Source organism: Dissulfuribacter thermophilus (assembly GCF_001687335.1).
Classification (GTDB): domain Bacteria; phylum Desulfobacterota; class Dissulfuribacteria; order Dissulfuribacterales; family Dissulfuribacteraceae; genus Dissulfuribacter; species Dissulfuribacter thermophilus.
In genome coordinates, this window is the sequence record NZ_MAGO01000005.1 from 57,672 (window position 1) to 173,014 (window position 115,343).

At 43.1% G+C, this 115,343-nt stretch carries 103 protein-coding genes and 2 tRNA genes (2 of these 105 cut by a window edge); 37 read left to right on the forward strand and 68 right to left on the reverse strand.

Going from position 1 to position 115,343, the window contains the following annotated elements:
* A protein-coding gene (ilvD, locus tag DBT_RS05310) for a dihydroxy-acid dehydratase (protein ID WP_067617384.1) crosses the window boundary here: on the reverse strand, positions 1-1,174 show its 5' portion. It extends 488 nt beyond the left edge of the window; only the first 1,174 of its 1,662 coding nucleotides appear in the window; its start codon is at positions 1,172-1,174; its stop codon lies beyond the left edge, outside the window.
* A 344-nt stretch (positions 1,175-1,518) separates the two neighbouring features.
* On the opposite strand from ilvD, the gene rnc reads away from it, so the two are divergent.
* The 4 genes from rnc (at position 1,519) to DBT_RS05330 (ending at position 4,396) form a co-directional block, all read left to right on the forward strand.
* Complete coding sequence (gene rnc / locus DBT_RS05315; RefSeq protein ID WP_067617388.1) at positions 1,519-2,214, forward strand: ribonuclease III; 696 nt, start codon at positions 1,519-1,521, stop codon at positions 2,212-2,214.
* A complete protein-coding gene (gene era / locus DBT_RS05320; protein WP_067617391.1) occupies positions 2,207-3,139 on the forward strand; it encodes a GTPase Era in 933 nt (310 codons plus the stop codon). Before rnc ends, era begins: the two co-directional genes overlap by 8 nt.
* A 166-nt stretch (positions 3,140-3,305) precedes the next feature.
* The gene (lpxC, locus tag DBT_RS05325) at positions 3,306-4,262 is read left to right on the forward strand and encodes a UDP-3-O-acyl-N-acetylglucosamine deacetylase (protein ID WP_067617394.1); all 957 of its coding nucleotides are present in this window, start codon (positions 3,306-3,308) and stop codon (positions 4,260-4,262) included.
* Positions 4,263-4,319: 57 nt separating this feature from the next.
* Positions 4,320-4,396, forward strand: a tRNA-Pro gene (locus tag DBT_RS05330).
* A 240-nt stretch (positions 4,397-4,636) separates the two neighbouring features.
* Here DBT_RS05330 and DBT_RS05335 read toward each other — a convergent pair.
* On the reverse strand, positions 4,637-4,834 hold the full coding sequence (locus DBT_RS05335; protein WP_067617397.1) for a hypothetical protein: 198 nt from the start codon (positions 4,832-4,834) through the stop codon (positions 4,637-4,639).
* Positions 4,835-5,006: 172 nt separating this feature from the next.
* On the opposite strand from DBT_RS05335, the gene DBT_RS05340 reads away from it, so the two are divergent.
* Positions 5,007-7,403, forward strand: coding sequence for a DNA-binding protein (locus DBT_RS05340; RefSeq protein WP_067617400.1), 2,397 nt, complete (start codon positions 5,007-5,009; stop codon positions 7,401-7,403).
* A 350-nt stretch (positions 7,404-7,753) separates the two neighbouring features.
* Here DBT_RS05340 and DBT_RS05345 read toward each other — a convergent pair whose 3' ends face one another.
* Genes DBT_RS05345 through DBT_RS05355 form a run of 3 tightly spaced genes read right to left on the reverse strand, consistent with a single transcriptional unit; the run spans position 7,754 to position 8,753 of the window.
* Positions 7,754-8,170, reverse strand: a complete 417-nt coding sequence (locus DBT_RS05345) for a DEAD/DEAH box helicase family protein (protein WP_067617403.1) — start codon at positions 8,168-8,170, stop codon at positions 7,754-7,756.
* Positions 8,167-8,562, reverse strand: a complete 396-nt coding sequence (gene vapC, locus DBT_RS05350) for a type II toxin-antitoxin system VapC family toxin (RefSeq protein WP_067617406.1) — start codon at positions 8,560-8,562, stop codon at positions 8,167-8,169. Before vapC ends, DBT_RS05345 begins: the two co-directional genes overlap by 4 nt.
* Positions 8,559-8,753, reverse strand: a complete 195-nt coding sequence (locus DBT_RS05355) for a type II toxin-antitoxin system VapB family antitoxin (RefSeq protein WP_067617409.1) — start codon at positions 8,751-8,753, stop codon at positions 8,559-8,561. The genes vapC and DBT_RS05355 overlap by 4 nt, the downstream gene beginning before the upstream one ends.
* Before the next feature lie 171 nt (positions 8,754-8,924).
* Here DBT_RS05355 and DBT_RS05360 point away from each other — a divergent pair, with 171 nt between their 5' ends.
* The 4 genes from DBT_RS05360 to DBT_RS05375 all read left to right on the forward strand — a co-directional run bounded on the left by DBT_RS05360 (position 8,925) and on the right by DBT_RS05375 (position 11,320).
* Positions 8,925-10,112, forward strand: coding sequence for an ATP-binding protein (locus tag DBT_RS05360; protein ID WP_083186651.1), 1,188 nt, complete (start codon positions 8,925-8,927; stop codon positions 10,110-10,112).
* A 375-nt stretch (positions 10,113-10,487) separates the two neighbouring features.
* On the forward strand, positions 10,488-10,754 hold the full coding sequence (locus DBT_RS05365) for a type II toxin-antitoxin system RelB/DinJ family antitoxin (RefSeq protein WP_067617415.1): 267 nt from the start codon (positions 10,488-10,490) through the stop codon (positions 10,752-10,754).
* Positions 10,735-11,001, forward strand: a complete 267-nt coding sequence (locus DBT_RS05370; RefSeq protein WP_067617418.1) for a type II toxin-antitoxin system YafQ family toxin — start codon at positions 10,735-10,737, stop codon at positions 10,999-11,001. The genes DBT_RS05365 and DBT_RS05370 overlap by 20 nt, the downstream gene beginning before the upstream one ends.
* Positions 10,973-11,320, forward strand: coding sequence for a YgiT-type zinc finger protein (locus DBT_RS05375; protein WP_141674220.1), 348 nt, complete (start codon positions 10,973-10,975; stop codon positions 11,318-11,320). The genes DBT_RS05370 and DBT_RS05375 overlap by 29 nt, the downstream gene beginning before the upstream one ends.
* A 29-nt stretch (positions 11,321-11,349) precedes the next feature.
* Here DBT_RS05375 and DBT_RS05380 read toward each other — a convergent pair whose 3' ends face one another.
* The 8 genes from DBT_RS05380 to DBT_RS05410 form a co-directional block, all read right to left on the reverse strand.
* On the reverse strand, positions 11,350-12,456 hold the full coding sequence (locus DBT_RS05380; RefSeq protein ID WP_067617424.1) for a ComEC/Rec2 family competence protein: 1,107 nt from the start codon (positions 12,454-12,456) through the stop codon (positions 11,350-11,352).
* 3 nt (positions 12,457-12,459) lie between these two features.
* A complete protein-coding gene (locus DBT_RS05385; RefSeq protein WP_067617427.1) occupies positions 12,460-12,957 on the reverse strand; it encodes a hypothetical protein in 498 nt (165 codons plus the stop codon).
* 9 nt (positions 12,958-12,966) lie between these two features.
* Positions 12,967-13,749, reverse strand: coding sequence for a hypothetical protein (locus DBT_RS05390; RefSeq protein WP_067617430.1), 783 nt, complete (start codon positions 13,747-13,749; stop codon positions 12,967-12,969).
* Positions 13,750-13,813: 64 nt separating this feature from the next.
* A complete protein-coding gene (locus DBT_RS12065; RefSeq protein WP_153304048.1) occupies positions 13,814-13,987 on the reverse strand; it encodes a hypothetical protein in 174 nt (57 codons plus the stop codon).
* Positions 13,987-14,208, reverse strand: a complete 222-nt coding sequence (locus DBT_RS05395; protein WP_083186652.1) for a type II toxin-antitoxin system HicB family antitoxin — start codon at positions 14,206-14,208, stop codon at positions 13,987-13,989. The genes DBT_RS12065 and DBT_RS05395 overlap by 1 nt, the downstream gene beginning before the upstream one ends.
* Positions 14,209-14,332: 124 nt before the next feature.
* Entirely contained in the window at positions 14,333-16,003 is a 1,671-nt protein-coding gene (locus DBT_RS05400; RefSeq protein WP_067617436.1) for a hypothetical protein, read from the reverse strand.
* A 46-nt stretch (positions 16,004-16,049) separates the two neighbouring features.
* Positions 16,050-18,839 carry a BPTD_3080 family restriction endonuclease gene (locus DBT_RS05405; protein WP_067617438.1) on the reverse strand — a complete coding sequence of 930 codons (2,790 nt, stop codon included), beginning with the start codon at positions 18,837-18,839 and terminating at the stop codon, positions 16,050-16,052.
* Positions 18,840-18,851: 12 nt separating this feature from the next.
* Positions 18,852-21,689, reverse strand: coding sequence for a site-specific DNA-methyltransferase (locus tag DBT_RS05410; protein ID WP_067617442.1), 2,838 nt, complete (start codon positions 21,687-21,689; stop codon positions 18,852-18,854).
* 370 nt (positions 21,690-22,059) lie between these two features.
* On the opposite strand from DBT_RS05410, the gene rtcA reads away from it, so the two are divergent.
* Positions 22,060-23,094, forward strand: a complete 1,035-nt coding sequence (gene rtcA / locus DBT_RS05415; protein ID WP_067617445.1) for an RNA 3'-terminal phosphate cyclase — start codon at positions 22,060-22,062, stop codon at positions 23,092-23,094.
* Between the two features lie 254 nt (positions 23,095-23,348).
* Here rtcA and DBT_RS12070 read toward each other — a convergent pair whose 3' ends face one another.
* Positions 23,349-23,525 carry a hypothetical protein gene (locus DBT_RS12070; RefSeq protein WP_153304049.1) on the reverse strand — a complete coding sequence of 59 codons (177 nt, stop codon included), beginning with the start codon at positions 23,523-23,525 and terminating at the stop codon, positions 23,349-23,351.
* A 255-nt stretch (positions 23,526-23,780) separates the two neighbouring features.
* Between DBT_RS12070 and DBT_RS05420 the strand changes: the two genes are divergently transcribed.
* Entirely contained in the window at positions 23,781-24,164 is a 384-nt protein-coding gene (locus DBT_RS05420) for a carbonic anhydrase (protein WP_067617448.1), read from the forward strand.
* 125 nt (positions 24,165-24,289) lie between these two features.
* Here the strand turns inward: DBT_RS05420 and DBT_RS05425 are convergent, their stop codons facing one another.
* The 4 genes from DBT_RS05425 to DBT_RS05440 form a co-directional block, all read right to left on the reverse strand.
* Positions 24,290-27,421 carry an efflux RND transporter permease subunit gene (locus DBT_RS05425; RefSeq protein ID WP_067617451.1) on the reverse strand — a complete coding sequence of 1,044 codons (3,132 nt, stop codon included), beginning with the start codon at positions 27,419-27,421 and terminating at the stop codon, positions 24,290-24,292.
* The gene (locus tag DBT_RS05430; RefSeq protein ID WP_067617454.1) at positions 27,418-28,584 is read right to left on the reverse strand and encodes an efflux RND transporter periplasmic adaptor subunit; all 1,167 of its coding nucleotides are present in this window, start codon (positions 28,582-28,584) and stop codon (positions 27,418-27,420) included. Before DBT_RS05430 ends, DBT_RS05425 begins: the two co-directional genes overlap by 4 nt.
* A 99-nt stretch (positions 28,585-28,683) precedes the next feature.
* Complete coding sequence (locus DBT_RS05435) at positions 28,684-30,096, reverse strand: efflux transporter outer membrane subunit (protein WP_067617457.1); 1,413 nt, start codon at positions 30,094-30,096, stop codon at positions 28,684-28,686.
* On the reverse strand, positions 30,093-30,728 hold the full coding sequence (locus DBT_RS05440; protein ID WP_067617460.1) for a TetR/AcrR family transcriptional regulator: 636 nt from the start codon (positions 30,726-30,728) through the stop codon (positions 30,093-30,095). Before DBT_RS05440 ends, DBT_RS05435 begins: the two co-directional genes overlap by 4 nt.
* Positions 30,729-30,981: 253 nt before the next feature.
* Here DBT_RS05440 and DBT_RS05445 point away from each other — a divergent pair, with 253 nt between their 5' ends.
* A complete protein-coding gene (locus DBT_RS05445) occupies positions 30,982-32,991 on the forward strand; it encodes an MG2 domain-containing protein (RefSeq protein WP_067617463.1) in 2,010 nt (669 codons plus the stop codon).
* Between the two features lie 78 nt (positions 32,992-33,069).
* Here the strand turns inward: DBT_RS05445 and DBT_RS05450 are convergent, their stop codons facing one another.
* From DBT_RS05450 to DBT_RS05475, 6 genes are all read right to left on the reverse strand, one after another.
* Positions 33,070-34,068 (reverse strand): protein-tyrosine phosphatase family protein, encoded by a 999-nt coding sequence (locus DBT_RS05450; protein ID WP_067617466.1) that lies wholly within the window; start codon positions 34,066-34,068, stop codon positions 33,070-33,072.
* Positions 34,065-36,518, reverse strand: coding sequence for a PEP/pyruvate-binding domain-containing protein (locus DBT_RS05455; protein ID WP_067617469.1), 2,454 nt, complete (start codon positions 36,516-36,518; stop codon positions 34,065-34,067). Before DBT_RS05455 ends, DBT_RS05450 begins: the two co-directional genes overlap by 4 nt.
* 1 nt (position 36,519) lies before the next feature.
* Positions 36,520-36,882 carry a response regulator gene (locus DBT_RS05460; RefSeq protein WP_067617472.1) on the reverse strand — a complete coding sequence of 121 codons (363 nt, stop codon included), beginning with the start codon at positions 36,880-36,882 and terminating at the stop codon, positions 36,520-36,522.
* A gap of 94 nt (positions 36,883-36,976) precedes the next feature.
* Positions 36,977-38,827 (reverse strand): methyl-accepting chemotaxis protein, encoded by a 1,851-nt coding sequence (locus tag DBT_RS05465; RefSeq protein ID WP_161939918.1) that lies wholly within the window; start codon positions 38,825-38,827, stop codon positions 36,977-36,979.
* Between the two features lie 71 nt (positions 38,828-38,898).
* Positions 38,899-40,362: a DUF3373 family protein gene (locus tag DBT_RS05470; RefSeq protein ID WP_067617478.1), complete on the reverse strand. Its 1,464-nt coding sequence runs from the start codon at positions 40,360-40,362 to the stop codon at positions 38,899-38,901.
* 119 nt (positions 40,363-40,481) lie between these two features.
* On the reverse strand, positions 40,482-40,787 hold the full coding sequence (locus DBT_RS05475) for a hypothetical protein (protein ID WP_067617481.1): 306 nt from the start codon (positions 40,785-40,787) through the stop codon (positions 40,482-40,484).
* 151 nt (positions 40,788-40,938) lie between these two features.
* On the opposite strand from DBT_RS05475, the gene xth reads away from it, so the two are divergent.
* Positions 40,939-41,745: an exodeoxyribonuclease III gene (gene xth, locus DBT_RS05480; RefSeq protein ID WP_067617485.1), complete on the forward strand. Its 807-nt coding sequence runs from the start codon at positions 40,939-40,941 to the stop codon at positions 41,743-41,745.
* Positions 41,746-42,167: 422 nt separating this feature from the next.
* Here xth and DBT_RS05485 read toward each other — a convergent pair whose 3' ends face one another.
* Together DBT_RS05485 and DBT_RS05490 are read right to left on the reverse strand one after the other, a co-directional pair.
* Complete coding sequence (locus DBT_RS05485) at positions 42,168-43,052, reverse strand: HDOD domain-containing protein (RefSeq protein WP_067617487.1); 885 nt, start codon at positions 43,050-43,052, stop codon at positions 42,168-42,170.
* Entirely contained in the window at positions 43,049-43,522 is a 474-nt protein-coding gene (locus tag DBT_RS05490; protein WP_067617489.1) for a chemotaxis protein CheD, read from the reverse strand. Before DBT_RS05490 ends, DBT_RS05485 begins: the two co-directional genes overlap by 4 nt.
* Positions 43,523-43,802: 280 nt before the next feature.
* On the opposite strand from DBT_RS05490, the gene amrS reads away from it, so the two are divergent.
* Positions 43,803-44,849: an AmmeMemoRadiSam system radical SAM enzyme gene (amrS, locus tag DBT_RS05495; RefSeq protein ID WP_067617491.1), complete on the forward strand. Its 1,047-nt coding sequence runs from the start codon at positions 43,803-43,805 to the stop codon at positions 44,847-44,849.
* Here the strand turns inward: amrS and DBT_RS05500 are convergent.
* From DBT_RS05500 to DBT_RS05525, 6 genes are all read right to left on the reverse strand, one after another.
* Positions 44,809-45,609, reverse strand: coding sequence for an alpha/beta hydrolase family protein (locus tag DBT_RS05500; protein ID WP_067617493.1), 801 nt, complete (start codon positions 45,607-45,609; stop codon positions 44,809-44,811). The two genes, amrS and DBT_RS05500, sit on opposite strands and share 41 nt — an antisense overlap.
* Positions 45,610-45,611: 2 nt before the next feature.
* A complete protein-coding gene (locus tag DBT_RS05505) occupies positions 45,612-46,016 on the reverse strand; it encodes a hypothetical protein (protein ID WP_067617496.1) in 405 nt (134 codons plus the stop codon).
* Entirely contained in the window at positions 46,016-47,290 is a 1,275-nt protein-coding gene (locus tag DBT_RS05510) for an IMP cyclohydrolase (RefSeq protein WP_067617499.1), read from the reverse strand. Before DBT_RS05510 ends, DBT_RS05505 begins: the two co-directional genes overlap by 1 nt.
* Positions 47,291-47,352: 62 nt before the next feature.
* The gene (locus DBT_RS05515) at positions 47,353-48,390 is read right to left on the reverse strand and encodes a hypothetical protein (protein ID WP_141674221.1); all 1,038 of its coding nucleotides are present in this window, start codon (positions 48,388-48,390) and stop codon (positions 47,353-47,355) included.
* Positions 48,391-48,404: 14 nt separating this feature from the next.
* Entirely contained in the window at positions 48,405-49,148 is a 744-nt protein-coding gene (locus tag DBT_RS05520) for a DsbC family protein (RefSeq protein WP_067617505.1), read from the reverse strand.
* A gap of 75 nt (positions 49,149-49,223) precedes the next feature.
* Entirely contained in the window at positions 49,224-50,942 is a 1,719-nt protein-coding gene (locus tag DBT_RS05525) for an FAD-dependent oxidoreductase (RefSeq protein ID WP_067617508.1), read from the reverse strand.
* Positions 50,943-51,116: 174 nt separating this feature from the next.
* On the opposite strand from DBT_RS05525, the gene DBT_RS05530 reads away from it, so the two are divergent.
* The 3 genes from DBT_RS05530 to DBT_RS05545 all read left to right on the forward strand — a co-directional run bounded on the left by DBT_RS05530 (position 51,117) and on the right by DBT_RS05545 (position 55,584).
* Positions 51,117-52,871 (forward strand): AAA family ATPase, encoded by a 1,755-nt coding sequence (locus tag DBT_RS05530; protein WP_067617511.1) that lies wholly within the window; start codon positions 51,117-51,119, stop codon positions 52,869-52,871.
* Between the two features lie 10 nt (positions 52,872-52,881).
* On the forward strand, positions 52,882-53,856 hold the full coding sequence (hemB, locus tag DBT_RS05535) for a porphobilinogen synthase (protein ID WP_067617514.1): 975 nt from the start codon (positions 52,882-52,884) through the stop codon (positions 53,854-53,856).
* 465 nt (positions 53,857-54,321) lie between these two features.
* Positions 54,322-55,584: an MFS transporter gene (locus tag DBT_RS05545; protein WP_141674222.1), complete on the forward strand. Its 1,263-nt coding sequence runs from the start codon at positions 54,322-54,324 to the stop codon at positions 55,582-55,584.
* Here DBT_RS05545 and sbtA read toward each other — a convergent pair.
* Both sbtA and sbtM read right to left on the reverse strand, forming a co-directional pair.
* Positions 55,576-55,881 carry an SbtA family thio(seleno)oxazole RiPP natural product precursor gene (sbtA, locus tag DBT_RS05550; RefSeq protein WP_067617523.1) on the reverse strand — a complete coding sequence of 102 codons (306 nt, stop codon included), beginning with the start codon at positions 55,879-55,881 and terminating at the stop codon, positions 55,576-55,578. The two genes, DBT_RS05545 and sbtA, sit on opposite strands and share 9 nt — an antisense overlap.
* A gap of 15 nt (positions 55,882-55,896) precedes the next feature.
* Positions 55,897-57,312 carry a thio(seleno)oxazole modification radical SAM maturase SbtM gene (gene sbtM / locus DBT_RS05555; RefSeq protein WP_141674223.1) on the reverse strand — a complete coding sequence of 472 codons (1,416 nt, stop codon included), beginning with the start codon at positions 57,310-57,312 and terminating at the stop codon, positions 55,897-55,899.
* A 43-nt stretch (positions 57,313-57,355) separates the two neighbouring features.
* Between sbtM and DBT_RS05560 the strand changes: the two genes are divergently transcribed.
* Positions 57,356-58,252: a M28 family peptidase gene (locus tag DBT_RS05560; protein WP_067617527.1), complete on the forward strand. Its 897-nt coding sequence runs from the start codon at positions 57,356-57,358 to the stop codon at positions 58,250-58,252.
* On the opposite strand, the gene DBT_RS05565 is transcribed toward DBT_RS05560, so the two are convergent.
* From DBT_RS05565 to hrcA, 24 genes are all read right to left on the reverse strand, one after another.
* Positions 58,241-58,801 carry a TFIIB-type zinc ribbon-containing protein gene (locus tag DBT_RS05565; protein WP_067617530.1) on the reverse strand — a complete coding sequence of 187 codons (561 nt, stop codon included), beginning with the start codon at positions 58,799-58,801 and terminating at the stop codon, positions 58,241-58,243. The genes DBT_RS05560 and DBT_RS05565 overlap by 12 nt on opposite strands.
* A gap of 65 nt (positions 58,802-58,866) precedes the next feature.
* Positions 58,867-60,483: a hydroxylamine reductase gene (gene hcp, locus DBT_RS05570; protein ID WP_067617533.1), complete on the reverse strand. Its 1,617-nt coding sequence runs from the start codon at positions 60,481-60,483 to the stop codon at positions 58,867-58,869.
* Between the two features lie 203 nt (positions 60,484-60,686).
* Positions 60,687-61,976, reverse strand: a complete 1,290-nt coding sequence (gene hemA / locus DBT_RS05575; RefSeq protein WP_067617536.1) for a glutamyl-tRNA reductase — start codon at positions 61,974-61,976, stop codon at positions 60,687-60,689.
* The gene (ccsB, locus tag DBT_RS05580; protein WP_067617539.1) at positions 61,960-62,784 is read right to left on the reverse strand and encodes a c-type cytochrome biogenesis protein CcsB; all 825 of its coding nucleotides are present in this window, start codon (positions 62,782-62,784) and stop codon (positions 61,960-61,962) included. Before ccsB ends, hemA begins: the two co-directional genes overlap by 17 nt.
* The gene (locus DBT_RS05585; protein WP_067617542.1) at positions 62,777-63,439 is read right to left on the reverse strand and encodes a precorrin-2 dehydrogenase/sirohydrochlorin ferrochelatase family protein; all 663 of its coding nucleotides are present in this window, start codon (positions 63,437-63,439) and stop codon (positions 62,777-62,779) included. Before DBT_RS05585 ends, ccsB begins: the two co-directional genes overlap by 8 nt.
* Positions 63,440-63,692: 253 nt before the next feature.
* A complete protein-coding gene (tatC, locus tag DBT_RS05590) occupies positions 63,693-64,445 on the reverse strand; it encodes a twin-arginine translocase subunit TatC (protein WP_067617545.1) in 753 nt (250 codons plus the stop codon).
* Positions 64,408-64,779: a twin-arginine translocase TatA/TatE family subunit gene (locus DBT_RS05595; protein ID WP_067617548.1), complete on the reverse strand. Its 372-nt coding sequence runs from the start codon at positions 64,777-64,779 to the stop codon at positions 64,408-64,410. Before DBT_RS05595 ends, tatC begins: the two co-directional genes overlap by 38 nt.
* Before the next feature lie 52 nt (positions 64,780-64,831).
* The gene (gene alr / locus DBT_RS05600) at positions 64,832-65,962 is read right to left on the reverse strand and encodes an alanine racemase (RefSeq protein ID WP_067617551.1); all 1,131 of its coding nucleotides are present in this window, start codon (positions 65,960-65,962) and stop codon (positions 64,832-64,834) included.
* Positions 65,959-66,441, reverse strand: coding sequence for a dUTP diphosphatase (gene dut, locus DBT_RS05605; protein ID WP_279614864.1), 483 nt, complete (start codon positions 66,439-66,441; stop codon positions 65,959-65,961). Before dut ends, alr begins: the two co-directional genes overlap by 4 nt.
* Positions 66,419-67,690, reverse strand: a complete 1,272-nt coding sequence (locus tag DBT_RS05610; RefSeq protein ID WP_067617554.1) for a M16 family metallopeptidase — start codon at positions 67,688-67,690, stop codon at positions 66,419-66,421. The genes dut and DBT_RS05610 overlap by 23 nt, the downstream gene beginning before the upstream one ends.
* A gap of 60 nt (positions 67,691-67,750) precedes the next feature.
* Complete coding sequence (pnp, locus tag DBT_RS05615) at positions 67,751-69,823, reverse strand: polyribonucleotide nucleotidyltransferase (protein WP_067617557.1); 2,073 nt, start codon at positions 69,821-69,823, stop codon at positions 67,751-67,753.
* 12 nt (positions 69,824-69,835) lie between these two features.
* On the reverse strand, positions 69,836-70,105 hold the full coding sequence (rpsO, locus tag DBT_RS05620; protein ID WP_067617782.1) for a 30S ribosomal protein S15: 270 nt from the start codon (positions 70,103-70,105) through the stop codon (positions 69,836-69,838).
* Between the two features lie 60 nt (positions 70,106-70,165).
* A complete protein-coding gene (gene truB, locus DBT_RS05625; RefSeq protein ID WP_067617560.1) occupies positions 70,166-71,155 on the reverse strand; it encodes a tRNA pseudouridine(55) synthase TruB in 990 nt (329 codons plus the stop codon).
* Positions 71,148-72,197 (reverse strand): DHH family phosphoesterase, encoded by a 1,050-nt coding sequence (locus DBT_RS05630; protein WP_067617563.1) that lies wholly within the window; start codon positions 72,195-72,197, stop codon positions 71,148-71,150. Before DBT_RS05630 ends, truB begins: the two co-directional genes overlap by 8 nt.
* A 6-nt stretch (positions 72,198-72,203) precedes the next feature.
* Complete coding sequence (gene rbfA, locus DBT_RS05635) at positions 72,204-72,551, reverse strand: 30S ribosome-binding factor RbfA (protein WP_067617566.1); 348 nt, start codon at positions 72,549-72,551, stop codon at positions 72,204-72,206.
* Positions 72,552-72,848 (reverse strand): DUF503 domain-containing protein, encoded by a 297-nt coding sequence (locus DBT_RS05640; protein WP_067617569.1) that lies wholly within the window; start codon positions 72,846-72,848, stop codon positions 72,552-72,554. It abuts the gene before it with no gap.
* 147 nt (positions 72,849-72,995) lie between these two features.
* Positions 72,996-75,971 carry a translation initiation factor IF-2 gene (gene infB, locus DBT_RS05645; RefSeq protein WP_067617572.1) on the reverse strand — a complete coding sequence of 992 codons (2,976 nt, stop codon included), beginning with the start codon at positions 75,969-75,971 and terminating at the stop codon, positions 72,996-72,998.
* Between the two features lie 2 nt (positions 75,972-75,973).
* Complete coding sequence (locus DBT_RS12860) at positions 75,974-76,147, reverse strand: YlxR family protein (RefSeq protein WP_141674224.1); 174 nt, start codon at positions 76,145-76,147, stop codon at positions 75,974-75,976.
* A gap of 10 nt (positions 76,148-76,157) precedes the next feature.
* On the reverse strand, positions 76,158-77,486 hold the full coding sequence (gene nusA, locus DBT_RS05655) for a transcription termination factor NusA (RefSeq protein ID WP_067617578.1): 1,329 nt from the start codon (positions 77,484-77,486) through the stop codon (positions 76,158-76,160).
* Between the two features lie 14 nt (positions 77,487-77,500).
* On the reverse strand, positions 77,501-77,977 hold the full coding sequence (locus DBT_RS05660) for a ribosome maturation factor RimP (protein ID WP_067617581.1): 477 nt from the start codon (positions 77,975-77,977) through the stop codon (positions 77,501-77,503).
* 135 nt (positions 77,978-78,112) lie between these two features.
* Positions 78,113-78,188 (reverse strand) — tRNA-Gly (locus DBT_RS05665).
* A gap of 94 nt (positions 78,189-78,282) precedes the next feature.
* Entirely contained in the window at positions 78,283-80,226 is a 1,944-nt protein-coding gene (gene dnaK, locus DBT_RS05670; RefSeq protein WP_067617584.1) for a molecular chaperone DnaK, read from the reverse strand.
* A 187-nt stretch (positions 80,227-80,413) separates the two neighbouring features.
* Complete coding sequence (gene grpE / locus DBT_RS05675; RefSeq protein ID WP_067617587.1) at positions 80,414-80,974, reverse strand: nucleotide exchange factor GrpE; 561 nt, start codon at positions 80,972-80,974, stop codon at positions 80,414-80,416.
* 13 nt (positions 80,975-80,987) lie between these two features.
* On the reverse strand, positions 80,988-82,034 hold the full coding sequence (gene hrcA, locus DBT_RS05680; RefSeq protein ID WP_161939920.1) for a heat-inducible transcriptional repressor HrcA: 1,047 nt from the start codon (positions 82,032-82,034) through the stop codon (positions 80,988-80,990).
* A 156-nt stretch (positions 82,035-82,190) separates the two neighbouring features.
* On the opposite strand from hrcA, the gene DBT_RS05685 reads away from it, so the two are divergent.
* Both DBT_RS05685 and DBT_RS05690 read left to right on the forward strand, forming a co-directional pair.
* Positions 82,191-83,180 (forward strand): SphA family protein, encoded by a 990-nt coding sequence (locus DBT_RS05685; protein ID WP_067617593.1) that lies wholly within the window; start codon positions 82,191-82,193, stop codon positions 83,178-83,180.
* A 26-nt stretch (positions 83,181-83,206) separates the two neighbouring features.
* Positions 83,207-84,577 (forward strand): TrpB-like pyridoxal phosphate-dependent enzyme, encoded by a 1,371-nt coding sequence (locus DBT_RS05690; RefSeq protein WP_067617596.1) that lies wholly within the window; start codon positions 83,207-83,209, stop codon positions 84,575-84,577.
* Positions 84,578-84,754: 177 nt separating this feature from the next.
* Here DBT_RS05690 and aat read toward each other — a convergent pair whose 3' ends face one another.
* Together aat and DBT_RS05700 are read right to left on the reverse strand one after the other, a co-directional pair.
* Positions 84,755-85,390: a leucyl/phenylalanyl-tRNA--protein transferase gene (gene aat, locus DBT_RS05695; RefSeq protein ID WP_067617602.1), complete on the reverse strand. Its 636-nt coding sequence runs from the start codon at positions 85,388-85,390 to the stop codon at positions 84,755-84,757.
* A gap of 25 nt (positions 85,391-85,415) precedes the next feature.
* On the reverse strand, positions 85,416-86,342 hold the full coding sequence (locus DBT_RS05700) for a transposase (RefSeq protein ID WP_067617605.1): 927 nt from the start codon (positions 86,340-86,342) through the stop codon (positions 85,416-85,418).
* Between the two features lie 122 nt (positions 86,343-86,464).
* Between DBT_RS05700 and hisF the strand changes: the two genes are divergently transcribed.
* From hisF to DBT_RS05740, 8 genes are all read left to right on the forward strand, one after another.
* A complete protein-coding gene (gene hisF / locus DBT_RS05705) occupies positions 86,465-88,039 on the forward strand; it encodes an imidazole glycerol phosphate synthase subunit HisF (RefSeq protein ID WP_067617608.1) in 1,575 nt (524 codons plus the stop codon).
* On the forward strand, positions 88,017-88,226 hold the full coding sequence (locus DBT_RS12865; RefSeq protein WP_067617611.1) for a DNA gyrase inhibitor YacG: 210 nt from the start codon (positions 88,017-88,019) through the stop codon (positions 88,224-88,226). Before hisF ends, DBT_RS12865 begins: the two co-directional genes overlap by 23 nt.
* On the forward strand, positions 88,189-89,142 hold the full coding sequence (locus DBT_RS05715; protein WP_244155318.1) for an NAD(P)/FAD-dependent oxidoreductase: 954 nt from the start codon (positions 88,189-88,191) through the stop codon (positions 89,140-89,142). Before DBT_RS12865 ends, DBT_RS05715 begins: the two co-directional genes overlap by 38 nt.
* Positions 89,135-89,788 (forward strand): MBL fold metallo-hydrolase, encoded by a 654-nt coding sequence (locus DBT_RS05720; RefSeq protein WP_244155319.1) that lies wholly within the window; start codon positions 89,135-89,137, stop codon positions 89,786-89,788. The genes DBT_RS05715 and DBT_RS05720 overlap by 8 nt, the downstream gene beginning before the upstream one ends.
* Positions 89,769-93,620 carry an ATP-dependent RNA helicase HrpA gene (hrpA, locus tag DBT_RS05725; protein ID WP_067617616.1) on the forward strand — a complete coding sequence of 1,284 codons (3,852 nt, stop codon included), beginning with the start codon at positions 89,769-89,771 and terminating at the stop codon, positions 93,618-93,620. Before DBT_RS05720 ends, hrpA begins: the two co-directional genes overlap by 20 nt.
* A 433-nt stretch (positions 93,621-94,053) precedes the next feature.
* The gene (locus tag DBT_RS05730) at positions 94,054-94,812 is read left to right on the forward strand and encodes a MotA/TolQ/ExbB proton channel family protein (RefSeq protein WP_067617618.1); all 759 of its coding nucleotides are present in this window, start codon (positions 94,054-94,056) and stop codon (positions 94,810-94,812) included.
* 5 nt (positions 94,813-94,817) lie between these two features.
* Positions 94,818-95,591 (forward strand): flagellar motor protein MotB, encoded by a 774-nt coding sequence (locus DBT_RS05735; RefSeq protein WP_067617621.1) that lies wholly within the window; start codon positions 94,818-94,820, stop codon positions 95,589-95,591.
* A gap of 18 nt (positions 95,592-95,609) precedes the next feature.
* The gene (locus tag DBT_RS05740) at positions 95,610-96,200 is read left to right on the forward strand and encodes a PilZ domain-containing protein (RefSeq protein WP_067617625.1); all 591 of its coding nucleotides are present in this window, start codon (positions 95,610-95,612) and stop codon (positions 96,198-96,200) included.
* Here the strand turns inward: DBT_RS05740 and DBT_RS05745 are convergent.
* The 6 genes from DBT_RS05745 to DBT_RS12075 all read right to left on the reverse strand — a co-directional run bounded on the left by DBT_RS05745 (position 96,195) and on the right by DBT_RS12075 (position 104,963).
* Complete coding sequence (locus DBT_RS05745; RefSeq protein ID WP_067617628.1) at positions 96,195-97,925, reverse strand: flagellar assembly protein A; 1,731 nt, start codon at positions 97,923-97,925, stop codon at positions 96,195-96,197. The genes DBT_RS05740 and DBT_RS05745 overlap by 6 nt on opposite strands.
* 5 nt (positions 97,926-97,930) lie before the next feature.
* On the reverse strand, positions 97,931-99,652 hold the full coding sequence (locus tag DBT_RS05750; RefSeq protein ID WP_083186658.1) for a radical SAM protein: 1,722 nt from the start codon (positions 99,650-99,652) through the stop codon (positions 97,931-97,933).
* Complete coding sequence (locus tag DBT_RS05755; protein WP_067617631.1) at positions 99,609-101,441, reverse strand: PDC sensor domain-containing protein; 1,833 nt, start codon at positions 101,439-101,441, stop codon at positions 99,609-99,611. Before DBT_RS05755 ends, DBT_RS05750 begins: the two co-directional genes overlap by 44 nt.
* A 16-nt stretch (positions 101,442-101,457) precedes the next feature.
* Positions 101,458-103,242, reverse strand: coding sequence for an aspartate--tRNA ligase (aspS, locus tag DBT_RS05760; RefSeq protein ID WP_067617634.1), 1,785 nt, complete (start codon positions 103,240-103,242; stop codon positions 101,458-101,460).
* Positions 103,243-104,532, reverse strand: a complete 1,290-nt coding sequence (hisS, locus tag DBT_RS05765; RefSeq protein ID WP_067617637.1) for a histidine--tRNA ligase — start codon at positions 104,530-104,532, stop codon at positions 103,243-103,245.
* Between the two features lie 290 nt (positions 104,533-104,822).
* On the reverse strand, positions 104,823-104,963 hold the full coding sequence (locus DBT_RS12075; RefSeq protein WP_153304050.1) for a hypothetical protein: 141 nt from the start codon (positions 104,961-104,963) through the stop codon (positions 104,823-104,825).
* A gap of 531 nt (positions 104,964-105,494) precedes the next feature.
* Between DBT_RS12075 and DBT_RS05770 the strand changes: the two genes are divergently transcribed.
* The 7 genes from DBT_RS05770 (at position 105,495) to DBT_RS05800 (ending at position 112,390) form a co-directional block, all read left to right on the forward strand.
* Positions 105,495-106,676 (forward strand): porin, encoded by a 1,182-nt coding sequence (locus DBT_RS05770; RefSeq protein WP_067617640.1) that lies wholly within the window; start codon positions 105,495-105,497, stop codon positions 106,674-106,676.
* Between the two features lie 125 nt (positions 106,677-106,801).
* Positions 106,802-107,035: a hypothetical protein gene (locus DBT_RS05775; RefSeq protein WP_141674225.1), complete on the forward strand. Its 234-nt coding sequence runs from the start codon at positions 106,802-106,804 to the stop codon at positions 107,033-107,035.
* A 145-nt stretch (positions 107,036-107,180) separates the two neighbouring features.
* Complete coding sequence (locus DBT_RS05780; RefSeq protein WP_067617647.1) at positions 107,181-108,047, forward strand: 4-hydroxybenzoate octaprenyltransferase; 867 nt, start codon at positions 107,181-107,183, stop codon at positions 108,045-108,047.
* 79 nt (positions 108,048-108,126) lie between these two features.
* Positions 108,127-108,909, forward strand: a complete 783-nt coding sequence (locus DBT_RS05785) for a dihydroorotate dehydrogenase electron transfer subunit (RefSeq protein WP_083186659.1) — start codon at positions 108,127-108,129, stop codon at positions 108,907-108,909.
* The gene (locus DBT_RS05790) at positions 108,887-109,801 is read left to right on the forward strand and encodes a dihydroorotate dehydrogenase (protein WP_067617650.1); all 915 of its coding nucleotides are present in this window, start codon (positions 108,887-108,889) and stop codon (positions 109,799-109,801) included. The genes DBT_RS05785 and DBT_RS05790 overlap by 23 nt, the downstream gene beginning before the upstream one ends.
* An 86-nt stretch (positions 109,802-109,887) precedes the next feature.
* Entirely contained in the window at positions 109,888-110,349 is a 462-nt protein-coding gene (locus DBT_RS05795; RefSeq protein WP_067617653.1) for a YbhB/YbcL family Raf kinase inhibitor-like protein, read from the forward strand.
* A gap of 58 nt (positions 110,350-110,407) precedes the next feature.
* Positions 110,408-112,390, forward strand: a complete 1,983-nt coding sequence (locus DBT_RS05800; RefSeq protein WP_067617656.1) for a hybrid sensor histidine kinase/response regulator — start codon at positions 110,408-110,410, stop codon at positions 112,388-112,390.
* An 8-nt stretch (positions 112,391-112,398) separates the two neighbouring features.
* Here DBT_RS05800 and DBT_RS05805 read toward each other — a convergent pair whose 3' ends face one another.
* Positions 112,399-113,721, reverse strand: a complete 1,323-nt coding sequence (locus DBT_RS05805) for a YihY/virulence factor BrkB family protein (protein ID WP_067617660.1) — start codon at positions 113,719-113,721, stop codon at positions 112,399-112,401.
* Positions 113,722-113,793: 72 nt separating this feature from the next.
* On the opposite strand from DBT_RS05805, the gene DBT_RS05810 reads away from it, so the two are divergent.
* Positions 113,794-114,081 carry a Smr/MutS family protein gene (locus tag DBT_RS05810; protein WP_067617793.1) on the forward strand — a complete coding sequence of 96 codons (288 nt, stop codon included), beginning with the start codon at positions 113,794-113,796 and terminating at the stop codon, positions 114,079-114,081.
* Here DBT_RS05810 and DBT_RS05815 read toward each other — a convergent pair.
* Positions 114,078-114,467: a DVU0772 family protein gene (locus DBT_RS05815; protein ID WP_067617663.1), complete on the reverse strand. Its 390-nt coding sequence runs from the start codon at positions 114,465-114,467 to the stop codon at positions 114,078-114,080. The genes DBT_RS05810 and DBT_RS05815 overlap by 4 nt on opposite strands.
* A gap of 131 nt (positions 114,468-114,598) precedes the next feature.
* Here DBT_RS05815 and DBT_RS12465 point away from each other — a divergent pair, with 131 nt between their 5' ends.
* On the forward strand, positions 114,599-115,343 hold the 5' end (the start) of the coding sequence (locus tag DBT_RS12465; RefSeq protein WP_141674226.1) for a hypothetical protein. The gene runs 1,154 nt beyond the window's last position; 745 of the gene's 1,899 nt are visible here — the first part of the coding sequence; the start codon lies at positions 114,599-114,601; its stop codon lies beyond the right edge, outside the window.

Sequence of the window (115,343 nt, forward strand, 5' to 3'; positions counted from 1 at the left end):
CTGCACTTTGCTTTACCACCGCCCCCTGTGGTGCAAGAGACCCATAAAGAATGGCAATACCACCTTCTTTGTGATAAGGATCATCTACAGGTCTTATGATCTCCCTGTCTCGGACCTCATGGCCTTTGATGTTTTCTCCAACTGTTTTTCCGGTAACCGTGATGGCATCTGTATCTATTACTCCAAGAGAGGTGAGCTCTTTTAAGATCGCCTGAATACCTCCTGCCAGATGAAGCTCCTGGAGACTATGGGGGCCAGCAGGAATTAGATTACAAAGATGCGGTGTCTTTTGACTCATTTCATTAAAGATATCTAGACTGAGGTCCACACCTGCCTCATGAGCAATGGCAGGGACGTGCAAGACCGTATTTGTAGAACATCCTAAGGCCATATCAACGGCAACTGCATTTTTAAAGGCCGAAGGAGTACAAATGTCTCTAGGGGTGAGTCCTTCCTTGACCAATTCTACTATTCTCATTCCAGTGGCCTTTGCCAGACGAATCCTATGAGCAGACACAGCGGGTATTGTACCGTTTCCTGGAAGCGACAATCCAATTGCCTCAGAGAGACAATTCATGGAATTTGCCGTAAACATACCAGCACATGATCCACAGGTGGGACATGCCTCATTTTCAAGTTCGCAAAGATCCTGTTCAGTGAGTTTTCCTGCTTTGACCTCGCCAATACCCTCAAATACAGATATTAGATTGACCTTCTTTCCCCTCCAATTACCTGTAAGCATAGGCCCGCCAGCAATCACAATGGCAGGAATATTAAGACGCAATATGGCCATAATCATGCCAGGAGTTATCTTGTCGCAACTTGGTACCACTACCAGGCCGTCAAACGGATGTGCTTGAGCCATTACCTCTACGCTATCGGCGATTAGTTCGCGGGATGAAAGGGAGTAGCGCATGCCCAGGTGATTCATGGCTATTCCGTCGCATACACCGATGGAGCCGAACTCCACAGGAGTCCCTCCATTTAATCGAATCCCAGCCTTAACCGCCTCCACAACCTGTCTCAGGTGTATATGGCCAGGGATTATCTCATTGAATGAATTGGCAATTCCTATTATTGGCCGCCTTATCTCATCATCTGTGTATCCCATGGCCTTAAAAAGGGACCTGTGGGGTGCCCTTTCAATTCCCTTTTTCATTCGATCACTTCTCATTTCTTCCTCCTTAAAACGTCTGTGACGCCGTTGAGACAAATTATTGAACTATGAGTATTATCCTATTTGACTCTTACCTTATCACAGGTAATATATCTTTGCTTTTTTTTCTTCAAGACCCAAAATCATTAAAATCACCTTCCGGGTGAAATAGATATTGGGGATAGCCGAAAAATACATGGATGGTAAGCGCTCACAAGGGCCCCGCTCTCCTTTGGAGGGCGAGAGGTAGCTGTGAAGTATGCTCATCATCCCCTATGCCCCGCATTTGGGGCATAGTACTAGCGCTTATAAAAAAGGACATTATATTGATTAGGCTTTGCCTAACCCTGTGAGGGATTACAATGAACGAGGATCTAACTGGTCTAGAACGCATTATTGGATATAACTTTAAAGACAAATCACTACTTGACCAGGCCCTAACACATCGATCTTACGCCACAGAACACTCAGGTATGGTTTCCGACAATGAACGATTGGAATTCCTTGGTGACGCGGTTTTAGAGCTCGTGATGACGAAGCTCCTTTTTGATCTATATGGCAAGGAATACTCTGAAGGGGATCTCACAAGGATGAGGGCCTTTTTAGTAAATGAAAATCAACTTGCGTCTCAGGCACAGCGGTTGACCATTGGCGAATTCATAAAACTTGGCAAGGGAGAAGAAAGAAGCGGGGGCAGGTACAAAAAAAGCATCCTTGCAGACACATTCGAGGCAATAACGGGTGCAATTTATCTTGATGGCGGTCTTGACCCCTGTTTTAAATTTATTAAAAGTATCTATGATGAACTTTTGAAAAATGTCACGAGTCAGTTTAAAATAGATGACTATAAAAGTGCACTTCAGGAGTTGACACAAGCGAAATTTCATGTTGTACCAACATATAGAGTAGAGAGAATTTCAGGGCCAGATCACAACAGGTCCTTTGAAGTGGCATTAATCTTCGAAGGCGATGTCTTGGCCCGAGGCAAAGGTTCGAGTAAAAAAAAGGCAGAACAGGAAGCAGCAAAAAAGGCATTGAAAATATTGAAAGATGGATAGCGACCCTCATCGATCGCAACCACAAGAAAACGGGATCTTTAAATCGGGCTTTGTAGCCATTGTCGGCGCTCCAAACGTCGGTAAATCTACCCTTTTAAACCAGTTACTTGGTGAAAAGGTAGCTATTGTTACCCCCAAACCCCAGACTACCAGAAAACAAATCAGGGGTATATTGTCTGGTGAAAACTACCAGATCGTATTCGTCGACACCCCAGGGATCCATGAATCCAAGCGGCTTCTCAATAAAATGCTCGTTAAATGGGCCATTTCTGCCCTGGAAGACGTAGATGTTGTGCTTTTTGTAGTTGACGTAACCAGAAGGAGGGTGTGTGACGAGCTTGGGATATTGGATCTTCTGAGGCAGGTAGGCAGACCCGTCATATTGGTACTCAATAAAATTGATCGGGTGGCCAAGGAGTCCTTGCTCCCAATCATAGACTCCCTAAAAGATGCCTATCCCTTTGAGGCTATAATACCAATATCTGCAAAATACAGCGACGGAGTAGACATAGTCCTTGATGAGATACTGAGATTACTTCCGGAAGGGCCTCGCTTCTATGAAGAAGACGTAAAAACCGATCAAATGAATGAAGAACTCATCTCCGAACTCATTAGAGAAAAGATCTTCCTCATGGCAGAAGAAGAGGTCCCTTATTCCACTGCCGTGGAAGTAGATAGAATCGAACATGACCCAGAACGCTCCCGCATAAAGATCTTCGCGACAATCTATGTAGAAAGGCCCAGTCAAAAACGGATAATCATCGGAAAGGACGGACGCTTTATAAAAAAGGTAGGCCAGATGGTTCGCGAAGAACTGGAGCGCGTATTTGGCAAAAGGGTCTATCTTGACCTATGGGTCAAGGTCTTAAAGGACTGGTCCAAAAATGAAAAGAGTCTAAAACGACTCGGTCTATCCTTTAACTAATGTGACTTTTTTGTCTCAGGTAGAGAGACTCCAAGTAATCTCCAACCAAAGATCGTTTTTTTATTCCTTAAAAACAGCCACTTACAAAATCCACCTTCCATATTTCATCCTGGTACACTTATTGCTATGTCTTTTACAAAACTCCTAGATAGAAAGGATCATAAAATTGGCTAAAGGCTGTCAACATACACTAAAAAAAGAGGTTAAAGTCGCAGGAATCGGCTTACACACGGGTGAAAAGGTCTATATGACCATAAAACCTGCCCCACAGGACTTTGGTATCTGCTTTAAGAGAATAGATGATGGCAAGGAGGCGATTATACCTGCCACCTATTCAAACGTGTGCTTTACGCAACTGTGTACCACAATAGGAATTCAGACCTCTGAGGGAATGAAAACAGTTTCCACCATTGAGCACCTTATGGCTGCCCTTTTTGGACTTGGCGTGGATAACGCCCTGATAGAGATCCATGGCCCTGAAGTACCCTCGATGGATGGAAGCGCCGCTCCATTTTATTCAATTATGAAAAAGGCAGGTCTTCGACCCCAGAATAGCCCAAGGAAATTTTTGAAAATCAAAAAAAGAGTCGCGATTTCTATTGACGACAAAGAAATAAGCATTGAGCCTGCAAACCATTTTTTAGTAGATTTTGAAATAGACTTTGATCACTCGTTAATTGAAAAGCAGCGATTCATTTCCAAAATCAATTCTAAGTGTTTTGAACGCCACATTGCCAGGGCACGCACATTTGGATTCCTCCATGAAGTAGAGTACCTGCGTAAAAATGGATTTGCCCGTGGAGGATCCCTGGAAAATGCCGTAGTCATTGGCGAAAATGGCGTTTTAAACGGCGATGGGCTGAGATTTCCCGATGAATTCGTGAGACACAAGGTCCTTGACCTAATTGGTGATCTCTACCTCTTAGGCTACAGGATATTGGGTAAGGTCGTAAGCAAAAAGAGCGGCCACACATTACACAACGCCCTAACCCATGAATTAATAGCACAAAAAGATGCTTGGGAATTGGTCGAAGCCCATGGGAAATGGCCTATTCCAGGCATATTTGTCCCCTCTATCAAAGAAAAGGTGGAAATGCCCCACCCGATTCCAAGCCCAGCTTAATTTTTAGGCCTTGAAGCCAAGCCAATCATATGGTAAATAGGCTCCACCTTACGTTGTCGGGGCGTGGCGCAGCCTGGTAGCGCATCTGCTTTGGGAGCAGAGGGCCGGGGGTTCAAATCCCTCCGCCCCGACCAATTATTTTTAATTATACTACACGACACCACATTCTGCCAACTTACCGTGAAAATACCCATTGGATTACTGCGGCTAATATTACAGGTAGAAGGTAGAAGCAAGCCCTGCCTGTACAAAAGCCAGAGGCCCTATCTTCTACCTTTCATCAGCTTCTGCCTTCTACCCTCTCCCTATTCTTATTTTCAACCACGAGGGTGACGAATTCCCTCGTCATTATAGTTTGATACTGCACAGTAGGTTCACATATAATCCTGAGTCCTTTTTTCCTGCTTGTTTTGGAATCTTAGCCTGAAAAAGCAGCTTTTTTCAATAATATTTGTTCTTTTTAGCACAACTCTTAATACTCTGTTCCCTTGAAACAAAAAACACAAATTTTCCTTGAGAACATCCACACAGACATCTATAATATTATTAAGGTTAATATTTTTAATTTTCATGTTTTACTTCTCCTCTTATTCTTAGTTAATAATTCCCGCTATAAGCGCCTAATAAATCACATTGTATCTAATATCAGGAGAAGCACTTTATCAAAAGGCATGAATTCCTGGCCGCTGTTTTGCTGACGCTCCACAGTAGCAGGTAGGCTATACGTTATCGGAGGTTAAAAAAATGAAAATTTGGGAAACAAACATTTATGTCCTGACTCATTTATTCATCTTTTCTTTCTTCACCTTAACAGCGGCTGCCAATGCAAAGACTTGGCACATATATTTTATGGGCCAAAAGATGGACTACCTTTCCGGCACAGTGCACAACCATAATGGAGAGGGGACGCTGACCATCGAAGAGAAAGATGATGCGCAAAAGACAGTGTCTATAAACATCATAACAAATGACGGAGCCTACGACTATAACGGGGAATTCAGCGGCTATGGAAGTGAAAACACATTTGGGGCGGTAACAGATTCGGGCAATGATGATTACAGAGATAACATTGCCGGTTATATTACATCGTCTGGGGATGTTGTGGGTAAATTGATTATAACTGACCTTAGCGCCGGCCATAATAGCAACAGCAATATTTATGACTTTTCGAGCAATGCATCTTTGTTGTCCCACCAATCTTCAACTGCTGCTGTTTCCACTACTGACCAGTGCGCCACATATAATTTTCAATCCAGCACTCTTCACATTCCATGCCTGACCATAGGCCAGGAAAATTATTCGTTGGATCTCAAGCTAATAAATGAAAATCCAGTCCAGCTTGAGCTCCAAGGCATGGCTAAACTTCAGGATGATCAGGAGAACACTATCTTCAGAGGCTGGGTAACATTAGCGAAACCAGTGTCAGGGGCATCTTTGAACATCTACACTCTTGAAGGGAAGGCTATTTACCACTCTGAAGGCCCTGTTACCAGCGGCTTTGGCTCTTTTTTAATAGGGGTTGAAAAAAAACTCCCGTCTGATTTTCGTGTGATCTGCACTCCATCGAGCAGTGATCCCGAGCTTGCCGGCATAGAGCTAATGGCTGATGTGCGCAATTATAATCCCAACACTGACACGATCTATGTAAACGCAGTTACAACCTTGGTTAGCCGTTACATGGACAGACATAAGGACACGAACGTGACCGCTGCAATAAATACTGTCAAGGCTTTTCTGGAGATACCTGACTATGTGACAATAGGAAGGGGGTTGTCCGTCAACAATGCCTTTTTTAGTCATTTGGCATTCTTAAATGAAGCTAAAAAGAATGGGGGATTAAGTGCCTTTATTGAAATACTAATCGACGAGATGGAAACTCCAGGAAGCACCACTCATCCCTTTCCTCAACCTGAAGGGCTTCTTAAATCAATGACAGGCCCAACGGTCAATTATGTCCTGGATGGCCTAACCAAGGGGGCGTTGTCCTATGTCGGCGGCAATACTCTGGGCTGGGGATTGAAAATGTTGGGGCTTGGCTCAATTATTGATCCGGATAATGGCGCTGAAATGATAAATACATTAAAAGGCATAAAGGATCAAATTACTCAACTTTCCGACCAGATTTCCCACCAGATGGCTAACTTAAAAAATGAACTAAAAGGCGCGTTGATTTTGAATCATTATGATAACAAGAATGATGAGATCTTCCATTTAGCTCTAGAGGTTAGACAGATACAGGACGACCTTACAACTCTTGTATCAGACAATTCTAGCGGAAACACCACCTGGCGAAATGATGAAACGACACGTATAAAAAATGCAATAAGCAAATTTATAAGCATGAGGAACCAATTCCACGGGACACTTTACGGCGATCAATCCTCTGAATCTCTGTTGAAGCTTTGGATCGAGGTTGTGAAGAGCAGACACCGATTCATAACTTCTGATGACTATAAAACAATAAAGGGCCTGTTTGATTATTATGACAAAATTCAATTGGCATTGCTAGAACTCGTGGTGGAGTATGCAGTTTCTGAAGGCGCTTCCAATAGCACAATACAACATTATATCGACGAGTACAGGGAACACCGCGAGCTTCAATTGGAAATGCTTCCACAAGAGGTGCCTGAAGGGCTGTTTGTTGATACCAAGACAGGCAAAATGTGGATGCGAAGACCCGTAACGACTTTACCTGGCCGCAATTACAAGGATGTCCGTGGAGGTTTATACTATGTACACGGCTATCCTCCTGTGCTTGACCAACCGAATCCCAATGCCCCGATAAACCAAACTACCAGCGTCCATAGTTATGGTTTCCATAACTGGATGCTTCCCACACCAGAGGATCTCGATGAATTGATGCATGACTACAACGGAAATCGCGCTACTGAAGACTGGTTTGTAAAAAACGGCGCCTTCCAACAAGGACTCTCCATGAAGGCCATTTTTATGACGTCAGGAGGCAATGTCTGGACACGAAACTGGTACTGGGATGCCTCTCGCGCCCGGGAAATGGTAACAATAAAATGTATCGGCGTTGATGGAAAAACAACAGAAGTGGCAATCTTAAAGGAGGGAGCAGCTCAAATGGGTTCTATATTTCCGGTCCGTATTCCAGTGCAAAACGAACGGTACTACTAGTGATGTTGTAGAGCGAGCTAACGAGGATCTATATGATTTCGTGCATAAGCGCTAAGTCAAATTACCACCGCCAAAGGCGGTGGCTTGTAAACTATTATGCCCTGAAAGGCGCTACATTTCAGGCTACTCTCTTACCAATGCAATCGTGTTCTGCCAAAACATAAAGCCTCTTCAAGGCATTATTTCCCTTCCCCCCTCCTCCTCCAAAGGGAAGGGCCCATTGCGCTCCCCTCTGGGAGGAGGTTAGGAGGAGGGCAGAAAAAAGGGGGTGACTAATCGCCCGTATTAGTCATATCAACAACCCATGACCTAAATAGATAGGACATACATTCTTAACCTAGTAGAACTCTTTATGGTACCACTACCAAAGGTAATGGTTTAAGCCCATTAATTAAAGTGATTTTAACACCCCAATGTTTGTAACAGTAATCCAGGATGGGCCAAAGGAAGCTCTCAGTCTTTCCTGAGCCTGTACCCGTTGCAATTATTGTGGAAGCAGGTTTTTTGCTACCCAGGCGCTTAAACGCAAGCTCCTGATGACGATAGGGCTTATAAGGGAGAGGAACCTCCGGGAAAAATTCCCTGTCTCCTTCAGCCTTTCTAAAAGGAAGGCCAAGATTCAAATATGGCCCCTTGAATACCTCTCCCTTTTCTTCAAGGAGCCTTTCAAGGATTCCATGAAAAAAAGGAGTGGTAATTGGAAATGTAGTATTTAAAAAATCTTTGAGCCCCTGACAAATCTGTTTTGCAAGAATTGATGGGATCATTTCAATGCACTTTTGAGGCCAAGATATCTCCTGAAAGGCTCAAAATCCCTTTCTGCATACAAAAGTGACAGACCGTGTTCAATGCAAAAGGTAGCTATGATGACATCAATGGTCTTTCGAACTGTTATTCCTTTTTTACGGAGAAAACGGAAACTTGCGGCACATTTTAAAGCAAGCTCTTTACTGCATAAGTCAAATACCACGAGACTCAAAAGCAACTCCCTGGCTGTGTTAAAATCCTTGTCTGAACGAAAACCCTGGAGAACTTCTATGAGAATCAAATCGCCTATAACTAAAATTTCTTTGCCAAGCAGTGAATGAAGGCATTCTGTTTCAGGGCTTGAGATACCATTGAAGTAATTTATCCATACACTTGAATCAACCAGTATCAATTTGAAAGCCTCATATCATCAAGATTACCTTCCCATTTCAACTTTCCCCTAAATTTTTTTATTCTTTCCTGCTGCTTTAGGGAGATCAAGGTCTTTAGGGCAAGTTCCACAGTTTCCTTTTTGGTCTTGAGACCTGTAAGTCTCAAGGCAACTGACATCAGCTCATCATCTATATCGATATTTGTCCTCATCCCGACCTCCATGTGTATATGAATATAAAATCATACACATGATGACAGTCACCTTACTTTTTGTCAACGGCGAAGTCCATACAGTGCAAGCTCATTCACCCGGACAGATATTGACTTTACGATAGCATCATATAAAATTGAGACCATCCATACGATGGGAGCGTAAAAATAGTGGAGACTCTTTTATTCCGTTTCAATCCGTGGTGGGAATCATATAACTGGCCAGACTTCGTTCCAAGAGAAGGCTATCTCAAAAGTCTTTTGTCGGTTCAAGGTACAAGAGACATCATTCTCCTTACAGGGCTCCGCAGAACAGGGAAAACTACCTTAATGAAAATGGCAATCCAGGCCCTAATAAGGGATTATGGAATTAAGCCCTCTTACATATTTTATTGCTCCCTTGATTATTACGGCCTTGAGCACTATTCCATCATGGAAATTGTAGAGGAGTTTCTTAAAATCCAGAAGATATCCACATCTGAAAAGACCTTCCTGTTTCTTGATGAAGTGGCCTACAAGGAAGACTTCAGCCTACAGCTAAAAAACCTCTATGATACATTCAATGTCAAGATCTATGCCTCTTCTTCAGCCTCAGTGCTTAAAGACGAAAAGGCGCATCTTACGGGAAGAGAAAGGATGATCGAGATCTTACCCCTTGATTTCCATGATTTTTTGAAATTTAAAAACCTTTCCATAAAAAAGGCCGACCGCCATCTCCTTGAATCAGCATTTCTGGAATACATGGAGACGGGCGGGATGCCGGAATACGTCCTTACAGGCGACCCTGAATACATTAAACAATTGGTTGATGATATAATCTATAAGGACATCATCAGCCGCTACAAAATCAAGGATGAAACCGCGGTGAGAGACTTTTTCCGTCTCCTTATGGAAAGGGCAGGAAAGCAATTGACCCTCAACAAGATTTCCAAGATTCTGGGAATGAGCGTTGATACGGCCAGGAGATTTCTAAACTATTTTTCAAGCACCTACATTATTTATACCGTGGAAAGATGCGGCAAGCTAAATGAAAGGCTAAAATCCCCCAAAAAGGTTTATGCAGGCGACATAGGCATACGTAATGCCGTAACCGGCATGAGAGATCTAGGGGCCATCTTCGAGAACCTGGTCTTTTTTGCCATAATGCACAAAAGGCCGTGCTATCTTTTGAAAAATGGGGTGGAAATCGACTTTTTCACTGAAGACAGATGGCTGATTGAGGCAAAATACGGCCAGAAGCTGACTCAAAAGCAGGCCAAGCTCTTTGAATCCGTGGATGCAAAAGGCCGTCTAGTGGTTGACTCATTGGAGGGGCTTCAAGAGCTCTACAAGCTACTGGGGCGCCACTATGGCGCATAAAAAGTGGAACCTAAATCCTGCACGGCAAAAGGGGGCAAAAATTGTTTTTTGAACATTATATTGCTTAGTTGCTTAGCAATAGCTATACTTATAACCTTCACTCTTTTGGTGAAAACCAAGCCTTCATGTCTTTGCCCCCTTTTGCCGCCCTTCGGGATTGGCGATTTTACCCAATCTGCTGCGTTGTCAGGGGCTTGGAATACCTAAGTATGCCTACGCCCCTTCCGCCTTGCATCTTGGGCAAACTCGCCAATTGCAGGATTTAGGTGGAATATAAAGGGCAGGCATTTCTCTGACCTTGTTTTTTACTTCAATGTAATTATCTTGTTCAGTGTGTAAAATGTGTGTTTAATCTTATTGAAGAGGTGTCTGGTTATGTTAGATAGTAAAAAAGTGCGAACAAATGTTTACTTAAACAAGCAGGCAAAGCAAGCCGCACAGGAAGTATTGGACAGATATGGCGTTAATCTGTCTGAAGCCATCAATCTTTTTTTATCCATTATTGCAGAGAAAAAGACCCTTCCTTTTGAATTTCATATCCCCAATCAGACCACCCAGAAGGCCATTCAGGATGTTTTAAACGGACAAAATATTGAAGAAGTAACAATTGAGGATATCTTGTGTGAAGATAAAGAGACATAAACAGTTTATCAAAGACCTGAGGAAAATTCGCCTGACTGATGGCCAGTTTCAAAAATTAGCAAAATGCATAACCCTACTTGCAGAGGGTAAGCCATTACCGGCGGACTTCAGGGACCATGAATTAATAGGGGTATGGCGCGGTTTTAGAGAATTTCATCTGGGAGGGGATGTATTAGTAATATATCGCTCATGTGGACAGGAAATCGTTCTTGTCCGTATTGGCACACACAGTCAACTGTTTAAATAAGAAACCAACAAAGTTCAAAAAAAAGCTTTTTATAAGCGATATAAACGATCTGAGGATAATAACTATGTATAAACAGGGAGATACATGCCCAATCTGCGGAAGAGGCAGTCTCAAGGCAACCAAAAACAAGGAAGAATTTGAATATAAAGGCAATGTTCTTTCTCTTGAGCTTACCTGCTATTCTTGCAAAGTTTGTCACGAAAGCTTTTTTGACAACGAAGAAATGAAAGTTCATCAAAAAACAGTTAAAGATTTCCATCGGAAGGTGGATGGCCTGCAAGTTCACATTTTAAACATTCATGCAAAAGGATGCTGCTGATGATGAGTAAAACAGCTAAAAAAGTTACATTATCCAGCCCTTAAAAACTCGAAATCTCCTCTTCTTGGACAGCTATTTTCATATTGCCTGTCTATAGCAAAATGGCCTTTTCCATTAATGGATATTGTGATATCTCCTTGGCACGGACGGATTTTATTACTCACTTTGCAAGATTCAAGGAAACGGACGAGACGTGGATTTAAATCATGTTTTGCAGAAAGAGAGAAATCAACATCCCTTATGTTACTGCAATATTTTGAAAGATTTGTACAATAAGGAGAAAATTTTTTCTCTTCCAGTCTCAGAAGGGTCCCCTTGGCTGGATGGCTGCCGCCTCCAGCAGATATTATAGCGCTTCTATGGTCGTCATTATCAAAAAGATGTGAAATCACATCTACTGAATTATCCTTATCTGCTCCGTGGTGAGGCAGTTTTACACTGTTTCCTAAAAGGGTAATGTCTGCTCGGCTGCAAAACCTTTTGTGCTCAAACCATCTTTTTTCTTGACAATCACCTCCAAGGATTATCTGTTTACCTTTGTATTTGAAGCTAAATGCCATACTTAGCCTGTTATTTTCGTTGCTCGCAGTAACATCATAACTGCCAGCTTCAATCATATCAAAATAGCGGCCCTTTAGATTGGGAAGGGGCAACAGAACTCTAATGTCAACACCTTTAAATCCTTTAGGGGCTATTGGAGTGAAGCCGCCAGTAGGTTCTTCCCAATTTTCAAGCCCTATATATTGCTTGACCAGATACAAAATTTGGATCAGTTCCTTGTACCTTTTTCTTATGCTAGGATCACTATCAACATAAAGCTGCCTATAGATTGTGGCAAATTTCCTAAGCCTTCCTTGAAGATGGATACCAAAAGGAAAACAATAAAAAGTTGAAATTCTATCCTTGTAATACTTTAAAATATGTGACAAGCCAGAATAGTGGTCACTGTCAGGGTGGGTAAGGGCGACAAAACTTAATCTTTCTGCACCAAGAGACCTTAGCCTGGTTAGTGCAGGACATGGATCTCCGCCAAATGTATTTGAATCTATAACACCAAATGCCGGACCTTCCTCTCCCTCATACTGAATTATTATGGAATCTCCTTGCCCTACATTTAGAATGTGAATATGTAGCATTATCTATAGATTTGAAATCAGCCTGTCAAGTTCTTCTAATTCTTCATCTATATCAACATCGGTATTCTTGCGTCTTTTCACCACAGGAGTTACATACCCGCAAGCTCTGTCAAGGCCAATGGATATGGGCATTCCCTCAAAAATCCCTTCTGGCATAAGGGCATTAGGTAGTTGAATCTCAAAAGAATCATCATTTAATAAAATCTTACAATATACTGAGTTTTCATAAATTTTTGTAATAACAGCATCAACAAATTCCCTGACTTCTTTCTTCTGAGCCTGTGAAGAATGCCTTTTAACAGTTTTTGAGTCAGTAATTTGGCGAAATCTGTTCTCAGGCTGGGTGAGTTCTTCTTCAGTATAATTCTGTTGGCCCCCATTTGTTGTAAACTGGTAAAACTGTATCTTTTGAGCTGGAGGTATTGTTTGAGTAATTTCTTGAGAAAAATATTCAATAGATCCTTTAGAAGATATGCTTTCTGTCATGTATTTATCTACCATTGTTTGACCTCATTCAGTTTTTGTCTTTATGATCTCAAACAGTTCCTTTCTAAGTTTTAAGGTGCGTTCAATCATAGGCCGACACCATTTGGCCAAACTTATCGATTCCGAAATACTATGATCTGTCTCAAAGAGATCTATATCAATGGTCAAAATTATATTTTCATCAGGAGGAAATGGATCGGATGAGCAATTTTTATAGATAGAGTGAAACTCTTTTAAATGCTGTCTCAACTCACTTTCTCTATATGGCCCCCATTTAATATGATACTGCATTTCCTCATCATTGATACCATCAAATGCCATGCCACAATCAGTAGAACTACCCAGGTTTTCTTGCAAAACAGAAAGCAAATCTTGTTCATAAAGTCTGTAAAAACCTTTTTGGCAGGCACTTTTTACCAAATTAGTTTCTTCTTCAGTTTCAAAAAGAAACATCCTAAGACCTGTTCTCTTGAATATATTAATGGAAAATTCTTGTCGAATTTTGTTTGTGATTCTAAAAAGCCTTGAGATGGGAGTAGAATCTTCAATTTTTTCCAAAGACAAACCGGATATAGATTCCATATATCCAGATATGGCTACTGGATCAATAGTGATTGAAGCAAGCCAGCCGCCTTCCCGGTCAAAAATTTTTCCAGTGATTGTACGTTTTTCTCTGGTTTCTCCAAGTTCAGGCCAATCCTTACCGCCTCCAGCCTCGTGCAACAACTGGAGGATTCTCCCTGGTGAATCAATCACCTGAAAATTCGGTTCAAAATCGAGTCGAAATATGAGTTTGTGAATTGACATATTTTAATCTTAATGAGTCGAAAAAAATTTGGAACAGCTCTGCCCCTTTTAACAGTCATTAAATTTATAATTCAAGCAGGCGTATTCTGCAAACGTATTTTAAGGTTAAAGGAGTCTTGGTGCCGTCAGGATTTTCTCTTAGCATAGCTATGTGATTGCCTTCTCTTATCACTCGAAAACCAAACTCTGCGAGTATCTTCAAAGCTTTCTTCTTTGGTATATCCTTGGGGAATTTCATCAAGCTGCTAGTTGCGTCTCGGCTATGAATGCCTCTTCCACATCAAGTTTGTCTTCAAAGACCTCTTTTCCAAAGGTTTCAACATGAAATTTTATGGCTGATGTTACATTTTGTAAGGCCTCTTCATAGCTTTCACCTTCTCCTACTATTATTCCTTTTAATCCAATGGGATAGGCAATATAACCGTCACTGTGTTTTTCAATTATGATTTTTATTTTCATGATCCATTCTCCCTAAAAAGTTTCATCTCCAATTATCTTGGGCTCAACCAACTAATTTTATTAATAGTTACACACTCTCACTTTACTTCTCTATAAAATTAACCAGCCAAAATTCTTTAATAATTCAAGCTTGCAGAGCGGATGCCAAAAACAGCACAGTAACCAAAAGACTTGTCAAGCCCTTGGCTGCATATTCTCTTTTCACCATCACATGATCAAAATAGTTATGATGGGCAAAATAATTGCGCAGCATTCCAGCAGTCAAAATATATTCAGCAATTTTTTTTGCTCCTTGGTCCCGACAGCTTAAATTTTGAATTTTATTTTTTATGACTTGAAATGGATCTGGAGGCCGTGTTTTAAGAGAGGTGCATTTTTTCCAATGCTGTATAGCAAGGTTGACCCCAGTTTTCACTGAACCGGATCTAAGAGAAGAAGATAAGCTCATTAATAATACACGCAAGGAAGTATCTTTATCTAAGTCCAAGCCACTATCTGCAAATGCAAGTAAGACTATCTCCGTTCGCAAGGCTAACAGTAGAAAATAATCAAGAAATGCATTAAATTCTCTGAAATCAATCTCATCCTTCATTTTGGTGTAATCATGCAGCTTGTAAAAAGCCCTACAAAACCTTCTAAAGGCAGGATATTCTCTAAATAATTTCTTAATTAAGTCCTCTAATTTTTCGCCTTGTAAACGTTCCCTTTTCGAAAGTCCCTTATTAAATTTTTCCAAATAATGAGGTGCCAAGTACAAAAAGTAATCTATCGTTTCTTTGTACTCAAAAGGCAAGGCCGTCTTTAACTCAGCCCATTCACGCTGTGAACGATCAGGATATCTCCATTTTTTGAAATAGGTGTCAATAGATTCTCCTGATAAAGTACAAAGCCATTCAACAGCATAAAAAATGTCCTTTCGGATTTGACCGATTGCCTTGCCATAAACATGACTTTCTCTTTGAGTTGCCCAAGTCCATTCTTGAAATACTACTAGAAGTTCCTCTACAGTCTTCTCAATGGTTTCTGGGGTCAGCTTAAGATATTCTGCAAGCAGCCTCCTGCCTTCTTTTCTCAAGGCCTCTCTCTCTTGAGTGGAGCAGTTTAAAATGTAATGAACCGAAAGGCCTAACATAGTACGATAATAAGAAATCAGTTCAAAAAATTCTCTGCGACCCTCCCATTTTTCTTTTATTGCACGAATTCTAGCATCACATATTATTTTCCGCTCCGGATATTGTTTCTTAAACAACTCCAAGCGTTCAATAGCATCTGGGATATTGGGAACTGATGGAAAAATTTCGATACTGGTCAGTAGATCCACAAGAAAATAGCCCTGCCAGTGTGCGAAATAGAGCCAGCAAGTATTGTATTCTTCGTAACCGGTCGGATGTTTTTTATTGTTAGGAATTTTTTTAAGACCGTGAATTTTATGTCTTAAAAACTCCCTGGCTTCAGAATCAGGTTTGTCAAACACATGGAGAAACCATTTTTTTGGTGGCTCGTCCAAGGTTGGATATAAATATGGCGAACAGAATAAAGCCCACTCATCATCCTTGGAAAATTCTGAATCATCTGCCGGCAACTCGGGATAATTTTTCCAGGTAAGATAAAAAGACTCCGGGACATCAACCCTCAAGGCAGGCTCTATCCAGCCGAAGTTTACCAGATCGAAAAGGGTTAAATTGTAGGGCAATCGTGAAAAACCAAGTTTATCAAGCCATTCTAGAAACTGCTTGGCCATTCCAGGGTTGTGGGCAAGATATCTTGCATGTATTTCATCAGTAATCTGGATCATTTCTCATTACCTGCCCATCAAATTATTCTTGTTTTCTCTTAAAAAGCTATCTGCCATGCCTTTCAAGAATACCCCTTATGTCAGACGGCGAGAAAGATACATCCCAGCACCACTCACCAAATCCTCCGTGCTTATTTACAGCCTTCACCCACTTATCAAGCTCTTGCCTCTTATACTTGTTCTGCTCTGAATCCTGTCCCTTAACCTCCAATACCAAGGTTTTGCCATTTTTGAGTTTGATTAGAAAATCGGGGAAAAACTTTCTCACCTTTCCATTGAAGAGATAGAGTATGTAGAAACCCAGATGATCATTCTTTGCGTAGGCATGCACAAGGTCGCTATGTTCAAGGATGTAGGCCTCAGTGGCTTCCCATGTACTGTCAAAGACAACATGGCTTATTTGAGATTTTACAGTTGGATGACATGGCTTCCTCGTATACCAAGGCCTCATATCAGCGGTTGAGCCAATAGGTCTTTCTATATCGAATACTAGCTCAGTCCGTTCTTCATTCTGTTCTCGTATGTGTCTCACAAGATGATGAACCAGCTTATCTACATTTAGGGCGAGAAGTATTCGTTTTCGCCCAGAATCATGATGGAAAAGGCTCGGTATATGAAGTTTGTCTGAATTGATAAATTCTTCAGTAATCTTGATTAGTTGAAAGACAAGAAATTCCTTATTACCCTTGAAATTCTTTGAATATATCTGTTCAAATTCCTTTCTAGCTGCCTGAAAAATAACCCGTTGAAGGCGAAACTCATCAGGCAGCTTTTCAAGGTCAATGGTAACTGCCTTTGTAAGATCAGTGGCCCCGCCCATAGCCGGCGCAATTTCAGCAGAGACAGGTGTGTTAGCAGGGTCAATTTCAAGAGGTTCCACCCTGCTCCAATCGATCTTCAAAACGGGCCTCACCACTGTCTCTATCCTCAATATCACAGGCCATGTGATCTCATAATCCTTTCTTTCTGGAAGCGTTTCCACACAAACGCTTGGTTCAGGAGGAGGGGGCGGCTCTCCTTCGTCTCCAACATCATGAAATATAGAAAGGGGCACTCCAAAGACATTCACATATTCTGGTTTAAACAGCCCGTTTTCATCTCTCTCATAGGAAACTCTCCGAAGCCCTCTTCCTATAACCTGCTCACAGAGAAGCTGACTTGTAAATGCCCTAAGACCCAGTATGTGCGTTACGTTTTTCGCATCCCAGCCCTCAGAAAGCATTGCCACTGAAATAACATTCTGAAGTCCGCATCCTGCCTGCCCGGGCTTTCCCACAGTATCCACTATCTCACGCAAAAGCTCTTCTGTTTTTAACGATAGAAGCCTCTTTTTTCTGGTAGCCGGAATATTTGCTGAAGATACAATAAGTTTTAACCTCTCCTCATAATCCTTGTTACCCCTCACAGATTCGCCTATTTCTGCCTTTTTAAGTATGGTTGAATCGACCTTTAAAGTCTTCTCCGGGGCATGAAGTTCAGGAAAGTGACAATCGCCGTGATCAAAATAGTGTTCAATCCTTGCCGCAGTCTCTGTGCGGTTACAGACAGTCAATAGCACAGGAGGGACAGCATGGCCTCTTTCCTTCCATCTTTTTAATGCCTCTCTCCAGTCAGCAGCAAGGATTGTATATGCCTTTTGAACCAGGTCAGGTAACGGCTCATGCGGTTCTGCCTTCCCTTTCAAATCATCCTTTACTTCCTGATTATTGTATAAGTGATAGAGTTTTGAACGATATGTCCTGGCATCAGGCACGGCATCATCCCTCACCACAACACAGGGGGTCTTAACAAGCCCTGCCTCAATAGCATCATTTAGCCCAAAATCTGACACAATCCACGAAAATAAGGCGTGTTCCACATTTCTTTTACCTGTTGGGGTAAATGGAGTGGCGGAAAGGTCAAAGCACCTCAAAATCCCCCTTGTCCTGTGAATCCTGTCAAGCCCTTCTATCCATCTTGTAGCCTGCTCCTGCTCCTCTTTTGATAGCCCTGCTTGCCTTTTTCTCTTGAGTTCCGCGGGAATCCTGTAGGCATGGTGCGCTTCATCGTTTATTACAACTATGTTTCTATAAGAAGCAAGTTTCCCAAGGACCCTTCTTGTAAATGCCTCGTCGCTTTCAGGCCCTTTTTTAACAACAGACTTTTTCTGCTCATTTAAGGGCATAAGAGTATGCCAGTTTTCTATAACAATCTCTGCCCTGTTTAATCTTTGTCGCAGCGCTTCAGACGGGCATAGCTCAAAAGCATCGTAGTAATTGTCGGGGTTCCCTGGCTGCAATACCTGAAGCCTTTCCTTGACAGTAAGACCTGGAGCCACAATAAAGATTGCCCTGGAAAATTCTTTTCTCTTGGGATAGGTGACAGAATTGAGGACCTGCCACGTGATGATAAGTGCCATCAAGGCGGTCTTTCCGGTGCCTGTGGCCATCTTGTTGCAGAGCCTTTCCCAGGGGCCGCCATCTCCTGGGATTTCTATGCCCTGCTTATACTGTTTTTGCGCCTCCACCCACCAGATAAGCGTCTCTATGGCCTCAAGCTGGCAAAAATAAAAGGGGTATTCCCTTGCGTTTTGGTCATGCCAGTGCTCTAAAAGCCTTCGTGTAATCCCTGTTATGCCCGGATAACCGTCATTTCTCCAGTCCTCCACCCGTTTTCTTATGCGGTTGACCAGTTCAAGCTCTTCAACCCTTCTCGTGTTGGTGCGGGGGTCAAATATCTCATACCCGGCAGGACGTCTCTCATTTACAAGCTCTAACGTGCCATCTGGTTTCTGTCTCCAGTGCTTTTCAGGTCTCTCATAGGGAGAGTTTATTATCAGCGATTCTATCCTGGCCATTTCTGCCTCCCCCTATGGCAAGATTATGATCTTGAGGCTTTCAATGCCTCTGTCATCAATTATTTTGACGGCGATTTTTCTGTTCTCACCCGCCTTGAATGGCAATGAAACCGTTCCTGTGAATGCCTCGAGCTTTTCCAGGTCAAGATTCGCCTTAAGATCCTTGGACAGACGATTCCATCCATCCTTTTTGCCCGCCATCGGGAAAAACACCTGGGTTGGCAAAAGCGATCTTTCATCATAGTCAGTGTCCAGAAGCCACATGGCTATCTTGTTTTTGCCACCGGAAATCAACTCCCCCTTTTTGGTGTCAAAGTAATCAAATCCGTGGACTTCCACTTCATAAAGCCCGTCTTTTCTCTTTCTCACCTCTACATCAGGCTGCCCCATAAGCCAGAAGGAATCATTAGACGACCTCTTGCTCTTCAAATCCTCCGTCAAAAGATCGGCATTCATTTCTGCCTTGAGAAGAGTTACGCCAGGCCACTTGATTTCATCTATGTCTTTGGCTGCCTCTGGGTCAAATTTAAAAGCTGCAAAAATGACAAATTTTGGGTTGGGGCGAAGTGTCTCGGCCTCTCTAAGGGCAAATTCAACCTGCCTTTGTTCAAGAGGGGCAAACTCCGGCCCGAATGACACCACCACCCCTTCACCATCTTTCGTCTGTCCTATGGCATGGAGATAGACGGTCTGCGGCAATGGCTCAAGCTCTGAAAACTCTAGCCTCTGTCCTCCCTTGCCCCGTATCCCGGTCTTCAAAAGCTCATCTATCCATTCATGTATTCTCGCAGATTCGCCAGAACGGGCTATTGCCGCATCTGCATACTGTTCCTTTGCCTTTTCCTCAAGGCTCAAGACACTGGGGAAAGGCACGGCTTCAACGGTAAAGGGGCCTGTTACCCTTGCCTTGCTTTTATCAACTTCAGGCTGGTCATAAAGAATTTCCTGATCGGCATTTCTGGCAATGCTTTCATCCATCTCCTTCTGCATGGCCTGCCGTGCGTTATGAAATTCCTCAAAGGGTCTCCGTGCTTCTTCTGGCCAATCTTCTGGAAATTCAAAGGGCACTTCCCATTCTTTAAGGAGGGTGCCTATAACCTTATTCAACTTCTCAAGGGCCTTTTCAATGGCAGGGTGCATCCTGTCATAGATTTCATCTATCTCAGGGTTGTTGGCAATGGATTTAAGGGTGATGTGCGGGACAGTTTTATAGATGAATCCGCTTTTAAGCCCTTCCTCAGGGTATCGCAGCTTGTAGTAATCAAATGATGCGGTCATAAGCCGCTGTTTTGCCAGGGTAAGGGCCACACGGGACGTATCGCAGGTTATCCAGCGTCTTCCCCATTTCTCAGCCACATAGGCCGTTGTGCCAGAGCCGCAGGTGGGGTCAAAGACCAGGTCCCCAGGGTCTGTTGTCATGAGGATGCAGCGTTGGATGACTTTTACATTAGTTTCTACCACATATCTTTTGTCTGTAGCAAAACCTGCAAAGCTTGTATCCATCCAGGCGTTGGTAAGGGGCTTAACCGGGTAGTCTGACAAAAAACGGACATATCTAAGATGGCTTCCAACAAGTTCTATCCTGCTGGCATGTTTTAGCCGCAACATCCCTTCATGATAGTTGGCCTTCCAGTGACTTGCCGATTTGGGCCTGAATATTTGTCCTTGAAATTCAAAAGGCGTATCCTCTTTTGAGGCCCCCTGGCTTGTCATATCACCTACACTATATATTTTGGCCTTCTCAGGTAACGCCTTTAGCCCCTTTCTTTCCTCAATGGTCATGGCGCGCCTTTTTCCGTTTTCAAGTTGGATATATTTATACGCTGCATCTCCTCGTTCTAAATTTCCTTTATCAAGAAAGAGTTGACGATATTTAAGTCTTGATAATTCCTTTGCATACCATATCAAATAATCCCCAACCCTGCTTAACGCCGCTGATGTAAAACCACTGGTGGTGGCAAAGTAAATAAGGCTTACAAAATTCTCTTTCCCAAACACCTCATCCATCAGCTCCCGCACATGGTGGACGTTCTCATCGCTTATCTGCAAAAATATGCTTCCGCTTTCGTGTAACAATTCCCTGGCAAGAAGCAATCTATCCCTCAAGTACGTAAGATAAGAGTGTATCCCAAGCTCCCACGTGTCCCTGAATGCCTTTATCATCTCTGGCTCTTGTGTCAGGTCTTCATCTTTCCTGTCTTTTACGTCCCGTTTATTGACAAATGGCTGAAAATTTGAGCCGTATTTGATGCCGTAAGGGGGGTCAAAGTATATCATCTGCACCTGCCCTGCCATTGACTCCTTTTCAAGCAAGGAATTCATAACCAGCAGCGAATCTCCGGCAATGAGCCTGTTTGCCCATCCCTTTTCATGTTTGTAGAATTCAATGGCTTCCCTGAATGGCTCCTGCTTGAAGGCAGGGGCAAAAAGCTCTTGTTGCTTGTATATTGGCTCTCCTTCCTTGAGGCGTTTTTTTACAGTTTCCAGTATGGCCTTGGGGTCAATTCTTTCATGGACATGGAGGGAGACGATTGGAACCTCAAAGCTGGTTCGCTCAGCCTTGCCAGTCCAGTTGAGATAGGGGTCTGACATGCGTTTAAGCTCAAGGAGCGCCTCCCGCATCGCCTCCTCGCTACCGCTTTCAAGGGCATCATCAATGAGCTTTTCAATATCGGATCTTCCTATATCAAATTGCAGGGCAGGATCGATATGAGGATCATACGACCATTTCTTTTTGCCTTCATCTCTGTCGGTTTCCGGCTTTACGAGGCCGACTTGTGGGTTGTTCACCCTTTTGGCATCATAAATATATCGTGAGATTTCCTTGCTGTTTGATTTTTTCTTAGGCATATGTTCCCTCTTTTTGACTTAGGTTTTGGGTAATTCCCCTTTCACGTAGCGATTCGGTCGTTCGGAAAGCCCTTGCACCTGGCGCAAGTGTTTCAAATCGTCTCATTGATTTGCCGCTTACTTTTGCCATTTAATAAAATGGTTGTATCTATATTTACCAAGAAATACAATACCTGAAAGGAATTCAGAATCATTACCTAAATCCTTCAACCCAAAATGTCAAAAGATTACGATAGAAGAAACTCTTAACGAAATATAGTACAGCCGTTCATTTACACCACTCCAATCACATTTTGTTATGTGCTCCTTATTATTAACAAGTCCACAGGCAATGATTGCCTTTAAAGGCATCATTTATTAGACTAATTTTATGATCGAGATTGATGGTAGTTTTGGTGAGGGTGGTGGGCAGGTATTAAGGACTTCACTTAGCCTTTCCTGCGTTCTCAAAAAGCCCTTCAGGTTATTCAATATAAGGAAAAACCGTAGAAAGCCTGGGCTAAGGCCACAGCACCTCATGTGTGTCCAGGCACTTAAAGAGATTACAGGAGCAAAGGTTCAGGGTGATAAAAAGGACTCGGCAGAGATTGTCTTTGAACCTTCAGACGTAAGGCCAGGGGATTATTTCTTTGATATTGGTACAGCAGGTTCAACTACAATGCTCCTTCAGGCGCTTCTGCCACCTCTTGTCTTCTCTTCGCATGTACCTTCCAAGATAGTCTTACAAGGTGGAACCCATGCTCCCTTCTGCCCTACCTTTAATTACATCAATGAGGTCTTTATCCCCATACTTAAGAGAATGGGAATAGAAATTCAGGCAGACATCGAGACCTGCGGGTTTTATCCAAGAGGTGGAGGTAAGATAAGGGTTGATGTGACCAATTTGAGACAGATAAAAGAAATGGATATCCTCAATAGGGGGAAGATAAAGAAGATTACCGGTATATCAGCAGTCGGCAATCTACCACTCAGTATTGCAGAAAGACAGAGGGATGCAGCTTACAGATTGCTCCGTTCCCAAGGGATCTCTCCAGAGATAGAGGTAAAAGAGGTGCCAACCCCTGGGAAGGGGACTTTTATTTTTCTAAAAGTAGTGGCTGAAAATATCATAGCAGGTTTTTCTTCCATAGGTGAGAGAGGGAAGAGGGCTGAGGTTGTGGGTGAGGAGGCAGCCAGAGAACTCATAGAATATTACCAGAGTGATGCATGCCTTGATCCCTACCTTGCTGACCAGATAGTCCTTTACCTTGCATTGGCAGGAAGAGATTCTACTTTCACGACCTCACGGATCACAAATCATCTGATAACAAATTTATGGGTTATCAGTAGATTTGTGGATATTTCATATAAGATAGATGGTAAGATTGGCTCTAAGGGATTGATAAAAATGTCTGGATACCTCTAGAAATTCATTTCCCGAATTTTATTCGAATAACCTAGAAGGTTTTCATCTTTAAATTTTGTCATTTTATACTTTTTGGCCTCATTTTTTCCTAGACTTCTCCACTTTAACCCCAATATTACCTCGCCCTTGAGGCAAGTAGGCTATATGGATTCAAACTAGAGGATAAATTCCTCAATCATATCCTGATCCAGGATAGTGCTAATCCAATTGTCCTAACACCATTTTTATCAATCTTGCTAACATAGCTATCTCCTTCATTGAAATACACCTGAAATCTTGTAGTTGCAGGTGATTATTACAGATTGAATGCCAGGTCTTTGCATTGATTTTTTTATAGATTCCCTAAAATATGAAAAGCCGAGCATATCGATATAGTGGACCTCCAATCCGCTTGCGCTTCGCTTGGTATATGTTCGATCCCTAACCTCCATGGTTCGCTTCAAAAAATTTATTTGTCTACTCGCAGTCTTTCAATGCGGGTTCATCTGTGTCCTACCTATCGGTGACGCTCTTGCCTTTAACGGCTAGGTTATGTTAAATTGCTCACCTAACAGTGAGCTAAAACAAAGGGAGAAGAAAATGCCTCCAATACCAGACCTCTTGAGAGAGTGGGTTGGATCTTAAACTGCGCCGTGCTTAGTTGCTAGCAACTGATCTCAGATTATAAACCCCAAAAGGAGATAAACATGCGATTCTGTACCGTCATAAATTGTATGGATGGGCGAGTTCAATTGCCTGTAATCACATATTTAAAGCAACGGTTCAATGTTGATCATGTGGATTCCATTACTGAGCCAGGCCCAAATATCATTCTAGCAGAACAAAATAATTATTTTTTAGTACAATCCATTATTGACAGACTAAAAATCTCGATTGAGAAGCATAAATCTGTTGGAGTCGCTGTTGTTGGTCACCACGATTGCGCAGGAAATCCCTCACCAAAAGAGGAGCAGATCGTCCATATACAAAAGGCTATGGCCTTTCTTCGCCAACAAATTGGAGACACAAAGGTAATAGGATTATGGGTTGATCAAAATTGGGTTGTTAATGAGATAATGTTACATGGATGAATTAACCAACACCCCCTCCACTTTGCCATTGAACCTAAATTGATCCTTAATAAAAATAATTTAATAACTCTAAGTACCTAACCCTTTTGCAGGACAGAACGATCTAAGGTAGCAATGGCCGCCTTTTATCCATTCTTTTGGTCCACCTTTTTAAATGCGTAAAATGATTTTACATCCTCTAATACTAGGTAGAAGGAAGGAATGAGGAAAAGTGTTATGATTGTAGCGAATAGGATACCAAAACCAAGACTTATTGCCATAGGTATTAAAAATTGTGCTTGAACACTTGTCTCAAGTATCATTGGAGTTAACCCAAAAAAGGTCGTTAAACTAGTAAGGAGGATTGGGCGAAAACGCCTGGTAGCGGCAATTACCAGCGCCTCAAAGGTAGAATGGCCTTTTCTTCTTACCTTGTTCGCCTGATCCACCAACAAAAGAGAATCATTAACCACCACGCCAGAAAGGGCGACAATTCCAAACATACTGAGAATACTCAAGTTATATCCCATTATCATGTGGCCTAAAATTGCACCTACTACACCGAATGGGATTGCAAGCATGATTATAAATGGCTGAACATAGCTCTTGAATGGTATGGCGAGGAGGGCATAGATACCAAAAAGGGCAAGCAAGAATCCAGACATCATGCTATCCATAGACTCGCGCCTTTCCTTTGACTCGCCCTCGAGGCTAAAAGTAAGACCTGGATAATCATTGACTAGTCTCTTTAATAGACCAGTCTTTAGGTCATCAAGGATATCTTGTGCATTGGCCACCTTCTTATCCACGCTTGCTGTAACATCGATCACCCTTTTGCGGTTGAACCTGTAAATAGCGTTGTACCCCCTTCCAGGGACAATTTTGGCCACGTACTTTAGCGGCACCTCCCCACCACCAGGTGTCCGTATCCTCATGTCTTCCAGATCAAAGACGCTTCTTCTTCTGGCATCGGGGTATCTCACCATGACCTTGACCTCATTTCGTCCCCTTTGAAGCCTAAGGGCCTCTGCCCCATAGAATGCGGCTCTAATCTGTCTTCCCAGGTCTTCTTCAGTTATCCCTAGAAGACGTCCTTCAGGACGTAAAAAGATTTTGAATTCCTGTTTCCCAACTGAATAGTTGTCTTCGATATTATATACCCCAGGGTATGAACTCAGGGCCTTTTTTAGTTCATCTCTTACCTTTACTAGTACATGGGGGTCTTTGTGCGCAATCTGAACATCAATATTTGCCCCCATATGTACGAGGTTTGCCTTAAAAGTAATGGCTTCGACCCCTGGGATCTCCCCCACTAGCTCTCTCCACCTATTTAGCACCTCATTCGTAGAAAATCCTCTGATCTCATAGGGTTCCAAGGCCATCCTGATATTTGCAAGGTGGGTGCCTGTACTGATCGCTCCACCAGTCGGTCCTCCCCCTGGGATTGTCCCCCCGGACAAAGCGTAAACCCCGCGCAAAATGGAAGTACCGTCTTTTCTCTTGGAGTCAAACTCCTTTATTACCTGAAGCCCTTTATCTACCACGTACTCCTGTACCCGTTCTGTCTCCTCAATGGGGGTTCCCACTGGCATCTGTATGTAGACTTTTATGATATCCGATTCCACCTCTGGCATAAAAGTGAACTTCATGATGCCCCCTCGCAGAATCCCTATGGTTATGAGAAAGACGGAAATTGCCAGGGCACAAGTAGCGTATCTGTGTTTCAGTGAGAATTTGAGCAGTTTCTTGTATGGCCCTTCCACCACTTTTTTCAAGCAATTTGATATCCAGATCCGGCCAGTTTTAAATAAGTTAGGACCCACTCCAAAGGACAGATGTGAAGGGAGAACATATAGTGACTCTATAAGAGAGATAACAAAAATAGTTATTACTACCATGGGTATTACCTTTATAAATTTACCCATGATACCCGTTACGAATATTAGGGGGATGAAGGCGACGATTGTGGTAAGCACTGAAAAAATTACTGGTATCCCAACTTCAATTGCCCCATCTATTGCTGCCCTAAGACGATCTTTTCCACGCTCTCTTTGCTCGTAGATGCTCTCACCAACCACAATTGCATCGTCAACCACGATCCCCAGCGCCATGATGAAGGCAAAAAGGGATACCATGTTTATGGAAAGGTCCAAAAAGGGCATAAAGAAAAGGGCCCCTAAAAAAGAAATGGGGATGCCCAACATGACCCAAATTGCGAGACTAGTCTCAAGAAAGGCCCCAAGCACCAAAAACACCAGGATCAAACCAAGTAACGCATTTTTTATGAGGAGATTCATCCTGCTCTTAAGGATCTCTGATGTATCGTTCCATATAGAAAGATGCACTCCTGGTGGAAGGGTCTTAGAACGAGATTCTACGAATTTCCTTACGGTCTCTGATATGTCGGTGGGACGCTGATCCCCTACCCTATAAATCTTGACCATGGCCGCAGGCTCACCGTTAAATCTCGCTATGAGATCGATGTCCTCAAAGCCATCTCGAACCTTTGCTATGTCTCCAAGCCTGACTAACGTCCCATCGGGGCGGGCTATTATGATTATGTCCTTATATTCCTGGGCAGTGTAGCGTTTTTCCTTTGTTCGAATAAGTATCTCCCCTCCTCTGGCCTTTATGCGGCCACCTGGAACATCAAGGGAGGAATGTCTGATCCTCGATGCAATCTCGTTTAAAGTAAGCCGATAACGCCTTAAGTTTTCCTCTGGTATCTCTATGGTGATCTCGTACGGTCTTATCCCAGCAAGGTCTACCTGGGTAATATTCGGTTTCTGGAGGAGTTCATCCCTGATCTCCTCTACCAATTCACGTAAGGCCCGCTCACTCAGGTCTCCATGAACGACTACTGAGACAACTTCTCGTCTGTTTACGAGTTTTGATATTATGGGTTTTTCAGCATCCTCTGGAAAGGTAATTATCCGATCCACCGCGTTTTTAACATCTTGTAGGACTAGATCGGGGTTGGCATCCTCCCTCAAAACTGCGTTGACGATGCCAATACCTTCTCTTGCCTGGGACTGGATCTCTTTTATTCCATCGACTTCAGTGAGGTTTTCTTCGATCTTTAAAATGATGCCGTCTTCTATCTCCTCAGGACTTGCACCTGGATAGGCTACGGATACCTGAATGGTGTCGAGACTTACTTCAGGAAATATCTCCTGTTTCAAGTTTTTGAGCATAAAAAGGCCGCCAACTATAAATACCAACATCAAGAGGTTTGCGGCCACATGATTTTGGGCCATCCATCGGATAGAACCCTTCATAGAGGTTCTCCTACCAGGACAGGTCTAAGCCTCATGCCCTGAGATGCACCAGAAATACTTGATATAACCACCAGGTCTCCATCTTTTAAGGGGCCTCGGACGTATATCCTTCCCCTCTCACGCCTTATGACATCAACTCTCACGATACTAAGGCGATTTTCTGCATCAACTTTCCATATATAGTGTTCGTCCTTTAAGGCCCTTTCAGGTAAAGCGCATACATTTCGTAAAATTTTGCCTGGTATCTTTACAGTAACAAATTGACCTATGCGAAGATTGGGCCGACCTCTGACCCTCTTGGTGCGTTGAAAAGGGTCTTCGACTACTATAATGGCCCTTTCCATTTTTCCATCCTTGTCCACGTCTGGTAAAAATCTCTCAAAATATCCATCCCAGACAAAGGACTTATGGGTTAAGATGACCCTTTTGCGCCCCTTTTGTGGCCTATCTTCTCCGGCAAAGAGCAAGACATCGTCTGTGCTAAGTGAGACCTTGACCTCCACACTGTCAGTACCAACGATCTCCCCCACGACCTCACCAGCCTTTACAAATCTTCCTATCTCCACCTTCTCTTCCAATACCAGACATGGAAACGGGGCACGTACCCTAGTCCGGGCAATATCTCTGAGCGCCTTCTGTAGTTCAGCCTGTGCCGCCTTCACTCTGGCCTGGGCTGCCTTTAACTGCGGTTCATAAAACACAAGGGGACTCTTAGGTGCCTCTCCTTCTTTATTTAGGAGCCCCCATTCATGTTCTGAAGCATCTTTTCTGGCCTTGACCTCTTCAAGGTTTAACTCTGCCTCTCTGAGGGCTTCTTCCTTTTTGGCCTTTTCAGCCTCATAGTCCACGCTATCGATCCTAAACAGCTCTTCGCCTTTGTCCAAAAAACCTCCACGTTCAAACTTGGGGTTCACCCATATAAGCTTACCGCTGACCTCAGGGATAACAGAAATCTGTCTCCTAGCCTGAACCTCACCAGTAGCGCTAATAGTCACCTTGTGATCAGTATGTTTTACCTTTATTACCTCCACGAGCATTCCGATTTGTGTAGGGCCCTTTTTCTTTGGGGGCGTCTTTAAATGCATGAGGAAACGCATCCCCAAAAATCCCAAAAGGATGATTATTAATGGGATAAAAATCTTAAAAACATTTTTAAGTGCCATGCTCTTCACCTATTCACTCATCCACCCATTCACTAGTTACCCATCACAGAGGGTATTTCGACTTAATTACTGGAAATCCCAGTTGGTAAGTGTTTGAATTCACCAACGCCCTCCCATGGCCCTTATAAGCCCAATTCTGTCCAAGAATATGTTGGTACGGTTTTGAGAGACCGAAAGCCGTGCATTGAGGATCTCCAACCTGTTCTCAAGTACCCTAATGGCATCGACAGTGCCCCTCTCATATTGAAAATCTGCCAGTTTCAAAAGGGATCTTTTGGCATCGTACAGGGCTTCCATTTCCTTTAACCTCTCTTCTTGCACCCAATTCATATATAGTGCCTCATCTACCTCTCGTATGGCCTGCATGAGCTTTCGCTGGTACCCAATGAGAGCGGACATTAACTCCGCCTTTTCTCTCTCTACCTGTGAGCTCCTAAAGCCTGCATCAAATATTGGCATTGCCACATCAAGGGCGACAGTCCAAAAAATTCCGGAGATTATCCCAAAACTCGATGCGTTTCTTGATCGTCCATAATTTAGATTGAGTCCAAGGGTAGGAAATCTTTCTGCGATTTTTTCATGGACCCTTTCATCCTGCACGCGGACTCTAAGTGCTGCAGCCCTTACATCAGGCCTCTTTTCAACAACCTTAATGGGTATTCCTACTGGAGGGATTTGAGGCAGATTCTTGGGTGGCCCTGGATTGAATGGAAATCCTTTTTGGGGATAATCGCCAAGGAGCAGCCATAGGGCATTTTTCTCCTTTTCAATCTTTGCCAAAAGATCAAGAAGTTCTGCCTTAAGCCCTCTTAGCCTCAACTCTTCACTGTAAATCACAGATGAATCAACAAGCCCTCGTCTATATCTATCTGAAAGAATAGCCTTTCTCTTTTTAACGATTTCAATCTCATTCTTTAGAATCTCTTCTTGTTCCAAGAGTCCACGTAACAGAAAATATGAAGAGGCTACATTTGCGCTGATGACAAGCCCCAGGGCATCCAAGTCCTCTTTCGTAGCATCGAGTTCGAACTGAGCCGCAGATGCACTGCTTCTAAACTTTTTCCACAGATCCAATTCATAGCCAGCTGCAAGGTTAATTGTATAATCTGTACCAATATCTTTACCGAAAAAACCTGGCCGACTTGACCTCGAGAGATCGTAACCTCCAGTTATTGAAGGAAAAAGAGCTGATCTTGCCCCCTTTACAATAGCCCTTGCTCCCTGGAGCCTCTGAACAGCCTCTTTAATATCAAGATTTTCTTTAAGCGCGATTTCAATGAGTGAGTTTAGCGTATCGTCTTCAAAGATCTCCCACCATTTATCTGTAGTGTAAGTCAATTTGGGCCTTATTTTTTTAGATCCTTGAGAGTTATCCAAGTGGTGCCAATTAAAGCTCGAAGGAATGGGTTTTAGTGGTTTCGGTTGCATCGGTCTACTAGGCATGCAACTGGTGAGCACAAACGACAATAACACAAGCGAAGAGATTCTCTTAAAACCCGAACCCAAAATCATATACCATTCTCTATACCGGCAGTTACAAAGTCAAGCCACAGCTCAAGGAGCTCATGTGAAGTAATATCTGTATCTATACCTTCTGGCACCATTTTCAGCCTTCTAAAACCCCACAGAGAATGCCCCATGGCACCTAGCGAGAATTGAATCTTCCAAAACAAAACGTCATCAGGTGTATTGGGACAGGCCTTTTTTAAAAGCTCAAACATTAGCTCGAACACGGGCCTTATCTCCCTTAAAAAAATTGCCTTGACCGTCTCATCAGGATCAGTCATGGACCTAGCAATAAATCGCAAGAAGTTCTCCGAGTGTTCAGTGTTTTCCTTAAACAAGAGAATAGGCTCAAAAATGGCCCTCATAATCTCTCTCACTGATGGCCTAGTACCTTTCAATTCCGCTTCTTTCCTGATGTATTCCAGACGCCTGATCCTTTCAGAATTCAAGGGATCGAGGCGTCTTTTTAATACTGCCTCCACAAGCCCCTTTTTTGAGCCAAAATAATAATTAACAGATGCAATATTGACTCCTGCAGTCCCAGTAATGGCCCTGAGAGAGGTTTCTCTTACTCCTTTATCGGCAAAAAGACGTTCACAAGCATCAAGTATGCATTCGCGGGTATCTGAATTTTTCATACAATCATTTTAAACAAACGTTTGATTATATGTCAATAAATGAAACTAAAAAACTTTTTAAAAGTTTTTGTATATTTTTCTAAAATAACTGGTCCCAAAAACATTGTCCCTCGACCTCCTTTAGCTTTTTTCTCTAAACAAAACAGTAGGATATAAGACATTTTTTAAAACCTTCCCTTTTGGTATAAGTCTTGCTTATCCAGTTTTTAGCTTTCTAAAAACATTAAAATATTACTAAAGGAGGCGTACTATAATGAAGCAAAAGTTCCTTTTACTCGTCCTGCTAATCTTGTTTGGAGCGACTGCGGGGCAGGCGGCATGGGCCAATGTCGCGATCAATTTTACTACTGACAAAGACAGTTACACCAAAGGCGAAGTGGTGCAAGTGATTTTGGAACTAACCAATGACCAAAACAAAGCACTATTTATCGACGAGGCAAAAATTGTGCTAAAAGATCCCAATAATAAAAAAAGGGCAAAGTTTAAAATCAAAGAGGAGACGGAAAATGTCTTTTCATTTGCCTACAAAATAAAGGAAGACGACCCCGAAGGGACTTGGTCAGTTCGTTTAAAGCTCAAAGCCGAGGTCGGCAAGGAAGACGGAGATGAGGAAGACGAAAAAGAAGAAGAAAAAAAATTCAAAAGTCGGATAACATTTACTGTGAATTCCCGGACTTCTAACCAAGATGTGGTTAATGACAATTCACAGCCCCAGGCAGACACAGGAAGCGGCTCTGATGTAGGCCAGACACCCCAAGAGCCTACCAGCTCAACCGGAAACAATACCCAGACCAATACGGCCACCAATACAGGGGGAGTCGGTGTAACAGGAAGCCATGATTTTATAACTGCCTGGAATGGAACGAGCACCTGTATTGGATGTCACCTAGACAAAGCAGAGGAAGTCCACTCTTCTGTCCATTATCAGTGGCTCGGAGATGCAGTTAATGTCGTAAACGGCCCAAATGTTCAGGGTAAACTCGATGTCGGGGTCAACAGCTACTGCATAAATATCCTGGGGAACTGGAATGGCTGTAACAAATGCCATATTGGACTCGGGCAAAGACCTGATCCAAACCCTACCCAGGCACAGCTTGAAAACATAGATTGCCTGATTTGTCACCAGAAAGAATATAAGAGAATCAATGTAAACGGCACATATGTACCTGATAGCTCAAAAATGAATATCAGCATCCTAGAGGCTGCTCAAACTGTCCACCTCCCTGAGAGAGAAAACTGCTTGCAGTGTCATGCCTTCGGAGGCGGTGGAGACAATTTTAAAAGGGGTGACATGCCCTTTGCCCTTTCAAACACCTCAGACAGAGAATTTGACGTCCACATGTCCACGACTGGAGCAAACCTCAAATGTCAGGATTGTCATATCACCCAAAACCACAAGATAGCAGGAAGGGGTTCTGATCTAAGACCAACAGAACTCGACATGCCAGTAGAATGCGGCAACTGCCATACACCTCAGGCAAATGGCACTGGCCACGACCCAACAATTAATAGGCACATTGCACGGGTTGCCTGTCAGACTTGCCACATTCCTGAATACGCACGCGATGCCAAAGACACTCCGGCATCTGAAAAAACCGAAGCATTTAGGAACTGGCTTGAACCACACCAGACACCGTCAGGGGCAATTCATCCAACTCCCACAATGGCTGGCAATCTCATGCCTGTGTACAAGTGGTGGAATAAGACCAGCTATGCCTATACCCTCTTTGAAAACGTCATTTATGACCCAGAGACAGGCAAGATCCCCACTTCTATGCCAAATGGTAGCCCAAATGAAAGCGGAGCTAAGATCTATCCATTCAAATACAAAACTGCACTCCAGCCCTTTGCTCCGGCACAGAACAAGTTGATAGCCCTTGACACCAGCATTTATTTCCAGACCGGAGATGCAGACCTTGCTACTAAAGCAGGTTTGAAGAACATGGGATTGAGCGAAAATGAACCCTATGAGTGGGTCGAAACAGAGACATTCCAGCTCATCACCCACGAGGTTCCACCAAAGCAATTCGCCTTAAATTGTACTGATTGCCATGGTTCTACTGCTAGAATGGATCTACAAGGGAAACTTGGTTACGCCCCCAAGGCGGACTCACGAACCCTCTGCACCCAGTGCCATGGATACAAAGACCCAGCAAATATATCATTTTATGCACTCCATGATAAGCATGTTGCATCAAAGAAATATGATTGCTCTTGGTGCCATAGCTTCTCAAGGCCCGAAAGGGGGCTTAAGGCCAACTAACATTTAAAAGAGATTAAAGCCTAGGCCCTTGGGCCCAATTTGACGCATGTCTGTATTGGGCCCAAGGGCCTCTTTATTTTAGGCGCTTTTTTCTTTTAGGAGTAGGAACCTAAAATAAGACTGGACAAACTTCCCTGAGCATACATCGTCGATCCAAAACTTTAACCCTTCCTTTGCGGACAAGCCCCCTGAAATAGAAAAAAAGCATTGGCGTGATATGTTGTTCAATACCTCTTTAACTACAATCTCTTGAGGGCCCACCATTGCTTTTTTAAAAGCCCTGCACCTGATAGGTCTGTAATCCATGAGGATACATCTTTCGTCCATATAAAGGGGGCAGACAAAGTCATGGTCTTTTTTTGTTCTGCATTTCGTGGCCCTTAAAACAACCTCTTTTCGCATCTCAAGGGAAATTTCTGTATTAATCTTCTTACTCAGGTATAGCGTCTCAATAAACTCCAACTGAAAGCGTTCTCTACAGCAATAGATTCCCGTATCTTCGCGCTTGTCATGGTCGCCAGGTGAGTTAACCAGCCTCTTTTCCACCTCCCTCACTAAGAATTCGTATTCTGAAAAAAAAGCTCTCAAATCTATTTCGCTCTTTAGCTCAATAGATGGCTCTCGCAACTTTAACGGAGGAGACTTTTTTTGATACTTTCGTAAAAGCTTCCACTGATAATAATTTGAAGGAACTGCCTTGGTGCCTTTAAGGCACCTTTCTGCCTCTTTTAATCCCAGTCCCCTTCTCAAAAGGTATGACGCCACAAAGGTCCCTGTTCTCCCTATTCCGTGCCTACAGTGCACTAAAACCTTTTTGCCAAGATAAATTGCCTCATCCAGCCATTCCAATGCCTTTTCCAAGGAATCCATGTCTGGGACCCACTCGTCTGGGACAGGTAAGAAATAAACATCAAAACCAAATTCCTCTTCTATTTCGTGAAGATCGCAAAACTCTCCGCATAGATTCACTACGGCATTTATCCCTTGTTTTTTAATGGCATCAAGATCCTCATAACTCATTGGGGCATGCCCCACAGCGAGCTGAGGAGTTATCCAAGTCAATTCATAGTTGGTCAACCAAAGGCCTCCTCAAATTTTTGAAATGCCTCTTTAAGGCGTATCTCATCAGTCAAATGCAAATCAAGTAACTTGGTATAACCTAAGAGTTGTCCCAACTTTTCAAGGAGGTCCATGAGATCCTCTTTTCCAACACCTGTGATCCTGCCACTTAGCTCTTCCAGCTTGAACCCTGTAGAAAATCCCCAACTCTCGAGTATCTCTTTTATGAACCTAAGCCTCAGCATCCTACCAACCTCAGTCCCTCCACCTCCTGCAAATTTGATTGACAAATAATTTGATTGGAGATGTTCCGAACAAAAACAGTCAACCACTGTAAAGTGATATCCAAACTTCAAGTTTAAGTTCAAATAGTCCTTGGAGATTATAGCGAACGAGGCAAAGAGTATAGAATCCCTTTTCGTAGGAAAGGCACCGGAAAGAACCATTTCATCAAAGGCACTCCAATCAAAATGATGCCTATCTGTCCACTCTATCTTGGGATGACAAAGGCCGCGCAACAATACCTTAAGCGGATCATAAGGGACTTCATCCAGGGATATTTGTCTCTCTTTGTGAATGCCCTTTTTTAGGGCACTGCCTTCCAAATCAAGGCAATATATGGATAGGGGGATGGGAAGCCTAATTTTTACAACATATCTTTGGCTGGGACTGTCCTTAGTAAGGCCAAACATCGTCTGCATTGCCCTCTCATGGCAATAGCGTAATATATCATGAAGGCTTCTACAGCCTTCGGGCCTAAAATTGGGGTCATCTGGATCAGTAAGGGTAAGTGGAGTAATAAGGGAAAGTAGGGCCCTTAAGCGAGATACTATTGGAGATATACCTTCCTGTTTGGCTTGCCTTTCAACTTCTTTACAAATGTCCGATGAAGTCCCTTTGAAGACCTTGTTTTCCTCCACATATAAGGTAATGAGATCTCCTGTTTTTAATACCTTTGTCGCACCACTTATGCCAAATATAGCAGGCACCTTAAATTCCCTGGCTACTGTGGCGAGATGGCTTGTTATGGCCCCCCTTTCAGTAATAATTCCCTTTATCCTTCCTATTATCTGGCTGAACTCTGGAAATGCATTGGCAGAAACAAGTATAGCCCCGTACGGAACCCTGTGTAAATCCTGGGTCCCAGAGGCAATAAAAACTCGTCCCACTGCACAGCCTGGATAGATATGCTCGCCTCCTTCCAGAATTGGGACTCTTTCACTAACGTATCTTTGCTTTTCCCATGTAAAATTGTGTTTTTTATCGACTCTGAGCGGTCTTGCCTGGAGAAAGTAGAGTGTGCCCTTTTCATCCACGCACCACTCAATATCTAGAGGTACTCCAAAAAATCCCTCTATCTTTTCAACTAAAAGGGGAAGATCCATTATGGATTCAAAAGAAGACATTATCCTGACAGGATAAGAGCCATCCTTAAATATAGGCCTTCCCCTCTCTGCATATATTGTAAAAGGAATCTTCTTACCCCCAACTAGGTCATCTCCAGGGCCATCTACAACGGATATCCTAACTAGGCTGGAATCTATCCGGTCAGGGTCTATACTATATGCAACCCCACTTACAATTGGATTGATCATCTCCATTATTATCACCGCCATTGGGGTGTCAGTATCTGCCAAGCCGGCATTGACCCGATAAAAAATGGCATTGGGGCTATATTTGCTCTCAATAACCTTTAGATATGAGCTGATTATTTTTGATGGTTTACAATTTAAAATGCTTCTGTATTGGCCTGCAAAACTAAAATAAGAATCTTCGAAACTGGCACTGCTCCTTAAGGCGTATAGACCCGTATTACTGCCTGGCAATTTTTCTTCAATTACATCTATTATAGATTGGGGAACTCTTAGATCATGAAAAAGGGATAGTATCTTTTTTGAAGAGAGCTCAATGGAATGTGGATCTTTTGAATCGATCTTCGATAGGACCTCGTTGATAGGCTCCATCAGATTATTTTGGTCCAAAATGTAAAAAAAAGCACTGGTGGTCACAAACGCGCATCTTGGGACTGTTACCCCAACTTTTTGACCAAGATCATAGATCCCCTTTGCTTTTCCACCAATCAACCCTATGGAATCTTCGTCCACTTCTTCGTTACTGAGGCAAAAGGGTGGATCAAACACTGGCCTATTAGGTTCAATGATAAAACGGCAGTATTTATCGAGTTTTGTAAAAAAAAACCTAATGTTTTCTGACTCTTTAGGACATAACTCTGTGAAATCCTCGATCAGTCCGAATAGTTCCAGTGAGAAGCTCTGATACGTCTTTAGTAGCCGTGAAAATTCCGGCGGTGGAATTAAATCCTGCATCTGCTGAAGCTCGGCCATGAGATCATGGCATCGCCTATCCTTTGACAGGAGATCAATGAAAATTTGATATTTTTTCTTGAACCTTAAGGCAGAATCAAAGATATCCCGTCCAAGGCCCCTCAAAAACTCAGGTAAAGACATTTTATTTTTCTTTGAGTACTGCCTCTACAGTCTCTTCAAGTTCGTGTTTATCAACAGGTTTTACCAGATACTCGGAAGCCCCCTTCTTAAGCGAATCCCTTGCAGTTTCAACGCTTGGATAACCGGTTAGCATCACAGCCTTCAGGCTGGGCAGGATTTTTTTCAATTCCGCCAGGAGTTCCACTCCAATCATTCGCTTTAGTTTTATATCAAGTATTGCAAGGTCCACAGGATTTTGAGAGGCAAACTCTATTGCCTCATCCTCATCAGTGAAGGTAAAGACTTCATGACCTTTGCGCTCCAAGATCTTCTTTAGTAGAAGGCAGGCGTCTTTGACGTCATCGACTACAATAATCCTAGCCATACGTTCTCCGGCTATAGCCCGAAACAATATTCCTCATCTAACTAAAATCCATTAAGACAACCATTCGACAAAAAACACATACTATATAGCGAAATTATACAATTAATCCTGAAATTTGTACATTTAACTCCTCAGAGTTTTCCTTGAGCACAGTTGCCCTGTCTTTAAGTATCCTAGATTCAGCCAGATTTTCCTCAGCCGCCTTGGCAAGAAGTTCTACCTTTTCTTCTACTGATTGAACTCTTTCATTAATTATCTGCACCTGTTCATTGATCTCAGAGTAAGTGGCAGTCTGTTGTTCTACGGCCGAAGCAACTGTATTTGCTGAATCTTTAAGGACATTTACTGCAGATACGCTTTCGTTAATACTGGCCACTGATTCTTCCACCCCTTTCTGGATCGCCACAATAATAGGCGAAATCTTATCTGTGGCATCTGCTGTCTGTTTTGCAAGCTCTTTAACCTCATTGGCAACTACTGAAAACCCCTTTCCTGCCTCGCCTGCCCTGGCCGCCTCAATAGTGGCATTGAGGGCTAGGAGATTGGTCTGCTCTGCAATTGAACCGATTAATTCTATTACATCCCCAATGTCTTTTGCGTGCTCACTGAGTTTCTCTATAATATTTCGCGTACCTTGGATTTGCCCTTCAAGACTCTCAGAGAGTGATGCGGTACTGGCAGTATTATTTGCTATTTCATTTGTAGCCTGAGCTAGGTTGTCTACCATTGTACTGGTGTGATGCACGTATTCTGCTACCTCCTGAATCTGATTATGGGCTTCCTGCGAGGCCTCTACAGCCCCATTGGCCTCATACACCATCCTATCCGACATCTGGCTCAGTTCCTTCGCCTCCCTTCCAACTGAATCAGAAGCACCCTTTACATGCCCCACCAGGGTAGAGATATTGTTTAAGAACACATTAAAATTTCTGGAAAACTCTGTGAATTCATCATTGCCTTCAATGTCAATTCGATTCCTGAGATCGCCTCTTGCCATGACCTCAAGTATTGCTGATATCTTTTGAAGTGGTGTAATGATGGAGTTGTAAAATAAATATCCAAAGGCCAACAGTAGGGTAAAACTTGTACAGCCAATAACCACGGTAATCACAAAGGCTTTACTTGAAATTTGCTCCCCTTCTTTTGCTAGCCTCGAGGCCAACTCTCCAGCTGAAATACTGGATTTCATAATTGCTTGGTCCAGCAGTCCGAGCTTTTTGAGTACATCCTCACGTTTTGATTTTACTTTTTTCTCAATGGCTACAATAGTACTTATTGCATCGTCTAGGTCGAAAAAACTATTTTCGAGTTGTGAAAGGGCATGAGCTAAAGGACCCTGAACATTTTGCCTTGTCTTGCTCAAATCCGCCGTTACAGCATCCACTATTTTGGTCACTGCATTAGAATCAAACTCCTCTGCCCCTTCTAATAGGCCCGAGCTAATGGACTGATATGCCTTAAAGCCGTTAAGGGCATTTTGTAGTGTATAGATACAGACACTGTCCCCTCGACATTCTTTTAAGACCGTTTTTATCCCTTCAACTATCTGTGCCTCTGCTTCATGGACCAGCCTCTTATTGTTCCAAAAACTCTCCATTCTTACAGATAGCAATTCCATATCCTTTAGGAAGGCCTTGAGATTTGGCTTCTGAGCCTGTGGAATTCTGTCTTCCAGTGATTTAGATGCCAAAATGACCTTTTTATAGGCCCCTTTGCTACCGGTGCTAAGGAATTCGCTAGTAAATCTCCTGAGTTCCCCGATATCTCTTGTGGATTTCAATCCATTTACTACTTCTTCGCTTGAAGCATTCATTCTAATACCATTTAAACTGAGTTGTTTGAGCTTTATGACACTATATGATCCTATGAATAAGACCGTAGTGAGAACAAACACACCAAATCCGATCAGCCTGTATTTTATGGAAATAGACCTAAATGCAATCATATTGGCACCCCTTTTAGAGCTAGAACGGACACGAGGCAGGGCTCTACCATCTCCCTGCCTCATATTGCCCTCTAAAAACGGCAATCAAGCAGGAAGTAAAAGTCGGTAAGTATGTCATCAGAGTGTTCGGGCTTTCCTAAATGAATTCCACTTCGTGAATAATCATAGTCAATATATGTATAGCCAAGCCTCATGAATAGATATCTATTTACAGGCTGAATATAATAAACGTCATAAACATCTCCGCGAGTTGCTAACTTGTTGTAGAACTCAATACTCGACTGAGTAAAAGTAAACCAATACTGACTTCCATGGTTATATTCAAAGCCAATTTTAGGATTATTGAGCCTTTTGATCTGCATGGTATATCTTAAGCCTGCGTAAATAGCCCAGCCTGTTTTATTGTCTCTTCCATCATCTGTGAGTAAACCTACTTGGACCGGTCCCATAGGGCTATTTTCGAATGTAATGCCACCTGCATGGCTTTTATTGAGTCCCCAAGAAAAAAAGGCATCAAGTCCGCTATTCATGACATCCTGAGCCTGGAAATGAATTCCCCAAAGATCCATGTCTCCAACATTTTCTTGTGGACCAAGAGGATTATCAACGAGATCAAATCCACGTATGTAGCTAAAAACCATCAGGCTCCGGGGCAGCTGAGGTATCTCACTTTCAAAAAATACTGCCATAAAATTGGTGTCATCTAATCCACTCCTGGTATCAAGGAAGTTATTTAGGTCGTCATCATCCTGAAAACCTTTTCCATAGGCGAATCTCAGCCCAGAATTTCTTAGCCCCAAATACCTCTCCAAGCCAATAGTTGCCACTATGCCATCTGTTTCACCATCAAAAAGCAGGGCAGGATATGTAGATTGGCGCAAGCGATTCTCCTTAAATTCTACAGGTGGACCTTCTGTAGAGGGATGGCGACCAAATGTGATGGCAAGAGGAATTGGTGAGTTTGGAACTATCCAATCTATGTATGCCCTTTCAAATTGGACATCCGTTGACTCTCCAGCTCCGTGTCCCCTGTTAAAGTCAGTATAAAAGGCCTGGGGGTCATTATCTGACCAGTTTTTCATTACTGAAAGCCTACCATGAAAAAAAAGACCATTTGTAATCTTTGCATCTAGATTGAGTCTAAACCTGGAGGTCCAGTGATTATCCTTGTGGTCTTTTATGTATTTTTCAAATCTTCCCGTAAAAGGATTGAAATATACGCCTCTAAAATAAAAATTATCTACACGTGTACGGACTTCGGCCCCAAAATTGATCCTATCTCTAATGGTTTTGGTCTCAACCTGGTCCAAAGTGTCGTATATGTCATCTAAATTTTTCTTCATGCTTGCGGCATCGGCCTTTTCTTTCTCGAGCTTATCTACTCGCTTTTGAAGTGCGTCAAGTCTCTCAAGAATAGCCTTATAGGCCTCTTCTGGAATTGTGACCATCTTTTGGGCATAGACTAAATCAACTCCACTAAATACTATCAGTAAGAACGCAAGGGCCAGCTTGAACATAAATCCATTACATTTCATAGTACGTTTCCTCCTTTACTTTTTGGGATTAATAGGCTAGCTGGCTGATAACTGTCTTCTTAAATACCTCTCTCCCCTTAAAAAGACTTATCAATCCCCAGATATGCCAAAAAGTATGGCTATCTTGGAATTACTGCTGCAGCAGGCTGATCGCTATCTGCTGCGTGGCCCTTGAGGTAATTGATTATTCGACTCAATTCCTCCGTGGAAATATTTTTGGAAATGTCCACACGATGCCTATTTCTTTTGAAATACTTTTCCCATACTCTACCGGCCTTATCTGCAGGATTTACTGGCGCGGCCTTTCCTCCCTTTTTATGGCATGCACCACACTTGGCCACGAATAGAGCCTCATCGCCGGCAAAACAATGTGTTGTGATGCTAAAAATTAATAAGGTAAAAAAGAAGATGCTCGTTTTCTGCACCTGTCTCACCCCCTTTCCTTTTTAAAATTTCCACCGTAGAATTGACATTTAATTCCCCCTCCTCAGGCTTTATTTTTTTTATCGGAGGAGAAATTTTTTTCTTAAGGCCTTTTTGTGAAAAAAAACATTTTTTATAAATAGGAGAACACCAATGAACATGTTTATTGCCACTTTTAATGCCAATTCTATCCGGGCAAGGAAGGACATAATACAAAAATGGCTCAATAAGACTGGATGCAATATCTTATGTATTCAAGAAACCAAGGTTCAAGACAAAGATTTCCCTTCAAAGGACTTCCAGGAATTAGGCTATAACTGTTACTACAAAGGCCAAAAATCTTATAATGGTGTGGCAATCCTCTCTAAAGAGGAGCCTAACCAGGTATCATATGGAATAGGAGACGGTAAGGATTCGGAAGAAGACCAGGCAAGGATCATCAGGGCATCCTTCAAAGATTTTGAACTAATTAATGTTTATGTTCCTCAAGGAAGGGAAATTGATCATCCAAATTTTAAAAAAAAGCTGGAATGGTTCAGGCGCTTACTAGACCACCTCAAAAATCATCATTCTCCGTCTCAACCACTCCTGATCCTCGGGGACTTCAATGTTGCTCCGGAAGAAAGAGATGTTTATGCCCCGGAAAAGAAAAAAAACCATGTATGCTTCCACGAATCAGTGAGAAAGGAATTTTTTAGCCTGCTTGACTGGGGGCTCTTTGACCTCTTCAGACACTTCAACAAGGAGGAAAAGCAGTACACATTCTTTGATTACAGGATACCTAAATCCGTTGAAAGAAGGCTTGGCTGGAGAATAGATCACATTCTCGTCACAAGCCCAGTACTAAGCCAGGCCAAGAATTGCTATATTGACCTAGAGCCCAGGACCTGGCCCAAACCTTCAGATCATACCTTTTTATGTGCTGAGTTTGAACCCAAATTATGCACTTCAAATGCCTGAGAAAAGGATTTTCCCTGAATATTTTAACAGTTTTCTGCAACTTATTCAGTAAATACCTTCACCCAAAAGGTGCTGCTTAATTACGGCTTCTATATCTCAGACATTTGAAGCCGCAAGGGGGTCGCAATTTTTATCCGAAAACACCCGTTGGGATAATTCGCCTGGTACATAATGCAACAGGTAGAAGGTAGAAGGAAGAAGCAAGCCCTGCCTATACAAAGGCCAGAAGCTGGAGGGCGAAGACATTATAAAAAGTTTAAGGTGCAAAGTTCTCTTCCTTCGACTCAACACTGAACACTCAAAACTTCTAAAGTCCTTTTCCTTCAACTCAAAACTCAACACTCAAAACTCAAAACTTTTATACGGGGGTGACGAATTCGTTCGTCATGAAAGTTTGGGTTGAATAGTAGGCTTTTAGCTAATCATGATTTGTATAGTTCGAGGATCTCCTGTGACTCCATAAAGCCCTTGTGAGTCTCGAACATGATGTCATAGATATCATCAGACTTTAAATCCAAGATCTCCAATATATTAGGGCTGATCCTGTATCTAAAGCCATCTGTCCCAACCCCCACACCTAGATTGCTGACAATGATATTGCTTAACGCCAAAAGGGCGGAAAGCTTGTCCTGAATATAAAGATCGGGATCATGATGGTTCCTAACTGCCCTAACAATGTCCTGTGGAAAATCCCACTGTCTCATGATCTCAGAGCCAATAATTGCATGATCCGCTCCAAGCACCATCCATTCTGCTTCAGTAAAAGTAAAACCTTTCTTAGTAGCTAGATCGAGAATTTTGTCTAACTTTGCTCCTACGAACAGGTTTAAGACGATCTTGCCAACATCATGTAGAATGGCTGCTGTGAAGAGAACAGATGGGTCTTCGAGCTCTATGTGGTCACAGAGGCATTCTGCACAGATACCAGTTGCAATCGAGTGATACCATAGGTCTTCTGGCTTCATCCCATATCCATAAAGCTCTCTCGAAAGATATGAAAGACTTCCACTTGCTACCAGGATCTCTTTTATCTGGTCACGGCCTAAAAGAACTAAGGCAGTATCAATATTAGTGACCTGATTTTGGAGACCAAACCTAGCTGAATTGGTTATTTTCAGGATATTTGTGGTAATTGCAGGATCGAACTTCAGGACGTCAACGAGGTCCTGGGTTGTAGTCTTGGGGTCTTCAATGAGTTCAATGGCCCGCTGAACAGCCTTTGGGAAGGTTGGAAGCTTAGTAAATTGTTCAAAAATGTATTCTAAGGTGAAATCAGGCTGAGTATCTGGCATTACACCTGTATTCATAGCATAATCTCCTTTTTTGTGCCTGGAACTGTCACAACAGGCCCATGGTGCAAGGAAAACCTCACCGACTTATTGAAAGGTCCACCCACATGTTCTCCTTTTAGGTTGAGGCCATTTTTCTCAATAGCTCTTTTTACCAGTGAGTAATTCTGGGCACCAATGTTAAAGACATTAGGGCACTCCAAAAATTGTCCACTACCTATCAGCCATATCTCGAGATTTTCTCTCTGGGCTCCTCTGTCCAATAAAGTGTTAAAAAAAATCCTGATCCCCTCTGAACAATCAAAAACCGGAAAGGAGTCATCCCTTTCAGATGCCTTTGGCACCACTAAATGACAAAGCCCTAATAGCCCATTTTTTGTATCCCGTACGCAAACACATAGTCCGGAGCCAAGATTTTTCGTGACTATAGTTTCATCAGAGCCCTTCAAAATCCTATAGTCCCCCTTAAGGACCTCAAACTCTTTCATGTTTTACTCCTTGGAAGGAAACCTTATAATATATATCGGGATATATATAAAAACCTTAAACCTGTTTTTGTTGCATGTGTCAAAACCATTCGTTCCATCTGCTTTGAGGTAAAGTAACTCAAGCACTTTCAGGAGGGAGCAACTAAGGCCATCAACTGAGAAAAGCGTTTTAATAAACACCTAGAGGGAAAACCACAGTGAGCCCCATGGACTGGATGAAACGAGTGTTTCAAATGCTTACGCCCAGACAGCGTATAGCAAGCAAAAAAAGGAGAAAATCATGAAAAAGGCAAGTTTTTACAAAAAAGAAGATGAAGGTAAGGTAAAATGCTCTCTATGTAGCCATCGATGCCTAATAAAAACTGGTAAAAGAGGAATCTGCGGGGTTAGAGAAAACCTTGAAGGGGATCTCTATAGCTTGGTATATGGAAAAGTTGTTTCTGAAATCCCAGACCCCATTGAAAAAAAACCCCTCTTTCACTTTCTTCCTGGATCCATAACCTATTCCATCTCAACTGTTGGTTGCAACTTTAAGTGTAAGCACTGCCAGAACTGGCAGATCTCCCAATGTCCACACCTTCATAATGGGGAAATCATAGGCAATGACCGAACACCAGAGGAGATAATTTCAGGTGCTCTCTCAAGTGGGGCGAAAAGCATCAGCTACACCTATGTAGAACCCACTATTTTCTATGAATTTGCCTATGATTGCGCCAGACTTGCCAAACAGCAAGGACTAAAAAACTGTTTTGTGAGTAACGGGTTCATGACCGAGGAAGTCATAAAAGAGCTTTCCAAGGTCCTTGACGCTATAAACATCGACCTGAAGGCCTTTACTGACAAATTCTACAAAGAGATCTGCGGTGCAAGACTCCAACCAGTTCTTGATAGCATTGAAAATATGTATAAAGCGGGAGTATGGGTAGAGGTAACAACGCTGTTAATACCCGGGCTTAATGACTCAAAAGAAGAACTAAAAGCGATTGCAAAGTTTATCTATTCTGTTAGTCCAGACATACCCTGGCATGTTACTGCATTTTATCCCACCTATAAACTGCTAGAGTGCCCCCCTACTACCGCCGAAACACTACAAATGGCGAGAGACATAGGATTAGAACAAGGGCTCAAATTTGTCTACGAGGGCAATGTGCCGGGATCAGGTGGAGAAAACACCACATGCCCTGAATGTGGGGCACTCCTTATCGAGAGGATGGGCTTTAGAATATTAAAAAACAATTTAAAGGCAGAGAATAATGGCCCCAGAGGCTCTTGCCCAAAATGTGGGCTCAAGATCCCTGGTGTATGGGGCGGCGGGGACGTCTCTTAGGCCGTCTCCCCATTCGGAGCCCAATAAACTGCCATATTGTGTCAAAATATAGGGCTCCACCCTTATACGAAAGATCCCATCTATCGCTACTTGGGACTATCTGAAACTGTGACGCCTTTGACCTGCTTTCGCATACCAGCCACTCTACATCTCTTATTGGCACTATAGAGTCACCATGCGAGTGCAGAAATAGAACGGCCTTTTTTAAGGCACTCATCTTCTTCCTATTTAGAAATGGGTCTTCAAAATCACCAAGTTCTCCACACCCCAGAGCCCTAAAAAAGGCCTCTGTCTCTGCAAATGCACTTTCCAAGACAAGGCAGAGTAAGGATTCCTCAAACTTCGAAAACGCATCCAGTGCAGACGCAGTTCCAAGACTCCTGCCCATCAGCACCACAGGCCCAGGCCGGTTTTCCTTTCCTTTATATTTTAGAAAATCCTCTACTGCCTTTCGACATAACTTGAGAAAAAAATGGGTATCCTTTTCAGGGATTGCATCCTGGTAAGGGAGCCAGAAGAAACTCCCTCCTTTAAGAGAGAAACCAGATGCAAGGTAAGCCGCGTCTATTTCCTCATCGTACTCCGATGGGAAATAGAGTATATGAGGCTCTTCAGGTTGCCCAAGCACACCTTTTAAGCTTATTGACCCGAGTGCAGGGAAACTAATAGGGATTTCTGTAATATTTGGTTCTCCGCTTAGAGGATGTCTTGGAACAGACCTTTCCTTAAAAATTTCTTTTGGCAAGGTCACTTCACTCATGACTACTTCCACCAATTTTTTCTCTCACAATGTTCTTTAAAACACTTCTTTACAAAACCGGACCCAAAAGCTCCGTGCCCCATATAATTCACACAGCTTGCCTTAAGGGTGTTGAGGAGGCCCTTTAAGACCTCCTCACGCTCCCTTTCATCTATAAAGTTTCTCTCCTTTTTCATCTGAAAGACCACTACGCCTTTGGTCTCCTCAAGGAAAGATTCTACGTCTTCTGGCTCTGGATTTAGATCTTTCAAGTAGTCCTCTTTAACAGGTATCTCAATCTCTACAAGGAGTCCGATGTACCAACGATCTCCGGCAACTCGCCTTGACCGGTCAAAAAGCCGAAGCACTAGGCCATTATCCAGCTTTATCTCTTCAATAAGTTCTTTTGGAAAGACTGAAGTATCCATTAGTGTTTAAATGCCCTCTGTCCTGTAAATACCATGGCCACAGGTGGATCTGCCTCGTTACATGCCTCAATTGACTCCCAGTCCCTCAAAGAACCTCCAGGATGGACTATCGCAGTAATGCCCTGCCTTATTCCTACGTCCACACCGTCCCTAAATGGGAAAAATGCATCTGAGACCATGACTGAGCCAGGGAGTCCGCCTCTATCTTCCTTGACCTTTTGATCAATTTCATCTTTAAGGGCCTTATCCATCTCGCCCTTTTCAACCTTTAGCTCAAGCTCCTTATAACTAATTCCATGACGATCAAAGCAGACTATATCTGCATACTTCGTATAGGCCTTATACACCGCTATCTCTGCCACACCTACTCTATCCTGCTCTCCTGTACCTATCCCAACTGTAACACCATTTTTTACGTAAATAACAGAGTTTGAAGTAATACCCTGCTCCACAGCCCATCCGAAAATGATGTCTTTATATTCTCGTTCATCAGGAAGCCTCTTGATCTTATAGACCTTTCCCTGATACTCGCACTCAGCCGGCTTAAGATCCTCTTTTGAACGAATCTTGTTTACAGGGGACTGCTGAATAATAATGCCACCGTCTATTAGGCATTTAAAATCAATAAATCTCTTATCCCAATACTCTTCTAGCCTATCTATCCTGGCTATCTTAATAATTCTCAAATTTTTTCTCTGCTTCAATATGTCAACAGTGCCCTCCTCATAATCTGGCGCAGCCACTACCTCAAAATACTGACTGTTTATGGCCTCTGCCGTTGCCTTATCAACCGGCCTATTAAGCGCAACACAGCCACCAAATGCTGCCACCCTGTCTGCACGGAAGGCCTTTGTAAAGGCATCCTCAAGGCTGTCACCCAGGGCAACTCCACATGGGTTATTATGCTTAACGATAACGCATGCAGAATTATCCATCAAAAATTTCAGGACATTCAAGGAGTTGTCTACGTCTGTCAGGTTGATCTTGCCTGGATGTTTACCTGCCTGGATCATATCTTCTTCGGAAATTGCACTAACAAGGCCGTTTCCAGGCTCGATATAATGACAGTCGCCCAGTACGAGATTGCCATTGACTAATTCATAAAGAGCTGCCTGTTGGTCTGGGTTTTCACCATAGCGAAGCCCTCTTTCCTCCCCATCAATCACCCAGGTCCTCTTCCTATAAACTAGGGTCTGATCCCCCAGAGTAATTTTCATCTCATCTGGGAACTGATCCCCAATGATCTTTTTGTACATTTCTTTCATATCAGCCATGACATTACCTCCTTTTTCCCTAAGCGCTCAAATGAACGCTGAGTTTCAGTCCTAATTCAATTTTATGGAATATGCAAGCCATAAGACACTACAGTATAGCGGTCAATTAACATAAAGGAAACCACCCAAAATGGAATAGAAAGAACGATAGGGACTGCCAATCGACAAATACACCCACTCCAGTCAAAATTTAGCGGGTCTCTAACCCCAAGCCCCAATGTTGAGACAAAAACGTACATGGAAAAACACTCAAGGGCAAAGGGCGGGAAACCCAAAAAGCCCAGTGCCGGCATCTCAAAAAGCTTTGTTTCTCCCACAAATGGTATCGTGTAAATCCACTTACTCCCGGACCAATAATTCCAAAACTCCCATAAAAATCCGCAAAGAAGTCCTCCTAGTAGAAGGCAGTATGTTATGTTCCTCTCTCCACGCCTAAAGTCACTTATAATACTTTTTCCCCCAAAGAGGGCATTGACGGGATCCAACATAAAAAAGGAAAATCCCCACACAAGTGGAAAAAAATACTGTGGCCACAGAAGTGGAAGGACCAAGAACAGGACTCCAATAAAAAAAGATGCAATCTCAAAGGACAAAGACGACCAGCCTAGGCCCCGTTCCCCCTCTTCAGCTCGCCTCTGGAGCACCACCGGGTGAGGGCTTTTGCTCCTTTTAAACAAAAGATCCATCAATACAATGGTGGTAAAAAAGATTCCGGGAAGAACCGTTGCAAAGGAAAGGGCATACCCCACCCACCTTAGCCATAGGCTTTGAGTAAGGTTTATATAATGCCAGTTGCTTAGCCTCAGATTTATTAGCTCAAAGATGAGCCATATGGTAACAGACCAAATGCATAGGTTAATAAAACATTTTGGGTTAGACGTTATTGGAGATATTCCACGCCTTTTTTTTATAATGGCATCAAGGATGATTATATAAGACCACCAGGAAAAGATGTAAAAAAATTCCTTTATGAATCCTATACCCTTAAATAGGGCTATTTCAGAAATAATAAGTATTAAAAAGGCAATCCAGCCGTAAAAGGCCATTGGAGTAAAATATGGGATGTGGAGAGCCAACGCAGTCCTTGGCGCGCTCCACACCCTAGCCTAGCTATTTAATTTAAACCAAGCTTCTTCAAAAGGATATCTTTTTGCAGGACACCAGAATGATACCTTCCATCTGTAAAGATGTAAGTTGGAGTCCCAGTAATCCCCTTTTGCTGTAGGAATTTGACTGTATCCTCAACCTGCTTTTTGCCTGCCTCGCACTGGTTATTGGATCTATATTGACTTTTTAAGCCCTCAAGCCCCTTTTTGTCACATATTATAGAGATACACTGCTCTTTGGCACCTCTGTGGAAACGGAGGGGGAACAATAGAAATTTCACCTTCACTTTTCCCTCATCTATCAATTGTTCAAGGACCTTTTCAGCCTTTTTACAATAAGGACACATTGGATCAGTGACAAAATATAAGGTCTTTCCTGTTCCCTTTTCAAAGGCAACCAAATTATCTAGGGTCTTAAGCTGAGCAGGAGTAAATCTGTTTAGCTCCTGAATCGTTTCCCTTGTGACATTTGTCCTGTCTGCCACCCTAAATATCTGGCCATTTATTATATATTTGCCTTTAGAGTCAGTATAAATCACTCTCTTTTGAGCTCCCAAGGAGACAGTGGCTTCGCACACGCCCTTTACAACGCTTTCATTGACTTTATCCACCTTAATGGACCTATTGAAAGTCTTTTGAATAATCTCTGATACCTTTTCTGCAGACGGACAGTTTGCCCCTGCCATGGAAGTCCCAGTCATCAAGACAAAGGATAAAACCACAGACCAAATTACGATACTTCTAAAATTCATAAGCTACTCCTCACATTAAGATAGACGGTATCTGTAAACCTATACCAATCTCACTCTATACTTTATTGCCTGAGACTATGCAATCCACCAACTTGGTTTTATCCTTCTGATCACATTTAATCCCCCTGGGAGAACCATTAATCTTTCGAATCCCTGAGACCTAAGGTACCTTTGAATTTCATATGAACGGGTCCCGGCATTACATATCAAAATTATTGTCTTATCCCTTGGAACCTCAGCTGTACGACTCCTGACCTGGTCATAGGGAATAGACATCCACTTGTCGCTGTAACGTTCCACCCAGGGTGCTGCCTCTTTAGTATGCCTCAGATCAAGTGCTATCCAGTCGCTGTGCTCAGTCTTACCATCCATCCAAGAACAGAATTCCTCTATTTCCACTATTTCAAGCCTGCCAGAAACGAGATTATCGGCAATATTGCCCGCTGTGTTTAGTACATCAACCGCATTGGAAAATGGTGGAGCATAGGCAAGTTCGAGGGTACTAATATCGCTAATAAGAGGCCTTTTTCCAAGGAGTCCTGCTACAGCATTAATACGGGCAAGGACGCCGTCTCCCATCTTACCAAATCCCTGGAGTCCAAGTACCCTTTTTGTGCTCTTATCCACTACCAAATTCATGAACATCATGGCCTGGGTCGGGAAAAAGTGTGCCCTGTCCGCCATAGCTGCTATACTCTGAACCGCATCAAAACCCTCTTTCCTGGCCACCTCAAGGCTTAATCCAGTTGACCCAATGGCCACATCAAAGGCCTTCATAATAAAGGAGCCTACGACTCCATCAAAGGTTGAAGGAATGCCAGCGAGATTGTCTGCGACCACGCGCCCCTGACGATTTGCAACGGATCCAAGTGGGGCATAGGTCTTCTTCCCAGTGATGAGATTTAGTGTCTCAACACAATCGCCTGCAGCATAAATATCTGGATCAGATGTTTGCATCCTCTGATTAACGCATATTGCGCCATATGAAGAACACTGAAGCCCGGCCTCTTTTGCAAGTTCACCCCTAGGTCTTACTCCAGCTGCCATTATTACGAGATCCGCCTTAAGCTCCCTTTTAGGAGTAATGACCTTTTGCACCCTACCAGAATCGTCTCCCACAATCTCTTGAGCACCTTCTCCGGTAAAGATCTTTACCCCATTTTCCTCCATATGAGTCTGAAGCATCTTGGCCATATATGGCGGGACAATATTTGGTAATATTTGGGGCATGAACTCTATTAAAGTCGTATCGATTCCCCAAAGATCCGTAAGGGCCTCGGCCATCTCAAGTCCGATGGCACCGCCGCCGATTACCACCGCCCTTTCAACCTCACCTTTTGAGATCATTTCCTTGATGGCAATGGCCTTGTGGAGACTACTAATAGTAAAAACCCCTTTCAGATCCACTCCCGGAATTGGCAATACATTTGGTCGACTACCTGTAGCGATCACAAGTTTATCGTAAGGGAGCTCTTCTTTTTCTCCACTCTTGACATTTTCAACAAGTACTGTCTTATTTTTTCTATTGATGGAAATAGCCCTGGTTAGAGTCCGAACATTAAGCCCCTTGGCCTCCTCAAAAAAACGATTATCTCTAACCATATGGAAACTGGTACTTCTCAACTCTTTTTCATCTGAAACGTCGCCAGAGACATAATAGGGGATTCCGCAGCCACCATAAGAAATAAGGTCGTCTTGATCTATCAATGTGATTTCTGCATCAGGCAAAAGCCGTCTCGCCCTACAGGCAGCCTTTGGGCCTGCTGCTACGGCACCTATTACTACTATTTTCATGGGAAAAACCTCCTAGACCTATTTGGATAAAAGCTAGTAAAAGCTAGCACACCATATAATAATTTGCAAAGCGCTTTTTCGCACATGTAAAACCACTATCGATTTGCGTTAATAGATTTTTTTTTGTATAAAGAACATTATAACACCTTTTAATTACATATATTAGGAGCATTTATGGAAAAATTAGAAGACTCTTCTGGAATCCCTTCCCAAAGAGAACTTGAAAAGGAAATAAGCGATTACCTATCTAAAAAATATGGTTCTAAGGTTAGGGTAGTGTCCCAAATGATATTTCCTCATCAATTAAAACCCGATAATAACGACTATGACGCTTCTGGAAAATCCCAAAAGGAGGGACTTCCCTTCACCTTTGACCTTCGTCCAGAAGAGCTCGAGACATATCTCGATAAATATGTTGTAAAGCAAGACCAGGCAAAGGCCATCCTCGCCACCAAGGTCTGTACTCACTTTAATCGCATTGCCTATATGCTCAAAAAAGGAAAGGATTCCACCCCAACTGGACTTATAAAGAGCAATATCATCTTAATTGGTCCAACCGGCGTGGGTAAGACCTTTATGGTAAAATTAATAGCCCAAAAACTTGGGGTTCCATTCGTAAAAGGAGATGCAACCAAGTTTAGTGAGACGGGATATGTCGGGGGTGATGTCGAAGACCTGGTCCGCGAGTTGGTACACGAGGCAAACGGTGATATCGAACGGGCTCAGTACGGTATAATATATATTGACGAAATTGATAAGATCGCATCCTCAAAGGGCTTGATTGGCCCAGACGTATCAAGGACTGGGGTCCAAAGGGCCCTCTTAAAACCCATGGAAGAAACAGAAGTAGAACTAAAGACTCCCCACGATCCAATCGCCCAGATTGAGGCTATTGAAAGGTACAAGCGTACCGGCAAGCGAGACAAACGTACAATCAATACCCGTCACATCCTGTTCATCGTAAGCGGGGCTTTTTCAGGTCTGGCAGATATTATAAAAAAGCGTTGTCAAAAGACAGGAATTGGCTTTCATGCCGATATAGACCTTAAAGACGAAATTGATTGGTTAAAGCTTGTAAAACCCCAAGACCTGGTTGAATACGGTTTTGAACAAGAATTCATAGGAAGGCTACCCATAATTGCCGTACTTGATGAACTCGAAGAAGAGGATCTGTTTGAAATTCTCAAGAATCCAAGGAGCTCGGTAATCCTCACCAAAAAGCAAGATTTTAGGGCCTATGGAATCGACTTAAGATTTGAAGAATCTGCCCTTAGAAAAATGGCACATCTTGCCAAACAAGAGGAAACAGGGGCAAGGGCATTGGTGAGCGTTGTCGAAAGAGTTCTCCTTCCGTTTGAAAAAAAACTTCCTTCTCTTGGAATAGACTTTCTCGTGGTTACAGAAGACATGGTAAATGACCCATTGGGTGAACTCGAGAAAATCATCAAAGATCCGCATAATCCCAAAAGACGAGAACAATTTGAGGCAATCCTCAAAGAAGAGGAAGAAACCTATCTATTAAGGCTTGAAAGAGAGGGGGTAAAAATTTGGCAAGAATTAGACATCCCTCTCACCAAGGTGCGTCAGCAAATGATCACCCAACTCATGGTACGTGAAGACATGGATCTTGACGAAGCAGAAGAGAAGGTGCGCTTTCTAATACAGCAGGCAAAAAGTTACGAAGAAAATCTCTATAATCGCTGCGGAATAAAGATAAAATTTGAAGAAGATGCAATAGATTTTCTCATACAAGATGCCATTGGCGACACCGCCGTTCTTTATGAAAGATGCGAACGAGTTATCAATATTTTAGAATATGGGCTGCCCCTGGTATTTGAAAAGTCTGGAAAGGCAGAGTTCTTGATCCCAGTTGAAGGCGTTGAGAATCCAGAGGGCTACGTCAATAAACTCATTAGACAATCACTTTAGGAGAAGAGCCATGATGTTTCCAGAGTATCGTCCAAGGAGACTCAGGAAGAATGAAACAATAAGGGGTCTTATACGTGAGACAAGCCTAGAACTCTCCAATCTGATATACCCACTTTTTGTGGTTCCCGGAGAAAAGATAAAAGAACCTGTCTCTGCAATGCCCGGGGTAGAAAGATTTTCAGTAGATATGCTGGTAGAGGAAGTCAAAGAGGTCATGGACTTGGGTTTGCGTTCAGTCCTCCTTTTTGGAATCCCTGAGAAAAAAGACAGAAAAGGGACTCAGGCATGGGTCAAAACAGGGATTGTTCAAAGGGCCATTGAGGCATTGAAGAAAAAGTGTCCGGATATTTATGTCATCACTGATGTGTGTCTGTGTGAATATACGTCTCACGGGCACTGTGGATTGATTGACGAAAAGAAAAAAGACGTTTCAAACGACCCCTCTCTTGAACTTCTCCAAAAGACCGCTCTTTCTCATGCGAGAGCAGGAGCAGACATGGTGGCCCCTTCAGACATGATGGATGGAAGGGTAGCCGCCATTAGAGAGGCCCTGGATGATAGTGGTTTTGAAGACATTCCAATTATGTCCTATGCAGTCAAATATGCATCATCATTTTACGGTCCATTTAGAGAGGCTGCGGAAAGTACCCCTCAATTTGGCGACAGACGGACATATCAGATGGATCCAGCCAATAAACGTGAGGCCCTGAGAGAAGCTACCTTAGATATGGAAGAAGGGGCAGACATCTTGATGGTAAAGCCTGCAATGCCCTATCTTGATGTAATTCACCTCCTCAGACAAGAATTTACTCTTCCTATTGCAGCCTACCAGGTGAGTGGCGAATATGCGATGATCAAAGCCGCCGGGGCAAACGGTTGGATCGATACTGATAGGGTGATGATGGAATCTCTCCTCAGTATAAAACGGGCTGGAGCAGACATAATCATAACGTATTTTGCAAAGGACGTGGCCCAAAAAATTTGACAAATCACCCCTGCCCTGGCCTAGTCCTATCACACACTTGACACCGAGTTTTTTTGTTGGAGGCCAAAAGAGAAGGAAATGCCCCCTAAGAGATGCAAGAAGAACAGTGAGTGGGAATGGAGTACTATGGGATAGGAATGGACGGGATGGGCAGCGCACCCCCCGTGGGACATGGTCTCAGTCTTCGTACATGCTCCGCTTTGCCGACCTAGTCGGCATCCATGCCGACAAGGTGGGGGCATGGATGCCCATTGGGCCGACCAAGCGGAGCACGGAGGAAAAAGCGAGACCATGTTCCGTTTGGAGCGCATCCGACCAAAGAAAAAGACCTTTTGCAAATAGCTGTCTGTCAGCAGGCAGGCCTACGGTGTCAAGTGTGGGTAAAGGTCAGCTGCCCTGGCGAATAGAGACAATGTGGCTGGGAAAGGCTATCTGTAAACTCTCTCAGAGGATTCTAGATCCGAGGTGGAGGGCAATAAAAACTGGCAGATGGGGTGCCCTGTGAGCACTTATGCCAAAGCAGTTGCTGCGTTGAAGCACCCAGGCTTCAGGTGGCTTCTCATAGGCCAGGCCCTCTCCCTTCAGGGTAACTGGATTCAGAACACTGCCCAAAGATGGCTTGTCCTTGAGCTATCCAACTCCCCATTTTATGTTGGTTTGCTAGGGGCAGTCTCTGGTATTCCCGTACTGCTATTCTCCTTTATGGGTGGGTATCTCTCAGACAGATTCGATAGGTTTTCAGTACTATTTCTCGCCCATGTTCTAATATTGTTGCAAGGCCTGTTCCTGGGCGTAATGGTGGACATTGATAGGATAACCCTTGGGCTCCTTTTGATAACTTCTTTTTTCTTTGGTACAGGCATGGCCTTTGAGGTACCTGCACGCCAAACCCTCGTTTTTGACCTAGTCGGGAAAAAAGACATCACGAATGCCCTGGCACTACACAGTACTGCCTTTAATCTCGCGCGTTTCTTGGGTCCAGCTGTAGCCGGATTCCTCATGGACCTGAAGATGCTCTCGCTTTGTTTTTATCTGAAGGCAGTTAGTGCACTCCTGGTGATTTGGGCACTTTTTATCATCTTAAAACGTGGGTATGCAACAAACAAAAAGGCGGTTAAACAGCAGGTCGGCCTAAAAGAAGGGATAAAATTTGCGTCTCGTCACCCCTTAATACGACCTGTTCTCACTATTATCCTTGTCTTTGGAATAACTCTGCTTCCTTATTCAATTTTACTTCCCTCTCTAGGAAGGGATGTTCTGGGTCTAGGTGCAAGAGAATATGGTCTCCTTTGCTCGTCAAATGGTCTTGGAGCCCTAGCAGGCGCCATTTTTGTTGCATTCTTGGGCAATACGGACAATAGAACCAAATGGTGGTGGATAGGTTCGACTATCTTCCCAGTCACTCTTATAATAGTAGGACTAGCGCAAAGCTTTTACCAGGCTTCATTCGCACTATTCTTTTCAGGATTTTTCATGGTGATTTGTGCAACAAGTGCCATAAGTCTAATCCAGATCCATTCTAAAGATCATATTAGAGGGCAGATGATGGGGCTCTTCACAACAAGCTTCATGGGGTTCTTCCCTATTGGAAGCATCTTAGTAGGAGCCGTGGGAGACTTACTCGGAGTACGGGCCACCCTTATATTACAAGGTAGCACCGCCCTCCTTATCGTAATCATGATTAAGATGAGGCACCGCCTCACCACATTATTTTTTTCCTCACCCTGAACCTCCACAACTCGTCATTGACTTCTTAGGTGTTTTGCTACCTTTTGCCTTATCTTTAGTCATATTACCGCTACATGAAGTTTTTTTACCATCCATCTTCATGTTTTTTCCACTACAAGACGAAGAACCACAGCCAGTCTTTTTTCCTTCAACCTTACTTTTTCCTTTTCCACAAGACGAACCGCAACCTGTACCCTGGTCAGCTAAAGCACTCGAACTCACTGTAACACCGCCGCTAAATACCAAACTTGCAATACCCATCCCTGCCAAGGCCTTTTTAATCTTTTCGTTCTTCATAACTCTACTCCTTTTTTATTTTTTGTCCCCAATGGGACAAAATGGATCTTTTTCAGAAAAAATGTCTAGACCGAAGCTATTAGCACTGGCAAAACAGCCCCCGCACGCCGGGCTCAATCTGCAAGTCCTACACTCAGCTGGTCTATTTCTATACTTTTGCGCACGGTCTGAGTAATAGATTGTTTCAAGGCCTTGTTCAAAAATATTTCCCAGAAAGGAAGGGAACTTCCGGCAGGCATGAACCTCTCCGTCAGAAAGAAGGGCTACAAAGTTAAATGCGGCCCCGCATCCAAAACCAGTACATCCATCAAAGGGCTCCTTACCCTCTCTGTCTAAAAGTACATTTATAAGATTATCCTTAAAATATATACACTCTATCTCCTCTGATGAGGTCATAAACTCTTCCAAAAAGCTCCAAAACTTTTCTCTCTTTGGCAGGGAGAGCCGTGCCCCTTCTCCAACGACGCTCAATCTATTAAAGGTAAAACTGTCTGTATATTGGTCCAAAATCTTAGAAAGGGGGATCACCTCATCGATATTCTTGTTGGTAAGAGTCAACATCACTGAGGAATCCACACCTAATTCCCTCAATAAGGTGAGAAAATCCAGGGTACGCTTAAAGTGTCCGGTACCCCGAATGGCATCGTTTGTCTCTTCAAGTCCCTCCAGACTCACCTGATAGTAATTTGGCATTCCAATTTTCAGCATCGCTTCAAGCCACTCTCGTGGCACTGGATTTCCAAGAATAGAGACCATAAAGCCCATTTTTATGGCCCCTTCATATATCTCCTTGAAATGTGGATATAAAAATGGATTCCCCCCACTAAAGCAAACATGCCCTCTTACAAAGTGACCCCAGCAAAACTCCCTAAGCTCCTCTAGTACCTCAAACGCCTTTTCCAGGCTAAGAGGGGCCCTTTCGCTCCGATCATAACAGTGTTTGCAGTGTAAGTCGCAGCGTTGAGTGATATGCCATTGAAGGCTGAAAACCCTCGGAGAAATAAGTCCTTCTGTAAAGGCGTTTTCTGGAAAAGAAGATTTATCTCTTTTTATCTTTGGATGAGGTATGACCAGTAGCCCCTCATCGATCGCATCCCATATAGTTGACTCAATATCTCCTATTGACACATTGAAATCACTGGAAACAGCCTTCAAATCAAGGTGTTCCGCCACAATCTTGAGTGCCAATAGATCCTGTGAGGTTGCCGGTCTAAGACGTAATTCGCCATCTAAAGGATGCTTATAAACCAGGAAAAAACGCTGTCCTTCGTCTTCTATTAGCTCAATAGATGGATTGATTTCAATACCATCAATCTCCTCTAAATCTAACTCTATGCCTTTTACATAGCTTAACGCATTCTCTAATGAGGCTCTAATCTCAGGACTAAGGTAATGACTAGTTGTAATTTCTTGTAAAAAATCGTATACCATTAATTTAGTTATCAGTCTAAAAAATAAAACTGTCAAGCTTTTTATGAATGCTCTTAAAAAGGCCGATCCAATTGAATTAAGGCGTATTGTTGACCATCTTGCCCTTAAAATAGGGCCAAGGCATTATTCTGCCACTCACAGCCTAGATAAAACGCGCGATTTCATAATAAAGGAGTTTGAATTACAGGGACGGAAGATCTGGCTCCAAGATTTTCAGTATAGGGGCAATATATATTGGAATGTCATAGCGAGTAACCATAATGGTATCTCCCAACACATTGATAAAGAACCAATCCTAGTCATTGGAGCCCATTACGACACTGTTTCCACCACTCCAGGGGCAGACGACAACGCAAGCGGAATAGCTGGACTCATAGAACTATCAAGGATCTTAGGGAAGCATCTTCCTGATGATGTAGTGCTTGCTGCATTTTCCCTAGAAGAACCTCCATGTTACAGGACAAGAAACATGGGAAGCTATCACCTGGCAAAACACCTTAAAAAATCTGATATTGACCTTAAAGGAATGGTGTGTCTGGAGATGATTGGATATTATAGCGACAGTCCCAATAGTCAATCTTTTCCTGTTCCCTTCATGAAGGGGATTTACTCCAACATTGGTAATTTCATTGGTCTGGTGGGAAATCTGTGGTCCAAAGGGCTTACCAAAAGACTTAAGGCCTCGTTTTTAAAAGCTGGCACCATTCCAACTGAGAGCATAAATGCACCCTTTTGGGTAATAGGATCAGATTTTTCTGATCACTGGGCCTTTTACAAGTTTGGATATAGGGCGGTGATGGTTACGGACACCGCCTTTTATCGAAATCCAAACTACCATCGGCCAACTGATCTACCCCAAACCCTGGATTTTCATAGAATGGCAGCAGTTGTTGATGCATTAGTAGTGGCTACAATAGACTTGTGCAGGCTATCTCTTTAGCAATGCGATCAAGGCCTGAATGGGATCTTCATGTTTTTGTGCATCCCTAACAATTTCATCCACTTGCCTAGCCTTTTCCTCGCTAAGACCTGCCCTTAAAAGTAAATCACAGGGACCAGCCAAATCAGATTCCTGGTATTTTTCCATGGGAATTTGAATGAGATATGCAGCGGGTACTGCAATGGATAAATCTAGGCCCTGTTCCTTGGCCACCGGTTCTATATCAGCAACAGACTGGGAGATCTTTTTTATGAGCTTGAAATCCGTTCCTGCAAGCTTTTTTGCCAGTTGGGCCAATCTTTCCCTTAAGAGTTCATCTTTCTGGGACTTCAGACCCTCAGGAACTGCTCCAAGACACTGTTCAGCATAAGGACAATAGGCAGCACATCCAAAATCCATTCTGGGATTTGGCACCTCTTTTCCACAAGACGGACATTTTCTTTTGGAATCATCCTTAAAAAACTCAATGTCTGCCCCACAGTTTGGGCACTTTGCCTCAAATATGGCCTCTTGATTCCAGTATCTTGTATCCTGACCTGGGCACTTCACTTTTCAATCTCCCTTCAAAAAAAGGGCTGAGGTCTTCCCTTGGCCTCAGCCCTTTTGGGATGGTCTTAGTCGCCTAAAATCTCCTTTAAATCCTCATCTGGCGTGGTAATCGGTTTTATGTTGTATTTTTCCACCAATAAATTCAACACATTTTCAGAGAGAAATGCCGGCAAGCTTGGACCAAGCTTAATATTCTTTATGCCAAGGTACAATAGTGTCAGAAGAATTGCTACTGCCTTTTGCTCATACCAGGAAAGTACTAGGGACAATGGTAGTTCATTCACGTCACAGTCAAAGGCCTTTGCCAGAGCCAAGGCAACTTCAATTGCGGAATAAGCGTCATTACACTGGCCCACATCTAAGAGCCTTGGTATGCCACCTATATCCCCTAGCTTTTTATCAAAGAATCTAAACTTGCCACATGCAAGAGTCAGGACAACGCAATCCTCTGGGACCTTTTCCACAAACTCTGTATAATAATTTCTCCCTGGCTTGGCCCCATCGCAGCCTGCCACAAGGAAGAAATGCCTAATGGCCCCAGATTTCACTGCTTCAATAATCTTATCTGCAACTCCCAGGATGGCATTTCTTCCAAAGCCAACCATTACGCTGCCCTTGTCTTCGTCTGAATCAAACCCTGGCATCTCAAGGGCCTTTTCTATAACAGGAGTGAAATCGTGATCCTTGATGTGTTTGACTCCTGGCCAGGCCACTACACCACAAGTGAAGATGTTGTCCTTGTAGGTATCAATAGGCTTTTGAATACAGTTTGTAGTCATGACAATTGGGCCTGGGAACTGGGGAAATTCCTTTTGCTGGTTCTGCCAGGCAGTGCCGAAATGTCCATAGAAGTGAGGATACTTCTTGAGTTCAGGATATCCATGGGTTGGAAGCATCTCTCCATGGGTATATACATAGATCCCTTTACCCTCACTTTGTTTCAAAATCTCTTCCAAATCCTTTAGATCATGCCCTGAGACCAAAATTGCCTTACCCTTTTTATGGCCTAGAGGAACCTCGGTTGGAACAGGATGACCATAAGTTCCAGTGTTGGCAGCATCCAATAGTTCCATAGCCTTAAGGTTTGCTTTGCCGCATTCAAGCACGAGATTTACCCAATCTTCTAGTGATATATCTGTCCTCAAAGTGGAGGCGAGTCCACGTTCGACAAATTCAAAGACATAATCATCTTCCTTGCCAAGGATACTTGCATGGTATCCATAGGCTGCCACACCCTTAAGTCCGTAAATGAGAGTTTCCCTCAAAGACAGGATGTCTTCGTCTACTGATGGGTCAGCCTTTATTCCAACACTTTTGGCCTTTTCAATCATCTCATCCATGGAAGAGCCAAGCGTGAAGGTAGCAGCATCTGAAGTGAATTCTTCTCCAATCTTGGACTTAAGTTCGTCTCGTCTTTCAAGTGTCTCTTTTATGAGCTCTGCGAGTCTGGCTGGATCAAAATTCACGTTGGTCAATGTTGAAAAAAGGGCTGCGAGCATAAAACGCTCACCATCACGATCTGTAATGCCCTTTTCCCTTGCCTTTAAAGAGACTTCTGCAAATCCCTTGAGGGCATAGACCAGAAGGTCCTGAAGATCAGCGGTTGTCTCGTCCTTTCCGCAAACCCCTATTACTTCACAGCCTTTTCCCTTGGCAGTTTGTTCACATTGAAAACAAAACATAGTCTCTTCCTCCTTTTAGTAGAAGTGATTTTAAGATTACAATACTAGTTACAGTATCTGCTTTCCTTGATACAAATCAAGAAATTCTTATGACAAAGATTCTGCCAATCTGTTTTAAGAGTGAATGAGGCTGTGTAATTCAGTAGCAATCCATGAAAAGGGTGCGTACGACGAACAATTTGGTAATTACTGAATACTTGTGATTAATTTGAATCCAGATTGAAAAGGATTGAAGTGGTATCAAGAAGTGCTTTTACACACTCTTCATTGGAGGCATTCTTTCTAAGGCATACTATGGGATCATGGAGAATCTTTTGAACTATGGAATTGGTAAGCCTCTCTATAGCCTCTAATTGATCATCAGAGAGATTGCCTAGATATTTTTTACTCCTTTCCAACTCTCTTCTTCTTATGGCCTCGGCCTTTTCTTGTATTCCCTGGATTACAGGCAGTACGTCGAGGGTCTTCATCCATGAAAGAAACTTTAAAAGTTCTTCCTCCACCATCCTCTCTGCCTTTTTCGCTTCTTTCGCCCTTTCTTGCTTATTCTCCTCTACTACTCCTTTTAAATCGTCTATGTCATAAAGATAAACATTTTCAATATCATTTATTGCCGGATCAATATCCCTTGGCACAGCGATATCTATAAGGAAGAGTAGTCTGTGTCGCCTTGGACGCATAGCGCGTTTGACCTGGTCCTTTGTCAACACCAAACCAGGTGCACCAGTGGAACTAATGACAATATCCGCCTTTACCAGCGCATCTTCTATTTCATCAAGGCCAATAGCATCTCCACCAAGCTGAGTGGAGAGTTCCACTGCCCGCTCCAGCGTCCTGTTTGCCACGATTAGGCCCTTCACACCGTTGGAAATTAGGTGTTGAGCAGCTAGTTCTGCCATCTCGCCAGCCCCTATTAGCATGGCCACCTTGTCTGACAATTCTCCAAAAATTTTTCTTGCAAGCTCCACTGCAGCATAACTAATAGAAACCGCCTGACTTCCAATCTTTGTCTCAGTTCTCACCTTCTTAGCCACAGAAAAGGCCTTGTGTAAAAGCCTATTTAAGACCATCCCAGTGGTCTTAAAATCCGAGGCATGTCTATAGGCGTCTTTTAATTGACCAAGTATCTGGGGTTCTCCTACCACCATTGAATCTAGACTTGAGGCAACCATGAAAATGTGCCTTATGGCATCTTCGTTCCTATATTCATATACATGTTCATCGATAGTAGGCACTGGGAGCCCGCTTTTTTGTGCCCAAAGTTCCTTTAGCTCTATTAATGCCCTTTTGGGGTCAGTACTGGTAAAAAGCACTTCCACCCTATTACATGTTGAGAGGAATAAGACCTCGTCTACAGGAGGGATTTGGGCAAAGAGCTTAACAGGTTCTTCTTCGGCACCTTTAAGGGCTAGAGGTTCCCGGACCTCCACAGGGGCAGTTTTGTGATTTACTCCTATGAGAAGTATAGTCTGCTGCTTAAAACCTTGAGACATAGCTGTGCTCTCCAGATAACAGGAAATTCACCCCTATGAATGTGAATATAAGGGTCAGGAACCCGATAATGGTCATTATTGCAGCCCTTCGTCCTCTCCAACCAACAGTAAGACGCTGATGCAGTATCGCCGCATACCACAGCCACGTAATTAGGGACCAGGTCTCTTTTGGGTCCCAGCCCCAATACCTTCCCCAGGCCTCTTCCGCCCATATAGATCCAGTTACAATCCCAATAGTTAACAGCGGAAACCCTACCTTAAGACAACGCTCATTCATTACGTCTAGGGCATCGAGCGATGGAAGCCTTTTAAACAGCCCCCCAAGGTGTTTTTTCTTAATCTGCCTCTCCTGAATGAGAAACATTACAGATATACAGAAGGAAAGAGCGAAAACTGCATATGAAATTAGACAAATCGTTGCATGAATTGGAAGCCATATACTCTGCAGTGCTGGCGGCAGAGGGACCACCCGCTGGGGCTGGACTGCTGCAGCTGCCATAATCAAGAGAATAATGGGGGTAACAAACGTTCCAATAGTCTTTAAGCGATATTTTTGCTCTAAAGCCAGATAGAGGCCAGTCATGAAAAAGGCGACAAAAGATAAGGTCTCATGAAAGTTGACAACAGGAGGATGCCCAGACTCATACCATCTAGCTCCAATTGAGAGGCCATGTAGGATAAAACCGCAAAACAACACCCAAAGAGCCGCCCTTTTTACTGGTTTTTTAAGGGTGATCATATGGACAAAAAAACCTCCAAAACTCACCCCATAGACCAAGAAGGCAAGGACGAAAAAAAACCTATCCATAATAATTCCTCACAATCTTTAGGGCCTCTTCACCACCAATTTTCTTAGCCCACTGTCTAATGCCCTGTTTATCACCGTCAATAAAACATTGAGCTGACTTTAAGTCAAAGAGGATTTTAAGGGCTCTTTTCTTTTCATCATCATTTTTAAGATTGTTTATAATGAGTCTTCTAAGCTTCCCCACACACTCTATATATTGAGAAATGGACTCGGGAAATTGTTTTTCAAGCTCTTTGCGTATATTCTTTGAAAGCCCTGGACCAAGGCCACTTGTAGAGATTGCAATCTTTAATGCCCCACGCTTGACAACCGACGGCACTATAAAGCTACAACGGGAGGGCACATCAACTACATTACAAAATATCCTGTTTCTTTGAGCGGCATTAAAGACCCTATCCTGGGTTTCTGGATCATTTGTAGCTGCTACTATGAGCCATGCGCCATCGAGGTATTCTTCCTTAAAAACATCGTTAATATATTCAATATCTCCATTGTCACGAAATTCTACTAATCCCTCATGAAGAACTGGGCTCACCACACGACATTTAGCCCCTGCCTCTAATAGGGACTTAACCTTCCTAAAAGCGACCCTCCCTCCTCCGATTACTACTACAAGTTTTCCTTCAATGTCCAAAAATGCCGGATAATACTCCACTTTATACCCCTAAAATCAATTACAGTGTTACTTATATCCAATGAACTGTAAACAGCAATCTCTGTAATGCCCATAGATATCGAGCACTAGGCATGATTGCATAGTACTTTTCAGTACCCAGTGAGCCCTTACCTTGTGAAGAATTTTATACGATTTAATACAGTCATTCTTTCTTGAGTACAACCTTTTTGTCTAAATAAGATCCCATAAAAATTATTATAGAGTACAAACAAATACGTTTTGATCTATGAAATCAATCATTCCTTTTGTGGATAAATATTGACAGCTTCAGCCCCAATTCAAACAAAAGCCATAGAGGGCCAAATAGCAATATCTGAGAAAAGATGTCGGTTGGGACCAAAAAGGCACTCAGGGCATAGAGGCCTATTAAAAAAAACTTACGTTTCTTCTTGATAGTCTCTCTCTCAATAATCCCGCTTTCAATCGCCAACGCCATGGTAAACGGGACCTCAAAGACAAGTCCTGTAAAAAACACAAATTTCACCAGTAGAACTACATATTGACCAATCCTTGGCATTGGTAATAGGTCTTGTGCAGCATAACCAAGGGAAAATGCGAGAAGAGTGGGAAAGAGGACAAAGAAGCCAAAAAGTCCACCTGCGAAAAAAAGAGCTCCTCCCCAAAAAACGATCCTTCTCAAAAAACTCTTTTCCTTTGGATAAAGCCCCGGAGCAACAAATGCCCAGGCTTGATAGACAAAAAATGGAGTAGTTAATAAAAGCGCCGTCCAGAAAGCTATCTTTAGATAGGCGAAAAAGCCCTCTGTTAGGGCAGTGTAGACAAGTCCATGACTAGAGCCAAGATAAGAAGATGAAAGCGGCGTAAGGAGGATTCGCATAATCTCTTCTGAGAACCAATATGCCAGGAGGAAGATGGTACAAAAAAAGGCTAGGACCTTTAACAGCCGAGAACGCAGTTCTTCCAGATGGTGCCTAAATGGTGCTAAGTCAAGATGCTCTAGAGTCTTCAGTACCTGACTGTTCACTCTCCTGATTCCTTACAACTTCCTTAATAGAACTTTCCCCTTTTTCCTTCTCCTCGATCTCCTTGGCATGCCCCTTGGCAGGCTTCCAGTCTCCGCCAAGCCCTCCTGGAGGGCGCTTAGCCTGATCGAGTTCCGGAAGCTCCATTTTATCCAATAGCTTTAAATCAGTAACGTCGTCCACGTCAAACTCAGATTTGAACTCATCGGCTGTTCTTTTTAAATCATTGACAAAACGTGCGATTTTCTTGGCCACTTGAGGCAATTGCTCAGGGCCTAAAACTATAAGCGCTATGGCGAAAATTACTATAAGCTCTGGGACACCTATACCAAACACGATATCACCTTTTTTAATAACTACTTATTAGCCACAAATAATCATTAATTAATCAACAAAACACGCGGATATTCCTTGTTCCAATAAGACATAATAACTCATAAGTAATGGTATCTGCAAATCTCGCAAGCTCTTCACAGGTAATTTCTTCATCCCCCTGTTTTCCAATTAACACAACTTCATCCCCGACCCTACATTCTCCGCATTCGGTAACATCAATAACAGTGCTTCGCATGGATATCCTTCCCACAACGGGGACTCTCTTTCCCCCTACTAAAACCTGTGCCCTGTTTGAGAGACTTCTGAGATAACCATTATCATATCCTACTGGGATCGTGGCAAGTTTAGATGGTCGAGATGCGGTCCAAGTGCCACCATATCCAACCCTACAACCTTTGGGCACGTCTCTCAGGGAGTGTATCCTGCTCTTAAAACTCAATGCCGGCTTAAGGCCGAACTCCTTATTAATATCATGTCCATTGAAAGGTATCGCTCCATAAAGGGCAATACCTGTTCGAACTGCATCAAAGGCCGCTTGTTTAAAGTGAAATATCCCAGCGGAATTTAACAGATGCGTTATCGAAGGAGTCCATCCCAAGCCAGTTGCCATCTTCAAAAATTCCTGAACTCTATTAATCTGCTCCAAGTTTAATGGCTCACATGGTTCATCTGCGCATGCTAGATGAGAATAGAGGCCTTCTAGCTTTATGCCTTCTAATGCAAATTGTTTTTTTATTATCCAAAGGGCATCTTCCTGAGATAGACCAAATCTCGTCATGCCAGTATCAATCTTTAAGTGGCATTGTATTTGACGGCCTAACTTTTTTCCAACATCAGACAACCTCAAAATCTCTTCTTTTGTAGTTATACCTATAGAAAGATCGAGATCAAAGGCCTGCTGTTCAAGCCCTTCTGTTATCCCTGAGATAAGTAGTATCGGGGATTTAATTCCACATTCTCTGAGGATGCTCGCCTCGCCTACTTCTGAGACCCCAAATCCCCAAAGTCCCTCTTTCCCCTCGAGGACTCGCGAAACTTCTACCATACCGTGACCGTATGCGTCGGATTTTACTATTGCTATAATCTTCTGTGCTGGTCCAGGAAGGGCCCTTTTGATGACAGAAAAATTGTGGCAAATTGCGTCCAGGTCTATAATTACCTTATTTGATGGGCAAAGGGTCATTTAAAAGAGACCCCCGTGTGCCCAAATCCCCCTGCGTCCCTCTGGGTCTTCGAAAGTTCGTCTACCTCCTTCCACCTTATTAAAAACCTTGGCATGAGCACCATCTGGGCAACACGATCTCCTCGCTTTATGGTCACAGGGTCTTTACCCAGATTGATCAAACCGATTTTTACCTCTCCCCTGTAGTCTGGATCAATGGTACCTGGAGCATTTACTATGGTAAGGCCCTTCTTTATTGCAAGACCGCTCCTAGGTCTGATTTGTATCTCAAAGGAAGGAGGTATTGCCACCTTAAAACCGGTGGGACACAGAAAGATGTCTTGAGGCAGGATAGTCTCTTCATTTTCTACGGCTGCAAATACATCGAGCCCAACGGCAAACTCGGTCATATACGTGGGATATGGAAGATCCTTGCCGTGAGAGAGCCGTTGGATCTCTACGACTATCTCAGGGGGATTATGAAACAAGGAGTCCTTCAAGTTGTGTCTCCTGCTTTGATGAAACGTTCCCCAATATAAGTGCCGATTTCGGGGCACTAAGACAATCTTGTGCAAGTTTCATGATTAATTCAGGAGTAACTTCATCAATCCTTTGTATGACTTCTTCAAAAGTGGAATATCTACCGAGAAGAAGTTCAAGCTTTGCAATGCGACTCATACGGGCATCTGTACTCTCAGAAGACAAAAGGATTCCACCTTTTACGTGATCCTTTGCCTGGGTCAATTCTTTTTCGTCCACCGGATGTTCTGCAAGTCTTTTCAATTCATTCATCATCAATTCAGTGACTTCGTATACCTTGTCAGGCTGTACTCCTGCGTACATACCTATTAGCCCTGTATCCGAATAACCTGTGTGAAATGAATATACCGCATATGCCAGACCTCTCTTTTCCCTGATCTCCTGAAACAATCTTGAGCTCATGGAGCCACCGAGAATGACGTTAAAGAGAAGGGCCTCATATCTTCTTTCATCTCTATAAGACGGACCTTCGAAGCCTATGAGGCAGTTAGCCTGTTCAAGGTCCTTTCGCACAATCCGTATTCCCTCTTGGGCTATAGGTCGGGTTCTCTCCCTGTTGTCTCCTCCACCGTCCATGGAACCGAAGAAATCCTCTACCTTTTTTAAAAACGAATGATGTTCAACATTACCCGCACATGCCACAAGCACCTTTTGGGGAGAAAAATTTTCCCTAACATATTGAGACAAATCCCGACCGTTAAAAGAAGTTACCGTGTCTGGAGTACCAAGAACCGGTCTGCCAAGGCCGTGTTCTGGCCAAAAATGCTGATAAAACAGATCGTGTACTAACTCCTCTGGACTGTCCTCCACCATGCTTATCTCTTGGAGGACTACCAATCGCTCTCTATCCACTTCCTCTTGGGAAAATTGAGAATTCAGAAAGATATCACTTAATAACTCAAGTATATCTTCCTCGTGGGTGTCCATCACTTTAGCGTGAAAACATATCATTTCCTTAGAAGTAAATGCATTGGAGATACCGCCCATCCTGTCAAATGCCTTGGCAATGTCGAGGGCAGACCTCTTTTTTGTACCTTTAAAGATCATATGTTCGATAAAGTGGGACACCCCGTTTACATTTGGATGTTCATCCCTTGACCCATGCCCAACCCATATCCCTACAGAAAGGGATCTTACGCCAGGTACCTTTTCAGTAAGTACCCTGATGCCATTAGGGAGAACACTCTTAATAAAGGTAGTATCTTGCATAGTCATCTTGTAGTTTAACCAACTATATTTACAAACGCTTTAAGCTAGCGTGTATCCAATTTAAAGTAATGCCTTTCGACTGAGTTTTATCCTGCCCATTTGATCGATCTCTATTACCTTAACCATAACCTCATCGCCTTCTTTCAATATGTCTCGCACATTGTTAACCCGCTTGTTGTCCAGTTCGGATATGTGGACAAGTCCATCTGTTCCAGGGAGTATTTCAACAAAGGCACCAAAGTCTGTTATGCGCTTTACCTTACCCAGATAAACCTCTCCAACCTGGGCTTCCTTGGTGAGTTCCTGTATCCTCTCAATTGCCTTATCGGCTGCCTCTTTGTTTGGAGAGAAAATCTTAACAAGACCATTATCATCGACGTCTATCTTTACATCACATTCGCTAATTATGGCCTTGATATTTTTACCCCCTGGTCCTATGAGATCGCGGATCTTGTCCGGATTGATATTCAATGTTGTCACCTTTGGGGCATATTCAGACAGCTTGGCCCGTGGTTTATCTATGACCTCTTTCATCTTGGCCAATATGTGGAGCCTGGCCTCTTTTGCCTGCAAAAGGGCCTTTTTCAGAATATCCTTGTCGATCTCCGATATCTTTATGTCCATCTGAAGGGCTGTAACCCCTTCTTCAGTACCTGCAACCTTAAAGTCCATATCACCTAAGTGATCTTCATCCCCTATTATGTCGGTGAGAATGATCACTTCATCTCCTTCTTTAATGAGTCCCATGGCAACTCCGGCTACCATATCCCTTATGGGGATACCGGCATCCATCATGGCAAGAGTACCGCCGCAAACCGTTGCCATTGAGGACGAGCCATTGGATTCAAGGACCTCTGATACAATTCTAATAGTGTAAAGAAAGTCTTCTGGTGGAGGCACGATTGCACTCAAGGCCTTTTCTGCCAGTGCACCATGGCCAATATCCCTTCTAGCTGGTCCTCTCAGTGGCCTTACCTCTCCAACGCAGTATGGAGGGAAGTTATAATGGACCATAAAGTGTTTAAAAAATTCTCCTCCAGGAGACTCAATCCGCTGTTCGTCTTGGGTACTTCCTAGAGTAGCCACTGCCATTACCTGAGTTTCACCTCTAGTAAAAATAGCTGACCCGTGGGTCCTAGGAAGCTCACCGACCTTACACCAAATAGGCCTTACTTCATCGAACTTTCTTCCATCAATGCGCTTCTTTTCATTTACGATGAGCCCTCTCATGAGCTCTTTTTCAAGCTCCTTGAGATAACCAGCAATCTCCTTTTCCCTACCTGGATAGGCCACTGAAAGGTCTTCAATGACCCTTGCTTTGATCTCTTTTTTGGCCTCACTCCTAGCCATTTTTGTAGGGATGCGAATGGCCTTTTCCAGATCTTTCAAAGCTAGTTCGCGCACCCTTCCTATGAGCTCATCATCCCTAGGAATATCAGGAACTTGCATCTTAGGCTTTCCAGCCTTTTCTCTAAGTTCTTCCTGTAGGTCAAGGAGTGGCTGTAGGCCCTTGTGGGCAGCCATTATTGCATCCAGCACTTCATCTTCTGGGAGTACTGCGATACCACCTTCTACCATGACAATAGCGTCTTTAGTGCCAGCAACGATGATATTTAAATCCGATTCCATTAACTGGCTCTTGGTGGGATTCAACACGTACTCACCATTGACCCTGCCAATGCGCACCCCAGCAATAGGACCATCAAACGGGATGTCTGAACAGTGAAGTGCAGCAGAAGCCCCTGTTATGGCCAAGACGTCAGGGTCATTTTCTGGATCTACCGAAAGAACAGTCGCAATTATTTGGGTATCATACCTGTATCCTTCAGGGAATCTTGGCCTCAAGGGTCTGTCGATGAAACGAGAGGTGAGAATTTCCTTCTCACTTGGCCGCCCTATCTCCCGCCTGAAATATCCACCTGGGATCCTACCAGCCGCATAAAACATCTCCTGATAGTCGACCACCAAGGGAAGAAAGTCTATACCTTCCCTTACTTCCCCTGAGGTAACTGCAGTGACAAGGACAACGGTATCGCCTTGGCTTACCAATACTGATCCATTAGCCTGTTTGGCGATCCTTCCTGTCTCAATGCAAAATTCTTTTGAATCTACCCACGTCCTTACCTTAATCATTCCTCGTTCCTTTTATCTTCTTAGTCCTAGTTCATCAATAATTCGTTTATATCTATCAATATCTTTATTTTTTAAATAATTTAAAAGGCTTCTACGTTTTCCCACCAACTTCAAAAGCCCACGCCTTGAATGATGGTCTTTTTTATGAGTCTTAAAATGTTCTGTAAGATAATCAATCCTGGCGCTTAAAAGCGCAATCTGAACCTCTGGAGAACCGGTATCACCATCATGGGTTTTGAATCTTTCAATAATTTCCTTTTTCTTTGCAGCATCTAAGGCCACTTTCCTATTCCTCCTTATATTTTTTATGTGCGGAGATAGACGGCACTTGGCCCTCCACACTTATTTCTCAACTCTGCGCTCAATTCTAGATTCTTTATTCATAGGTGTTACAAAAACCTTGGCCATCTTGACCCTTTCATCTCCTAGACAAGGAGGCCAATTGGCTACTGCTACAGTAAATGCTTCACTTCCATTGGGTTCGACCTTCAATCGAAGATATGGAATTATTGGATCGACATTTATATTTTGCTTTTTCAACAAACCCTCAATGGTATGAATATCCAATAAAATCCCACGAACCACATCTGAGGCCGTATATCTATCAATTTCAACCGATGGAATATGACTCAAAACATACTCTTGATCCAACATTATCTCGCTTATTCGACCTTCCTCTAAATATCCTTTTATCTCTTCTAGGTCGTAGGCCTCATCCAGAGTAAAAGGTCCTACTTTTGTACGCAAAAGCCTGTTTAAGAATGCCCCTGTATTAATTATCTTTCCAAAATCGTCAACAATACTGCGCACATAGGTACCTTTTGAGCAGACTATCCTGAAATCTACCAGGTTTCCTCCATGGAATCTAACAATTTCAAAATCCTTAATAAAAATTTCCTTCGGTTCCTTTTCCACCTTTATCCCCTTCCTTGCAAAGACGTACAGGGGAGTCCCCTTGTGTTTTGCCGCTGAAAAAGGGGGTGGAACCTGTTTAATCTTGCCTAAAAAGTTTTTTGTAGCCCGCCTTAAATCTTCTATGGTCAAGTCACTTGAAACTGGTCTTTCTTCAATGACTTCTCCTTCTCGATCATAAGTGTCAGTCCTTTTACCAAGGACCATCTGTCCTCTATATTCTTTGAGCCCTACCATTATAAACTGTGTAAGTTTGGTGGCCCTACCTAGACAAAGGGGGAGAAGGCCCGTAGCCATTGGATCCAGAGTTCCTGCATGTCCTATCCGTACCTTTTTTTTGAGGTATCGCTTGAAAAACTTAACAACCTCAAAGGAACTCATGGACTCTGGTTTGTTTACCAGAACTACCCCGTCAAACACCACTTACTCCCTGTGATCCATGATTTTCAAAATAATCATGAACCACTTCAATAACCGATTCTCTAATCTCATGGGCTGAACCAGCAGTTCTAAAACCTGCTGCATGAAAATGTCCACCGCCACCGAAATGCCTTGCTATCTCTGCGCAATTAACTAGGTGTTTTGACCTAAGACTGACTGATACAACCCCTGGTTGAAATTCTTTGACAAATGCAGCTACCTCCACTGTGTCAATGCACCTGGCATAGCTGATGAAGTCACTTGCATCTTCCTCCGTTGTACCTGTAATCTCAAACATCTTTGGTGTTACGTGGATCATGGCAAAAAGACCCTGTTCATGAACCTCAAGGGTCTTTAACACTAACCCCAAGAGTTCTAAACGCTTCCTAGGAACGGACTGATAAATCTTATTAGCCACATAATAATTGTCTACACCAGCTTCCAGGAGCCTAGCTGCTGTCAAAAAGGCCTTCTTATTTGTATTACTATTCCTAAAACTCCCTGTATCAGTGACTATTCCAGTATAAAGTGCCGTGGCACTGTCCTTTCCAATAGGCCAATTGAGAAGTTCTAGTAGGTCTAGAACAATTATGGAAGTCGAGCTGGCCTCAGTGCAAATATATCCCTCACAGTTTCCAGCCCCGTTTAATTCCCTTTGTTCACAGTGTTTATTTTCTCCCAAATGATGATCTAGGACTACGACATGCTTTGCAATCTCTAGAAGCCTATCGGCCTGTTCTCCTATTCTAGACGGCTCATTACAGTCAAGAATCACCAATACGGCATCTGAGACAAAGTCCTCATCGAAGCTATCTTCAATCCTGGAACTTCCAGGAAGAAATTCTAAGAACCGGGGGACAGGGTCCTGAGAAAAATACCTCACAGTTCTCCCGGCCTCTTCCAGGGCAAGCCCTAGTCCAAGCATTGATCCAATGGCGTCTCCGTCAGGACGTATGTGACAGGTGAGCAAAAAATTCTCTCCATCATTTAAGATATCAGCAACTCTTTTAAGATCACCTATACAAGCCGATTCCTTTGCCATAATTCCCTAGCTTCTTTCCCTAAGCAGTCTCTCAATCTTCAGGGCATGATCAACACGTTCGTCGAGAACAAACTCAATCTCAGGCACCCTCTTCATATCCAACCGCTTCCATAGTTCATGCCTTATAAAGCCTTTTGCTCGATTCAAACCTTCCATTGCCTTTTGCCTGGTATCAGTGGCACCATAGACGGAGACAAAAATCTTTGCCTTCCTCAAATCTTTTGTGACCTCGACCTCAACTATCGTCACCATACCTTGCAGCCGAGGGTCCTTGACCTCGCGCTGCAACATCTCACTCACCTCGAAGTGTATCAATTCTTTGACCCTATTGGATCTCGGATAAGGATTGACCATTTATTCGCTACCCAAATGTATAATTTCATAGGACGAGCCAACAACTTCAGCCTGGACATTTCTTTCAATAAAATCCAGGATCTTATCTAGGGCAGAATTTATAGTTGGCCCATCGTTTCCGACTGTTGCAATGCCAATCTCACTTGTCTGCCAAAGATCGTGGTCGGCAACTTCTGACACAGCACAGTTAAACCTAGATGACACCTGCCCAATTATACTCTTAATTACCTTTCTCTTGCCCTTTAATGACTGATTTCCGTTCAATCTCAATCTAATCCTTGCTGTTCCAACTATCATATCAAGATTCTTTTAAGGGCGTCTTAAGTCAGCCACCCATTCACTAAACCGCTTTTTGACAGCCACTGTCACCTCTTTGTGCTCTACACAAAAACCATAAAAAGTCTTGAAACATCTGTATAGGACTGTGGCTGATTAAAAATCAAGTTACTCAGTCTCATTTGTAGAAAGAGTGGGAGTTATTTCCTTCATCTCAAAGGTTTCAATAACATCTCCCACCTTGATATCATTAAAGTTCTCAAGCCCTATTCCACACTCATATCCAGATGCCACCTCTTTGACATCGTCTTTAAAGCGCCTGAGGCTTGCTATCTTCCCTGTGTAAACTACTACGCTTTCCCTCAAAAGACGGACCTTTGCACCACGCTTAATTGAACCGTCAAGCACATAACATCCTGCTATGGTCCCTACCTTAGGTACCCTAAATGTCTGCCTTACCTCTGCGTGTCCAACAATCTCCTCTTCATATTCTGGCTCGAGGAGACCTACCATGGCCTGCTTAATCTCTTCAATGGCGTGATAGATGACGTCATAGAAACGTATGTCAACCTTTTCTTGCTCTGCAAGGGCCTTTGCCTGAGCATTGGGCCGCACATTGAAACCCACGATAATTGCATCTGAAGCCGATGCCAGCAGTACATCTGACTCTGAAATAGCACCAATACCTGTTCTAACTAGGTTAATCTTTACATCATGGGTACTGAGCTTCCTAAGAGCATCACTCATGGCCTCAAGGGAGCCCTGGACATCTGTTTTTAGAACAATATTGAGTTCTTTAACTTCTTGCTCCTGGAGGCGCTGGAACATAGTCTCCAGACTCATCTTTTGGGACTTAACGAGTTCAGCTTCTCTCTGTTTCCTCTGCCTGTATTCAGCAACTTCCCTTGCCTTCTTCTCATCCGGAAGAACCACAAATTCTGCTCCAGGCTCAGGTACTCCACTTAGCCCCTGAACCTCAACAGGGGTTGAAGGCCCGGCTTCATCTATCCTTTTGCCTCTGTCATTTATCATGGCCCTCACCTTTCCGTAATGAAGGCCACACACAATGGCATCACCCTTATGGAGAGTACCCTTTGATACGAGAAGAGTAGCTACAGGGCCCCTACCCTTATCAAGCCTTGCCTCAATGACGTGGCCCCTGGCAGGCCTATTGGGATTGGCCTTGAGTTCCATTACCTCTGCCTGAAGGGCCAAGAGTTCCAAGAAGTCCTCTATACCAATCTTCTTTTTAGCAGAGACCTCAACAAAGATAGTGTCTCCCCCCCATTCTTCTGGCACAAGACCGAGTTCACTCAACTCAGTCTTGACACGATCTGGATTTGCTTCTGGTTTATCAATCTTGTTAACGGCCACGATAATGGGGACGCCTGCGGCCTTGGCATGATCTATAGCTTCACGGGTCTGTGCCATAACTCCATCATCAGCCGCCACTACAAGGACAACAATGTCCGTAACCTGAGCACCCCTTGCTCGCATCTGAGTAAAGGCCTCATGCCCTGGGGTATCTAGAAAGACAACGGTGTTCCCTGATGGGAGGGTCACCTGATAAGCACCAATATGCTGTGTGATACCTCCTGCCTCCTTTGAAGCCACATCTGCATGACGTATGGCATCGAGAAGCGTAGTCTTACCATGATCAACATGCCCCATAACCGTAACCACAGGGGGACGAGGCTCAAGGTTTGCTTCATCTTCCTCTTCCTCAGAAACCTGCACCAGATCTTCTGCAACTGCCTTCTTCTCAACCTCAAAACCATATTCCGATGCCACTATTGCAGCCACATCGTAGTCAATTGACTGGTTGGCTGTGGCCATAACCCCTAGGCTCATAAGCTTCATAATGACGTCGGAGACCTTTACTCCCATGCGCTTAGCGAGTTCATCCACCTGTATGGTCTCAAAAATTGCAAATCTCCTCTTACTTGCCTTGGGCGGTGCGGTTGAAGGTGCTTTCTTTTCAGGTTCTTTTTCTTTACCCTTATCTTTATCTTTGGCCTTGATAGGCTTCTCCTTTGGAGCCTCCATAAAGGCCTCGGCCTGCTCCATTTCTTCAAGAGGTTCTATTACTTCTTCGCTGAGGAGCTTATTAATCGGCTTTAGCTTATCCTTACCCTTTTGTTTCTTTGCCTTCTTTTTTCGTACCAGACCTTCAAGCTCTGATATTTTAACAACTCTCTTTCCCTTCTTTTTGCCCTTTCTCTGTGTCTCTTTGGCCTCCATCTCTCCAGCCTGGACAGATGGAACTTCGGCTTTCCCTGGCTTATGTGGAGCTTTTGGCGGAGCTGAGACCTTTTCCTCCACTTTTGGAGGAGCCTTAACCGTACTAGGACGGATTTCCTCAATGGGCCTTCTATCGATTACCTTTACAAAACTTTTGGTCTCTGGCCTCTTAATGGGCTTCTTCGATATTTTTTCCTGAACCTGAGTTTTCCCCTTAGGTTTTTGCTTTTCCTTAGATACTATCTCTTTTTCTATAGGCTTCTTTTCTACAGACTTGGCTACGGTCTCTTTTTCTACAGCCTTTTCTACGACTTTTTCCTCAGGAGTAGTTTTTTTCACCGAAGAAGGTTTTTCCACTTTGACAACCGGTTCAGGCTTCTTTTCCTCTTTCTCAGTCTTTTCAGGGGCAGGGGGCGTTTCCTTTTTAAGTACAACTCTATCTATGATTTTGGCCTCAAATTTTTCTGAGATCTTTTTCTCTTTTACAGGCTTTTCTTTGACAGTTTCTTCTTTTTCTCTGGTAGGCTTTTCTTTTACTATCGCCTCCTTCTTTAATTCTTGAGGTTTAGAAGGCATCTCCTTTTTAACCTCTTCAGCAACCTTTTCAGGCGGCTCTTCGGGCTTGACTTCCTGCACCTTTTTCTTGAGGACGATCTTTTTCTTCAATTTGACAGCGGGGCGTTTTCTCTTAACAACAGTCTTACTGGGGGATTCATCACGGCCTACAGATACGACATCTTGAGCAGCCTCTTTCATGAGCTTGCGCACCTCAGCTACCTCAAAATCTTCTAAGGTGCTCATATAATTTTTGATATTGAAGCCCATCTTCCTTACTCGAGCTTCCATTTCCTTGCTCGTAAGCCCAAACTCTTTTGCCAACTCAAATACTCTTACCTTTGCCATTATTAAATCAATCCCCCCCGCTTAAAATTCTTCTTTGCTAGTTCCTCGCAATCTTTGCACACATAGGTCCCTCGACCCTGCAGCTTGCACTGTCTATCCTCTACCATTTTTCCAGAAATCATCACTAATCTCAATAAATTATCCTTAGGCATCCTTTTCCTACAAACAACACACATCCTGATTGGCCTATGCCCCTTCTTCGCCAACTTGAGCAGTCTCCTCTACTTGTGCAAGCTGATCGGCATTTTCCATTGATGCCAACTCAGAGCCCTCATATTCATCACCCTGAGTCAAGGTCTTGGCTTCCTGAATCAAAGTTTCTGCTAATGCACTGGGAATCCTAGCCTTTTCAACAACCTCTTCAACTTTTGCATCCTTAAGGGCATTCAGCGTATCAAACCCATTATCAAACAGCTTATCTGCTACATTCTCGCTAATACTTGGAAGTTTAAGCAACTCAAGGTAATTGGGATCCTGCAAATGGGCGTAACGAGTCTCACTCTTAACATCTATCTTCCACCCCATAAGCTTGGCAGCAAGCCGCACATTTTGCCCCTGCCTACCTATAGCGAGGCTCAACTGATCATCGGGTACAATAACCTCCAGAGTCCCTTCGCCTTCGTCAACAATAACCTTAGAACACTCTGCCGGCGCAAGAGCATTGAAAACGTATTTTACTGGGTCTGGATTCCATGGGATAATATCAATCTTTTCACCCCTTAGCTCCTGAACTATTGCCTGCACTCTAGATCCCCTCATACCAACACATGCACCAACCGGATCGACATCCGAGTCACTTGAGCTAACCGCAATCTTAGATCTACTGCCTGGCTCTCTGGCCACTCCCATAATCCTGACAATTCCTTCAGATATCTCAGGCACTTCAAGCTCAAATAGCTTCACAAGAAAATCAGGATGACTCCTTGAAATTACAACCTGCGGCTCTCTTGTACTTTTGCGAACATCTACTATAAGGGCCCTAATTCTGTCTCCGCGCCTCCAACTTTCAGACGGAACCTGTTCGGAACTCGGCAGAATCGCCTCTGTCCGCCCAAGATTGACGATAATACTACCCCGCTCAAATCGTTGCACTATCCCGTTGACTATCTGCCCAATCCTGTCTCTGAACTCATCATAAATAACATCCTGCTCCGCACTCTTCATCTTTTGAAGTATAACCTGCCTTGCAGATTGAGCAGCTATACGCCCCAAATTTGAAATATCCATCTTGGTTCCAAGACTGTCACCCAATTCACTTTCAGGATCAAGCTCTTTGGCCTCATCAAGACTAATTTCCAGTTCAGGGTCTTGAACCTTATCTACCACGGTCCTATATTGAAATACTTCTAGATCTCCTACTAAATCGTTATATGACACCTCAAGGTCAAGATTTGCACCATAGCGCTTCTTAACCGCAGATTTTATAGCCTCTTCTAAAGCTGTAATTAGGACATTTTTATCAATTCCTTTTTCTTTACAAACCTGATCAATTGTCCTTTTTAGTTCAGTAGCCATAATTAACACGCTCCTTAAATCCTGTCTAAACGGGCCTTCTTTATCATGCTCAATGGTATCTCAAACTCTTCGTCCCCAACTTTTATCAACACATTATCACCCTTAAGACCCTTTAACATACCTTTAAACCTATGCCGCCCCAATATCTTTTCCTTGGTTTCAACCCTAGCCTTCTCACCTTTAAATCGCTCAAAATCCCCAATCCGTTTAAGAGGTCTATTGATACCAGGCGACGACACCTCAAGATTATACGGCCCATCAATAGGATCTTTCACATCAAGAATATCACCACAGGTCCTGCTCACCTCTACGCAATCATCGATAGTTACAGGACCGTCAGGCCTTTCAATAGTAATCCTCAATATTGTCCCACCCGGGCCCCGAGCCAATTCCACATCAACTATCTCAAAACCCAGTAGCTCTACAGAGCCCTTTACCAAGGCCCAAATCTCTTTTTCCAAATCACTTTTATTATAAATATCTTCAAACATTTATTCTTTATTTTCAAACAAAAAAAGCGGGCTAGGCCCACTTCTCGTAGTAGAGTGTTTTTTTTAAAAACTCCACCATTTGAAGTAAGGCGCAAAGGACTTACGTCCCAACCGCACAAACCTCAAAAAGGGAATTGGAGCGGGCAACGGGACTCGAACCCGCGACCCCAAGCTTGGGAAGCTTGTGCTCTACCAACTGAGCTACACCCGCTCCGCTTTCATTCCTTTTTCGACCCGAATTGTAAAATCAGGGTAAGTTTATGTCAAGTTCATTCTACACTAGGCCACAACTCTGAGGAGCCCTATTATTTAACCTCTTCAAAGTCTGCATCCACCACATCATCATCTCCACCGCCACCTTTACCTGTTCCTCCAGAGGTAGTGCCACCTGAAGTTGCTCCACCAGCTTGTGCTCCTCCGGTAGCAGCGCCTTGTGTCTGCTGGGATGCCTGCTGGTACATCATCTCTGCCACCTTATGGGCGGCCTGCATTAGTTCATCCTGAGCACGTTTTATTGCATCTACGTCATCGCCCTCCATAGCGGTTCTAAGGGCCTTTATCTTTTCATTAATATTATCCCTAGTGGCCTGATCAATCTTGTCCCCTAGTTCCTGGAGGTTCTTCTCCGTTGAATATATGAGTGTATCGGCCTGGTTTCTAACCTCTACCAACTCGCGACGCTTCCTATCCTCTGCAGCATGGGCCTCTGCATCCTTTATCATCCTTTGAATCTCTTCTTCACTCAGTCCACTTGAAGCCTGTATCCTTATAGACTGCTCTTTGCCTGTGGCAAGGTCTTTAGCAGACACGTTCAGGATACCATTTGCATCTATATCAAAAGTTACCTCTATCTGTGGTACTCCCCTTGGTGCAGGTGGAATACCTACCAGTTCAAAACGGCCAATACTCTTATTATCCGCTGCCATTTCACGCTCACCTTGGAGCACATGAATGGTAACGGCGTTTTGGTTGTCTGTAGCCGTTGTAAATATCTGGCTCTTTCGGGTGGGGATTGTGGTATTCTTTTCAATAAGCTTTGTCATCACACCACCCAAGGTCTCAATCCCCAAACTAAGTGGAGTTACGTCAAGAAGTAGAACGTCTTTTACCTCACCTTTAAGTACCGCACCTTGTATGGCTGCACCTATTGCAACTACCTCGTCTGGATTAACTCCCTTATGAGGCTCTTTACCAAATATTTCTTTCACCTTCTGCTGGACCCTGGGCATACGGGTCATACCACCCACAAGAATTACTTCGTCAATGTCTGCTGCCGTAAGTCCAGCATCCTTGAGAGCGGTTTCGCAAGGCGCAACAAGCCTTTCAATGAGGTCTTCACACAATGCCTCTAGCTTTGCCCTCGTCAACTTCATGACAAGGTGCTTTGGCCCACTGGCATCTGCTGTAATAAAAGGTAGATTGATCTCTGTCTCCATAGTGGTGGAAAGCTCGCACTTGGCCTTCTCTGCAGCCTCTTTCAGCCTCTGAAGCGCCATTCTATCTTCTCTGAGATCAACACCATGCTCCTTTTTGAATTCCTCTGCGAGCCAATCCACAATCCTCAAATCAAAGTCTTCACCTCCAAGAAAGGTGTCACCATTGGTCGACTTAACCTCGAACACACCATCGCCTATCTCAAGAATGGAGATATCAAAGGTTCCACCACCGAGGTCAAAGACTGCTATCTTTTCTTCCCCTTTTTTATCAAGCCCATAGGCGAGAGAAGCAGCAGTAGGCTCATTGATAATCCTCAAGACATTGAGCCCAGCAATTCTTCCAGCATCTTTAGTGGCCTGACGCTGACTATCATTAAAATATGCAGGAACTGTTATGACTGCCTCAGTGACCTTCTCACCAAGGTACTCTTCAGCAGTCTGTTTCATTTTAGTGAGTACCATAGCTGAGATCTCGGCAGGACTGTATTGTTTGCCCTGGACCTCAACGTATGCATCCCCATTGGGGCCTTCCACTATCTTATAGGGAACTATATCTTTACTCCTCTGGACTTCAGGATCTGTAAATTTCCTACCTATGAGCCTCTTTACTGCAAATATAGTATTCTCAGCATTGGTAACTGCCTGCCTTTTAGCAAGCATACCAACTAAGCGCTCACCCTTATCAGTAAAGGCAACTACCGAAGGAGTAGTCCTACCTCCTTCTGCATTTGTGAGGACCTTTGGATCTCCACCTTCCATTATAGCTACACAGGAATTAGTAGTTCCAAGGTCAATTCCAATAACTTTTCCCATTTTTTATATTCCTCCTTAAACAACGTTGTTATTCATACGATTAAGCGATTAAGCTTCAGTATCAGCTGAACTTGAAGTTACATTAAGCATTTGATTCTATTTGTCTACTGTCTTTTTAAAACCACTATGAGAGGTCCCCTAGTTTGCCTCAAATGCAGGTGGATATTTATCCCATGATTTGAAGGCCTCAATTTGATTTAGGCTTTTTGGAGACAACAACAAGTGCGGGCCTTAAAACTCGCTCATGTAAAGTATAGCCTTTTAAAAGCTCTTTTACGACTGTGTTTTCTTCAACGCCGTCATGTTCCTCTACTCCAAGGGCTTCGTGAAAGTTTGGATCGAACTTTTTGCCTTCAGCCACAAACTGTTTCAAACCAAACTTTTCTAGAGTGCTGAAATACCCGTTCAAAGTCAGTTCTAATCCCTCTATAATCTTATCAATGTCTGGAGTTTCTTTGGCAGTCTGAAGCGCCCTTTCCAGATTATCCAAAAACGGTAGTAGTTCCTTAGAAAACTCCTCTAGGGCATACTTCATGTACTCTTCTTTTTCACGCGTTATCCTCTTTTTAAAATTTTCAAACTCAGCAGCGATACGAAGCATTTTTTCTTTAGTCTCATTCAGTTCTTTTTCTTTTTCTTCAATAATCTTTTTACAATCTTCTAGGGTCATTTTTTCTGTTGATTCCATATCCTTATCCTTTTCCTTTTCATCTTTTGCTTTCTCTACATTATTATTGTCTTTAGTCATGGCCTCCTCCTTACTAAGATTCTTTAATCCGACTACTTAGGACATCGGCAGTATATTCTACAAGGCTCATTATTTTCCCATAATCCATCCTCATAGGGCCAAGTATTCCTAAACTACCCCGTACTCCCTGGTCTTCCTCATAGGTTGCCACAACTGCTCCACATCCTGGGATAAAGGTGGTCAATTCCTTTTCTCCTATAATAATAGTTACAGAATCACCATCTCCAGCTGCTTCAAGAATTTCAACTAGAGTCTTTTTATCCTCAAATGCCCGCAAAATCTGCTTCAGTCTATTAATATTTTTAAATTCTGGCTGATTTAGAAGATTTACAGCCCCACCAACAAAAACCATCTCTTCTGGAGAAACACTCGAAACTGATTCAGCTTTATCCAGGGCCTCTTCCATAAGGGAATCAAAGACTCGTTTATCTTCCTGCATCTCCTGTACTATTGCCCGTCGCACCTCTTTTATTGACATGTATTTTATTTTTTCATTTAGATAGTCATTGATCCTCTTAAGTCTTTCTTCATCGATATCCTGCCTGAGCCTAACATGCCTTGTCTGAGCCAGCCCAGAACTATAGACACTTACAACAATTATCTTTGAAGGATTTAGCTTGACCAATTCAACGTGAAGGAGTTCACTCTGAGGAGTGGAAGGGGCCATTGCAAGGGCTGCTTGCCCTGAAATCTTTGCAAGCACGCCTACTGCCCTTTTGACTAGACGTCCAACATCTTCTCCTATTCCTTCAAGTTCATTTTTTATAACCTCTTTTTCTTGGGGCGTTAACCCCTTTCTCTCTAAAAGATGATTTACATAGAACCTCAACCCCTTTTCTGTAGGGAGTCTTCCAGCAGAAGTATGGGGTTGATACAGTAGGCCTATATCTTCTAGGTCAGCCATCACATTTCTAATAGTGGCGGGGCTTACTCCTAAGTCTGCCTTTTTGGCAACACTTCTCGACCCGACTGGCTCAGCACACTCAAGATATATATCTACCACAGCCCTAAGTATTATCTGACTCCTTTCGTTGATATCCGGTTCTTTTATGTCCTTCATGTGGTCTACACTCCTCATGGTAGTTCCCCTCCCCGACTTATCCGTAACTGACAATAAATACGGTCAAAAACAGTGTCAAGGATTCCACCAGCATTAAGGTTGCGATATTAAGAAAATTCTAGTAATGGAACGTAAAATATCTGGGGAGGAATTGATATGAACAAACTAAATAAAAAGAAATCATTTCTATTAGTTACATGTTTATTATTTTTGTTTTCAATTTTTACTCCAAACACACAAGGGGCCGACATGGAGGCCTATCCTAATGGAGCAGAGGCGTTCATGGTTGGTGCTGCACCGCCACCTGGACTCACCTATGTAAATTACATGTATTTCTACAGTGCCAACGAATTCAAAGACAGCAGTGGTGATGACTCAAAACTACTAGATAGCCTTACGGTATATGCAGAGGTTGCAAGATTTATCTGGATCTCTAAAAAACAGCTCTTTGGCGCCAATTACGGCCAACATTTCTTTTTCACGCTACTAGACGCGGATATGAAATTTAATGGACCTGTAGGGCCAAAAGGTGGACGCGATTATCATGACACAGACATACCCTACTTCATTTGGTCTCCCTTTCTGCTCACATGGCATTTGATGGATGGGAAGCTTCATACTGTTTTAGACATAGCTGACATCTATATTCCGCTGTACAATGAAAACAATAATAATTTTGCAAGCCTTGGACGAAACTACTGGACCATCGAGCCTGTCTTTGCAATAACATATATGCCTAGTCCTGCATGGGAGTTTTCTGCTAAGTTCATGTACGATTTTAACACCCGTCAGGAAGATTATTCCCCTGGCCCGCCAATTAAGATCGACAGGACCCCAGGCCAGGAATTTCATATGGACTTCAACTGTTCCTATGGATTAAATCCTAACCTGAGGATAGGACTCAACGGCTATTATTACAGGCAGGTAAAAAATGACGATTTCCACGGTATTGATGAACTCCCTGCCCCACTCCAAACGGTTGTTAAGGGGCTGGAAGGAGAGCAGGGTCAAGTTTGGGCCCTTGGGCCTGGAGTCTGGTACAAACACGGAAAGATTATGGCCACATTGCGTTCCCAATGGGAGTTTGAGGCAAAAAATCATCCAGAAGGCTATAATGTTTGGTTTAAATTAATATATCCTTTCTAATATATAATAGAACTAGGAGAAATATTATGAGTGAAGATTACAAAATTACCTTAAGCGAAAAAGACATGCCCGATGCCTGGTATAACATTTTACCAGATCTTCCAACTCCTCTGGCGCCACCACTTAATCCACAAACTGGTAGTCCTGTGACACCAGATGATCTCAAACCCATCTTTCCAGATGAACTCATAATGCAGGAAGTGAGCCAAGAGCCTTGGATAGAAATACCCAGTGAAGTAAAAGAGATATACAAGCTCTGGCGCCCTACACCTCTTCATAGGGCAAGGAATCTAGAAAAGGCCCTGGGAACCCCTGCAAGGATTTATTATAAAAACGAAGGAGTGAGTCCACCAGGCAGCCACAAACCCAATACTGCCGTGGCTCAGGCATATTACAATAAAAAAGCTGGGGTTAAACGTCTTGCTACAGAAACCGGTGCTGGTCAGTGGGGAAGCGCCCTTTCCTTTGCATGCAAGTTTTTTGACCTGAAATGCACCGTCTATATGGTTAAGGTGAGCTATGAACAAAAGCCATATAGGCGCATCTTGATGCATCTTTGGGACGGAGAGGTCTTCCCTTCACCAACCAACAGGACTAACGCTGGCCGTAAGATATTAGAAGCCAACCCAGACTCAAAAGGCAGTCTTGGTATCGCTATCTCAGAAGCCGTTGAAGATGCTGCTACCCATGAAGACACAAATTATGCACTCGGAAGCGTATTGAATCACGTCCTCTTGCACCAGACAGTCATAGGTCTTGAGACCCAAAAACAATTAGAACTTGTAGGAGAAGAGCCGGATTGCGTAATCGGCTGTGTGGGAGGTGGCTCGAACTTTGGAGGAATGGCCTTACCGTTCGTGAGAGACAATATCAAAAATGGTAAGGAAATTGAAATCATAGGTATCGAACCAAAGAGCTGCCCAACCCTCACTAAGGGTGTTTATCAGTATGACTTCGGAGACACAGCTGGTATGACTCCTCTACTCTTGATGCACACCTTAGGCCACACCTTCGAACCTCCTGGAATCCACGCAGGAGGATTAAGATACCACGGAGATGCCCCAATTCTCTGTAAACTCGTACACGATGGCTTTATAAAGGCCAGGGCCTATACCCAGAATCCGGTGTTTGAAGCAGCTGTTCTTTTTGCAAGGACTGAAGGTATCATACCGGCCCCTGAAACGTCCCATGCTATCAAAGGTGTTATAGATGAGGCCTTAAAATGCAAAGAAACAGGTGAAGAAAAATGTATTGTATTTTGCTTCAGCGGTCATGGTCATTTCGACCTCGCTGCCTATGATGATTATCTTGAAGGTCGTTTGAAAGATTATGAATATCCAGAAGAAATGATTAAGGCAGCGTTAAATGACCTTCCCAAATTTCCAACAGGAATTTAATTATCTGACAACATAAAAGAAACAGGCAGTAAGCGCTTACAGGACATCCTGCGAGCGCTTACTGAAATACACTAGTTGTTGTCTTGTAGAAAGTTAAAGGAGACTTTATAGGCCCCATCTTCATTTAGGGCCCTACCTATAAATCGTATCTTCTGATGTATTTCTTTTTTAAAAAATTCATGTCAATTTTTTTAAAAGTGTAAGAAATATTTGCCTTGGTATAAGGCGTGCACCAAAACTTTTAAGGTGTTCAGTTTCTACTTGGCAATCTATGAGCCTAATTCCCATTTTTGTTAGATGATCAACTCCTTGGACAAAAGCAACCTTTGAAGCATCTTTTTTCAAGGCAAACATAGATTCACCAAAAAATACCTTTCCAATTTTTACACCATATAGGCCGCCCACAAGATTGTGCTCCTCCCATGCCTCAATTGAGTGTGCATAGCCGGCCTTATATAATTCAATATAGGCATTTCGCATTTCATCAGTAATCCAGGTCTCAGTTCTTGTATTTTTACAAAGAGTTATAACATCAACAAATGCTTCATCCCACGAGACTCTGAATTTATTTTGTTTAATTGTCCTGCGAAGTCTCCGAGAAACATGGAGCTCTTCTGGGAAGAGCACAAGCCTGGGATCTGGGCACCACCATAAAATAGGCTCACCCACCCCATACCATGGGAATATTCCGTTTTTATAGGCCAAAATTAAACGCTCAACCCGTAAATCACCGCCAACTGCTAGTAGACCATTTGGTTCTGAGAGTTCAGGATCAGGGAAATAAAGCTCTTTGCTTAATAAAAAGACTGGCATTTTAAATTTTATAATCCCCGAAGTCTTAATTTGAAAGCCTCTTTAGTGAATACATCCCCCAAATTCCAGGTATCTTTTTGGGAATTTTGTCTTTTGATGTGAAGTAGTCTCTAAATTCTTTATACCACCTTCTGACAAAGGCCTTTGAGCCCAAGATCCCAGAATCGGTAAAGTAACGTATTCTTTTTAAAAAGAGTTCATGCCTTGGGAGGCGATACCTCCTTTTCCTTTCTTCATCTAATATCGCTTTTTTCAGCTTTTGTCCCTTATTGTTTTTTAGACCTCCCTTTTCATAAACATATTCCCGAAGCAGTCTTAACCAATCTCTGGAGACTCGCCTATTACAAAATTCCTTTAAACACAATTCTGTAGAGAGGAATCCACCTCTATTTCCAGACTGAACATGATAGCCTAAAGAACACCATCTGTAGTCCTCTGGCCTTTCTACTATGCCGGCCCTTACTGGGTTTAGCTCTATATAGGCCAGACAATTCAACAATGACTCTCCTTCTTCAACGAGTACACTCTTAAACCTCTCTCCCCAAAAATATCCTCTTCTGCCGTGCTTCTTGTTGTAATATCTGGAAAATCTTTGTTTAATCTCCTTTACGTACTCTGAAAGCCCAGAGAATTTTTCTCTGAATCTATCTATTTCATGGATATTTACTTTTTTCTTTGTCTCCATGTACCTATAGTAGAGCCTTGCCCTTTTTAGGACATCTTCATCAGAATAATGATCTTGAGGTCGAATTTTGACTAGCATGTGAAAGTGGTTATCCATAATGCAAAAACCGTAAACTTCTACGAAGAACACCCTTGAGAGCCACTGCATTAGAAAGAGCAGATATTGCTTTTCCTCCGGCGCTAACACAAAGCCTTCCAAGGCGGTCCTAGAAATTACATGATAGACTGCCTCTTCACCCTGGACCAATAATCTTGGAATCCTAGGCATAATTCCCCACCTCCTTCAATAGTTTGCCTGTCCCATTATACTTAAATACAAAAAAATTGAATTGTTGGCAAGTTGGATTGGGAGTGGTTATAATAAATTCTAAATTTCATATGGGGAAGAAAATGATAACGCTACTTGATTACGGTGCAGGCAATGTAAGAAGCGTAATTAATGCTATTGAACGCCTTGGGGAATCAGTCCATCTCGTACAAGGTCCTGACGACATTCATTCAGCCCAAAGACTCGTCTTTCCTGGCGTAGGAAATTTCGGAAACATGATGGAGACCCTTAGGACTAAAGGTCTCTATGATGCACTTAAGGAATATCTCCTTTCAGACAGGCCCTTTCTAGGCATATGTCTTGGACTGCAGGCGCTTTTTGAAGAGAGTGAAGAGGCACCAGGTGTCCCAGGACTTGGAATATTTAAAGGAAAAGTCAGAAGGTTTTCAACCAATCTTTCTATACCGCATATTGGGTGGAACGGACTTAAATTCAGAAAAGAAAGCCCTATATTCAACGGCCTGACAGGAGAAGAAAAATTTTATTTCGTACACTCCTACCATGTGTGCCCTCTTGACGAAGAAGTGGTGCTCACACATACGGACTATGGATATGAATTTACGAGTAGTGTCCAGAAGGGAAACGTCTGTGCTACTCAGTTTCACCCAGAAAAAAGTGGAAAGGCTGGGCTAAAGGTACTTGAAAATTTTGTAAAAGGTCTACAGCAGCCTTATCTCCCTGAGATTAGAGTTACTCAGACAAAACTTGCCAAAAGGATTGTGGCCTGTCTCGACGTAAGAACAAACGATCAGGGTGATCTCGTAGTGACAAAAGGAGATCAATATGATGTCCGAGAAAAAGGAGAGGTTCGAAATCTTGGAAAACCCGTAGAACTAGCCAGTCGCTACTATGAAGATGGGGCAGATGAGATCACCTTTTTGAACATAACTGGATTCAGAGATTTTCCTTTAAAAGACATGCCTATGCTTGAGGTACTCAAGAGGACCTCAAAGCAGGTGTTTGTCCCCTTAACCATAGGTGGTGGCATCAGAGATTATGTAGATAACGAAGGGAGACATTATTCAGCCTTAGAAGTAGCATCAGAGTATTTTAGATCAGGAGCAGACAAGGTCTCTATTGGAAGCGATGCAGTACTAATTTGCGAAGAATACCTAAAAACTGGGAACCCCACAGGTAATAGCTCCATTGAAACAATTTCCAGGGTCTACGGAAACCAGGCTGTCGTCATATCAATTGATCCAAGAAGGGTATATGTAGCAAGCCCTGAAGATACAAAACACCCTGTAATTGAAACAAAAATCCCTGGGCCAAACGGTGAGAGATATTGTTGGTATCAGTGCACCATAAAGGGTGGTAGAGAAGGACGCGATCTCGATGCTATAACTTTGGCTAAATTGGTAGAGGAACTCGGTGCAGGAGAAATTTTACTTAATTGTATTGATCGCGATGGTACAAATCTTGGCTTTGACATAGAACTCATCAGCGCTGTAGAAAAGGCTGTTTCGATACCGGTCATTGCATCCAGTGGAGCAGGGGCACCAGAGCATTTTCTCGAAGTTTTCAAGGAAACTGATGTAGAGGCTGCACTGGCAGCCGGGATCTTCCACAGACACGAAGTAGAGATCCAAGAAGTAAAGGAGTATCTAAAGATAAATGGGGTCGAAGTGCGAAGCTAAAAACATTTCAATTAGGTGCCCAATTTGCGAGGCTCCTGTGGATTTCTTCCAAAATCCTTATCGCCCCTTTTGCAGCAAAAGATGCAAAATGGTGGACCTTGGGGCATGGTTTAAAGAAGATTATCGAATCAAAGGAGAGCCACAGGTAATTGAGAAAGAGAGGTATAAAAATGGATATCCAGTATGACTGTGTAATATTAGGGCATGGCCCAGCAGGACTTCAGGCGGCAATTCATGCAGCGAGAAAGAAGGCTAAAGTCATTGTATTGGGTAGAGCAGAAGCGAGCAGCCTATGGCGCGCACATATGGAAAACTACTTTGGGGTAAAAGGCCCTGTGTCCGGAGAAGAACTAATACGTATTGGCATAGAACAAGCAAAGGAGTCTGGAGCCGAAGTCTTGGAAGAAGACGTGGTCAAGGTCGAACAAATAGAGGGCGATGCCTATATGGTTACCACTGAGACCAAAAAGCATTTGAACACATACACTATCATATTTGCCATGGGGGTATCCAGAAAGGGTCTCGGCCTAAAACGTGAAAAAGACCTAATAGGCCGAGGTATAAGCTATTGCGTAGATTGTGATGCAAATTTTTTTCGCAATGCCAAGGTGGCAGTAGTGGGAAACGGAAGTGCGGCAGCTGACGGGGCCTTAACACTTTCTAAGATAGCATCAGAGGTCACCATGATAACAGACGACCTCAATATTTCTAAATCCCTAGATGAAGAACTTAAGTCAGCCAATGTCGAGCTCATTAAAGGTGACAAGATAAAAGAACTTATAGGAGACAATGCTCTAACTGCAATAAGGCTTGAAAGTGGAAGGGTTGTTGAACTTGATGGCCTCTTTATTGAAAAAGGGGCTAAAGGAGCTATGAGTCTTGCAGCCCTATTGGGTGTACAGATGGATCCTGAAACCTTTCAATACATTGTTACTGACAGGAAGCAAAGGACCAATCTCCCAGGTATTTATGCAGCTGGAGACATTACAGGTATGCCCTTTCAGGTGGCCAAGGCAGTAGGAGAAGGCTGCGTAGCTGGCATGGAGGCAGCGAGCTATGCTATCAAAAAGAGGCGGGAACAGAAAGGAGCTCAAAGTGAATGATATTATAGTGAAACGATACGTTGTAGGAAGCTTATCTGTAAATGCCTTTATTATTGGATGCCCTGATACAAAAGAGGCCTTCGTAGTCGACCCTGCAGGGAGCGAAAATATGCTCATGAACGAGATTCAAAATATGGGCCTTAAGCTCATGGCCATCGTAAATACTCACGGCCATCCTGATCACACATCAGGGAATAAAAAGATGAAGGAATTGTCAAATGCTCCCTGCTACATGCATAAAGATGACGATACCCTCTTTAGATCGCCTGAGGCAGTTGCCATGTTCCGCACATGGGGGTTTGACTCCTTCCCTCCTGCAGATAAATATTTAAAAGAAGGCTCCCCCTTAAAAGTAGGGAAACTTACATTCGATGTCCTACACACCCCAGGGCACTCACCAGGCTCAGTTTGTCTTTACGGCCACGGCATCGTTATCACAGGAGATACTCTTTTTGTAGGTGCAGTTGGAAGGGCAGATCTTCCAGGTGGCTCGTTTGAGACCTTGATGAAATCCATAAAAGAAAAACTCCTAGTACTACCTGACGAGACAGTGGTCCTCCCAGGCCACGATTATGGTGATGCTCCAACATCCACAATCAAAAAGGAAAAACAGACCAATCCATACATTGTCCAATACTGCAGTTGATCCCTGGAAAGGCGCAAACTTAGCTCCTAATCCCGGGTTACCAATTGCTGAATCTTGGTCTGAAATCCTGGATACAATTAAAAGCAACCAGGTCATCTTGGTAGTTGGGGATACTGGTTCTGGTAAGACCACCCAGCTCCCTAAGGCCTTAGCCGCAATTGGCAAAGGGAGGAAAAAGCGAATTGTCTGCACTCAACCAAGGCGTGTTGCTGCAATTACTGTTGCCAACCGCCTCATGGAGGAGTTGGGACCTAAGGGAAGAGAACTATGTGGCTACAGAATTAGATTTCGATCTAATGTAAAACCTAGTGCCAGAATCCATTTTGTTACCGACGGCCTTCTCTTGGCCGAACTACGTAATGATCCCCTCCTTTCCAGATATGATGCAATAATTGTGGATGAGGCCCATGAACGGAGCCTTAATATCGACTTTTTAATCGGTTTTCTAAGGACTATACTCCCAAAGAGAAGGGATTTAAAACTCATAATTACATCTGCTACCCTCGATATCGAGAGTTTTCAAAAGGCATTTAGCGATGCCCCTTTAATCAAGGTAAAAGGAAGACAGTTTCCAGTTGAAATCCAATACCTGGACCAATTCAACGAAAAAGACCTAGACCTTCCTCAAAAGGTCGTCCATGCCATAACGGATTTAAAAAACAAGGGCAAGTATGCCGATACCCTAGTCTTTTTACCAACGGAAAGGATAATTCTAGAGACCTTAAAACTTTTAGAGGGCACATTTGCTGATGATTACGTTGTACTCCCTCTATTTTCAAGACTTGGTCATAGATACCAAAAAAGGGTCTTTCAGCAAAGCAAAAGGCCAAAGATCATATTGGCTACCAACGTGGCAGAGACCTCTCTTACAATACCAGGTATCAAGATAGTAGTGGATTCTGGTCTTGCTAGGATTTCGCGTTTTAACGTTAAGACCAGGACCAAGGCCCTTCCAGTAACCACCATCTCCAAGGCAAGTGCAGATCAGCGGTCAGGTCGAGCGGGAAGGACCAGTCCAGGGTTAGCAATCAGGCTATATTCTGAATCTGATTACCTAGCTTGGGACGACCATACCCTACCAGAGATCAAGCGCTCAAATCTCGATTCAGTGCTGCTGTCCATGCTTGACATGGGAATTAAAAATCCCAGCACGTTCCCATTTGTAGATCCGCCCAATCCCAAGGCCATAAATGAAGGGATGAAGACCCTAAGAGAGCTTGGAGCCGTCGATGCCTTTGGGGTCATTACACCCATTGGTAAGACAATGGCCACTCTTCCCCTAGAGCCAAGGGTATCTAGAATGGTCCTTGAAGGTCAAAGGAGAGGCTCGCTCAGAGAAGTTGTAGTGATTGCCAGCGCTCTCAGCATCCAGGACCTATGGGAGGCCTCCTGCGGAGGGTCTCCCAAGACATCCCAGATGCGAAGGAGAGGACGAAGCCATGATGTAGACTCTATTTCTCAACCCCCTGAAAACAAAGTAAATGAAGGGAGTTGCCAGCGCCTACCTTTTGCAGATCCTCACTCTGATTTCATAACCTTAGTGAAGTTATGGAATGCCTATAGAGACCTTGCCAAGAAGGGAGCTTCAGCACGGGAAAGAAAATCCTTCTGCCAATCCCATGGCCTCTCATTTCAGAGGATGGAAGAATGGCAGGAAATATATTCCGAGATTAAATCGATTCTGATAGAACACGGTTTCAACTTTAAAGGGCACAAAGAAGCCAATTACGAATCAATTCACAAGGCCGTACTTGCAGGCTTTCTTTCAAATGTGGCTGTCAAAACCAACGAAGGGAGTTACAAAGGTGTACGTGGGAGAGAAATTTACATATACCCTGGATCACAGCTCTTTAAAAAGAAGCCCGAGTGGATTGTATGTGCAGAGGTCATAAAGACTACAAAGCTCTTTGCAAGGACAGTGGCCCAGGTAAAGCCAGAGTGGATTGAAGAAATAGGTGAGCCTTTTTTAAAGAGCCATTATGGAGAACCCCATTGGGAAAAGTCCAGAGGAGCGGTTGTGGCACTAATGCGCCGCTTTCTATGGGGACTCTGTGTGAATCCTGGTAAATCAATCCTCTACGACAAGATTGATCCTGAACTTTCTCGAGAAATCTTCATAAGAGAAGGTCTAGCCAAGGGAGAAGTCAGCCAAAGGCTTTCATTTCAGCGTCACAATCAAAAGGTTCTTAAAGAAGTTAAGGAACTTGAAGAAAGGGTTCGAGATCCTGAAATTATTGAAGATCCCCATAAGATAGAGGCTTTCTTTGACAATGCACTTAGCATCCTCGAAAAAGAGGTCTTAAAAGGAAAGCTGATCACCAATGAAAGGACTTTAAGTAAGGCAATACGCCTAAAAGGAGACGACTCCATTCTAAGACTCGAAAAAGCCCTTCTCTTAAAGCGCCATCCTACAAGAGAAGAGCTGAGACTTTTCCCAGGAATCATTACAGTACAGGGCCAAAAAATAAGGCTCATTTATAGATTTAGCCCGGGAAGAGATGAAGACGGAGTGACTGCCATAATCCCCCAAAGCATACTGCCTAGTTTAAGTCCTGTGCCATTCGAGTGGCTTGTCCCAGGCCTTCTCCCACAAAAGGTAGAAGCACTTTTAAGAGGCCTTCCCAAATCAGTGAGAAAATCTCTTATGCCACTGGAAAAGACAGTAAAAGAGGTCTTGTCACATCAAAACTATGATCATTCCACCCCCCTTCGTTCCTGGCTATCACAACGGATTTTCAAGCTATACAACATTAAGATCCCCCATTACATGTGGCCTTGTGAAGAAAATATTACAGAGAACCTGAAATTCAGATTCGAGGTTGTAGACGATTCTGGGAAACGGCTAGCGGCAGGGCGAGACCTAGAGGCCATAAAACTATCTATCTTAGGAGATAGAACCTCGATCACTGAAATGGTAGAAAGATATGAACGCCCTGTTAAAGATCTATCAGATCTAAAGGAGATCCTAAAACCTACTACTTTAAATAAAAAAATACAGGGAACAGTTACTGTTTGGCCAGCCATAGTAGATGAAGGTGAAAACGGCCTTTGGATACGTATGTTTTTGGATGAAAATGAGGCACGCTCATACAGCATTGAGGGCGTAAAACAGCTTTTATTTTCCTCATTAAAAAAAGAGATCTCTTATATCAAACGTACACTTATGCCCCAAAAGGTCTCAAAGGAGTTTGTCCTAATTTTTGGCGGAAAAGATGCCCTCTATGAAAAAATCCTATTACTCATAAAAAAGGACCTCTTGTGGCCCAAAGACTCTCCAATAACCTATGAAGAAGTCCTTAAGAGATTAGATTTTTTACGGGCCAATCTTTACAAAGATGCAAGGCCCTATCTATCTAGTCTTGAAACACTCTTATTAAAGTGGGAAAAGGCTCGAACAGAAATTCTAACCCTATTCTCAAAAGGGAAAAAGAGCCACTATAACACTTCTTCCAAAATATTTTTAAAGGAACTACAAGACATTCTACCTGTAAACTTTCACGAAACATTCTCTATTCAAGACATTGATGATGCAATACGATACATTGATGCACTAATAATAAGGGCAAGACGATTTTATGCCAATCCTCAAAAAGATGAAAAAAAGCAGGGACTTATTGAACCTTATTCCAATTTCTTTAGAATGGCTAAGGAGGTCGCTGCCAAAACCAATGTGCCAAGGCTAAATGAACTTTTAGTCACTTATAGGGAGGCCATTAATGAATACAAAATATCTGTATTTGCACCAGAGATAAAGACAAAGTTCCGTGTATCTGAAAAACTACTGCGGGAACTCAAAGAGCAGATAGAGATGGAATTACCCAGAAAAATATGACCTAAAAAATTCAAGAGATGAGAATAAAACCAAATTATGTGTCGACCAGGCCAAAGAAAATAATTTTTTTAAACTTTCATGACGGCCTGGTTCGTCACCCTCGTGGATGAAAATTAGAATAAGAAGAAGGTAGAAGGAAGAAGCTGAGGAGAGGTAGAAGGTAGGGCCTCTGGCTTTTGTACAGGCAGGGCTTGCTTCTTCCTTCTACCTTCTGCCTTCTACCTCTTATATTAGGCGTATTACCCCAACGGGTATTTTCACGGGAAAAGAATATACAAACATCATTCAAGTTCTCATGAAAAATTACAGATAATGATAAGCCACAGTATTTAAAATACCCAATTTTGATATAATTTTGTTTTAAGAAGATTCCAATGTTGCCGATAAAGAAATAGATACAAAGCTAAATTTAGGTCTCATGAGGTAGTAAAATATGGATATAGGCACTGTTGCTGGGCTTGTATTTGGTTTTATCCTGATCATTACAGCTATATTCTTAGGCGGCAGTATTACCGCATTTATAGACGTTCCGTCTATACTGATTGTCATAGGTGGTACTGTTGCTGCTACTCTAATTAGATTTACACTTTCAGACGTTATCAATAGCATAAGCGTTGCAATGAAGGCATTCTTTGCCAAGACTCAACCACCGGAAGAAATCATTCAAGAACTTGTTACATTGTCCAATATCGCAAGGAAAGAAGGACTCCTAAAGCTTGAAAAACAACCGGTTAGTGACCCATTTCTCAAAAAGGCTATTATGTACTGCGTAGATGGCCACGAGGCAGAATTTATTGAAGACGTATTGAATAAAGAGATTGATCTAACCCTAGAAAGACATGGCCTTGGCCAAAATATCTTTGCAGCCATTGGAGATGCGGCCCCTGCCTTTGGTATGATTGGGACATTAATAGGTCTGGTCAACATGCTCGGCAATATGAAGGACCCTGCAAGCATTGGTCCTTCCATGGCTGTCGCACTTCTTACAACTCTCTATGGCGCAATCATGGCCAATCTTATAGCACTACCAATTGGTGACAAGTTAAAGAGGAGGAGCCAAGAGGAAGAACTCAACAAAAAACTTGTGGTAGAAGGGGTCTTGGGGCTTCAAAAGGGTCTCAATCCCAGGGTACTCGAAGAACTCTTAAAGACCTTCCTGCCCCCCAAGAAAAGAGGCAGTGAAGAGGGGTAAAAACAATGGGAAAAAAGTGCGAATGTCCTCCAGGAGCACCTAAATGGATGGTTACCTTTGGAGACCTTATGAGTCTCCTTCTGTGCTTTTTTGTGCTCCTTTTATCGTTTAGTACTATGGATCCTGCCATGTTCAAAGAGGTATCTGGGTCCTTAAGAAATGCATTTGGTGTACAAAAAAGTGAGATCACATATGAAATCCCAAAGGGAATAGATATAGTATCCAGAGAGTTTAACCCAGTCTTCACTGTGGACATAATCCTCGAGAAAATAAAATCTGCAATAAAGCTTGAACTGATAAAAGGTGAAATTGAAATCGAGGCCCTTAACGACAGAGTAATACTAAGGTTCAATGATGAGTTGACATTTCCTCCTGGAAGCGCAGAACTCATTCCTTCTGCAAAACCAAAGCTTGATAAGATACGAAAGATAATAGAAGAAGTCCCTGGAGAAGTACTTGTAGCAGGACATACAGATAACATCCCCATTCAAAGCAATAAGTATCCATCAAACTGGCATCTATCAGCTGCAAGGGCCGCAACAGTGGTAACGTACCTCTTGAAGGATGGGACTATAGCTCCTAGCAGGCTAGCTGCAATTGGTTATGGTCCAAGCAGACCCAGACTGCCCAACGATTCTCCTGAAAACAGAAAAAAGAATAGACGTGTAGAAATCATCTTTATGCAGCCTCAAAATCCAGAAGAATTTGATGTCAAACCCATAACAGGCGGTCCTTTAAAGGACCAAGAAATAATGCCAGCCCCAGTATCAATACAGTAAGAATGTGGGAGAAGTAGAATGAAGGAACAGCGACCAGAAGACAGAAGGGCCCATATCAGAATTACTGACAAGATCCTCTTCAAGATAAAATTCATAGAAGAGACAGAATATCAGCAACTTGAAGAGAAGGTCCTCAAAGGTATTGAGCAACCATTTGAAGAATTTTCTCTTCAATGGGAATTACCAAAAATAGACGTACCCGCAAGGAAGTTGAGGGAAAAAGATGAAAATTTGGCAAAGGCCTTGGAGGTCATAGATACAAAATTAAATCTGATTATAAATCTCTTGAATATCAGAATGAGAAAGAATTTCCCTGAAGAGCAAGTTCTCGTGGATATGAGTGCATCTGGAATTGCATTCACCTCTAAAGAAGAGATAAAAAAGGGACAAATTTTACAATTAGACATAGGTCTCTTACCTGAACAGTATTTTTTCAGATGTTTTGGACGTGTGGTTAGGACTGAAAAAATTCAAGATGGCTACAAGATAGGGATAAAATTCATATGGATTACCGAAACAGACAGGGAAAGATTGATTGAGCACATCTTTCAAAAGCAGGTACTTCAACTCAGACTCAGACGAGAAAAAAAAGAAAGTGAATCATCATAGCTCACTCGCTACCATACCCTGGCCTGGAATGTAATTTAATTGAATAGTTATCTGAGTCCTTTCGCTGGATGCATCTGCGTACCATTTAAAACTCTGTTCATTACATCTTATATTCAAACAGCCGCATCCTTTTAGAATTCCTTTTACCCTCACCTCCATGCGTGATAGTTCTTGTTCCAACTCCTTCTTTTGAATCTCAATTGCCTCCAAATCTTGAGTAACTCTAGCTTCATTCTCTTTTGTATCTATGAATGACTTTAGGGCCTTAACTAAGGGAAGATTCACGTTATTTTCTATTTTCCCCCATTGTTTTAACTGCAAAATGGCCTCTTCAAATCCAATTTCACCCTTTAATAATCGTGTGCCAAGGTCCTTAAGAAATTCAAACTCTCGGTCCTTATGATTACCAAAAGCATTTTTTATAGTTTTTATCTTTTCAAGGAATATCATTGCCTTATCTTTAAGCTCAACTCTAAGGCTCTCAATCGATCTCTTTAGCATCTCTCTTTTTTGAAATACCTGATCAAGCTCGTCAAAAAGGTCTTTACCAATTTCTACGTTTAAATGGCTTCTTATTTCACATCTATCTATGTAGAGACGTCGTGCGGCCACGTCACACTGTCCGATTAAAATCACTGGTATCCCTTTAGGTTGCATCACAACAATAGGACTAATGATTAAACACCGAGCTACTTCCCTTCGGATCAAAACGAATTCATCTGACTTAAGTCTTGCATTTAATGCAGTCCATGCCTCAATCTTTTTCCCTACCTTTACAGAACTCCTTATATAAGCTGCCTTGAGTTCACCAGAGACATCTATCCTCTCCCCTTCAACAGCCCCTTTAACCTCTAAATTTCCATCAATAATAACAGCAAAATTACCCCTAATATCCCCTTCCACTATAACGTCTGCTACACAACGTACCTCCTCAATCAAGTCTCCAATATTTCCAGTGCTAAAATCGATATTTCTGACTATGAGTCGATTGCGGACCTCGATCTGCCTCAAGTGATATGCATCTCTTATATCATTTTCAAAATCACAGATGATAATCCCTGACCTATCTGCCAGGTATTCATATAAATGCCGTTTTTCTTCATCATCATAATCCCTTCTTACTTCGATACCTTCTCCTACATCGACTTCAAAGGCATGTCCTATCTTAGGTGGAATCAAGCGTCCTTCGACATCAGTCCCTGGAGTACCGTTTGTAGGCTCATAGATAGTTAGGAGAATTTGACCGGCATAGGCCTGGGGAAACTTATTAATAGTGCGGAAATCGATTGTTCCATCTGGCAAAAACTTGCCTGGTTTTTCATTATAATCAAAGTGTACCTCGATTTTTCCGTCTAGTCCGTCTATAGGTGGTTCACCCCTTATAATTAGGGCCCTTATTTCCGCATTTGTATTGATTGAAACGGTCCTTGGTCTGAGATCCTTTCCCAAGGCTGGAGCAAGAAACACTGCTTCATGTTGCTGAGTTTCCAATAGTTCCTGTCTGATATCAGAGGGGATCTGTATGTTATAATGAGCAAGGATACCTTCAATTGCAGATACGAGGATCTTGGGTTCTGCCTTGCTTATAGGAGGGAGATCCATTGCCACCTTTAGGCAATATCCACTTTCTGTATTGACCTCTTCTATTGTATTCAGAATCCACTCAGTAATGTCTTCCACAGCTTCTTTTTTGAGATCAAGCTCTTCAGAACTGTTCTCAATCATAACTATTACTCCGCAGAGGTCATTTTACACGCACCGCAAAGAATACATCCTGAAAATTTACACCTCGGTGTCTCCTTCTGTTTAACGGCTTTCAGATATTCCGATTTTAAATATTTTCGTTTCACCCTAGAACCTATGATCTCCCAGGAAAGCATATTTTCTTTATCTGGTATTCCAGTAAGATATTTATCGAAATCTCCACCTGTTTCCTTAACAGCTTTTTCAAGGTCAATGCCATTCTTACTGGCCAATGAAATCGCGTTGGCTAGCCTTCTGTCTCCCCTACTCAAAACTGCCTGCAACCGAGCTTCTCTAATAGAATCAAGTTGAATCTTCACATTTGAAATCTTAGATAATCCCTTTTTTAGAAGGGCACGTCTCCTTCTGAGATTCTCTGGATCTTCCTGTTTTTCCCACTGAAAGGGAGTAAATGGCTTTGGAACAAAAGTGCTAAAGGAGGCAGTGAGTCGCCCTAGTCTACCTCTAGATCTCCCATAGGTAGCCATTATGTCTCGTACCTTTTTGATAAGACCTATAGTCTCTAGAATGTCATCATCATCTTCTTCGGGCAGTCCGAGCATAAAATACATCTTTAGATTCGGAATTCCTGCCCACGACAGATATTCCGCAGCCCTTAGAATATCGTCTTCTCTCAGTCGCTTATTGATAGTCTTTCTAAGACGTTCAGAGCCAGCTTCTGCGGCAATGGTTGCTACTTTTGCACCTGATTTTCTCAAAAAGAGGGAAAACCTCTTTGTAATACGATCTGCCCGAAGCGAGGAAAAAGAAAGTCTCAGTCCCTTTCTCTCCACAAGATCAACGACTTCGGCAATAGTGTCATCCTCTGCAAATTCAAGCCCAATAAGACCGACAGATTCAACCTCACTACCAATTGTCTCAATAGTCCTTTTAACCGTATCGATTCTCCACTGTCTTGCAGGACGATATGCAAACCCCGCTGCACAGAAACGGCATCCCTGGCCACACCCACGAGTAACCTCGATTAATTGCATGTTCCCAAAAATAGAATGGGGGGTAGTAATTACACTCTTTGGTGCTTCTTTTAATTCTTTAGTCCAAGAAGGTTCTATAGGGAAAGGAGCTCCAGCCTTTATGTCCCAATGAGAAACGCTTCTATCAGCCTCATATTTTGGCTCATATAACGACGGGACATAAAATGAATTAACCTCCTCAATCAGTCTTAAAAGTCGCCTCTGCCTGGGCTGATCAGTATCAAGCAGCGTGGGGATTGTATTACGGAATGCCTCTGCACAGGTTTCAAACTCTCCAATGAATATGGCGTCTATAAAGGGTGCTATGGGTTCAGGATTCAAACTTGGGCCAATTCCACCGGCCAACACCAGAGGAAAGGCATCTGATCTGTCTTTAGAAAAGCAAGGAATACCCTGTTCTTCAAGGATTCTGGGGATTTTTAGATAATCCAGTTCAAAACTTATTGAAAAGCAGATTAGATCAAAATCCCTTAGTGGCCTCCCAGACTCTATGGAGTTTGAGGCCCTGTCACCTTCCCAGAAGAGCCTCTCACATACAATTTCATCAAAGGAATTGAGGATGGCATATACCCTCTGAAATCCGAGGTTTGCCATCCCCACTTCATAGAAATTCGGAAAGACCAGGGCAACCGATGCCCGATCTTTCCATTTTTTTCTAATGGCCCCTGTCTCAGTCCTCTTCAGCTTCTTGTTCCATCTTTGTGAGGTCTTCAAACTTGATGTCTACTCCAAGTACTCCAATTATTTCATCTTCATCATTTCTAATGGGACCAGAAACAGTGATACAAAGGGCACCAGTGATCTTTGAAGTATAAACATCAGTTACATGGATTTTTCCGTCTTTTATAGGGCCAATAAACCATGGCCTATTGGAAAAATCATCATCGAGCTTAAATGTGGCATACTTGGCCTTGTCTTCGATGTGAGTGATATTTTTTGTGATCTTTTTACCCTCAATATCAGTAACATAAAGGAATTGTATAAATGGATCTTCTTCGAGCACTTCCTTAAGGACGGGTTCAATCTTTTCTGGATCCATTGACCTGATTTCTTCCCGGTCAACAAGTTCCGCTACAATATGTGAAGCAAGTTCCCTTGCCTTCTGCTTAAACTTTTCAAATTCAGAGGTAAACAACTCCGGAAGATATCGCCTTGTTAGGGCCTCCATTTCACCTTTACTAATGGAAGTCACCCTGCCGGCCTCATATTCCTTCATTATTTTCTTATAAATCTTCACAACGCCGGGATGGCGTTTATCAACCGCCTTATCACCTTCAAGATGGAGGTGTGAATTAATCCAATGGGCTATACCTGCTGTGCCGGACTTATCTGAAATGACGACAGATATCGGCCTTCCAAGTATCTTCTTGGTATCAAAGATATTGTATATCTCTTCATTTTTGAGGAGGCCATCAACATGTATGCCTGCACTTGTAGCATTGAAGTCTGCTCCTACTAATGGATAATTCTTCGGTATGTGGACACCGAGTTCTTCTTCAAAGTAACGGGCGGCATCTGTAATAGCCAAGGTATCAATCCCGTCTTCTGTTCCCCTAAGTGCTATCCTCTCTATGAGAACTGCCTCAATTGGGGCATTTCCAGTACGTTCTCCAAATCCAAATAGCGTACCATTTATGGCCTCACACCCATAAAGCCATGCGGTAATTGCATTTACAAAGACCTTGTGAAAGTCATTATGTCCATGCCATTCCAGAAGTTCTCCTGGGACTCCCGCCTCTTCAATCATGGTCCTAACGAGTTTAGGCACACTTCTTGGAAGTGCTGCTCCAGGATATGGTACGCCATAGCCCATGGTATCACAGAGTCTGATCTTTATATCTATCCCGGACTCTTCCCGTAATTTCATCAACTCTATTGCAAAGGGCACGCAAAATCCATAGATGTCTGCCCTGGTAATATCTTCAAAATGACACCTTGGACGGATTCCAAGCTCAAGGGCTGCTTTAACGATTGCCAGGTAGGACTCCATGGCCTGGGCCCTGTCTTTCTTGAGTTTTAGGTAGATATGGTAGTCAGAAGCAGAGGTTAAGATCCCAGTCTCGGTGAGCCCCATCTCTTTGACCAATTTGAGGTCTTCAGCCTTTGCTCTGATCCAACCACTAATTTCAGGGTACTTATAGCCCCTTTCCCTGCAGCGTTCTACTGCCTCTTTATCCTTTTTGGTGTAAAGAAAGAATTCGGCCTGTCTTATTATGCCTTTCGGTCCACTTAATCTGTGAAGAAAATCAAAAATAGTTAAAATTTGATCTACTGAATATGGGGGTCTTGCCTGTTGACCATCCCTAAAAGTCGTATCGGTTATGAGCATATTTTTGCACGGGCTTGGGATCACATATTTATGATCGAAGTCTATACGAGGCACACTATCATATGGGAAAATAGTGCGCATGAGGTTTGGTTTTTCTGGATTTTCAAGACGAGGCTTCCAGAATTCTGTATGTTCATGATCCAGTAATCCCCTATTCTCATTCCATTTTGCCATGAGTCTTTCTCCTTTTTTATGCTTCCTTAATTATCCTAAGGTAAAGCTCGGCAAGTTGCTCCATGCTCACGTTTGATGGAGCACCAGTCATTAGACACTGTGCCTTCTGGGTTTTTGGGAACGCTATTACGTCTCTTATTGACTCCCTTCCTCCCATGAGCATAACAAGCCTATCCAAACCAAATGCAATTCCCCCATGCGGTGGAGCGCCATATTCCAATGCCTCAAGCAGGAATCCAAATTTTTCTCTTGCCTCTTCTTCACCTATTGATAATGCCTTAAATAGTCTTTCTTGAAGTTCCTTTGTGTGAATACGTATACTGCCTCCTCCAATTTCCACACCATTTAATACCAAGTCATATGCACGGGAACGGACCTTCAATGGATCAGATTCTAAAAGATCCAGATCTTCTTCCTTTGGAGAGGTGAATGGATGGTGCATTGAGGTCAGCCTCCCCTCGTCTTCATCGTATTCAAGAAGAGGGAAGTCAGTAATCCATACAAACGAATACTGCCCATCTTTGATAAGACCTGCCATTGCGCCTAGTCTAAGTCGCACTTCGCTCAGGACCTTAAACACCACATCTCTTTGGTCAGCACCAAAGAAGAGGCAATCACCTGGTTCTGCCCCTGCCCTTTCAGCAATTTGAGCCTTTTCTCCATCGGAGAAAAACTTCTGTATTGGAGACTGCCAAGATCCATCATCTTTTATCTTGACCCAGGCAAGCCCCTTTGCACCGAGATCAATTGCAAAATTTGTAAGATCATCAAGTTCCTTTCTGGAAAGCCCCGCCATGCCTTTGGCATTTATTACCTTAACGACCCCTCCAGATTCTGCTGCCTGTTTGAAGACTTTAAGTCCGCAACCCTTAGCAACATCTGTAATATCAACGAATTCCATATTAAAACGTATGTCTGGCCTGTCTGTGCCATAGTGGTCCATGGCATAATCGTAGGTCATGCGTTTAAAAGGCGTCTTTAGCTCCAATCCAAGACAATCTGAAAACAGGTGGGATATGAGCCCTTCCATAAGCCCCATAACGTCTTCTTCTTCGACAAACGACATCTCAAGATCAAGCTGTGTGAACTCTGGTTGCCTATCTGCCCTTAGGTCTTCATCTCTGAAACACCTTGCAATCTGGTAATATCGCTCGATACCCCCTATCATGAGAATCTGCTTGTAGAGCTGTGGCGACTGGGGAAGTGCATAAAAATTTCCTGGATTCACGCGGCTTGGAACGAGATAATCCCTTGCACCCTCTGGCGTGCTCTTTGTAAGAATAGGTGTCTCAACCTCAATAAATCCTTTATTATTTAAAAAGCTCCGCATTTGCTGGCATACCTTATGCCTAAGCCTCAATCCCTCGAGCATCCATGGACGCCTCAAGTCCATATAGCGGTATTTCAGTCTCAAGTTTTCAGAAACAGCCCCCTCTTCATCCAGTGGAAATGGTGGTGTTTTTGATGTGTTCAAGATCCTCAGTTCATTCACAGCCACTTCGATAAAGCCTGTCTTCAACTTTGGGTTTTCCATGCCTTCAGGGCGCCTTCTCACCCTTCCCTTAACAGCTATACAATACTCACTGCGGAGCCTCTGGGCCTTTTCATGAGATGGTTCATGTATCTGTGGATCGAACACCACCTGGGTTATGCCTTCCCTGTCTCTCAGATCAACAAATATTACGCCTCCATGGTCTCTCCGCCTGAGTACCCACCCCATGAGCACCACATCGTTTCCGATGTATGATTCGTTAAGCGTTCCACAGTCATGGGTACGTTTAAGTCCATTTAGAGATTCCATTTATTTTGCCTCCTCCTCTTGAGCCTTTTTCTTTTCTTCCTCGTCAACCTTCTTAATGATCTCTTCAACTACGTTATCAAATGGGATACGGACCTGCTCATGGGTGAGCATATCTCTGAGGATAGCCTCTTCTTCATCGATTTCTTCTTCACCAATAATTATAGCATAGCGCGCATTCAGTTTGTCAGCGTTCCTTAACTGGGCCTTTAAGCTCTTTTTTCCGTAGACAGTATCACATTTTAGCCCGCTTTCTCTCAATCCCTTCATCCATTCAAGGGCGTACTCTCGACCGTCTTTTTCCAGCACAGCAAAAAAGCAATCTATGCCATGCTCATCCTCAAAATCTTTTATGAGCAATAGGGCCCTCTCCACACCGATGGCCATTCCCACCCCAGGGACCTTGGGACCACCTAGCTGTTCTACGAGACCATCATAACGGCCTCCAGCGGCCACTGTGTCCTGGGCTCCAAGGTGAGCAGCCTTAATTTCAAAGGTAGTCCTCTGGTAATAATCAAGCCCCCTTACGAGGTAAGGATTTATCACAAAAGGAATTTGAAGGGTCTCCAAGTTATCTAGGACCTGGCCAAGGTGTTCAGAACATTCAGGGCACCAATAATGCTTTATTACAGGTGCAAGGAGCAATGCCTTTTTACACGACTCTTTCTTACAATCAAAGACCCTTAAAGGGTTTGAACGCATTCTTCGCTTGCAGTCAGGGCAAAGCTCTTCAGAGTTGTTTTCAAGAAAGAGTACCAGATCTTTCCGATGACCTGGTCTGCACTTTGGACACCCTAGAGAATTTATTTCAAGCCTGACGTCTTCTATGCCAAGGTCATTCAAAATGGTCCATGCCACCCAGATTACCTCGGTATCTGAAAGTGGATCATCGCTGCCGATGACTTCGGCATTGATCTGGTGAAACTGGCGAAGCCGTCCTTTTTGAGGCCTTTCATATCTAAACATTGGCCCAATGGTATAGAGCTTTTGAACACTGGATCGGGCTTGCAGCTTATTTTCTATATATGCCCTGATTATCCCAGCAGTAGCCTCTGGACGAAGAGTAACAGAGTCTCCATTCCTATCTTCAAATGTATACATTTCTTTTTCTACGATATCGGTGAATTCCCCGATACCTCTCTGAAATACTTCTGTCTTTTCAAGTAAGGGGGTCCGGATTTCAGAAAAACCAAAGTTTTCAAAATTGAACCGAGCCGTCTCTTCAATGTATTGCCAGACCTTTGTTTCAGGCGGCAATATATCCTTAAAGCCTCTAATAGCCTTACACGCCAATTTGCCTCGTCTCCTTTGAAAAAAATTCCTCTTTTATTACTCTATTAAAGGATTTTATTCAACCTAAATTGAGCACATCAGATATCGGAGAAATTAATATAACACAATTTACCAGAAAAGGCTCTTCATTGACCCAACAGAGATCAACTATCAAACCTCTATCCCTTTTCGAAAATCAGAAAATAAATTTTTTAAACAATTACGCAAGAATATAGACTTAAATTTTAAATGGGCCTCAAGTTTCAAACTATATTTAGAAGGCTGTATCTACTCTAAGGCTGATGTCATCCTCAAGAGGGTATATTAGGGCCAAAGATTCTATCTATGGCAACACCCTTACGGCCTTTTTTATTCACTACCATAGGGGTACCTTTAAATAAAATGAACACTACCTTTTTGAGGGCATTAGCCAGGTCTAGAGATGCCTCCATAAGCTTAGATTTCTAATAAAGCCTCTCAAGTTCCAGCTCCTTTTATATTTTAGTCGCCTTCTGAGTCAGGCCTAACTAAATTGTCAGACATATTACAAAAGCGAATTTTTCCCTTCATAAACGAGGGCCATAACTCGAGAGCGTTTGTTGCAATTTTAATCTGTGCTCCACCTAAGTATTATAAATAAAAGCAATAGGTTATGATGTTATTAAAAATCTATTTTCCCATCTTTGGCATCTGTCTTGCTTTGTAAAAAGACAAAACAAAAAAAATAGAGGCGCATTACCATGAGAAAAATTACTGTTTACAGCAAAAGCGGAAGCTAAATTTTTTCTCTCATTTGCAAATAGTCGCCTGCAAGAAATAGTTGATTTATGCACAAAGTACATATATATACTCTGCCGGGCTTGCAAGTTCCTACGTTAACAGCGCCTTACAGATATTTTGAGAATTGAAAATTAGGCTTTTCTGCAATTGGCGCGGAGAATAAACTTGTCTGTGTGTATCTGTTAACAAAGAGAGGAGGAATTATGAGGGAGAATTTATACAGAATTAAGAGCATTTTTAAACTTTTCATGCTACTAGTCATTATTACATTGTTTTTTGCTCCTGTTTTACCATTAGCAAGGGCCTCTCAACAGGATGAAATAGATGCATTGAAGGCCCAGGTAAGACAGTTGATGCAAAGGATTGAACAATTAGAAAAAAAAGAGGCATCAAAACCTTCATCCAACGCAAAAGCCTACTGGAAAAACGGTTTTAGAATAGATTACAAAGATGCAAGAACCGGAAATGAATACAAATTTAGGTTTAGAACAGGCATTCAGTTTAGATATACCTACATGGACAGAGACGAAGACATAAACGGGGCTGAGGAAAACTATAGCTCCTTTAACATGCGCCGCCTTCGCTTCTTCGTAGACGGTACAGCCCCGAACAGAGACTGGAAATACTACGTGCACGTCCAGCTTGAGCCCAAAAGTAGGGTAAATGTCCACGACGCCTTTGTAATATGGAAAAAACACAAAGAATTCATGGTCCAGTTTGGCCGAATGAAGATTCCAGGACTCGGAATAGAATATTGGCAGAGTGGATTTAAACAAAACGGTACTAGTAGGACCATTTTTACGGATGATAGTGAAGGCTACTGGCCCTTTGACGGTGGAACTCCGACCTTGAGGGTTGGTGGCCATATACTCTCAAACGGATTCCCAATTGGAGGTATGTTAAATTACAGGTCTCAGGGAATTTTATTAAACGGATATCTAGATTTCATGGCTAAGAAACAGTTTTTATGCTATTGGCTCGGTTATTTTAACGGAAGGGATACCCAAGGAAATCGAGATATAAACAGTGCAGATAAGTTATACAGCGCGAGGATTGGCATAAACTGGCTGCCAGGTTCAGATCCAAGAGGACCGATGGGGTCCAAGACATTCAATAATTATTTTATGCAGGGCGACTATGGCTTTAACAAGGTCCCTGCCTTGGCAACAGTATTTTCTACGTTTTGGGCAAAAGATCGTGTGAACAAATTCTTCGATCTAAATGGAAACGAAAATAGTGCAAGACACGATACAGAAAATTATGGCTTTGATATAACAGTCCTGTTTCGTTATCTAGGATTCTCCTCAGATATCGAATGGGCATGGGAAGAATTTATTCAGGCCCCTGACAAGGCACACAGGAAACATGGGATAGGTGGGCATTAAGGGCCAACATCGGATACTTTTTTGTACCAAAAAAGTGGGAAGCGGTTTTCAAATACGCCTATTTGGAAAGGCTTGAAGGCAACACTCCCCTCAATTCACTTCAAAGTGGCTTAGGCCTGGTACAGTTGGCAAACGGAAAAATGGGGATAGAAGACTATATGCAACAATTTGTCCTGGGTATTAACTACTATTTCCACGGATTCAATCAATACATCACCATGGATGTATCCCTTCTTCAAAGAAACATAAAAGATGCATCTAATGCAGAGGCAGCAGAGGTTGGTATGACTGCAGCTGATTTTGATAGCGTAAAGGAAAACGACTGGCGCTTTAGGGTAATGTATCAATTTTGGTTCTAACCTATTGCAAAATAGTGTCAGCTTATCTGGGCCCAGACACACACAGACAATCCTTTGTCATCTTCTATAACAGTCCACCCAGCGCTTTGTGAAAGCCTATCTTTAAGGGCTTGAAACTGGAAGAACTTAAGGTTAACAAGAAGGCATGAACGGGATTATAAGACGTATAAAAATTCTTTTGGAAATGATAAAATTTGAACACACAGTCTTCGCCCTACCATTTGCATTCCTAGGGGCGTTTTTGGCTCAAGGGGGGATCCCTCCGTTAAAAGAGAGCCTTCTTATCTTGCTTGGAATGGTAGGTGGAAGGACTGCTGCCATGGGCTTTAATCGCATAGTTGACCTTCCATTTGATGCAAAAAATCCCAGGACCAAAGAAAGACCCCTTGTTACAGGTGCAGTTAAAAAGAAAGAAGCTTGGGCCATGGTTATTTTATCGAGCCTTGCCTTTTTCATTTCAGCATACCTGTTGAATCCCATGGCCTTTAAACTGTCTCCGTGGGTTTATATAGTCCTACTCGCATATTCGTACACAAAACGTTTTACCCCACTGTGCCATCTATTTCTCGGACTTGCCATTGGCATAGCACCCACAGCAGGATGGATCGCCATAAAGGGTAGCATCTCTCTTCTACCAATACTCATTTCCATTGGAGTCATGTTTTGGGTAGCGGGCTTTGACATCCTCTATGCCTGCCTCGACACAGAATTCGACAAAAAAACAGGTCTCCATTCTATACCAGCTGCAATTGGGGTAAAAAACGCCTTTTTTATCTCATCACTATTTCACGTCATTGCTTTTTTCCTATTCTTAGCTGTAGGACTATTGGCAGATCTCAGGCTTCCCTACTACATAGGCCTTTTTGGGGTTTCAATCCTCTTTATACTTCAACGCAGAGTGGTTAGTCCAAACGATCTATCAAAAATGAATCTTGCTTTTTTTACGTTAAATGGTCTTGTAAGCCTAATACTATTTTGCTTTACTGTTATTGATATGACTTTCTTTCATTAAAGGATGCGCTTACGCTAGAAAAACCTAGGTCAAGTGAATAATGCTTAATCCTGTTAGAATTTACCATTAAGGAGGCTAGGTGCTCAGAAAAGACCAGTGGTGCAAGGTGTTAAACCACGAAAAGATGGGCCCAGAAGTCTATCTCATATGTCTTGAGTCAAAGGAGATCGCACTTGGGGCCAGGCCCGGCCAGTTTGTTATGATCTCTGTCAATAGGGGAGATTCAAAAGATCCCCTCCTAAGGCGGCCCTTTTCTATTGCCTGGACAGATGAATCCCGTGACGCCTTTTACATACTCTACAGGGTGGTGGGACGTGGAACTTCAATACTGTCAAAAATAAAAAACGGAGAATTCCTCAAGGTCTTAGGCCCGCTTGGTAATGGCTTTAACACTATTTGGGATGAACAAAGGTTTCTTGTAGGCGGAGGGCTAGGAATAGCCCCAATCATATTTCTAGCTAAAAAAATGCAATCAAAACAGGCACCACACAAATGTATAATTGGGATCCGCTCAAAAGAGGATTTTCCGGCCCTGATTGATATTCTTCAAAAGGACATAACCCACATTGAAATAACAAGTGAGGACGGCTCTGTTGGTATCAAAGGACTCGTTACTACTGCTCTTGAGAGTTTAGTAAAAAATCACAGGAATTGTCTTATACAGACCTGTGGTCCAATACCCATGCTCAAGGCCATTTCTGAGATTGTTACCCGTTATGGGATAAAATGGGAGCTTTCCCTTGAGGCCAACATGGCATGCGGTGTTGGACTATGCCTTGGATGTGCCTTTGAAGGTAAGAACAGAATAGTACATATTTGTAAGGATGGACCAGTATTCGATGGAAACGAAATTTTCGCCTGACCTTACCACGACGCTTGGCCCAATATCCCTTAAAAATCCTGTAGTCCTTGCATCAGGAACCTGTGGATACGGTATTGAGTTGTCCGATCTAGTCGAACTCAAGGCCCTTGGGGCAATTGTCGTTAAAGGGATAAGCCTTGAACCTCGCCCTGGCAATCCTCCACCTAGGATTATCGAGACACCGTGTGGACTGTTGAACGCAATCGGATTGGAAAACATAGGAATTGATGCCTTTATCGAAAAAAAACTACCGTGGTTACGGGAACAGGGCATTACCACCATCGTTAACATACTCGGAAACTCCATCGACGACTATAAAAGGCTTTCAGCCATCCTCGACAAAGCAGACGGTGTCGCGGCAATCGAAGTAAATATTAGCTGCCCTAATGTAAAAGAAGGGGGCGTTTCGTTTGGCAAGACCCCTGAGGGGACCCATGCCGTAACCAAGGCAGTCCGAGATGAGACAGGGCTCCCGCTGATCGTGAAGCTTAGCCCGAATGTTGGAGATATTACAGTCATTGCCAAGGCCGCCCAGGATGCAGGGGCAGATGCCGTCAGCCTCGTGAACACCTTCTTAGCAATGGCCATAGATATAGAAAAAAAGAGGCCTGTACTAGGAAATACTTTTGGAGGCCTCTCTGGTCCTGCAATAAAACCCATTGCTCTAAGGATGGTTTGGGAGGTCAGTCGGGCAGTTCAAATACCCGTCATTGGAATCGGCGGGATAACCCAGTGGCAAGACGCAATAGAATTCCTTATGGCAGGGGCCAGCGCTATTCAAATAGGGACTGGCACCTTAATTTCTCCCGATTGCGGTAAAAAAGTTGTTGACGGCATACGGGATTTTTTGCGACAAAAGGGATATAAAAGGGTAGAAGAATTAAGGATATAACCAAGCTTTCCATAACGGTCGTCTTTTTTACGGTCCTTTTGATCGTAACTTGCCACCCCGTTTCCTCGGGGGAAAGGAGATCTCACATGAAATTTCAATCCGCGGCCTTTGATCACATGGGAGAAATACCTGAAAAATACACCTGCGACGGTCAGGACATCTCCCCTCCCCTATCATGGGATGACCTCCCAGAAGGCACTAGGTCGCTGGTCCTCATCGTCGATGATCCAGATGCCCCAGACCCCAAGGCCCCGAAAATGACATGGGTCCACTGGCTCCTTTACAACATCCCTCCTACGACAAAAGGCCTTGAAGAGGGGATAAGCACCTTTCCCAAAGGGACCCTTCATGGTAAAAACGACTGGAGACGTACTGGCTACGGTGGTCCATGCCCGCCTATAGGACGCCACCGCTACTTTTTTAAGCTATATGCCCTTGATACTGTCCTGCCTGATCTAAAAATCTCCGACAAAAAGGCCCTGGAATCCGCAATGAAGGGCCACATTATAGAAAGGGCAGAGCTTATTGGGACATACCAGCGTAAATGACAGCCTGTCTGTTTTTAGCACTCTCCATCGCTTGCTAACAAAAAACCTATGAGCTATATTGGGTTTAAAATTTTTTAACCGTTCTTTTAAAAAAGTAGTATTGGTGGGCAATACGGCATTGATAGCACCAAAGAGTAAAATAGGCCTTTATTTTTTACCTGGAGAGCCCTTTGAAACTATTAAATCCATAGTTCTGGGCATGGGCCATGAGTTTGTCCAGGACTTTGAAGCCTTTGAAAGTGGGGCAAATAGGCCAAGTCTACTCCCTGATATGGCCATTATGGACGAACACCATGCTTCAATCCTAGAATCCCACAACAGATCCCGGAACTTTTGTCAAAAATGTCCATCATTCCTCCCCATGCTCGTGGCATTGTGGAATCCGCAGCTAATAAGCCTATACATTCAAAAGGGTTTTCACGATTGCATACGTCTTCCCTTTGAAAAGACAGAGGTTGAATCACGGATTATTACTTTTTTGGCCCTTAAAAATAGGGCCAAACAACTTTTTGGGAAGCTTGAAAGCCAAAAACACCTCTTGTCCACTGCCCTTCAAAAGGTAGACGAGGCAGTAGTCATAACTAGTGCCTCCGGAGATATCGTGTATGCCAATGATTCATTCAAAGACCTTACAGGCCATGGAACAGATGAACTTCTGAAAATAAACCTCAGCAATATAATTTTTAATGAAGACCTTCCAGAAACCGCCTCCAAGGACAGCGTCCACGGATTCATAGTCAACGGAAATGTCAGGAGGGGTACCTTAAGGCTAAAAAGGGCAGACGGTACATGTATTGAAATGGACGCGAGTATCACTCCATTTACCGATAGCTCTTTAAAAGGCCTATACTATGTGTACGTCTTGAGGGATATCAGTGAAAAACGCCTCATAGAGGCCCGTACCATTCAGGCCCAAAAACTCGAGGCATTAGGGGTTTTGGCTGGGGGAATCGCCCATGACTTCAATAACATACTGACTCCAATCATCGGATATGCAGAACTTTTGAGGACTTTCCCCCACAAAGAAGGGGAGTTTCTAGAGGAAGTTGACCAGATCCTAAAGGCCGCAACAAGGGCAAAGGAATTGGTGGGAGAACTGCTAAGCTTTTCCAGACAGCAAGATGAGCCTAAGAGGCTCATAAATCCCGTCCCGATCCTAAAAGAGGCCTTAAAACTCCTGAGAGCCGCAGTACCAGATAACATAAATATTGTTCAGGACATCGATCAGAACACTCCCAAGATCTTCCTCAGCCCAGTACATCTCCACCAGATTATAATGAACTTGGTAATAAATGCCTATCAGGCCATTGGAGACAGACAGGGCCGCATAGAGGTAACCCTTGAAAACATAGAAGTAGACGAATTCAGTGCCCGCACACATCCAGGCCTAAAACCTGGTCCCCATGTGAGACTCAGCGTCAGCGACAATGGTCCAGGCATTCCAGCATCTTTCCTCCACAGGATCTTTGATCCGTATTTTACTACTAAGGAAGAAGGAAAGGGAACTGGCCTAGGTCTTAGCGTGGTCCACAATATTCTTAAAAATGCCAACGGAATGGTGACTGTTTATAGTGAAGAGGGTAAAGGCGCCACTTTTAGGTGCTATTTTCCCGCACTAAAGGCCGAAGGCAAGGTTCAGATAGAGGAATGGAGTCAAACCCAGCCCTGTTCTTTGGGGCTAAGGGTCATGCTCGTTGACGATGATGAGATGAATCTCGTTATTACAAATAAGATGTTTAATCATCTCGGATGCATTGTCCAGGCCTTTACCGATCCAAATGAGGCATTAAATACATTTAAGAAAGCCCCTAAAGGCTTTGACCTCGTATTCACAGACCAGGTAATGCCAAAAATGAATGGCACGGACCTCTCAAAGGCCCTGCGGATGATAGAAAAAAATATTCCTATCATAATCTCTAGCGGCTACATAGCTGCTCTCAGAAAACAGGCCCTTACTGAAGCTGGTGTCAACGAAGTCCTTTCAAAACCATTTACTCTGTTACAACTAAAAGACACTCTAATCAGAATAATGAAAAAGTAAGATATTAACTAAAGGACTGTATCTATTGTCTTTCCCTTCAACTTCTCCTTTGCCCCTAGCCTTGCTTCTTTGACTAGGCTGCCTCCAATGCTATCCGGTGTCTCCTTTCCAAGTACTGCATCAATCGCCTCAAATGCCTCAATATCTTTAGGAAGCCCCTTGGGATAGACCTCACGGTCTTCATTATTGACCACAAGAAGTTTTGATTTACTGAGGGCCATCACAATAGATTCAAGTTGATCTTCTGGGATCCTGAGTCTTTTTGAAATATGGTCCAGCCTAGGAGTTGACCTATTAGCAAGGTCTTTGAACACCTCTATGAGTATATCCACTGAAAGGGCTGCCCGTTCCAATGGCATGAGTGCTTGATCGTGGCCAGGCCTATAGCGTGGCAACGCATAGACTGCATAACTAATCTCTGCCCCTACCAGAAATACTATCCAACCAGCATACAACCACAGGAGAAACAGGGGCAAGGTAGCAAAAGAGCCATAGATGGCATTATATTTTGCTACCCCTATTTGTAACTTTATATATGCCGCCTGTGTAAAGATCCAGCCCAACGCCCCGATCACTCCTCCTGAAAGTGCAGGTATGAATGGAACCTTTGTGTTGGGGAGGAATCTGTACATCGCTGTAAAGGTGGAAGCAATCACCGAAAACATGAATAAATTTAATAAAAGCGTACCAATCCATGGTGCTGGGAAAAACCTGTGTAAGATGCCTACAAATTTGGGACTTTGAAGAAATGCCATAACTGCCAGGCCAACGTTCACAGCAAAGGGTAGGAGTATGAGTAACGCCAAATAGTCCATGACCTTCCTTCCAAAGGGGCGCCCACTTGCTGCACGCCAGATCACATTCATTGCGGATTCAATGGTCCCAAATAGCGATATAACGGAAAAAAGCATTCCCACTAAGCCGAATGCCCCAAGGGCTGCAAAGTTTGTATTGTCCACGTAGTCAAACACTGTATCTGCCATGGTCTTGAGGTGTTTTGAAAAAGTGGTTGTCCCATTTTCATGGGGAATGATTGGGGCCTCCTGATAGGCAAGCTGATCGATAAATGCATAGGCTGCCTCTCTGATTTTGTCTCCGGCCCCCAGCCCCTTTAACACAGCAGTGCCCATTGCAAGAAAGGGAACCATGGAAAGTATGACTGTAAAGGTAAGAGCACTGGCCCTTAGGGTGACTGCATCCTTTCTAAATTCAATGGTCACTATGTATATGACTCTGAATATGAGCAATAGAAATCTTTTAAGCCCCTTTGCTTCATCAAAGGAATGGCCCCATATAGTCTTTGTCACACGAGCCAGGGTGCCCTTTTGCACCAATCCATCCTCCTTGCAATAAGGCAGGAAATATCCTACTTTTTAGCCATAATAAACAAAAATTGTGTATATATGCAAGAAAACGAACCAGTAATCTTACCCATAGAAGACGAACTTGATCTCCACACCTTTAATCCAAAGGAGATCAAACCCCTCTTAGAGGACTATCTTAATGAATGCAGAAAACGCGGGATCCTCGAGGTTCGTATAATACACGGTAAGGGTAAGGGCCAACTTAGACGAACAGTACATGCCTTAATGGAAAAATTTGACTTTGTCATCTCGTACTTCACTGCCCCTCCAGAAAGAGGAGGCCATGGTGCCACCATAGCCTGGCTCAAGGGATGGGATAATACCTAATCTTTTTCAACTGGGGGTGATGGGGCATCGAGGGCATTACTCAGCCATTCCTTGAGGGCCTGATTTAAGGGGTATACCCCAACACCTGGCCTCCTTCCTGCCTCCTCTATGGATGACTCCACCAGCTCTCTGGGGACCTCGATCTTTGCGATCTCTTCAACCTCTTTTGAATTTCGCCTAATCAAAGTGACCCCTGGAGGCTCTTCCCAATCATAAATGACAAAGTAAATGGAGTCTTCATCTCCGCTCCTTGCAAACTCATTTCCCCTAGACCATCCCGCTCCCCACTCAAGGTACATATCTATTGCCTTTTCAGGGGTCATTGTCCAATCGATCTTGTTAACGAGCTCCCTCTTTGTCTTTAACTCCTCAATAGTTGTTATCATGGCCAACCCCTTGAAACGACTTTCAATTAATCTTTATTTTTAAAGAATATATCATCTTATCCTTTCATTCCAAGAAAAAACTTTAGCAAGCTATTTGCCAAGTGTTTTATTTCAGGGTAGAAATAATTCATATGGAAAGCAAAAAAATATTGCGGCAAATAGGTTATACAATATTCATAATTTTTGTAGCCTACGGAATTTGCTGTGCTGACAGTTCCTGTATCGAGTGCCATAAAGGTATAGAGCCTATCATAGACACCCCGCCTATGAAGGATCTGCCGTGCGAATTCTGTCATCAAGGAGATCCTAAAGAAATAGACATGAAAATGGCCCACGACGGGCTTCTTTCCAATCCCTCGGATTACAGAGTTGTAGACAGGACATGTGGAGTTTGCCACTACGATATAGTTCTCTCCTCTAAAAAGAGTCTTCATGCTACCAGCGCTGGAATTATTAGTGGAGCAAGGTGGGCATGGGGAGCACAAAATACCAAAAGGGCCATCTATGGCACGTACAACGTGCGCGACACTGATAAGGATATCCCCTCTGAACATGGAGCACTTACCAACTTGAATAAACTCCCACGCTTTAACCCAAAGAGGCCATTGACTAACAGGAACCACCCTGTTGATGACTATCTGCGCGCGGAATGCCTCAGATGTCACGTATGGTCCAGGGGAGAAGAAAGGCCCGGAGACTATAGGGCCAGTGGATGCGCAGCATGTCATGTACTATATTCAGATCAGGGACTGTATGAGGGTAATGATCAGGCCATTTCAAAGGATCGGCCTGGAAGGCCCATAACTCACCGGATTACTTCTAAGATCCCAACGTTCCAATGCCTTCACTGTCACAACAGAGGTGATAGGATAGGTA

Excerpts from the sequence above, each read along its gene's own strand:
- nusA (WP_067617578.1), bottom strand. The coding sequence starts at position 77,486 with ATGGCTACTGAACTAAAAAGGACAATTGATCAGGTTTGTAAAGAAAAA.
- DBT_RS05685 (WP_067617593.1), top strand. The coding sequence starts at position 82,191 with ATGAACAAACTAAATAAAAAGAAATCATTTCTATTAGTTACATGTTTA.
- DBT_RS05485 (WP_067617487.1), bottom strand. The coding sequence starts at position 43,052 with ATGAATACAGGTGTAATGCCAGATACTCAGCCTGATTTCACCTTAGAA.
- DBT_RS05465 (WP_161939918.1), bottom strand. The coding sequence starts at position 38,827 with ATGATTGCATTTAGGTCTATTTCCATAAAATACAGGCTGATCGGATTT.
- xth (WP_067617485.1), top strand. The coding sequence starts at position 40,939 with ATGAACATGTTTATTGCCACTTTTAATGCCAATTCTATCCGGGCAAGG.
- rnc (WP_067617388.1), top strand. The coding sequence starts at position 1,519 with ATGAACGAGGATCTAACTGGTCTAGAACGCATTATTGGATATAACTTT.
- DBT_RS05380 (WP_067617424.1), bottom strand. The coding sequence starts at position 12,456 with ATGCTACATATTCACATTCTAAATGTAGGGCAAGGAGATTCCATAATA.
- DBT_RS05435 (WP_067617457.1), bottom strand. The coding sequence starts at position 30,096 with ATGATTTTGGGTTCGGGTTTTAAGAGAATCTCTTCGCTTGTGTTATTG.
- hcp (WP_067617533.1), bottom strand. The coding sequence starts at position 60,483 with ATGTTTTGTTTTCAATGTGAACAAACTGCCAAGGGAAAAGGCTGTGAA.
- DBT_RS12075 (WP_153304050.1), bottom strand. The coding sequence starts at position 104,963 with ATGGAGGCATCTCTAGACCTGGCTAATGCCCTCAAAAAGGTAGTGTTC.
- DBT_RS12860 (WP_141674224.1), bottom strand. The coding sequence starts at position 76,147 with ATGTGTGTTGTTTGTAGGAAAAGGATGCCTAAGGATAATTTATTGAGA.
- DBT_RS05630 (WP_067617563.1), bottom strand. The coding sequence starts at position 72,197 with ATGGCAAAGGAATCGGCTTGTATAGGTGATCTTAAAAGAGTTGCTGAT.
- DBT_RS05385 (WP_067617427.1), bottom strand. The coding sequence starts at position 12,957 with ATGGTAGATAAATACATGACAGAAAGCATATCTTCTAAAGGATCTATT.
- DBT_RS05490 (WP_067617489.1), bottom strand. The coding sequence starts at position 43,522 with ATGAAAGAGTTTGAGGTCCTTAAGGGGGACTATAGGATTTTGAAGGGC.
- hrcA (WP_161939920.1), bottom strand. The coding sequence starts at position 82,034 with ATGAAGGACATAAAAGAACCGGATATCAACGAAAGGAGTCAGATAATA.
- DBT_RS05640 (WP_067617569.1), bottom strand. The coding sequence starts at position 72,848 with ATGATAGTTGGAACAGCAAGGATTAGATTGAGATTGAACGGAAATCAG.
- DBT_RS05440 (WP_067617460.1), bottom strand. The coding sequence starts at position 30,728 with ATGAAAAATTCAGATACCCGCGAATGCATACTTGATGCTTGTGAACGT.
- hemA (WP_067617536.1), bottom strand. The coding sequence starts at position 61,976 with ATGTCTCAAGGTTTTAAGCAGCAGACTATACTTCTCATAGGAGTAAAT.
- era (WP_067617391.1), top strand. The coding sequence starts at position 2,207 with ATGGATAGCGACCCTCATCGATCGCAACCACAAGAAAACGGGATCTTT.
- DBT_RS05395 (WP_083186652.1), bottom strand. The coding sequence starts at position 14,208 with ATGAAAATAAAAATCATAATTGAAAAACACAGTGACGGTTATATTGCC.
- DBT_RS05470 (WP_067617478.1), bottom strand. The coding sequence starts at position 40,362 with ATGAAATGTAATGGATTTATGTTCAAGCTGGCCCTTGCGTTCTTACTG.
- DBT_RS05340 (WP_067617400.1), top strand. The coding sequence starts at position 5,007 with ATGAAAATTTGGGAAACAAACATTTATGTCCTGACTCATTTATTCATC.
- DBT_RS05735 (WP_067617621.1), top strand. The coding sequence starts at position 94,818 with ATGGGAAAAAAGTGCGAATGTCCTCCAGGAGCACCTAAATGGATGGTT.
- DBT_RS05730 (WP_067617618.1), top strand. The coding sequence starts at position 94,054 with ATGGATATAGGCACTGTTGCTGGGCTTGTATTTGGTTTTATCCTGATC.
- DBT_RS05815 (WP_067617663.1), bottom strand. The coding sequence starts at position 114,467 with ATGATAACAACTATTGAGGAGTTAAAGACAAAGAGGGAGCTCGTTAAC.
- DBT_RS05690 (WP_067617596.1), top strand. The coding sequence starts at position 83,207 with ATGAGTGAAGATTACAAAATTACCTTAAGCGAAAAAGACATGCCCGAT.
- alr (WP_067617551.1), bottom strand. The coding sequence starts at position 65,962 with ATGACCCTTTGCCCATCAAATAAGGTAATTATAGACCTGGACGCAATT.
- aat (WP_067617602.1), bottom strand. The coding sequence starts at position 85,390 with ATGCCAGTCTTTTTATTAAGCAAAGAGCTTTATTTCCCTGATCCTGAA.
- rbfA (WP_067617566.1), bottom strand. The coding sequence starts at position 72,551 with ATGGTCAATCCTTATCCGAGATCCAATAGGGTCAAAGAATTGATACAC.
- infB (WP_067617572.1), bottom strand. The coding sequence starts at position 75,971 with ATGGCAAAGGTAAGAGTATTTGAGTTGGCAAAAGAGTTTGGGCTTACG.
- DBT_RS05405 (WP_067617438.1), bottom strand. The coding sequence starts at position 18,839 with ATGGCCAGGATAGAATCGCTGATAATAAACTCTCCCTATGAGAGACCT.
- DBT_RS05755 (WP_067617631.1), bottom strand. The coding sequence starts at position 101,441 with ATGGCAAAATGGAATGAGAATAGGGGATTACTGGATCATGAACATACA.
- hemB (WP_067617514.1), top strand. The coding sequence starts at position 52,882 with ATGATGTTTCCAGAGTATCGTCCAAGGAGACTCAGGAAGAATGAAACA.
- DBT_RS05505 (WP_067617496.1), bottom strand. The coding sequence starts at position 46,016 with ATGGATACTTCAGTCTTTCCAAAAGAACTTATTGAAGAGATAAAGCTG.
- DBT_RS05610 (WP_067617554.1), bottom strand. The coding sequence starts at position 67,690 with ATGCAAGATACTACCTTTATTAAGAGTGTTCTCCCTAATGGCATCAGG.
- DBT_RS12065 (WP_153304048.1), bottom strand. The coding sequence starts at position 13,987 with ATGAAATTCCCCAAGGATATACCAAAGAAGAAAGCTTTGAAGATACTC.
- DBT_RS05745 (WP_067617628.1), bottom strand. The coding sequence starts at position 97,925 with ATGATTGAGAACAGTTCTGAAGAGCTTGATCTCAAAAAAGAAGCTGTG.
- DBT_RS05420 (WP_067617448.1), top strand. The coding sequence starts at position 23,781 with ATGCGATTCTGTACCGTCATAAATTGTATGGATGGGCGAGTTCAATTG.
- pnp (WP_067617557.1), bottom strand. The coding sequence starts at position 69,823 with ATGATTAAGGTAAGGACGTGGGTAGATTCAAAAGAATTTTGCATTGAG.
- DBT_RS05510 (WP_067617499.1), bottom strand. The coding sequence starts at position 47,290 with ATGGCTGATATGAAAGAAATGTACAAAAAGATCATTGGGGATCAGTTC.
- DBT_RS05425 (WP_067617451.1), bottom strand. The coding sequence starts at position 27,421 with ATGAAGGGTTCTATCCGATGGATGGCCCAAAATCATGTGGCCGCAAAC.
- DBT_RS05790 (WP_067617650.1), top strand. The coding sequence starts at position 108,887 with ATGGAAACGAAATTTTCGCCTGACCTTACCACGACGCTTGGCCCAATA.
- hisF (WP_067617608.1), top strand. The coding sequence starts at position 86,465 with ATGATAACGCTACTTGATTACGGTGCAGGCAATGTAAGAAGCGTAATT.
- DBT_RS05795 (WP_067617653.1), top strand. The coding sequence starts at position 109,888 with ATGAAATTTCAATCCGCGGCCTTTGATCACATGGGAGAAATACCTGAA.
- DBT_RS05700 (WP_067617605.1), bottom strand. The coding sequence starts at position 86,342 with ATGCCTAGGATTCCAAGATTATTGGTCCAGGGTGAAGAGGCAGTCTAT.
- dnaK (WP_067617584.1), bottom strand. The coding sequence starts at position 80,226 with ATGGGAAAAGTTATTGGAATTGACCTTGGAACTACTAATTCCTGTGTA.
- amrS (WP_067617491.1), top strand. The coding sequence starts at position 43,803 with ATGAAAAAGGCAAGTTTTTACAAAAAAGAAGATGAAGGTAAGGTAAAA.
- DBT_RS05335 (WP_067617397.1), bottom strand. The coding sequence starts at position 4,834 with ATGAAAATTAAAAATATTAACCTTAATAATATTATAGATGTCTGTGTG.
- DBT_RS05560 (WP_067617527.1), top strand. The coding sequence starts at position 57,356 with ATGAATGCTCTTAAAAAGGCCGATCCAATTGAATTAAGGCGTATTGTT.
- DBT_RS12865 (WP_067617611.1), top strand. The coding sequence starts at position 88,017 with ATGGGGTCGAAGTGCGAAGCTAAAAACATTTCAATTAGGTGCCCAATT.
- DBT_RS05500 (WP_067617493.1), bottom strand. The coding sequence starts at position 45,609 with ATGAGTGAAGTGACCTTGCCAAAAGAAATTTTTAAGGAAAGGTCTGTT.
- DBT_RS05530 (WP_067617511.1), top strand. The coding sequence starts at position 51,117 with ATGGAAAAATTAGAAGACTCTTCTGGAATCCCTTCCCAAAGAGAACTT.
- DBT_RS05770 (WP_067617640.1), top strand. The coding sequence starts at position 105,495 with ATGAGGGAGAATTTATACAGAATTAAGAGCATTTTTAAACTTTTCATG.
- DBT_RS05660 (WP_067617581.1), bottom strand. The coding sequence starts at position 77,977 with ATGTTTGAAGATATTTATAATAAAAGTGATTTGGAAAAAGAGATTTGG.
- DBT_RS05525 (WP_067617508.1), bottom strand. The coding sequence starts at position 50,942 with ATGAAAATAGTAGTAATAGGTGCCGTAGCAGCAGGCCCAAAGGCTGCC.
- DBT_RS05740 (WP_067617625.1), top strand. The coding sequence starts at position 95,610 with ATGAAGGAACAGCGACCAGAAGACAGAAGGGCCCATATCAGAATTACT.
- DBT_RS05460 (WP_067617472.1), bottom strand. The coding sequence starts at position 36,882 with ATGGCTAGGATTATTGTAGTCGATGACGTCAAAGACGCCTGCCTTCTA.
- DBT_RS05390 (WP_067617430.1), bottom strand. The coding sequence starts at position 13,749 with ATGTCAATTCACAAACTCATATTTCGACTCGATTTTGAACCGAATTTT.
- DBT_RS05780 (WP_067617647.1), top strand. The coding sequence starts at position 107,181 with ATGAACGGGATTATAAGACGTATAAAAATTCTTTTGGAAATGATAAAA.
- DBT_RS05365 (WP_067617415.1), top strand. The coding sequence starts at position 10,488 with ATGTTAGATAGTAAAAAAGTGCGAACAAATGTTTACTTAAACAAGCAG.
- DBT_RS05455 (WP_067617469.1), bottom strand. The coding sequence starts at position 36,518 with ATGTCTTTACCTGAGTTTTTGAGGGGCCTTGGACGGGATATCTTTGAT.
- sbtM (WP_141674223.1), bottom strand. The coding sequence starts at position 57,312 with ATGGTATACGATTTTTTACAAGAAATTACAACTAGTCATTACCTTAGT.
- rtcA (WP_067617445.1), top strand. The coding sequence starts at position 22,060 with ATGATCGAGATTGATGGTAGTTTTGGTGAGGGTGGTGGGCAGGTATTA.
- DBT_RS05430 (WP_067617454.1), bottom strand. The coding sequence starts at position 28,584 with ATGGCACTTAAAAATGTTTTTAAGATTTTTATCCCATTAATAATCATC.
- DBT_RS05520 (WP_067617505.1), bottom strand. The coding sequence starts at position 49,148 with ATGAATTTTAGAAGTATCGTAATTTGGTCTGTGGTTTTATCCTTTGTC.
- DBT_RS05345 (WP_067617403.1), bottom strand. The coding sequence starts at position 8,170 with ATGATCCCATCAATTCTTGCAAAACAGATTTGTCAGGGGCTCAAAGAT.
- DBT_RS05410 (WP_067617442.1), bottom strand. The coding sequence starts at position 21,689 with ATGCCTAAGAAAAAATCAAACAGCAAGGAAATCTCACGATATATTTAT.
- DBT_RS05400 (WP_067617436.1), bottom strand. The coding sequence starts at position 16,003 with ATGATCCAGATTACTGATGAAATACATGCAAGATATCTTGCCCACAAC.
- aspS (WP_067617634.1), bottom strand. The coding sequence starts at position 103,242 with ATGGAATCTCTAAATGGACTTAAACGTACCCATGACTGTGGAACGCTT.
- DBT_RS05445 (WP_067617463.1), top strand. The coding sequence starts at position 30,982 with ATGAAGCAAAAGTTCCTTTTACTCGTCCTGCTAATCTTGTTTGGAGCG.
- sbtA (WP_067617523.1), bottom strand. The coding sequence starts at position 55,881 with ATGAAGAACGAAAAGATTAAAAAGGCCTTGGCAGGGATGGGTATTGCA.
- DBT_RS05810 (WP_067617793.1), top strand. The coding sequence starts at position 113,794 with ATGCAAGAAAACGAACCAGTAATCTTACCCATAGAAGACGAACTTGAT.
- grpE (WP_067617587.1), bottom strand. The coding sequence starts at position 80,974 with ATGACTAAAGACAATAATAATGTAGAGAAAGCAAAAGATGAAAAGGAA.
- DBT_RS05355 (WP_067617409.1), bottom strand. The coding sequence starts at position 8,753 with ATGAGGACAAATATCGATATAGATGATGAGCTGATGTCAGTTGCCTTG.
- ccsB (WP_067617539.1), bottom strand. The coding sequence starts at position 62,784 with ATGGATAGGTTTTTTTTCGTCCTTGCCTTCTTGGTCTATGGGGTGAGT.
- DBT_RS12070 (WP_153304049.1), bottom strand. The coding sequence starts at position 23,525 with ATGGAGGTTAGGGATCGAACATATACCAAGCGAAGCGCAAGCGGATTG.